Origin of the sequence: Nonomuraea spiralis (assembly GCF_014648435.1) — a bacterium.
Lineage (GTDB): Bacteria > Actinomycetota > Actinomycetes > Streptosporangiales > Streptosporangiaceae > Nonomuraea > Nonomuraea spiralis.
Genome location: NZ_BMRC01000004.1, coordinates 111,748 through 223,765 on the forward strand (window position 1 = coordinate 111,748; position 112,018 = coordinate 223,765).

111 protein-coding genes and 1 tRNA gene (1 of these 112 cut by a window edge) are annotated in these 112,018 nt (G+C 70.4%); 48 read left to right on the plus strand and 64 right to left on the minus strand.

The window, feature by feature from the left end; translation table 11 throughout:
- Positions 1–138: 138 nt before the first annotated feature.
- From IEZ27_RS10705 to IEZ27_RS10740, 9 genes are all read right to left on the minus strand, one after another.
- Positions 139–633 carry an AAA family ATPase gene (locus tag IEZ27_RS10705; RefSeq protein ID WP_189647058.1) on the minus strand — a complete coding sequence of 165 codons (495 nt, stop codon included), beginning with the start codon at positions 631–633 and terminating at the stop codon, positions 139–141.
- Between the two features lie 172 nt (positions 634–805).
- Positions 806–1,177, minus strand: coding sequence for an Rv3654c family TadE-like protein (locus IEZ27_RS10710; protein WP_268246051.1), 372 nt, complete (start codon positions 1,175–1,177; stop codon positions 806–808).
- A 635-nt stretch (positions 1,178–1,812) separates the two neighbouring features.
- Positions 1,813–2,193, minus strand: coding sequence for a TadE family type IV pilus minor pilin (locus IEZ27_RS53765; RefSeq protein WP_268246052.1), 381 nt, complete (start codon positions 2,191–2,193; stop codon positions 1,813–1,815).
- Positions 2,190–2,684 carry a DUF4244 domain-containing protein gene (locus tag IEZ27_RS55270; protein WP_308427268.1) on the minus strand — a complete coding sequence of 165 codons (495 nt, stop codon included), beginning with the start codon at positions 2,682–2,684 and terminating at the stop codon, positions 2,190–2,192. The genes IEZ27_RS53765 and IEZ27_RS55270 overlap by 4 nt, the downstream gene beginning before the upstream one ends.
- Positions 2,685–3,017: 333 nt before the next feature.
- A complete protein-coding gene (locus IEZ27_RS10720) occupies positions 3,018–3,797 on the minus strand; it encodes a type II secretion system F family protein (RefSeq protein ID WP_189647060.1) in 780 nt (259 codons plus the stop codon).
- A gap of 169 nt (positions 3,798–3,966) precedes the next feature.
- Complete coding sequence (locus IEZ27_RS10725; protein WP_189647061.1) at positions 3,967–4,680, minus strand: type II secretion system F family protein; 714 nt, start codon at positions 4,678–4,680, stop codon at positions 3,967–3,969.
- 10 nt (positions 4,681–4,690) lie between these two features.
- Positions 4,691–5,854 carry a TadA family conjugal transfer-associated ATPase gene (locus IEZ27_RS10730; RefSeq protein ID WP_189647062.1) on the minus strand — a complete coding sequence of 388 codons (1,164 nt, stop codon included), beginning with the start codon at positions 5,852–5,854 and terminating at the stop codon, positions 4,691–4,693.
- Positions 5,851–6,891 (minus strand): septum site-determining protein Ssd, encoded by a 1,041-nt coding sequence (gene ssd, locus IEZ27_RS10735; protein WP_189647063.1) that lies wholly within the window; start codon positions 6,889–6,891, stop codon positions 5,851–5,853. The genes IEZ27_RS10730 and ssd overlap by 4 nt, the downstream gene beginning before the upstream one ends.
- Positions 6,892–7,660: 769 nt before the next feature.
- Entirely contained in the window at positions 7,661–8,440 is a 780-nt protein-coding gene (locus IEZ27_RS10740; RefSeq protein WP_189647064.1) for a Fic family protein, read from the minus strand.
- Positions 8,441–8,720: 280 nt separating this feature from the next.
- On the opposite strand from IEZ27_RS10740, the gene acs reads away from it, so the two are divergent.
- From acs to IEZ27_RS10760, 4 genes are all read left to right on the plus strand, one after another.
- On the plus strand, positions 8,721–10,694 hold the full coding sequence (acs, locus tag IEZ27_RS10745; protein WP_189647065.1) for an acetate--CoA ligase: 1,974 nt from the start codon (positions 8,721–8,723) through the stop codon (positions 10,692–10,694).
- Positions 10,695–10,884: 190 nt separating this feature from the next.
- Entirely contained in the window at positions 10,885–11,325 is a 441-nt protein-coding gene (locus tag IEZ27_RS10750; protein ID WP_189647066.1) for a phage holin family protein, read from the plus strand.
- Positions 11,315–12,232 (plus strand): alpha/beta fold hydrolase, encoded by a 918-nt coding sequence (locus IEZ27_RS10755; protein ID WP_189647067.1) that lies wholly within the window; start codon positions 11,315–11,317, stop codon positions 12,230–12,232. Before IEZ27_RS10750 ends, IEZ27_RS10755 begins: the two co-directional genes overlap by 11 nt.
- Positions 12,233–12,248: 16 nt before the next feature.
- On the plus strand, positions 12,249–12,692 hold the full coding sequence (locus IEZ27_RS10760; RefSeq protein WP_125644023.1) for a DUF309 domain-containing protein: 444 nt from the start codon (positions 12,249–12,251) through the stop codon (positions 12,690–12,692).
- On the opposite strand, the gene IEZ27_RS10765 is transcribed toward IEZ27_RS10760, so the two are convergent.
- A complete protein-coding gene (locus IEZ27_RS10765) occupies positions 12,689–13,879 on the minus strand; it encodes a MarP family serine protease (protein ID WP_125644025.1) in 1,191 nt (396 codons plus the stop codon). The two genes, IEZ27_RS10760 and IEZ27_RS10765, sit on opposite strands and share 4 nt — an antisense overlap.
- 103 nt (positions 13,880–13,982) lie before the next feature.
- Here IEZ27_RS10765 and IEZ27_RS10770 point away from each other — a divergent pair, with 103 nt between their 5' ends.
- Entirely contained in the window at positions 13,983–14,474 is a 492-nt protein-coding gene (locus IEZ27_RS10770) for a HEAT repeat domain-containing protein (RefSeq protein ID WP_229823857.1), read from the plus strand.
- On the opposite strand, the gene IEZ27_RS10775 is transcribed toward IEZ27_RS10770, so the two are convergent.
- The gene (locus IEZ27_RS10775) at positions 14,458–15,144 is read right to left on the minus strand and encodes an NUDIX hydrolase (RefSeq protein ID WP_189647069.1); all 687 of its coding nucleotides are present in this window, start codon (positions 15,142–15,144) and stop codon (positions 14,458–14,460) included. The two genes, IEZ27_RS10770 and IEZ27_RS10775, sit on opposite strands and share 17 nt — an antisense overlap.
- Positions 15,145–15,192: 48 nt before the next feature.
- Positions 15,193–15,915: an endonuclease III gene (gene nth / locus IEZ27_RS10780; protein WP_125644029.1), complete on the minus strand. Its 723-nt coding sequence runs from the start codon at positions 15,913–15,915 to the stop codon at positions 15,193–15,195.
- Positions 15,916–15,990: 75 nt separating this feature from the next.
- Here nth and IEZ27_RS10785 point away from each other — a divergent pair, with 75 nt between their 5' ends.
- Both IEZ27_RS10785 and IEZ27_RS10790 read left to right on the plus strand, forming a co-directional pair.
- On the plus strand, positions 15,991–16,419 hold the full coding sequence (locus IEZ27_RS10785) for a hypothetical protein (protein ID WP_125644031.1): 429 nt from the start codon (positions 15,991–15,993) through the stop codon (positions 16,417–16,419).
- Between the two features lie 133 nt (positions 16,420–16,552).
- Positions 16,553–17,233, plus strand: coding sequence for a Crp/Fnr family transcriptional regulator (locus tag IEZ27_RS10790; RefSeq protein WP_125644033.1), 681 nt, complete (start codon positions 16,553–16,555; stop codon positions 17,231–17,233).
- On the opposite strand, the gene IEZ27_RS10795 is transcribed toward IEZ27_RS10790, so the two are convergent.
- From IEZ27_RS10795 to IEZ27_RS10810, 4 genes are read right to left on the minus strand one after another with little or no spacing between them, the layout of a single operon-like run.
- Positions 17,215–18,003: an MBL fold metallo-hydrolase gene (locus IEZ27_RS10795; RefSeq protein ID WP_189647070.1), complete on the minus strand. Its 789-nt coding sequence runs from the start codon at positions 18,001–18,003 to the stop codon at positions 17,215–17,217. The two genes, IEZ27_RS10790 and IEZ27_RS10795, sit on opposite strands and share 19 nt — an antisense overlap.
- Positions 18,000–18,818, minus strand: coding sequence for an NUDIX hydrolase (locus IEZ27_RS10800; protein ID WP_189647071.1), 819 nt, complete (start codon positions 18,816–18,818; stop codon positions 18,000–18,002). Before IEZ27_RS10800 ends, IEZ27_RS10795 begins: the two co-directional genes overlap by 4 nt.
- A gap of 49 nt (positions 18,819–18,867) precedes the next feature.
- Positions 18,868–19,326 (minus strand): RidA family protein, encoded by a 459-nt coding sequence (locus tag IEZ27_RS10805; RefSeq protein ID WP_185845108.1) that lies wholly within the window; start codon positions 19,324–19,326, stop codon positions 18,868–18,870.
- On the minus strand, positions 19,323–19,478 hold the full coding sequence (locus IEZ27_RS10810) for a DUF4177 domain-containing protein (RefSeq protein WP_157549052.1): 156 nt from the start codon (positions 19,476–19,478) through the stop codon (positions 19,323–19,325). Before IEZ27_RS10810 ends, IEZ27_RS10805 begins: the two co-directional genes overlap by 4 nt.
- A gap of 133 nt (positions 19,479–19,611) precedes the next feature.
- Here IEZ27_RS10810 and IEZ27_RS10815 point away from each other — a divergent pair, with 133 nt between their 5' ends.
- Together IEZ27_RS10815 and IEZ27_RS10820 are read left to right on the plus strand one after the other, a co-directional pair.
- Positions 19,612–20,616 (plus strand): ArsA-related P-loop ATPase, encoded by a 1,005-nt coding sequence (locus tag IEZ27_RS10815; protein ID WP_229823858.1) that lies wholly within the window; start codon positions 19,612–19,614, stop codon positions 20,614–20,616.
- Positions 20,613–21,740, plus strand: coding sequence for an ArsA family ATPase (locus IEZ27_RS10820; RefSeq protein WP_189647072.1), 1,128 nt, complete (start codon positions 20,613–20,615; stop codon positions 21,738–21,740). Before IEZ27_RS10815 ends, IEZ27_RS10820 begins: the two co-directional genes overlap by 4 nt.
- Positions 21,741–21,793: 53 nt before the next feature.
- Here the strand turns inward: IEZ27_RS10820 and IEZ27_RS10825 are convergent, their stop codons facing one another.
- A complete protein-coding gene (locus IEZ27_RS10825; protein ID WP_090771382.1) occupies positions 21,794–22,090 on the minus strand; it encodes a WhiB family transcriptional regulator in 297 nt (98 codons plus the stop codon).
- 244 nt (positions 22,091–22,334) lie between these two features.
- Here IEZ27_RS10825 and IEZ27_RS10830 point away from each other — a divergent pair, with 244 nt between their 5' ends.
- Positions 22,335–24,605: a transglycosylase domain-containing protein gene (locus IEZ27_RS10830; protein WP_229823859.1), complete on the plus strand. Its 2,271-nt coding sequence runs from the start codon at positions 22,335–22,337 to the stop codon at positions 24,603–24,605.
- 280 nt (positions 24,606–24,885) lie between these two features.
- On the opposite strand, the gene IEZ27_RS10835 is transcribed toward IEZ27_RS10830, so the two are convergent.
- Positions 24,886–25,341 (minus strand): GatB/YqeY domain-containing protein, encoded by a 456-nt coding sequence (locus IEZ27_RS10835; protein ID WP_189647074.1) that lies wholly within the window; start codon positions 25,339–25,341, stop codon positions 24,886–24,888.
- 89 nt (positions 25,342–25,430) lie between these two features.
- Here IEZ27_RS10835 and IEZ27_RS10840 point away from each other — a divergent pair, with 89 nt between their 5' ends.
- Positions 25,431–26,294 (plus strand): metallophosphoesterase, encoded by an 864-nt coding sequence (locus IEZ27_RS10840; protein WP_189647388.1) that lies wholly within the window; start codon positions 25,431–25,433, stop codon positions 26,292–26,294.
- A 64-nt stretch (positions 26,295–26,358) separates the two neighbouring features.
- Positions 26,359–26,432 (plus strand) — tRNA-Pro (locus IEZ27_RS10845).
- 510 nt (positions 26,433–26,942) lie between these two features.
- On the opposite strand, the gene IEZ27_RS10850 is transcribed toward IEZ27_RS10845, so the two are convergent.
- A complete protein-coding gene (locus IEZ27_RS10850) occupies positions 26,943–27,080 on the minus strand; it encodes a hypothetical protein (RefSeq protein WP_189647075.1) in 138 nt (45 codons plus the stop codon).
- A 39-nt stretch (positions 27,081–27,119) separates the two neighbouring features.
- Here IEZ27_RS10850 and IEZ27_RS10855 point away from each other — a divergent pair, with 39 nt between their 5' ends.
- Positions 27,120–27,782 carry a substrate-binding domain-containing protein gene (locus tag IEZ27_RS10855; RefSeq protein WP_189647076.1) on the plus strand — a complete coding sequence of 221 codons (663 nt, stop codon included), beginning with the start codon at positions 27,120–27,122 and terminating at the stop codon, positions 27,780–27,782.
- Between the two features lie 39 nt (positions 27,783–27,821).
- Here the strand turns inward: IEZ27_RS10855 and IEZ27_RS10860 are convergent, their stop codons facing one another.
- Positions 27,822–28,667 carry an SDR family oxidoreductase gene (locus IEZ27_RS10860; RefSeq protein ID WP_189647077.1) on the minus strand — a complete coding sequence of 282 codons (846 nt, stop codon included), beginning with the start codon at positions 28,665–28,667 and terminating at the stop codon, positions 27,822–27,824.
- Positions 28,668–28,771: 104 nt separating this feature from the next.
- Between IEZ27_RS10860 and IEZ27_RS10865 the strand changes: the two genes are divergently transcribed.
- The gene (locus tag IEZ27_RS10865; protein WP_189647078.1) at positions 28,772–29,779 is read left to right on the plus strand and encodes a helix-turn-helix transcriptional regulator; all 1,008 of its coding nucleotides are present in this window, start codon (positions 28,772–28,774) and stop codon (positions 29,777–29,779) included.
- Positions 29,780–29,817: 38 nt separating this feature from the next.
- Here the strand turns inward: IEZ27_RS10865 and IEZ27_RS10870 are convergent, their stop codons facing one another.
- The 5 genes from IEZ27_RS10870 to IEZ27_RS10890 all read right to left on the minus strand — a co-directional run bounded on the left by IEZ27_RS10870 (position 29,818) and on the right by IEZ27_RS10890 (position 36,181).
- Positions 29,818–32,937, minus strand: a complete 3,120-nt coding sequence (locus IEZ27_RS10870) for a S8 family serine peptidase (RefSeq protein ID WP_189647079.1) — start codon at positions 32,935–32,937, stop codon at positions 29,818–29,820.
- Entirely contained in the window at positions 32,934–33,785 is an 852-nt protein-coding gene (locus IEZ27_RS10875; RefSeq protein ID WP_189647080.1) for a hypothetical protein, read from the minus strand. The genes IEZ27_RS10870 and IEZ27_RS10875 overlap by 4 nt, the downstream gene beginning before the upstream one ends.
- On the minus strand, positions 33,782–34,333 hold the full coding sequence (locus tag IEZ27_RS10880; protein WP_189647081.1) for an RNA polymerase sigma factor: 552 nt from the start codon (positions 34,331–34,333) through the stop codon (positions 33,782–33,784). Before IEZ27_RS10880 ends, IEZ27_RS10875 begins: the two co-directional genes overlap by 4 nt.
- Before the next feature lie 76 nt (positions 34,334–34,409).
- Positions 34,410–35,546, minus strand: a complete 1,137-nt coding sequence (locus IEZ27_RS10885; protein ID WP_229823860.1) for an aromatic ring-hydroxylating oxygenase subunit alpha — start codon at positions 35,544–35,546, stop codon at positions 34,410–34,412.
- A 65-nt stretch (positions 35,547–35,611) separates the two neighbouring features.
- A complete protein-coding gene (locus IEZ27_RS10890; RefSeq protein ID WP_229823861.1) occupies positions 35,612–36,181 on the minus strand; it encodes a hypothetical protein in 570 nt (189 codons plus the stop codon).
- A 48-nt stretch (positions 36,182–36,229) separates the two neighbouring features.
- Here IEZ27_RS10890 and IEZ27_RS10895 point away from each other — a divergent pair, with 48 nt between their 5' ends.
- Positions 36,230–36,712 carry a hypothetical protein gene (locus IEZ27_RS10895; RefSeq protein WP_189647083.1) on the plus strand — a complete coding sequence of 161 codons (483 nt, stop codon included), beginning with the start codon at positions 36,230–36,232 and terminating at the stop codon, positions 36,710–36,712.
- A gap of 77 nt (positions 36,713–36,789) precedes the next feature.
- Complete coding sequence (locus tag IEZ27_RS10900) at positions 36,790–37,671, plus strand: hypothetical protein (RefSeq protein WP_189647084.1); 882 nt, start codon at positions 36,790–36,792, stop codon at positions 37,669–37,671.
- Between the two features lie 22 nt (positions 37,672–37,693).
- Here IEZ27_RS10900 and IEZ27_RS10905 read toward each other — a convergent pair whose 3' ends face one another.
- The 4 genes from IEZ27_RS10905 to IEZ27_RS10920 form a co-directional block, all read right to left on the minus strand.
- Positions 37,694–38,047: a YbaB/EbfC family nucleoid-associated protein gene (locus IEZ27_RS10905; RefSeq protein ID WP_189647085.1), complete on the minus strand. Its 354-nt coding sequence runs from the start codon at positions 38,045–38,047 to the stop codon at positions 37,694–37,696.
- A 17-nt stretch (positions 38,048–38,064) separates the two neighbouring features.
- Positions 38,065–38,448, minus strand: coding sequence for a hypothetical protein (locus IEZ27_RS10910; protein WP_189647086.1), 384 nt, complete (start codon positions 38,446–38,448; stop codon positions 38,065–38,067).
- A 74-nt stretch (positions 38,449–38,522) separates the two neighbouring features.
- Positions 38,523–38,885, minus strand: a complete 363-nt coding sequence (locus tag IEZ27_RS10915) for a nuclear transport factor 2 family protein (RefSeq protein ID WP_189647087.1) — start codon at positions 38,883–38,885, stop codon at positions 38,523–38,525.
- Positions 38,886–38,956: 71 nt separating this feature from the next.
- Positions 38,957–39,226, minus strand: a complete 270-nt coding sequence (locus IEZ27_RS10920; protein WP_189647088.1) for a hypothetical protein — start codon at positions 39,224–39,226, stop codon at positions 38,957–38,959.
- A gap of 201 nt (positions 39,227–39,427) precedes the next feature.
- On the opposite strand from IEZ27_RS10920, the gene IEZ27_RS10925 reads away from it, so the two are divergent.
- Positions 39,428–40,708, plus strand: coding sequence for an esterase-like activity of phytase family protein (locus IEZ27_RS10925; RefSeq protein WP_189647089.1), 1,281 nt, complete (start codon positions 39,428–39,430; stop codon positions 40,706–40,708).
- A gap of 28 nt (positions 40,709–40,736) precedes the next feature.
- On the opposite strand, the gene IEZ27_RS10930 is transcribed toward IEZ27_RS10925, so the two are convergent.
- The 3 genes from IEZ27_RS10930 to xylA are packed head-to-tail and all read right to left on the minus strand — an operon-like array spanning position 40,737 to position 43,728.
- Positions 40,737–41,840 (minus strand): Gfo/Idh/MocA family protein, encoded by a 1,104-nt coding sequence (locus tag IEZ27_RS10930; RefSeq protein ID WP_189647090.1) that lies wholly within the window; start codon positions 41,838–41,840, stop codon positions 40,737–40,739.
- Positions 41,837–42,580, minus strand: a complete 744-nt coding sequence (locus tag IEZ27_RS10935) for a sugar phosphate isomerase/epimerase family protein (protein ID WP_189647091.1) — start codon at positions 42,578–42,580, stop codon at positions 41,837–41,839. Before IEZ27_RS10935 ends, IEZ27_RS10930 begins: the two co-directional genes overlap by 4 nt.
- Positions 42,577–43,728 (minus strand): xylose isomerase, encoded by a 1,152-nt coding sequence (xylA, locus tag IEZ27_RS10940; RefSeq protein WP_189647092.1) that lies wholly within the window; start codon positions 43,726–43,728, stop codon positions 42,577–42,579. Before xylA ends, IEZ27_RS10935 begins: the two co-directional genes overlap by 4 nt.
- An 89-nt stretch (positions 43,729–43,817) precedes the next feature.
- Here xylA and IEZ27_RS10945 point away from each other — a divergent pair, with 89 nt between their 5' ends.
- Positions 43,818–44,930: an ROK family transcriptional regulator gene (locus IEZ27_RS10945; protein WP_229823862.1), complete on the plus strand. Its 1,113-nt coding sequence runs from the start codon at positions 43,818–43,820 to the stop codon at positions 44,928–44,930.
- A 3-nt stretch (positions 44,931–44,933) separates the two neighbouring features.
- On the opposite strand, the gene IEZ27_RS10950 is transcribed toward IEZ27_RS10945, so the two are convergent.
- Positions 44,934–45,449, minus strand: a complete 516-nt coding sequence (locus tag IEZ27_RS10950) for a DinB family protein (protein WP_189647094.1) — start codon at positions 45,447–45,449, stop codon at positions 44,934–44,936.
- A 90-nt stretch (positions 45,450–45,539) separates the two neighbouring features.
- Here IEZ27_RS10950 and lysS point away from each other — a divergent pair, with 90 nt between their 5' ends.
- From lysS to IEZ27_RS10970, 4 genes are read left to right on the plus strand one after another with little or no spacing between them, the layout of a single operon-like run.
- Positions 45,540–47,153 carry a lysine--tRNA ligase gene (gene lysS, locus IEZ27_RS10955; RefSeq protein WP_189647095.1) on the plus strand — a complete coding sequence of 538 codons (1,614 nt, stop codon included), beginning with the start codon at positions 45,540–45,542 and terminating at the stop codon, positions 47,151–47,153.
- A complete protein-coding gene (locus IEZ27_RS10960) occupies positions 47,150–47,689 on the plus strand; it encodes an AAA family ATPase (protein WP_189647096.1) in 540 nt (179 codons plus the stop codon). The genes lysS and IEZ27_RS10960 overlap by 4 nt, the downstream gene beginning before the upstream one ends.
- A 60-nt stretch (positions 47,690–47,749) precedes the next feature.
- Positions 47,750–48,478 carry a glycosyltransferase family 2 protein gene (locus IEZ27_RS10965; protein ID WP_189647097.1) on the plus strand — a complete coding sequence of 243 codons (729 nt, stop codon included), beginning with the start codon at positions 47,750–47,752 and terminating at the stop codon, positions 48,476–48,478.
- Between the two features lie 19 nt (positions 48,479–48,497).
- Entirely contained in the window at positions 48,498–49,469 is a 972-nt protein-coding gene (locus tag IEZ27_RS10970; RefSeq protein ID WP_189647098.1) for a ketopantoate reductase family protein, read from the plus strand.
- Here IEZ27_RS10970 and IEZ27_RS10975 read toward each other — a convergent pair.
- Positions 49,435–49,962 carry a DUF6886 family protein gene (locus IEZ27_RS10975; RefSeq protein ID WP_189647099.1) on the minus strand — a complete coding sequence of 176 codons (528 nt, stop codon included), beginning with the start codon at positions 49,960–49,962 and terminating at the stop codon, positions 49,435–49,437. The genes IEZ27_RS10970 and IEZ27_RS10975 overlap by 35 nt on opposite strands.
- A gap of 74 nt (positions 49,963–50,036) precedes the next feature.
- Here IEZ27_RS10975 and IEZ27_RS10980 point away from each other — a divergent pair, with 74 nt between their 5' ends.
- The gene (locus tag IEZ27_RS10980) at positions 50,037–50,438 is read left to right on the plus strand and encodes a hypothetical protein (protein ID WP_189647100.1); all 402 of its coding nucleotides are present in this window, start codon (positions 50,037–50,039) and stop codon (positions 50,436–50,438) included.
- Between the two features lie 2 nt (positions 50,439–50,440).
- Here the strand turns inward: IEZ27_RS10980 and IEZ27_RS10985 are convergent, their stop codons facing one another.
- Positions 50,441–50,854, minus strand: a complete 414-nt coding sequence (locus tag IEZ27_RS10985) for a hypothetical protein (RefSeq protein ID WP_185845111.1) — start codon at positions 50,852–50,854, stop codon at positions 50,441–50,443.
- A gap of 62 nt (positions 50,855–50,916) precedes the next feature.
- On the opposite strand from IEZ27_RS10985, the gene IEZ27_RS10990 reads away from it, so the two are divergent.
- A complete protein-coding gene (locus IEZ27_RS10990; RefSeq protein ID WP_189647101.1) occupies positions 50,917–52,818 on the plus strand; it encodes a sensor histidine kinase in 1,902 nt (633 codons plus the stop codon).
- On the opposite strand, the gene IEZ27_RS10995 is transcribed toward IEZ27_RS10990, so the two are convergent.
- The 4 genes from IEZ27_RS10995 to IEZ27_RS11010 are packed head-to-tail and all read right to left on the minus strand — an operon-like array spanning position 52,777 to position 55,048.
- Positions 52,777–53,259, minus strand: coding sequence for an NUDIX domain-containing protein (locus tag IEZ27_RS10995; RefSeq protein WP_125644104.1), 483 nt, complete (start codon positions 53,257–53,259; stop codon positions 52,777–52,779). The two genes, IEZ27_RS10990 and IEZ27_RS10995, sit on opposite strands and share 42 nt — an antisense overlap.
- A 10-nt stretch (positions 53,260–53,269) precedes the next feature.
- Positions 53,270–54,133 carry a TolB-like translocation protein gene (locus IEZ27_RS11000; RefSeq protein ID WP_125644106.1) on the minus strand — a complete coding sequence of 288 codons (864 nt, stop codon included), beginning with the start codon at positions 54,131–54,133 and terminating at the stop codon, positions 53,270–53,272.
- A 24-nt stretch (positions 54,134–54,157) separates the two neighbouring features.
- Positions 54,158–54,898, minus strand: coding sequence for an MBL fold metallo-hydrolase (locus tag IEZ27_RS11005; protein ID WP_229823863.1), 741 nt, complete (start codon positions 54,896–54,898; stop codon positions 54,158–54,160).
- Between the two features lie 9 nt (positions 54,899–54,907).
- Positions 54,908–55,048, minus strand: coding sequence for a hypothetical protein (locus IEZ27_RS11010; RefSeq protein ID WP_185845112.1), 141 nt, complete (start codon positions 55,046–55,048; stop codon positions 54,908–54,910).
- Between the two features lie 391 nt (positions 55,049–55,439).
- Here IEZ27_RS11010 and rho point away from each other — a divergent pair, with 391 nt between their 5' ends.
- The 3 genes from rho (at position 55,440) to IEZ27_RS11025 (ending at position 59,504) form a co-directional block, all read left to right on the plus strand.
- A complete protein-coding gene (gene rho, locus IEZ27_RS11015) occupies positions 55,440–56,552 on the plus strand; it encodes a transcription termination factor Rho (protein ID WP_189647102.1) in 1,113 nt (370 codons plus the stop codon).
- 20 nt (positions 56,553–56,572) lie between these two features.
- Entirely contained in the window at positions 56,573–57,592 is a 1,020-nt protein-coding gene (locus IEZ27_RS11020; RefSeq protein ID WP_189647103.1) for a putative RNA methyltransferase, read from the plus strand.
- Between the two features lie 145 nt (positions 57,593–57,737).
- Entirely contained in the window at positions 57,738–59,504 is a 1,767-nt protein-coding gene (locus tag IEZ27_RS11025) for a S9 family peptidase (protein ID WP_189647104.1), read from the plus strand.
- 51 nt (positions 59,505–59,555) lie between these two features.
- Here IEZ27_RS11025 and IEZ27_RS11030 read toward each other — a convergent pair whose 3' ends face one another.
- Positions 59,556–60,836: a PP2C family protein-serine/threonine phosphatase gene (locus IEZ27_RS11030; protein ID WP_229823864.1), complete on the minus strand. Its 1,281-nt coding sequence runs from the start codon at positions 60,834–60,836 to the stop codon at positions 59,556–59,558.
- A 384-nt stretch (positions 60,837–61,220) separates the two neighbouring features.
- Between IEZ27_RS11030 and IEZ27_RS11035 the strand changes: the two genes are divergently transcribed.
- Both IEZ27_RS11035 and IEZ27_RS11040 read left to right on the plus strand, forming a co-directional pair.
- Entirely contained in the window at positions 61,221–65,414 is a 4,194-nt protein-coding gene (locus IEZ27_RS11035) for a HAMP domain-containing protein (RefSeq protein ID WP_189647105.1), read from the plus strand.
- Between the two features lie 3 nt (positions 65,415–65,417).
- A complete protein-coding gene (locus IEZ27_RS11040) occupies positions 65,418–66,047 on the plus strand; it encodes a response regulator (RefSeq protein ID WP_189647106.1) in 630 nt (209 codons plus the stop codon).
- Positions 66,048–66,170: 123 nt separating this feature from the next.
- On the opposite strand, the gene IEZ27_RS11045 is transcribed toward IEZ27_RS11040, so the two are convergent.
- Together IEZ27_RS11045 and IEZ27_RS11050 are read right to left on the minus strand one after the other, a co-directional pair.
- A complete protein-coding gene (locus tag IEZ27_RS11045) occupies positions 66,171–67,418 on the minus strand; it encodes an NYN domain-containing protein (protein WP_189647107.1) in 1,248 nt (415 codons plus the stop codon).
- 186 nt (positions 67,419–67,604) lie between these two features.
- Positions 67,605–69,941 carry a sigma-70 family RNA polymerase sigma factor gene (locus IEZ27_RS11050; protein ID WP_229823865.1) on the minus strand — a complete coding sequence of 779 codons (2,337 nt, stop codon included), beginning with the start codon at positions 69,939–69,941 and terminating at the stop codon, positions 67,605–67,607.
- Positions 69,942–70,133: 192 nt separating this feature from the next.
- Here IEZ27_RS11050 and pyrE point away from each other — a divergent pair, with 192 nt between their 5' ends.
- Positions 70,134–70,667 (plus strand): orotate phosphoribosyltransferase, encoded by a 534-nt coding sequence (pyrE, locus tag IEZ27_RS11055; RefSeq protein ID WP_125644118.1) that lies wholly within the window; start codon positions 70,134–70,136, stop codon positions 70,665–70,667.
- On the opposite strand, the gene IEZ27_RS11060 is transcribed toward pyrE, so the two are convergent.
- Together IEZ27_RS11060 and IEZ27_RS11065 are read right to left on the minus strand one after the other, a co-directional pair.
- Entirely contained in the window at positions 70,642–71,070 is a 429-nt protein-coding gene (locus IEZ27_RS11060; RefSeq protein WP_189647109.1) for a hypothetical protein, read from the minus strand. The genes pyrE and IEZ27_RS11060 overlap by 26 nt on opposite strands.
- 50 nt (positions 71,071–71,120) lie before the next feature.
- Positions 71,121–71,831, minus strand: a complete 711-nt coding sequence (locus IEZ27_RS11065) for a DedA family protein (protein WP_189647110.1) — start codon at positions 71,829–71,831, stop codon at positions 71,121–71,123.
- A 126-nt stretch (positions 71,832–71,957) separates the two neighbouring features.
- Here IEZ27_RS11065 and fbaA point away from each other — a divergent pair, with 126 nt between their 5' ends.
- From fbaA to IEZ27_RS11080, 3 genes are all read left to right on the plus strand, one after another.
- Positions 71,958–72,980: a class II fructose-bisphosphate aldolase gene (fbaA, locus tag IEZ27_RS11070; RefSeq protein WP_125644124.1), complete on the plus strand. Its 1,023-nt coding sequence runs from the start codon at positions 71,958–71,960 to the stop codon at positions 72,978–72,980.
- Positions 72,981–73,014: 34 nt separating this feature from the next.
- Positions 73,015–73,425: a DUF3151 domain-containing protein gene (locus tag IEZ27_RS11075; protein ID WP_229823866.1), complete on the plus strand. Its 411-nt coding sequence runs from the start codon at positions 73,015–73,017 to the stop codon at positions 73,423–73,425.
- Positions 73,426–73,543: 118 nt separating this feature from the next.
- The gene (locus IEZ27_RS11080) at positions 73,544–74,827 is read left to right on the plus strand and encodes an adenylosuccinate synthase (protein ID WP_189647112.1); all 1,284 of its coding nucleotides are present in this window, start codon (positions 73,544–73,546) and stop codon (positions 74,825–74,827) included.
- 81 nt (positions 74,828–74,908) lie between these two features.
- Here IEZ27_RS11080 and IEZ27_RS11085 read toward each other — a convergent pair whose 3' ends face one another.
- Positions 74,909–75,457, minus strand: coding sequence for a GNAT family N-acetyltransferase (locus tag IEZ27_RS11085; RefSeq protein WP_229823867.1), 549 nt, complete (start codon positions 75,455–75,457; stop codon positions 74,909–74,911).
- Between the two features lie 267 nt (positions 75,458–75,724).
- Here IEZ27_RS11085 and IEZ27_RS11090 point away from each other — a divergent pair, with 267 nt between their 5' ends.
- Positions 75,725–76,633, plus strand: a complete 909-nt coding sequence (locus tag IEZ27_RS11090; RefSeq protein WP_125644132.1) for a glycerophosphodiester phosphodiesterase family protein — start codon at positions 75,725–75,727, stop codon at positions 76,631–76,633.
- A gap of 7 nt (positions 76,634–76,640) precedes the next feature.
- Here IEZ27_RS11090 and corA read toward each other — a convergent pair whose 3' ends face one another.
- On the minus strand, positions 76,641–77,657 hold the full coding sequence (gene corA / locus IEZ27_RS11095) for a magnesium/cobalt transporter CorA (RefSeq protein WP_229823868.1): 1,017 nt from the start codon (positions 77,655–77,657) through the stop codon (positions 76,641–76,643).
- A 450-nt stretch (positions 77,658–78,107) separates the two neighbouring features.
- Between corA and purD the strand changes: the two genes are divergently transcribed.
- The 4 genes from purD (at position 78,108) to IEZ27_RS11115 (ending at position 82,992) form a co-directional block, all read left to right on the plus strand.
- Positions 78,108–79,325 (plus strand): phosphoribosylamine--glycine ligase, encoded by a 1,218-nt coding sequence (gene purD / locus IEZ27_RS11100; protein WP_189647115.1) that lies wholly within the window; start codon positions 78,108–78,110, stop codon positions 79,323–79,325.
- Positions 79,322–80,158, plus strand: a complete 837-nt coding sequence (locus tag IEZ27_RS11105) for a phosphoribosylaminoimidazolesuccinocarboxamide synthase (protein ID WP_189647116.1) — start codon at positions 79,322–79,324, stop codon at positions 80,156–80,158. Before purD ends, IEZ27_RS11105 begins: the two co-directional genes overlap by 4 nt.
- Positions 80,159–80,235: 77 nt before the next feature.
- Entirely contained in the window at positions 80,236–81,501 is a 1,266-nt protein-coding gene (gene murA, locus IEZ27_RS11110; RefSeq protein ID WP_189647117.1) for a UDP-N-acetylglucosamine 1-carboxyvinyltransferase, read from the plus strand.
- A gap of 201 nt (positions 81,502–81,702) precedes the next feature.
- Entirely contained in the window at positions 81,703–82,992 is a 1,290-nt protein-coding gene (locus IEZ27_RS11115; RefSeq protein WP_125644142.1) for a GTP cyclohydrolase IIa, read from the plus strand.
- 315 nt (positions 82,993–83,307) lie between these two features.
- On the opposite strand, the gene IEZ27_RS11120 is transcribed toward IEZ27_RS11115, so the two are convergent.
- A complete protein-coding gene (locus tag IEZ27_RS11120) occupies positions 83,308–83,826 on the minus strand; it encodes a rhodanese-like domain-containing protein (protein WP_189647118.1) in 519 nt (172 codons plus the stop codon).
- Positions 83,827–83,984: 158 nt separating this feature from the next.
- Here IEZ27_RS11120 and IEZ27_RS11125 point away from each other — a divergent pair, with 158 nt between their 5' ends.
- On the plus strand, positions 83,985–84,923 hold the full coding sequence (locus tag IEZ27_RS11125; RefSeq protein ID WP_189647119.1) for an EamA family transporter: 939 nt from the start codon (positions 83,985–83,987) through the stop codon (positions 84,921–84,923).
- Here the strand turns inward: IEZ27_RS11125 and hisC are convergent.
- From hisC to IEZ27_RS11160, 7 genes are all read right to left on the minus strand, one after another.
- Positions 84,920–85,978, minus strand: coding sequence for a histidinol-phosphate transaminase (hisC, locus tag IEZ27_RS11130; RefSeq protein ID WP_189647120.1), 1,059 nt, complete (start codon positions 85,976–85,978; stop codon positions 84,920–84,922). The genes IEZ27_RS11125 and hisC overlap by 4 nt on opposite strands.
- Positions 85,979–86,037: 59 nt before the next feature.
- Complete coding sequence (locus IEZ27_RS11135; protein WP_189647121.1) at positions 86,038–86,523, minus strand: GNAT family N-acetyltransferase; 486 nt, start codon at positions 86,521–86,523, stop codon at positions 86,038–86,040.
- A complete protein-coding gene (locus IEZ27_RS11140; RefSeq protein WP_189647122.1) occupies positions 86,520–87,176 on the minus strand; it encodes an NUDIX hydrolase in 657 nt (218 codons plus the stop codon). Before IEZ27_RS11140 ends, IEZ27_RS11135 begins: the two co-directional genes overlap by 4 nt.
- Positions 87,177–87,206: 30 nt before the next feature.
- Complete coding sequence (locus tag IEZ27_RS11145) at positions 87,207–89,003, minus strand: DUF4434 domain-containing protein (RefSeq protein ID WP_189647123.1); 1,797 nt, start codon at positions 89,001–89,003, stop codon at positions 87,207–87,209.
- A gap of 43 nt (positions 89,004–89,046) precedes the next feature.
- Entirely contained in the window at positions 89,047–90,120 is a 1,074-nt protein-coding gene (locus tag IEZ27_RS11150) for a glycosyltransferase (protein ID WP_308427269.1), read from the minus strand.
- A 34-nt stretch (positions 90,121–90,154) separates the two neighbouring features.
- Entirely contained in the window at positions 90,155–91,402 is a 1,248-nt protein-coding gene (locus tag IEZ27_RS11155) for a nucleotide sugar dehydrogenase (protein WP_268246053.1), read from the minus strand.
- Between the two features lie 133 nt (positions 91,403–91,535).
- Complete coding sequence (locus IEZ27_RS11160; RefSeq protein ID WP_229823869.1) at positions 91,536–93,086, minus strand: glycosyltransferase family 4 protein; 1,551 nt, start codon at positions 93,084–93,086, stop codon at positions 91,536–91,538.
- A gap of 176 nt (positions 93,087–93,262) precedes the next feature.
- On the opposite strand from IEZ27_RS11160, the gene wecB reads away from it, so the two are divergent.
- Both wecB and IEZ27_RS11170 read left to right on the plus strand, forming a co-directional pair.
- Positions 93,263–94,393, plus strand: coding sequence for a non-hydrolyzing UDP-N-acetylglucosamine 2-epimerase (gene wecB / locus IEZ27_RS11165; protein ID WP_189647127.1), 1,131 nt, complete (start codon positions 93,263–93,265; stop codon positions 94,391–94,393).
- A gap of 54 nt (positions 94,394–94,447) precedes the next feature.
- Complete coding sequence (locus IEZ27_RS11170; RefSeq protein ID WP_125644159.1) at positions 94,448–96,484, plus strand: glycosyltransferase family protein; 2,037 nt, start codon at positions 94,448–94,450, stop codon at positions 96,482–96,484.
- Positions 96,485–96,502: 18 nt separating this feature from the next.
- Here the strand turns inward: IEZ27_RS11170 and IEZ27_RS11175 are convergent, their stop codons facing one another.
- The 3 genes from IEZ27_RS11175 to IEZ27_RS11185 all read right to left on the minus strand — a co-directional run bounded on the left by IEZ27_RS11175 (position 96,503) and on the right by IEZ27_RS11185 (position 98,962).
- Positions 96,503–97,144, minus strand: coding sequence for a hypothetical protein (locus IEZ27_RS11175; RefSeq protein WP_189647128.1), 642 nt, complete (start codon positions 97,142–97,144; stop codon positions 96,503–96,505).
- Between the two features lie 116 nt (positions 97,145–97,260).
- Positions 97,261–98,727 (minus strand): flotillin family protein, encoded by a 1,467-nt coding sequence (locus IEZ27_RS11180; RefSeq protein ID WP_189647129.1) that lies wholly within the window; start codon positions 98,725–98,727, stop codon positions 97,261–97,263.
- A gap of 10 nt (positions 98,728–98,737) precedes the next feature.
- On the minus strand, positions 98,738–98,962 hold the full coding sequence (locus IEZ27_RS11185) for a hypothetical protein (protein WP_229823870.1): 225 nt from the start codon (positions 98,960–98,962) through the stop codon (positions 98,738–98,740).
- Positions 98,963–99,168: 206 nt separating this feature from the next.
- On the opposite strand from IEZ27_RS11185, the gene IEZ27_RS11190 reads away from it, so the two are divergent.
- The 6 genes from IEZ27_RS11190 (at position 99,169) to IEZ27_RS11215 (ending at position 105,012) form a co-directional block, all read left to right on the plus strand.
- A complete protein-coding gene (locus IEZ27_RS11190; RefSeq protein WP_229823871.1) occupies positions 99,169–100,563 on the plus strand; it encodes a hypothetical protein in 1,395 nt (464 codons plus the stop codon).
- Positions 100,560–101,417, plus strand: a complete 858-nt coding sequence (locus IEZ27_RS11195) for a PrsW family intramembrane metalloprotease (protein WP_189647130.1) — start codon at positions 100,560–100,562, stop codon at positions 101,415–101,417. Before IEZ27_RS11190 ends, IEZ27_RS11195 begins: the two co-directional genes overlap by 4 nt.
- A 224-nt stretch (positions 101,418–101,641) precedes the next feature.
- Positions 101,642–103,696 carry a sensor histidine kinase gene (locus IEZ27_RS11200; RefSeq protein ID WP_189647131.1) on the plus strand — a complete coding sequence of 685 codons (2,055 nt, stop codon included), beginning with the start codon at positions 101,642–101,644 and terminating at the stop codon, positions 103,694–103,696.
- A complete protein-coding gene (locus tag IEZ27_RS11205) occupies positions 103,693–104,100 on the plus strand; it encodes a roadblock/LC7 domain-containing protein (RefSeq protein WP_125644171.1) in 408 nt (135 codons plus the stop codon). Before IEZ27_RS11200 ends, IEZ27_RS11205 begins: the two co-directional genes overlap by 4 nt.
- The gene (locus tag IEZ27_RS11210; RefSeq protein WP_125644173.1) at positions 104,097–104,459 is read left to right on the plus strand and encodes a DUF742 domain-containing protein; all 363 of its coding nucleotides are present in this window, start codon (positions 104,097–104,099) and stop codon (positions 104,457–104,459) included. The genes IEZ27_RS11205 and IEZ27_RS11210 overlap by 4 nt, the downstream gene beginning before the upstream one ends.
- Positions 104,440–105,012, plus strand: coding sequence for a GTP-binding protein (locus IEZ27_RS11215; RefSeq protein ID WP_125644175.1), 573 nt, complete (start codon positions 104,440–104,442; stop codon positions 105,010–105,012). Before IEZ27_RS11210 ends, IEZ27_RS11215 begins: the two co-directional genes overlap by 20 nt.
- On the opposite strand, the gene IEZ27_RS11220 is transcribed toward IEZ27_RS11215, so the two are convergent.
- The 7 genes from IEZ27_RS11220 to IEZ27_RS11250 form a co-directional block, all read right to left on the minus strand.
- Complete coding sequence (locus tag IEZ27_RS11220; protein WP_189647132.1) at positions 105,009–105,383, minus strand: DUF742 domain-containing protein; 375 nt, start codon at positions 105,381–105,383, stop codon at positions 105,009–105,011. The two genes, IEZ27_RS11215 and IEZ27_RS11220, sit on opposite strands and share 4 nt — an antisense overlap.
- Positions 105,380–107,593 (minus strand): sensor histidine kinase, encoded by a 2,214-nt coding sequence (locus IEZ27_RS11225; protein ID WP_189647133.1) that lies wholly within the window; start codon positions 107,591–107,593, stop codon positions 105,380–105,382. Before IEZ27_RS11225 ends, IEZ27_RS11220 begins: the two co-directional genes overlap by 4 nt.
- Before the next feature lie 56 nt (positions 107,594–107,649).
- Positions 107,650–108,402, minus strand: coding sequence for a DUF998 domain-containing protein (locus IEZ27_RS11230; RefSeq protein WP_229823872.1), 753 nt, complete (start codon positions 108,400–108,402; stop codon positions 107,650–107,652).
- A 128-nt stretch (positions 108,403–108,530) separates the two neighbouring features.
- The gene (locus IEZ27_RS11235; protein WP_189647134.1) at positions 108,531–109,358 is read right to left on the minus strand and encodes a hypothetical protein; all 828 of its coding nucleotides are present in this window, start codon (positions 109,356–109,358) and stop codon (positions 108,531–108,533) included.
- A gap of 159 nt (positions 109,359–109,517) precedes the next feature.
- Positions 109,518–110,936: a xylulokinase gene (locus tag IEZ27_RS11240; protein WP_189647135.1), complete on the minus strand. Its 1,419-nt coding sequence runs from the start codon at positions 110,934–110,936 to the stop codon at positions 109,518–109,520.
- An 86-nt stretch (positions 110,937–111,022) separates the two neighbouring features.
- Entirely contained in the window at positions 111,023–111,211 is a 189-nt protein-coding gene (locus tag IEZ27_RS11245; RefSeq protein WP_125644183.1) for a hypothetical protein, read from the minus strand.
- Between the two features lie 60 nt (positions 111,212–111,271).
- A complete protein-coding gene (locus IEZ27_RS11250; protein ID WP_189647136.1) occupies positions 111,272–111,721 on the minus strand; it encodes a MarR family winged helix-turn-helix transcriptional regulator in 450 nt (149 codons plus the stop codon).
- A gap of 63 nt (positions 111,722–111,784) precedes the next feature.
- On the opposite strand from IEZ27_RS11250, the gene IEZ27_RS11255 reads away from it, so the two are divergent.
- Positions 111,785–112,018: the 5' portion of a VOC family protein gene (locus tag IEZ27_RS11255; protein ID WP_125644187.1), read on the plus strand. 276 nt of this gene lie beyond the right edge of the window; only the first 234 of its 510 coding nucleotides appear in the window; the start codon lies at positions 111,785–111,787; its stop codon lies beyond the right edge, outside the window.

Below are 112,018 nucleotides of genomic sequence, written 5' to 3' on the forward strand. Positions count from 1 at the left end.
CGAAGTGCAGCAGACCACCTACTCACAGACCACCTGCTGACTGACCACCTGCTGCCTCTCCGCACTGCGCACATCGTGCTCAGCGAAGGCGTGCATCAAGGTTCGGCCTCCCCGCAACGCCCGCGTTCCGAGGGCCCGTCACCTGCGTCGCCCCGGTGGTGGTGCATCGAAAAGAGCAAGTTCGTCAGCATCGGGGGCCTGAAAGAGCTTCGTGTACTCCTCCAGCAACTCACGACTGATCGAGACCGTTCCTGGTTCTCCCTTCGCGTGACGGGCTTCGAGCCGACGACAGAGCTCGTCGATCGGCGCGGCAAGGTAGTGCAGTTCGACAGGAACGCCGAGTGCGCGCGCTCTGACACGTTTCTCCTCGCGTTCCGACAGCGCCCAGAAGCCGAACTCCAAGATCACGGTCTGTCCCAGCCTCAACAACTCCTGCGCGTGCTTCCAAAAGCGCCTCTCAAGCCGGTCGCGCGTCGGCTCGTCGAACAGGTCGATGCCCAGATCAGCCATCCATTCATCCGGGCACAGCCGTACCGCTGGGATCTCGCGCGCCAGGCGCTTGGCCAGCGTCGTCTTTCCTGCCCCGGGCAGCCCGCACAGCAAGATCAGTCTTGGCTTCACAGTCGAATCCATCAGATGCCTCCACGACACCGCAGCAAAGTCACTCCGGCATGCTCGCCCAGCGCCTACAGCTGATGGAAACGGTTTCTTGCCGCGAGAGAAGACGCGAGCCGGCGACTGCCCTCCGATTGCGGATGTCGCGATGCGCCCCCGCCTTCCAGCTCGCTGTCAGCAGACAGGGCTTCTAGCCGTTCTTGCCGGGTGACAACGTGGCCGGACCCGCACGAGCCCTGCCCGTGAGAGTGTGTGCGCCCGCGATCGGCAAGGTGATCGATAAGGAGGTTCGGACGTCGGCGACCGCCCCCGTGATCTCACATGCGACCAGCCTGACGCCGTTCTTCCCGGCCAGTGTGGACGCTCTGTCGCAGGCGCCCTCGGGATCGAGAATCGCCAGCTTGGCGGCGGCCAGAGCGCTCAGATCGGCCGCGCTGTTGACGCGATGGCGGGCCACACGAACCGCGCCCACAATGGCCAGCCCTGTGGCGATCGCCAGCAGAAGCCCCATGAGGGCCACGCCCCACAAGGACGCCGACCCTCGCTCCTTGCAATTGATCATCGTCGTCCCTGAAGTGAAGAGTGAATGATTGACGAAGTGTCGTAGGAGCCGACGATTCGCCCAATGACACCGAGGGGCACCGGTGCCTCGGATTCTTGGCAAGGGGCAGCCGACTCTGCATGGGCGGCGGCCTCCCAAAGGATCTTCGTCTCGCCGCTCAGGCGCTTGCCTGTTTCCAGGCACTTCAAGCCCGCGCGCACCCTTCGCACCCTTCGCACCCTTCGCACGGCCACATGAGGTTCCTGACCGGCTTGGGCCTCCGTTGCGAAGTGTTCACTGTCCGTAACAGAGAGTTTCGACACGAGGGCAAGAATCTTTCGACTCCTCGTGGCACGCCTTCTCTCAACGCCTTGGCCTTTCCTGCTGCACAAAGTGGTCGATACACCTTGAGGGTTGGACAGTGTTCGTTCTGCTTTGCCTGGCTTCTCGGCCGTACCGCCACATCCTGGTTGGGCGGTCGTGGACGCTTCCCGCCCTCGACTTCTCCACTCTCCGTGCTGGGTTGCGGCGTCGTCGTCTCTTCTTGTGGGTAGGAGTCGGCGTAGGGGTTGGAGATTTCGCCCCCCGGCTGCCAGGAGGACACGAGGGCTCATGTCCTCCTGGCAGATCTCCTCTGCCGCAGGCGTCCGGCGACGTCATGGTTCTGTGGCGGCCGAAGCCGAGGCCGATACGCGGACGGCCGGTAATGAGGAACCCCAAGCTGGTCGTACATCTACTGCGATCTCTACGTTCGTGGTTTCCGCGTCACGGGCGATCTCTACGTGTGCGTCTGGGCGGGTGGCTGAGCGGGCGAGGTCGCGGACCTGGTCCAGCGGCTCACCTCGGGCTGCGGCGCGCGCTGCCGCCCTGGCTGCGTCCACGCATTCCAGTTGGACGTTCACCGCTTGTATGGCCCAGAGCGCGGCTGCCAGGACGATCATCAGCGCCGGCAGCATGGCGGCGGTCTCGGCCGTCACCGAGCCTCGCGATGCCGACCGTCGCCTGACCGTGGCGATCCGCCTCTGGAGAAGGGTCATCCGGTCGTCTTGAGCGCTCGGTCGATGAGGGACTTCAGCATTTCCTGAACTTCTGGGCTGCTGACGACTTTGAAGAGAAGTGCGGCGAAAGCGCAGGCTGCGATGGTTCCTACTGCGTACTCGGCTGTGGACATGCCGCGCTCTCGGTTTGCGACAGCACAGGTGATCCACTTGCTGAGGTGCCATCGGGTGTTGCGTGGGCTCGGCCCGGTCGGGACACCTGGGGCTGGGGCGAGGCTTGTCGTCAGGGGCTGGAACGTTTCGGGGAGTGGGGCTTTGGCGGCAGTCGGGATGAAGGCTCTGGTCGCAGCTCGGTTCAAGGGGGTGGTGGTGGCTGTGTCGGAAGGTGGCGCGAGGACGACTGGTGTCGGCATCGGGATGGCTTGTTCGGCTGAGGTGTTGTTGTAGGTGCTGGGCCGGGGCGAGGTGGCATATGGGGTGGTGTCCGGGGTCGGCCTGATGGTGCCTGGCATGGTGGCGGGACTTTGCATCGTGCCTCCAGGTGCTCGGAGCCGGGTCTTGTCCGGCGGGAGTGCAAGATTCGCCGAGAAGGCGCAGCCACCGTCAGGCCGAACGGCGTTCTGGGGACGTCATCGGAGCCGGCCCTCAGGCTGTGGATAAGTCCCTCGGCTCGTCTCGTCCCTGTGATCGTCTGCTGAGGAGGCGTCGCGCGGGTGTGTCCGCATAAGCCCGCGTTGAGTGCGGAAGGGTCGGATGAGGGCGAAGGCGTGATCTGAAGAGCACATGAGCCGTCGGAGGCCGGAGTCCGGTGAAGTGGCCGTTCGCTTCAGAGCCTCGGGGTGGGGGTCCAGGACGGGCGTGGGTCATGGCAGGACGATGCTGGAGGCGAGGCCGGCGATCACCGGGATGATGCCCAGGAGGACGAACGCCGGGAGGAAGCACAGGCCCAGAGGGGCCACGGCTTTGACCCCCACGGTACGGGCGGCGGCGAGTGAGGCGGCTCTGGCTGTGTCTCTTGCGTCGTCGGCCAGACGGGTCAGGACGTCTGCCAGCGGCGCGCCGCTCTGCGCGGCTCGGCTCATCGCTCTCGACAGTTGGCTCAGGGCGGGGTCTCTGGCCAGGGTTGCCCAGGTGGGCTCCGGATCGGCGCCGAGGCGGAGCTGGCTGCTCACCCATGCCAGACGCTGACCGAGAGGGCCGCCGATCGTGGTCGCGGCCAGGTCTGTGGCGGCGCCCGCCGGTTGTCCGGCGAGGAGGCAGGCGGTCATCAGGTCGGCGGCGAAGGGGAGGTCGGCGGTGATCTGTTCGCGTTCCTGCCGGGACTGAAGAGGTTCCTTTCTGTGCAGGAACAGGCCGACCGCGGGACCCAGCAGGAGGGCCGCCGCGATTCCTGCGGGGCCGCCGATGAGGAGGGCGATGATCAGGCCGGTGGCCGTGGCGGTGGCGACGGTTTTGCGGGTCGGGCGGCGTTGGGGGGTGTCCTTCTTGTTGAGCCAGTCCGGCTGGGTGGGGGCGTCGTTCGAAGGGGTGGACGTGGTGGGGGCCGGGGGGAGGAGGTGGGCCAGGCGGTCTGCGGGGGTGCGTGGGGACGGCCACAGCCAGGTGGCGAGGGCGGCGCAGAGGGCGGAGAGCAGGGGGAGCATCGGGCAGTACCCCATGGGAGTGGGAGTGGGAGTGAGGGCGAGAGTGGGCGGGGGCTGGCCCGATCGGGTGGGGGTGGGATCGGGTGGATGGCAGGTGGCGGGATCGGGTGAGCGGTGGGTGGCGGGATCGGGCGGGACGTGCCAGGTGAGGTGACGGGCAGTGGTGGGGTCAGGATTGGGCTTTGGTGGCCATGCGGTGGGTCCACCACAGGCCGCAGGCGTCCAGGGCTGTGCCGGACAGGAGGCAGAGCAGGCCGGGGAACGTGCCGAACAGGAAGCTCAGCGGGTGCATGTTGAGTGCGCCGGCCATGAGGAGGCCGAGGGCCGGGAGGGCGGCGAGCATTCGGGCTGTGGTGCGGGGGCCGGCCAGCTGGGCGGCGACCTCCTGGCGGTGGACCTGGGCGGCGCGTAAGGTGCCGGCGACTCGTTCGACCAGGGCTGACATGCCTGCGCCTGCGGTGACGCTGACGTCCCAGCAGGCCGCGAGGCGGCGCAGGCCCTCGCCGCCCTGGGCGGGGGCCGCTGCCGTGAGGGCCGCGGAGACGTCGCCGCCGTCTCTTGCCGCGGCCAGGGCGGGACGCAGGGCTTCGGGGTCGGGGAAGTCGACTGCCGTGATGGCCCGGGTCAGGGCTTCGCCGGGGGTGCGGCCTGCGGCGAGTTCGGCCGAGAGCGACTGGCACAGCTCTATGCAGGCGCGTCGCCAGGCGTCGGCGCGGCGGGTGGAACTGGGGCGGGTGAGGGACGTACGGAGGAGGTGGTGCCATGGGAGCCGGCGGTGGGTGGCGGTCAGGAGGGTGTGCAGGCGGATCGCGGGCGTGCTCGGGCCTGTCCACAGCCAGATGGCGCAGGCTGTGGACAGGGCTGCGATGAGTGCGGCGGTCATCGTGGGGCCTTCAGGACGTTCTTCGCAGGAGGGTTTCGTAGCCGGGGCCGGCGTGGGAGGTGCCGTTCGGGGCGAAGGTGAGGGCGGGGACCGATTCGACGAAGCCGCTCGGGGTGCGCGCGAGCAGGCAGATCTCGGCGACCCGCCTTCGGCCGTCGGCACGGGCGCGGGTCAGGTGGACGACCACGTCGAGGGCCGCCGCGAGCTGGCTGTGCACGGCATCCCTGGTCAGGCCCGCCGCGCAGCCCAGGGCCTCCAGCCGGGGCGGTACGTCGGCCGCGGCATTGGCGTGCAAGGTGCCGCAACCGCCTTCGTGGCCGGTGTTCAGGGCGGCGAGCAGGTCGACGACCTCCGCTCCCCTGACCTCGCCCACCACCAGGCGGTCGGGACGCATGCGCAGCGCCTGGCGTACCAGGTCGCGCAGGCCCACTCCGCCCGCGCCCTCCAGGTTGGCCGGTCGGGTCTCCAGACGGACGACGTGTGGATGCAGCGGGCGTAGCTCGGCGGAGTCCTCCACCAGGAGGAGGCGTTCGGCGGGGTCGGCCTGGGACAGGAGCGCCGACAGGAGGGTGGTCTTGCCGGTGCCGGTGCCTCCCGTGACGAGGAAGGCGAGCCTGGCCTCGACCATCGCCGTCAGCACCGTGACGGCCGCCGGGGCGATCGTGCCGGCCGACACCAGGTCGGACAGGGTGAAGGTGCGGCGCGGCGGCAGGCGGAGCGACACGCACGTGCCGCCGGACGCGATCGGCGGCAGTACGGCGTGCAACCGGACGCCTCCGGCCAGCCTCGCGTCGACGTACGGCGAGGCGTCGTCGAGCCGGCGACCGGCGGCGGCCGCGAGGCGTTGGGCCAGTCTGCGGACCGCCCCGTCGTCGGTGAACGTGACGGAGGTACGGCGCAGGCCGCCGCCGTCGTCGATCCACACCTCCCGTGGGCCGTTGACCAGGACGTCGGTGACGTCGGAGCGGGCCAGGAGCGGTTCGAGCGGGCCCGCCCCGATCAGGTCGGCGCACAGGGCGCGGGCCACCGCGAGGATCTCGGCGTCTCCGTAGACCGAACGTTCGGCTCTCAGGGCGACGGCAACCTGGGCCGCCGTCGGTTCCACTCCTGCCCTGGCCAGGCGGACGCGTACGGCCTCCACCAGCTCCGGGGAGACCTCCTCGGCGGCGCTCATGCCGGGAGGAGGTCTTGGAGCAGGGAGACGCACAGGGTGCCGAGAACCGTGCGTGGGCCGAGTTTGGGCAGCTCGCCGCGGTTGAGGGTGGCGGTGAGCCTCGGATGGTCGGGCAGGCGGGCGGCGACGGGGATGCCGAGGGATTGTGCCGCCGTCTCCTCGTCGAGAACTCCGGGACGAAGGATGGCACGCAGGTCAGAGGCGTGTTTGCCGAGCTCGCCCAGGACCTGGACGGTGGACAGGATGCCGCGCAGGTCTGCCGTGGTGACCGTCAGGGTGGTGTTCGCCCTGGTGAGGGCTTCGACGGCGGCCGGGTCGAGGTGGCGCGGGAGGTCGACGACGATCAGGTCGAAGCCGCGTCTGCCCGCTTCCAGGACCGAGCGCATGGCCTGGGGCGGGATCGCCGCCACCTCGCCGCGGTGGAAGGACAGGACCGCGAGGTCGCCGAACGACGGGAGCGCCGCCCGCAGTGCGCTGGAGCTGATCCTTCCCTCCCTCGCCACGAGGTCGCCCCAACGGGCGCCTGCCGCCTCCTCGTGGCCGAGCAGAGCGTCTATGCCGCCGCCGAGGGGGTCGGCGTCGACCAGGAGCGTACGGAGACGGTCGCCCGAGGCGCGTAGGGCCAGGCAGGCGGACACCACACTCGCGCCCGCTCCGCCATGACCGCCGATCACGCAGGTCACCGCGCCGGAGCGGGGCTCGGGTTCCATGGCGTCGGCGAAGCGTTCGACGAGGTGACGTTCGTCACCGGGGAGGCGGACCACGGCTTGGGCTCCCACCGCCACGCATTTGCGCCAGGCGTCGGGGTCGTCGGGGTCGCGGGTCACCAGGAGGACCTGGTCGCGGGTGGGTGGTGAGGTGGCGGAGACGGCGTCGGCCTGGTCGGGGCCGATGGCGACCATGGGGGCGAGGTTCCAGTACGGGCGGGCGTGGGCCGGGGTGTGGGCCACGTCGAGCTGGGCGCCGGCGGCGGCTGCGATGCGGACGAGGTCGTCGAGGAGGTCGTGGTCCTCGGTGATGACCAGGGGGCGGTGCACGGGGTTCTCCTCCTGCGGGGACGTGGGAGGTCAACCCTGCTGAGGAGGAGGCGAGCGGGAGGGGGCGAACGAGATTCTGTGGAGGACGGGCTCGGACCACGGGCCGCCTGTGGACAACCAGCACGCAGACGGGTGGCGGGGGTGCGCGAGGGCGGGGGGTGCGCGGGCGCGAGATGGGGTGGAAAAAGGGCGACCCCCGCCGGGGGGGAGAGCGGGGGTCGCCTGACCGGTCCGGCTCCGGGGGGGTAGAGCCGGTCCCGTTTCAGAAGAAAGCTTTCATCACTTCACCAGAGCAGGCAAGAGACTTGCAAAGCAATCCCTCGCACAGACGCTCCAGTTTCGGGCGATACCTCCGTATGCTGCCCGATCCACTCGAGTTTCGTCGAGCAGTAATCTGCCATTTTCGCCAAGTTTTTTCGCCGTCCCATAACGATCACATAAAGGCCGTCACGTTCCGTAATCATCACAGGTAGGTAACGGGTTGCGGCAGATCGCGACCGCAACGGCACCCTCCCGCCCGTCCCACGCCTCGGCAAAGGTCTTGGTACGAGGGGTTCCCATCAGGACGAATCCGACGTAGAAAGGTGTTACGGACCACTTGTCCGGGTGCATCAGCCGGGCACCCACGCGCGACCAGCCGCGGGAGGCGCGTCGTGGCGGGCTTGACCCGTTCCGACGAAATTGAGGTGCACGCTTGGTAACCCGGTGTGATGCACCGGCGGACGGCGTCTCGACCGAGACGCCGTCAGCTATGTGACCAGCCCGTCCGTCAGCCCCGCTGCATCGCTTCACAGATGGCGGCCGTCTCCCGGCCCCCCAGGCTTACCGCCGAGGCACAGTGTTGTACCCACTGGCCGACCCCCTCCGGGGTCCCGCTCAGGTACGCCCTCAGCGCCTCCGCGTACGGCAGCTCCCGGTGTCCCACCTCGACCGCGACCAGCGACTTCGGGTCCAGCCCGTACTCGACCAGCGTCAGTCGTCCGGCGGAACGGGCCACGACGCCGTCGCACGTACCGAAGGGCCGCAACACCGCCAGCTCGGCGTGGACGACGGCGGCCAGCACGATCGCGGGCGCCTTGCCCGCCCCTTCCAGCAGCCGGAACAGGGCGTCCATGCGCGTCGCGGTCTCCGCGGCGCCCGGCGCCGGACCGAGCCCGAGCGGGTCGGGAGCCGAGTCCTCGGTACGAGGCCGGCCCAAAGCGTCCTCCTCGGCGAGCCCGGCGGCGGCGACGGTGTGCAGGCGGGCGAGCACCTGCCTGGGCGCCTTCCGCCAGGTGGGCCCGAGCCGGCCCATCTCCGCCGACGCCCGCAGCGCCCCCTGGACGAGCGGGTCGTGCACCTCGTCGCGGCGCAGCGCGTCGAGGGACACGTCCGCGCCCTCGATCGCGGCCGAGGCCCGCGCGCCGCGCAGGGACGACTCGGTGGACACCGCCGGGCTCGCCCGCCGCAGGACGCGATGCCGATAGAGCCTGTCGACGGCCTGCCGCGCCTCGTCGACAGCCTCGGACACGCCTGGGAACCGCGCGATGACGGCCAATGGGTCACTCACGAAAACCGACCTTACCGGCGGGTACGCCATGCCCAGCCATGGACCGGACCGCCGCCGTATAAGGCGCTACGGCACCCCCCGCTTTTTCCCGCCACGCCGGGCCGCATATTCTCCTGATTTCAGGATGACAACAGTTCAATTGCGTTTGTCATGCGAGCTGATAATCGAACGGCCACCCACGCGAATCGGTACAGACCTGTCTAGACCTCTTGTGTGGGGAGGCCGTGAGCTGGTGAAGTGGGACACGACCTATCCAACCTGGCCATAGAAGGAGCACGAAGTGGCCCCGGAGACCCCTGGCAACGAGACCCAGGCGCTGTCCAACCTGCTACAGGAGAACCGCCGGTTCGCACCACCGGCTGAGCTGGCGGCGGCCGCGAACGTGACCGCCGCCGCATACGCCGAGGCCGACGCCGACCGTCTCGCCTTCTGGGAGCGCGCGGCCGAGCGGCTGACCTGGGCCAGGCGGTGGGACACGACGCTGGAGTGGAACGCGCCGTTCGCCAAGTGGTTCATCGGCGGCGAGCTCAACGTCGCCTACAACTGCGTCGACCGGCACGTCGAGGAGGGACGCGGCGACAAGATCGCCTACCACTGGGAGGGCGAGCCCGAGGGCGACAGCCGCACGCTGACCTACAACGACCTCAAGACCGAGGTCAGCAAGGCCGCCAACGCCCTCCTGGAGCTCGGCGTGCGCAAGGGCGACCGGGTCGCCATCTACATGCCGATGATCCCCGAGCTGCCGATCGCGATGCTGGCCTGCGCCCGCCTCGGCGCGATCCACTCAGTGGTGTTCGGCGGCTTCTCCTCCGCCGCCCTGAAGAGCCGCATCGACGACGCCGACGCCAAGCTCGTCATCACGGCCGACGGCGGCTACCGGCGCGGCAAGCCGAGCGCCCTCAAGCCGACCGTGGACGAGGCCGTCGCCGAGTGCCCGCAGGTCGAGAACGTCCTCGTCGTACGGCGTACCGGCCAGGACGTCGCGGTGGGCGACAAGGACGTGTGGTGGCACGACCTGGTCGCGCGTCAGAGCGACCAGCACACCCCCGAGGCGCACGACGCCGAGGACCCGCTGTACATCCTGTACACCAGCGGCACCACCGGCAAGCCCAAGGGCATCCTGCACACGACCGGCGGCTACCTCACCCAGACGGCCTGGACGCACCACGCGGTCTTCGACCTCAAGCCCGAGACCGACATCTACTGGTGCACGGCCGACATCGGCTGGGTCACCGGCCACTCCTACATCGTCTACGGCCCCCTCGCCAACGGCGCGACCAGCGTCATCTACGAGGGCACCCCGGACACCCCGCACCGCGGCCGGTTCTGGGAGATCGTGCAGAAGTACAAGGTCACGATCCTCTACACCGCCCCCACCGCGATCCGGACGTTCATGAAGTGGGGTGACGACATCCCCGCCAAGTTCGACATGTCCAGCCTGCGTGTCCTGGGCTCGGTCGGCGAGCCGATCAACCCCGAGGCGTACGTCTGGTACCGCGAGCACATCGGCCACGACCGCTGCCCGGTCGTGGACACCTGGTGGCAGACGGAGACCGGCGCCATCATGATCAGCCCGCTGCCGGGCGTCACCTCGGCCAAGCCGGGCGCGGCGATGCGGCCGTTGCCGGGCATCACCGCCGACGTGGTCGACGACCAGGGCAACAGCGTGCCCGACGGGGGCGGCGGCTTCCTCGTGGTGCGCGACCCGTGGCCGTCGATGCTGCGCACGATCTGGGGCGACGACCAGCGCTACATCGACACGTACTGGTCGCGGTTCGAGGGCATGTACTTCCCCGGCGACGGCGCGAAGAAGGACGAGGACGGCGACCTGTGGCTGCTCGGCCGCGTCGACGACGTCATGCTGGTCTCCGGCCACAACATCTCCACCACCGAGGTGGAGAGCGCGCTGGTCAGCCACCCCAAGGTCGCCGAGGCGGCCGTGGTCGGCGCGACCGACCCGGTGACCGGCCAGGCCATCGTGTCGTTCGTGATCCTGCGCGGCAGCGTCGAGGAGAGCGACGACATCGCCGCCGAGCTGCGTGACCACGTGGCCAAGACGCTCGGCCCGATCGCCAAGCCGCGGCAGATCCTGGTCGTGCCCGAGCTGCCGAAGACGCGCTCCGGCAAGATCATGCGCCGCCTCCTGCGCGACGTGGCCGAGAACCGCAGCGTCGGCGACGTCACCACGCTCGCCGACAGCACGGTGATGAACCTCATCTCCGAGAAGCTGCCTTCGGCCAAGTCCGAGGACTGATCAGGCGTAACACCACATGAGGCGCATGCCCCCCCTTTTGGGGCATGCGCCTCATGTGTCTGCGGTGGACGGCGTTATCGTGGGTGATCGGGTAGTTCTGTGGGTAGCAGCGTCCTCCGCGTGTTCGGTGGCGCCCAGCCGTCAGTACGGGATGTTTGACACGGCCACCAGGCCTCGATAGGAGACGTTCATGCCGCAGACTCCCGAGGAAGAATCCCTGGGCTCGCTGGTCGCCCAGGCCAGCAGCCACATCTCCGACCTCGTCCGCTCGGAGATCGAGCTGGCCAAGGCCGAGTTCAAGTTCGACGCCAAGCGGGTGGGCACCGCCGCCGGCCTGTTCGCCGCCGCCGCGTTCATGGCCCACCTGTGTCTGATCCTCGTCTCGTTCACCATCGCGTACGTGCTGGCCCAGTGGTTGCCCAACTGGGCGGCCTTCCTCATCGTGACCGTCTTCTACCTGGTGGCCGCGGGCCTGCTGGTGCTGGTCGGCGTACGCAGGCTGAAGGGGCTGGCCGGGATGAAGCGTACGGCCAGGTCGATCAAGGGGCTCAAGGAGATCGCCACCCCCGAGGAGCAGACGCTTCCGGTGCCCAGTTCCGACAGCCGGCCGGTGAGCCGTGATGGCACCTGACGAGACGGTCGTCCAGATCGACGGCCCGTGGACACACCGGGCCGTGCACGCCGGCGGCACCCGCTTCCACGTCGTGGAGGCCGGTGAGGGTCCGCTGGTGCTGCTGCTGCACGGGTTCCCGCAGTTCTGGTGGACCTGGCGCAACCAGCTCACCTCGCTCGCCGCGGCCGGCTTCCGCGCGGTGGCCGCCGACCTGCGCGGCTACGGCGGCAGCGACAAGCCGCCCCGCGGCTACGACCTGCCCACCCTCGCCGCCGACGCGACAGGGCTGATCCGCGCGCTCGGCGAGACCGGCGCGGTCGTCGTCGGCCACGACTGGGGCGGCCTGCTGGCCTGGACGATGGCCGTGCTCGACCCCAAGTGCGTACGCCGGCTGGTCGTGGTGTCCGCGCCGCATCCGCTGCGGCTGCGCCACTCGCTGGTGACCGACCTCGGCCAGCTCAGGGCCGCCCGGCGGGGGCTCGGCTACCAGCTCCCCCTGCTGCCCGAACGCCGGCTCACCCGCCACGACGCCGCCCAGGTCGGCAGGCTGCTGGCGGAGTGGTCGGCCCCCGGCTGGCCGGACGCGGAGACCGCACGCACCTACCGGGAGGCGTTCGGCATCCCCGCCGTGGCCCATTCCGCGCTGGAGTACCACCGCTGGTTCGGCCGTTCCCAGCTCCGGCCCGACGGGCGACGTTACGCCAGGGTCATGCGTACCGAGATCGAGGCGCCGACGCTGCACCTGCACGGCGCGCTCGACCCGTGCGTGCTGCCCCGCACCGCCCACGGCTCCAGCCGGTACGTCGCGGCCCCCTACCGCTGGCGGCTGCTCGAAGGCGCGGGCCACTTCCCGCACGAAGAGATCCCCGACGTGTTCGACACCGAGCTGCTCGGCTGGCTGGCCGACCCCGAACCCGACCGATGAGAGAGCCCCTCGAGCGATGAGAGACCGCGACCCCCAGGGCAAGCCGCGCAACGCCAGGCCACGCGACGCGTACGGCAGGCCGCTCCCCTACGGCTCGTCCGGCGTCGACCGGGTCCCCGACGACTACGCCCCCACCGCCGCGCAGGCGCTCGCCGACGCGCGGCGCTTCCTGCGGGAAGGGCTGCCGTTCAACGCCCACGAGGTCTTCGAGGGCCGCTGGAAGTGCGCCCCCGAGGACGAGCGCGAGCTGTGGCAGGGGCTCGCGCAGATCTGCGTCGGGCTGACGCACCTGCAACGCGGCAACGGCCGCGGCGCGGTGACCCTCCTCAGCCGCGGCGCGGCCAGGGCGCAGGCGTACGGCGGCGACTACGACGCCGTCGGCAGGGCGGCCACCGGCCTGACCCAGGACAGCGACCCCGGCGAGGCCGTCGCCCTGATCCTGGGCGAGTTGCCGGACTAGTCGCACTCCTGGGTGCTGGCCGGGGTGGTGTCGTTCCGGCCCTGGCCGGCGTCGGGCGCGACCTCCTCGGCGGTCAGCACGTAACCGGTGTCCTTCTCGCTGACGGCGGCGGCGAAGATCACGCCGTAGACGCGGCCGTCGACGGTGAGCAGCGGGCCGCCGGAGTTGCCCGGCAACACCTTCCCGCGGATCGCGTAGACCTTCCGCCTGACGTTGGGGCCGTGGTAGATGTCGGGGCCCTCGGCGTCGAGGCGGCCGCCGATGCGGGCCGGCTCGGCGGTGAAGCCCTTGCCGCGCGGGAAGCCGGCGATGATGGCGTTGGCGCCGCGCTCGCCGTCGGCCTCGAAGCTGAGCTGCGGCAGGTTGAGGCCGGGCACGTAGAGGACCGCGATGTCGCGCTGGGGGTTGTAGCGCACGACCGTGGCCGCGTGGCGCACGTTGCGGTAGTCGATGACCTCAAGGTCGCGGGTGACGCCCGCGACGACGTGGGCGTTCGTCATGATCCGGTTGCCGGCGTAGACGAAACCGGTGCCCTCGATGTGCTTGTTGCAGCTCTCGGCGTTGCCCTGGACCTTGACGATGGCCCGCTGGGCGCGGCCCAGCTTGGCGCCCTGGAGGATGCTCTGCGCGGGCGGCGGTACGTCGATCAGCGTGTCGGCGCCGATCGCGTCGAAGACGGGCGGGAACTCCGACCTGTCGACGAACTTCTTGAACGGCTGCTGCCAGTTGCGCGCGGCCTGCGGGATCGCGTCGTCGACCGTGGTCAGCAGCGCGGAGTTCTTGACCTGGTCGACCAGCGGCGTGAAGGTCGTCGAGACGATCAGCGACCCGATCAGCCAGGCGATCACCAGCACCGACAGCGCGCTCGCGAACGTGCCGCCCACGGCGTCGGCCATCTTGGCCGGCTCCCACGTCACGTGGCTGCGTACGACCGCGCCGACCGTGGAGGAGGCGAACTGGCCGATCGTCGCGGCCAGGAACACGATCACGATGGCGAGCAGCGCCTGCGGGGTGTCGCCGTCGACGACCGCCTTGGCGATCGGCGGGGCGATGAAGATGCCCAGCACGGCGCCGCCCACGAACCCCACGAAACTCATCGCGCCGATGATGAAGCCCTGCCGGTACCCGGATACGCCGAAGGCGATCACGAGGCCGATCAATATGAGGTCAAGCAGATCACCGCGCACGCTTCAAAGGTAGCCAGCGATACGGTCAAGTGTGCACGTCTTCCGCCAGGACGACGTCACCCGCCTGGCTATCTTGGGCGCTATGCCTCCGGCCGAGGGAACAGTGCGCGATCTCATCCGGGCAGCCCTCAGCGACACCGACCCGGACGGCCCACTGCGCTGGCACGTGATCTGCCTGCTGCGCCAGCGGGCCGACCTTGAGTCGTTCATCGAGGCACGCCGCCTGTGCGCCGCGGACAACGTGGCCGAGCGCCTGCTCGGGGTGGACATCATGGGCATGCTCCGGCCGTTCGTGGACCGTACGCTGCCGGTGCTGCGCTACCTCGCGGCCAGCGAGGACGACGCCATGGTCCTGTACTCGATCCTGATCGCGTTCGGCCATCTGGCCGACCCACGTTCGCTGCCCTCGGTGATCGACCTGGCCTGTCACGACGACGCCAGAGTCAGGTACGGCGCCGCGTACGCGCTGCAGCACGTGCTCGGCGACCCGCCGGATCGGGCGGGCCTGGAGATGTTGCGCACCCTGGCCGCCGACGCCGACGCCGACGTGGCCGACTGGGCCTCGCTCGGCGTCTCGCTCAGGGCCGCGGAGTAACGATTCGAGGCGTCGGGGTGATCCGCTCGCGCAGGCCCATCCTGACGACCTCGGCCGGCAGGTCCTCGATCCGCGCGGGGTCCCACGGGCGTTCGAGGCCGCCCTCGCGCAGCACGGTGTCGAGCACCATCGCGGTGAACCCCCACACCAGCATGCCCCGTACGTGGAAGGCCGGACCGGCGAGCCCGCTGGGGTGCCGCAGCATGACCCGGTTGCCCGGGTCGACCAGCTCCACGATCGGCACCCGTTCGACGGACTCGACCTCGTCGGGCGAGGCGGCGTGCACCGCCGAGGGCGTGTGCCACCAGCCGAACACCGGCGTGACCCGGTTGTCGCTGTGGTCGAGGTAGAGCTCGGGCATGGTGCCGAGAACGCGTACGCCACGGGGGTCGACGCCGGTCTCCTCCTCCGCCTCGCGCAGGGCCGCGCCGACCGGGCCGCCGTCGCCTGGATCGACGCCGCCGCCGGGGAAGGCGGGCTGGCCGGCGTGCCGGCGACCGCGTGAGCTGCGCTGGATCAGCAGCACGTCGGGACCGAACGGCCCCTCGCCGAACAACATCAGCACCGCGGCCAGGCGCCCGCCGTCGGCCGGGGGCCGCAGGTAGCGGGGCACGGTGATCCCGGCGGCCTGCGCCGCCAGCCGTTCGAGCCAGTCGGGCACTTCTGTCACGCCAACCTCCAACACGGTACGGCCCCGTTCACTTCCCGCGCGTGGCGCTCAGGAGAAGGGACCGGGCCTGACCAGCTTCTCCGCCTCCGCCTCGCCCGTGGGCCCGGTGCCGAAGGAGGGGCACAGGCTCGCCAGCGGGCACACGCCGCAGGCCGGACGGCGGGCGTGGCAGATGCGGCGGCCGTGCCAGATCACCCGGTGGGAGAAGATCGTCCACTCGCGTCGGGGCAGCAGCTCGGCCACGACGTGCTCGATCTTGACGGGGTCGGTCTCCTCGGTCCAGCCGAAGCGGCGCACGAGCCTCTGGAAGTGGGTGTCGACGGTCAGCCCAGGCACGCCGAACGCGTTGCCGAGCACCACGTTCGCGGTCTTGCGGCCCACGCCGGGCAGCGTGACCAGGTCCTTGAGCCGGCCGGGCACCTCGCCGCGGTAGCGCTCGCACACGGCCTGGGCCATGCCGATGATGCTGTTGGTCTTGGCGCGGAAGAAGCCGGTCGAGCGGATGATGTCTTCCATCTCGGCCCGGTCGGCGGCGGCGTAGTCCTCGACCGTGGGGTATTTGGCGAACAGGGTGGGAGTCACCATGTTCACCCGCTTGTCGGTGCACTGGGCCGAGAGGATGGTGGCGACCAGGAGCTCCAGCGGGTTGCGGAAGTCGAGCTCACAGTGGGCGTCGGGGTAGGTCTCGGCGAGGATGCGGTTCATCTTGCGCGCCCGCCGTACCAGTGCGAGCTGGGTCTCCGGCTTGCGGCCCGCCGCGTTCGTGGCCATGCCGCAAGACTATGGGAACGGTTGAACCTTCTCCGCCTCGTTCGCGTACAACCTGGCGCGTGGAGGGCGGCGATCATGGGCGATCAGCACAAGGGCGAGACACTGACCGAGTTCGTACGCGCGGGCGGCCCGTTGAGCGGCGCCGCGCTGCACCGGCTGGCGCTGGGCAGCGCCGCGGCCATGGCCAGGATGCACGCCCATGGCGTGACCGGCCTGCGGCTCACCCCGGACAACGTCGCGCTCGGCACGCGCGGCCAGGTGCTGGTGGGCGTTCAGGGCTCGCCCGGCCGCGGTGGCCCGGCGGGTGACGTACGGGACTGGGCCGAGCTGGTGAGGTACGCGAGCGGCCCCGGCACGCTGCCGCATCCGCTGCGCGGAGTGGTCGAGCGCTGCCGCCGTCCCGAGCCGGCCGCCCGCCCTTCGGCGGCCCATGTCGTACGCGTCCTGCTGGACCACACGATGGCGACGGCGGTCGCCTCAGTGGACGACCTCCTGCGGAAGTAAGCAGGTCACCCGATTTGTTCATACACTTCAGTGCGCCACACACCAGGGCATACCCCACCTAATGCGGGCATTCCCATAGCCTGTGTGTGCCGCCCGGAGTGGGGTGAGTCACAATGGCAGCAGAGGAGGCAGAGTGAACACCGAAGATGTGCTGGGCAAGGCCCCCCTGTTCGCCGCGCTCGACCGCGAGAGCGCCGCGGCGCTGCGTACGAGCATCACCGAGGTCCAGCTGTCCAAGGGGCAGACCCTCTTCCACGAGAACGAGACCGGCGACCGGCTCTACGTCGTGCTCGAAGGCAAGATCAAGCTCTCCCGCACCTCGCCCGACGGCCGCGAGAACCTGTTGAGCGTGCTCGGCCCGAGCGAGATGTTCGGCGAGTTGTCCCTGTTCGACCCGCGCCCGCGCACGGCCACCGCGACCGCGCTGACCGACGTGCGCCTGGCCGGGCTGGGCCACGACGACCTGCGCCCGTGGCTGACCGGCCGCCCCGAGGTGGCGCTGCACCTGCTGCGCGCCCTGGCCCAGCGGCTGCGCCGGACCAACGACGTGCTGGCCGACCTGGTCTTCACCGACGTGCCCGGACGGGTCGCCAAGCAGCTCCTCGACCTGGCCGAGCGGTTCGGCACCAAGACCGACGACGGCATGCGCGTGCACCACGACCTCACCCAGGAGGAGCTGGCCCAGCTCGTCGGGGCCTCGCGCGAGACGGTGAACAAGGCCCTGGCCGACTTCGCCCAGCGCGGCTGGCTGCGCATCGAGGCCAAGGCCGTGGTCATCCTCGACATGGACCGGCTCTACAACCGCTCCAGGTAGTCGAGCTGGGCCCGCACGGACACCTCCGCGGCGGGCCAGAGCGACCTGTCGACGCCGGCGTACACGTCCTCGACGATCTCGCGCGGCGTGCGCGCGCCCCGCGCCCGCGCCGCCCTGATCTGGTCGAGGCGCTGCCGCCGGTGGGCGATGTAGGCGTCGAGGACCGCGATCGGGTCGGGCAGCACCGGGCCGTGGCCGGGCAGCAGCGCCCGCGCCCCCAGGCCCTCGGCCGCCGCCCTGAGCCGGTCGAGGCTGCGCAGGTAGTCGCCCAGGCCGCCGTCCTGGGCGATGATCGTGGTGCCCCTGCCCAGGATCGTGTCGCCGGTCAGCATGGCCCGGTCCTGCGGCAGCCAGAAGCAGAGCGAGTCGAACGAGTGGCCGGGCGTGCCGTACACGTGCAGCTCCAGGCCGTCCACGGTGATCACGTCCCCGTCGCCGAGCCCTTCGTCGCCCAGCCGGTGGCGTGGGTCGAGGGCGCGTACGGGGGCGCCGACCAGCTCGGCGAAGCGCTTGGCGCCGCCGCTGTGGTCGTGATGGCCGTGCGTGAGCAGGATCTGGGTGACCCGCCGCCCGCCCAGATGGTCGCGTACGCGGAGCAGATGAGCCTCGTCGTCGGGCCCGGGATCGACGACGACCGCGTCGCGGGTGCCGATGACCCAGGTGTTGGTGCCGTCCAGCGTCATGGCGGACGGGTTGGGCGCGAGCAGGTTCTCGGCGTGTTCGGTACGGGATCCGTCAGGCGTGTCGAGCGGGATGTGCAGGCCGCTCACGGCGTCATCAACCTCATCTCTCCCTCGACCTCCACGGCCTCCGGCAGGATGGCGGTGATGTGCCGCTCCTCGGCCAGCACGGAGGCCACGCTGTCGTGCCCGGCCAGCTCGTCGAGCGTGCGGTAGGTGGGCGGCATCAGGAAGATCTCTCCCCTGCGCGCCAGCTCGACCGCCTCGGCGGGCCGCCGCCACACCACGTGGTCGGCCTCGCCCCCGACGTCGCGCGTACGCTGCCCCTCGGGCAGCACCGCCACGAAGAACCGGGTGTCGAACCTGCGCTGCTCGATCACCGGCGTGATCCAGTGGGCCCACGGCTTGAGCAGGTCGGACCGGAGCACCAGGCCGCGCCCGGCCAGGAAGTCGGCGAAGGCCAGGCTCCGGTCGATCAGCGCCAGCCGGTCGGCCTCCCAGTCGTCGCCCGTCGTGTCCTCGACCACGCTGTCCGGCCCCGGCCCGGCCAGCAGCACCCCGGACTCCTCGAACGTCTCCCGCACGGCCGCGCACACCAGCCCGCGCGCGAGGTTCTCGTCGGCGTGGAAGACCTCGCCCCACTCCTTGGGCGACGGCCCGGCCCAGGCGACCGCCTGGTCGGTGTCACGGGGGTCGACCGAGCCGCCGGGGAAGACGTACGCGCCCGCCGCGAAGGCCATCGTGGACTTGCGCCTGAGCAGGTAGACCTCGGGCCCGCCACGCGGACCCGAGCCGCGCAGGATCACCACCGTGGCGGCGTCACGCGCCGGGACGGGTTCGACCCGCCCGGCGATGATCTCTCTGGCTCGCGCGGCGAGCTCGTCGGGAAGGGGAAGACCGGCCACCTGACCTCCTACTAGAACATCACTCGGTCATGGTGACACATCCCCGCGGTCAGGAGACCTCCGCGATCAGCTCCACTTCCACGGGAGCGTCCAGCGGCAGCGCGGCCACGCCCACGGCGCTGCGGGCGTGCTTGCCGGCGTCGCCGAACACCTCGGCCAGGAAGTCGCTGGCGCCGTTGGCCACCTGGGGCTGCTCGGTGAAGCTCGGCGCGCTGGCCACGAAGACCACGACCTTGACGATCCTGCGCACCCTGGACAGCTCGCCCAGCTCGGCCTTCAGCGCGGCCAGCGCGTTGAGCACGCAGATGCGGGCCTGCGCCTTGCCCTCGTCGACGCCGAGGTCGACGCCGAGCTTGCCGGTCTGGTGCAGCTTGCCCTCCAGCATGGGCACCTGGCCGGAGGTGTAGACGAGATCGCCGGTGCGCGCGGTCGGCACGTACGCGGCCAGCGGCGTCACGGGCTGGGGCAGCTCGAACCCGAGCTCGGCGATGCGTTCCTCGGGGGTCACGGCTTCTCCCGCTTGAAGTAGGCGACGAGCTGCTCGGGCGTGGCGCCCTGGACGATCTGGACCAGCTCCCAGCCGTCGGCCCCGAAGTTGTCGAGGATCATCTTCGTGTTGTGGATCAGCACCGGAGCGGTGAGGTACTCCCATTTCTTCATGGCATGACGATCTCATGGAAACCCGCCCCACGGCCTGTTACCCCACCCATCTGAGCGGCGGTGACCGCAATGTGAGCAATCTCAAACGGTGGCCGTCGGGTTTCGACAAGTAACCGTTCGGTAGCCTCGAAACGTGGACTCTCCGGACACGGAATGGGACGACGTGCGCCTGCACGTCGTCACCGGCAAGGGCGGCACCGGCAAGACGACCGTCGCCGCCGCCCTCGCCCTCGCGCTGGCCGCGGGCGGGCGCAAGGTGCTGCTCGTGGAGGTGGAGGGCAGGCAGGGCATCGCCCAGATCTTCGACCTGCCCCCGCTGCCCTACGAGGAGCGCAAGATCGCCGTGGCGCCCTCCGGCGGCGACGTGTACGCGCTGGCCATCGATCCCGAAGAGGCCATGCTCGAATACATGGAGATGTTCTACGGCATGCGCAGGGCCGGCCGCGCACTGACCAAGATGGGCATCGTCGACTTCGCCACCACCGTGGCCCCCGGCTTCCGCGACGTCCTGGTCACCGGCAAGACGACCGAGGCCGTACGCAGGCGGGGCAGGAACGGCCGCCGCGTCTACGACGCCGTCGTCCTCGACGCGCCGCCCACCGGCCGCATCGCCCGCTTCCTGAACGTCACCCAGGAGGTCGCCGGCCTGGCCAAGGTCGGGCCGATCAAGAACCACTCCGAACTGGTGAACGGCGTCGTGAAATCCAGGGAGACGATGGTCCACTTCGTGACCCTCCTGGAGGAGATGCCGGTGCAGGAGACCCTCGACGGGGTCGCCGAATTGCGTTCTGCCGGGCTCCCCCCAGGTTGCGTTTTCATCAACATGGTGCGTGAATCACTGCTTCCACAGGCCGCTCTTGACATGGCTGTCAAGGGCCGCTTCGACGTGGGCGAGCTCGCGCTCGGGCTCAAGGCCGCCGGGCTCGCCGACACCTCCGACGCCGCCGCCATGGCCGAGGCGCTCGCCGAGGAGGTCGTCGAGCACGCCCGCCGCACCGAGCTGGAGCGCGCCGAACGCGAGTCCCTGGCCGATGCCGGCCTGCCGCGCCTCGAGCTGCCGCTGCTGGCCGACGGCGTCGACCTGGCCGGCCTGTACGAGCTGGCCGACACCATCCGCACCCACCGGGGAGCAGCGTGAAGAAGCACATCCCCCTCGACATCGACGCGATCCTCGACGACAAGGGCACCAGGATCATCGTCTGCTGCGGCTCCGGCGGCGTCGGCAAGACCACGACCGCCGCGGCCCTCGGCCTGCGCGCCGCCGAACGCGGCCGGTGCGCGGTCGTGCTGACCGTCGACCCGGCGCGCCGCCTGGCCCAGTCGATGGGCCTGACCGAGCTGGACAACACGCCGCGCCTGGTCAGCTCGCCCGAGGGCGACGGCCAGCTCTTCGCCATGATGCTCGACATGAAGCGCACGTTCGACGAGATCATCGAGGCGCACGCCGATCCCGAGCGGGCCCGCCAGATCCTGTCGAACCCCTTCTACCAGTCGCTGTCCTCCAGCTTCTCGGGCACGCAGGAGTACATGGCGATGGAGAAGCTCGGCCAGCTCCGCCGCTCCGACGAGTGGGACCTGATCATCGTGGACACGCCGCCCTCGCGGTCGGCGCTGGACTTCCTCGACGCGCCGGAGCGGCTCGGCCGCTTCCTCGACGGACGGTTCATCCGGCTGCTGACCGCACCCGCCAAGGCGGGCGGACGCAGCGCGTTCCGGCTGCTCAACGCCGGTTTCGGGTTGATGGCCGGAGCGATGACCAAGTTGCTCGGCGCACAGGTGATCAAGGACCTGCAGACGTTCGTGTCCGCGCTGGACGCCGTGTTCGGCGGGTTCAGGCAGCGGGCCGAGATGACGTACAAGCTGTTGCAGGCGCCGGGCACGGCCTTCCTCGTCGTGGCCGCGCCGGAGCGCGACGCGATGCGGGAGGCCTCGTACTTCGTCGAACGGCTCGCCGAGGAGCGCATGCCCCTCGCCGGGCTGGTGGTGAACCGGGTGCACGTGTCGCCCGGCTCGGCGCTCTCAGCGGCACGCAGCGCCGCCGCGGCCGAGGACCTGGAGTCCAAGGGCGAACACGAGCTGACGGCCGCTGTGCTGCGGCTGCACACCGGCCGGATGCAGCTCGCCGCCCGCGAGAGCCGCGAGCAGGAGCATTTCGTCTCGGCTCATCCCACGGTGCCCATGGCACAGGTACGTGCGATGTCCGAGGACGTCCACGATCTGGCCGGACTTCGGCAGATCGGGAACTTGTTGGCGAGCGCGTAGAGAGAGCACGGCCGACGGGCGGCGCCGGCCGTGCTCTCCCGCCGCGGGCCAGGTCAGCCCGCGATCAGCTCATTGGTCCGTTCGTACTCTTCCTTCGCGGACTCGAGCAGGTCGCGCCACGAGTCCACGTCGGGCCGGCGCCTGAGCAGCGCACGTCGTTCGCGTTCGGTCATACCGCCCCACACCCCGAACTCGATGCGGTTGTCCAGCGCATCGGCGAGGCATTCGGTACGGACCGGGCACCCTCGACAGATCAACTTTGCCCTGTTCTGTGCGGCGCCCTGGACGAACAGCGCGTCCGGGTCCGCACCCTTACAGGCGGCACGGGAGGTCCAATCCGTGATCCACATTTTTCGACCCCACTCCCCTTAGGTGGTCAGTCGTCATTTGGGGCCGACGGGCGCGGGCGCCGAGCCTCCGTATTCAGTTGCCGCAGAGGAAGAACGTACGCAACTTCACGTTCGGGCCGACAGACCCCAGAGGACCAATTTCTCGCCGGACTGTTGACCGGGAATGACTAGTCACCCCTCCCAGTCAAGGCGAAATGGTGTCGTGTTACCGATAAGGACAGCGTTTCGACGTACCCTTGGGAGCGTGCAAGCGAAGGGCAAAGACCGCTCCCACCCGCTCCTCAGCGTCCTGCGTCTGATCATCGCCGGGACGGCGGCGGGTGTTCTGGCGGCAGCGGTGGCGCTGCCCGCGGTCGGTGGGGCCGGGGTCTCGGCCAAGACCGCCATGGACGGACTCGAACTCAAGCCTAGAGATCTCGACGAGCCTCCGTTGCCCGAACGCACGAAGCTGGTCGACGCCAACGGCAAGCAGATCGCCCAGTTCTACTACGAGAACCGGCAGTCCGTGACCCTCGACAAGGTCGCGCCCATCATGCAGAACGCGCTGATCGCGATCGAGGACTTCCGCTTCTTCGACCACGGCCCGATCGACGTCGAGGGCACCGCCCGCGCCCTGGTGAAGAACTTCACCGGCGGCGGCGTCATGCAGGGCGGCTCCTCGATCACGCAGCAGTACGTCAAGCAGGTGCTGGTCAACAAGGCGGAGACGCCCGAGGAGCAGCAGGCGGCCATCGCCCCGACGCTCTCCCGCAAGCTCCAGGAGCTGCGGTACGCCATGGCGATCGAGCAGAAGTACAGCAAGCAGCAGATCCTGGAGAAGTACCTCAACATCGCCTACTTCGGCGCCGGGGCGCACGGCGTCCAGGCGGCGGCCAGGCGCTTCTTCGACAAGCCCGCCTCCGAGCTCAGCCTCTGGGAGGCCGCCACGCTGGCCGGCGCCGTGCAGAACCCGGCGCGCACCGACCCCAACGTCGGCCCCGAGGCCCGCGAGCGGCTGCTCATGCGCCGCAACACCGTGCTCGACCGGATGGCCGAGATCGGCAAGATCACCTGGCCGCAGGCCACCGAGGCCAAGGCCAAGAAGCTCGGCTACAAGGACGTCAAGTTCCCCGGCGGCTGCGAGGCCAGCAAGGTCCCGTACTTCTGCCTCTACGTCCAGTACGAGATCCTCGGCAACGAGGACTTCGGCAAGAACCAGGACGAGCGCAGGAAGCTGCTCCAGCGCGGCGGCCTGACGATCAAGACCACGCTCGACCCCAAGATGCAGAAGGCCGCCGAGAAGGCCATCAAGAAGTACGTCAGCCCCAAGGACAAGCCGGTGGCCTCGCAGGCCATGGTCGTGCCCGGCACCGGCGAGATCAAGGCGATGGCGGCCTCGCGCAAGTTCGGCGGCAGCAAGAAGAAGAACGAGATGAGCTACAACATCGTCGCCGACGCCGAGCACGGCGGCGGACGCGGGTTGCAGCAGGGTTCGACGGCCAAGGCTTACACGCTGGCCACGGCGCTCGAAGAGGGCCTGAAGTACGAGGACGGCTTCCCGGCCCCGGCCGGGTTCACCGCGAGCGGCTACAACTCGTTCAAGAACTGCAAGGGCGAGAACGTCGGCGACCCGTCGCACACCGCGCACAACTCCAGCGAGGGCGGCGGCGGTTTCAAGACCCTGCAGTCCGGCACGTGGGGCTCGGTGAACACGTTCTTCCTCAAGCTGGAGCAGGACGTCGGGCTCTGCAAGGTCGTCAAGCTGGCCAAGCGCCTCGGCGTCAAGCGGGCCGACGGCGGCAAGCTGCGCGAGGTCGAGACGTTCACACTCGGCGTCAACGAGGTCGACCCGGTGACGATCGCCAACTCCTACGCGGTGTTCGCCTCGCGCGGCCAGTACTGCAAGCCGCTGGCCATCACCGAGATCAAGGACCGCAACGGCAACGCCAAGCAGTACAAGCCGAAGTGCTCGCAGGTCATGGAGGAGGAGGTCGCCGACGCGGTCAGCGGGATCCTCTCGGGCGTGTTCACCAAGGGCACGATGCGCGAGGTGGGCGGCATCGGACGGGACGCCGCGGGCAAGACCGGCACGACCGACGACTACATGTCCGCCTGGTTCGCCGGGTACACCCCGAACCTGGCCTCCGCCGTGAGCCTCGGCGACCCGCGCGGTGCCTCCACCCACAAGCTGATCGGGGTCACGATCGGCGGGAACTACTTCCCGTACGTGTACGGCGCGTCCATCTCCGGGCCCATCTGGAAGCAGGCGATGATGCAGGCGCTCAAGGGGGTGGAGCCGGCGGAGTTCACGCCGGTGGACCACTCGCGGTTCGGCGGCTGCTCCGACAAGTGCGCGCCCAAGCCCAAGAAGAAGAAGCACGACGACGAGCGGCGGGGAGGCGGCGACCCGTTCGAGGACTTCTTCGGCGACAACAACGACCAGGGCGACGGGCCTGGGCCCGACGACTCGCACGGGGACGGCCCCGGCGGCCAGGGCACCACCGGCCTCACCACCCCGGCCACCCGAGCCCGCTGACCCCGGCCTGCTGAGCTTGGCGTACTGACCTTCGGCGTGTCGTCCTTCGGCGTGTCGGCCCTCGCCCCGAGCGGGCGCGGGCCGTGCACGGCGGCCGCCTGGTGGCGCTACGCGGCTTCGGAGGGCCTATGCCCCGATTGCCCGCGTTTCGACGCGCAGGCCCTCCTGCGGCCCTTCCAGGCCCGTACGGCCACCCTCAGGACCGGCCCGCGTCCATGGCCCCGGGTGACCGGGTGTTGTGGCCCAGGGCCACCTGGCCCGCGTTGAGCGGGCGGCGGGCTCAGGCCGTCAGGCGGGCGCGTACGGCGGCGGCGACGCGGCCGCCCTCGGCCTTGCCCGCCACCTTGGGGTTGACCACCTTCATGACCTGCCCCATGGCCTGCGGTCCCGACGCGCCGGTCTCGGCCACGGCCGCGTCGACGATCTGGGCCAGCTCCTCGTCGGAGAGCTGCGCCGGCAGGTACTCCTCCAGCACCGCCTGCTCGTCCAGCTCCGCCTGGGCCTGCTCGGCGCGTCCCGCGTTCTGGAACGCCTCGGCGGCCTCGCGCCGCTTCTTGGCCTCCTTGGTCAGCACCTTGATGACCTCGTCATCGCTGAGCTGCCTGGCCTCCTTGCCCGCGACCTCCTCGACGTTGACGGCCGCCAGAGCCATCCGAATCGTCCGGAGACGGACCTCGTCCCGGCTCTTCATCGAGGCCGTGAGATCGGCCTTCAGCTTGTCCTTCATTGCGCTCATGCGGTCCATCTTGCCGTCTGCCGGGACGCCTCGTGCCCGTTGTCAGGCATCATGAGTACGTGAGGAAAGCCGTCGCAGTGCCCCTGTCCATGATCGGTCTCGGCCTGGCCGGGCTGGGCTACGCCTCCGTCGTGGAGCGCAACTGGTTCCGCCTGCGCCGCTTCGACGTGCCGGTGCTGGAGCGCGGTCAGCGTCCCGTCCGCGTGCTGCACCTGTCCGACCTGCACCTGACCCCCAGGCGCACCATGCTCATCAACTGGGTGCGCTCCCTGGGCGCTCTGGAGCCCGACCTCGTGGTCAACACCGGCGACTCGATCGCCCACCCGGAAGCGGTCCCCGCGCTCCTGCACGCCCTGGAGCCCCTGCTGTCCCGCCCCGGCCTGTTCGTCTACGGCTCCAACGACCTCTACGCCCCCCAGCCCAAGAACCCGGCCCGCTACCTCTGGCGTACGTCCAAGAACGACCGCCGCCAGCACATCCCCAACCTCCCCTGGGAGGAACTGGGCGCCGGCATGGCCGCCGAAGGCTGGCTGGACATGAACAACACCACCGCCCGCGTCAAGATCGGCGACCTCGACGTCGCGGTGGCGGGCATTCACGACTCCCACATCTCCCGCGACCGCTACGACCTGGTCGCCGGCCCGGCCCCCGCCGACGCCGACCTCCGCCTCGGCGTCATGCACTCCCCCGAGCCCCGCAACATGACCCGCTTCGCCGACGACGGCTACCAGCTCCTGCTCGCCGGCCACACCCACGGCGGCCAGCTCTGCATCCCGTTCTACGGCGCCCTGGTCACCAACTGCGGCATCGACCGTGCCCGGGTGAAGGGCCTGAACCGGCACGAGAGCGCCTGGCTGCACGTGTCCGCCGGCCTCGGCACCTCGCCGTACGCACCGGCCCGTTTCGCGTGCTTCCCGGAGGCGTCGTTGCTCACGCTGGTTCCGCGACGCTGAGACTGTCACGAGTACCCGCGAAGTCCGCTAGACTTTCTCAAGCACGCGCAAGACGGGCGTGCACCGGGGTGTAGCGCAGCTTGGCAGCGCGCTTCGTTCGGGACGAAGAGGTCGTGGGTTCAAATCCCGCCACCCCGACAGTATTGCCACAGGTAGAAGGCCGCTTCCGCAGATCGGAAGCGGCCTCTCTTGTTTCTTGAGCGATTGACTGCGTGACTACGCCTTCAGCGTCCTACGGGACCACGCATCGTCGGCAGCGCCCGGTTCACGCCGGGCCGTTGAGAGCATGCCGGGGCCAGGACGATGTGGGAGTCATCAGGGCTTTCGTCGACCGTGCTTGTGCGCGGCGATCGGCGTGGTCCACAAGGGCGAGCGGTGGTGTGGCGCCCTTGGGTGGTTCCTCGTACCCGTGCGCCGGCTTGAAGGGTTTCTGCAGGTCGTGTGGCATGGCCGGTGAGGCCGGGCGGGCGGCCGCGCTTCCGTGGCGGGCGCTTGAGTCGTCTGCCCCGGGTGCCACGGGCATCTACGGCACAACCGTGCTGCGTGTTCCACGCCGACCTGAGCTTGTGGTGGGCGGGCCGGGTGCCGCCCACCACTACGAAGGCCGGCCGGTGAAGAACGCCGGCCGGGCGGTCGTGCGGTTGGGGCTCAGGGGAGGAGTTGGGCGGCCTTGACCTGGTGGAGGTGGATGACCACGTCGAAGGAGCGTCCCAGAGCGGCCTGTACGGCCTGGGAGGGCGACCAGAACCCGCCGCCGATCAGGCGGGTGTTCCGGGCCTGCGACAACCACGCCTCTGGCCCATGTACGGCGGCCTCCAGGAGGGCATGCGACGGGCCAGGCCGGCCGCCGAGGGCATCACCGGCGTGTTGCGAGTGGGCATGATCCCGCACAACTCCCACGACCTGCGGCGCCACTGGGACACCTTCCGCGGCCGACATCCCGAGTGGAAGCTGCAGATCCGGATCTCCCCCTTCGCCGACCCGTTCGCCGGGTTGCGCCGCAGTGACATCGACGTCCTGGTCGCGTGGCTGCCCGTCGAAGAGCTCGACCTGATCACGGGGCCGGTCCTGTTCACGGACCCGCGCCTGCTGGCCGTGGCCACCGATCACGAACTCACCCGGCACACGACCGGCCTGCTGGAGATGCTCGCCGACTTCCCGCACGTGGACGCTCCGTCCAGACCCGGCTACTGGGCGGACGGTTTCCTCCCGTCCCGGACCCCGCGGGCCATCGGATCGAGCGCGGCCCCTCTGGCGCGAAACACCGAGGAGATCCTTTCCCTGGTCACCACCGGGGTGACCGTCAGCCTCGTCGCCCACCACATGCGGCGTTACTACCTCCAGCCCGACATCACCTACCTGCCTCTGCGGGACGACGATCCGCTGAAGTACGCGCTGGTGTGGTCGGCCGGGGCGGAGAACGACATGATCCGCGCCCTCGCGCAGACCGTCCGCGATCTCGGCCCCCTCGACCTGCTCAGTCTCTGAGGGGCCGGCGACTGCCTCTGAGGGACCGGCGACCGCGCGTCAGGCGGCGCCGAAGTCGCAGCGGTGGTCGGCGGCCCACTCCGCCAGGGTGCGGCCCGGCCGCCCGGTCACCGCCGTGACGGGACGCGGGACGTCGGGGACGGTGAGGGTGTCGTGCCAGTAGTCGAGCAACATCCTCATCACGGACTCGGGGATGAACTGCGCGGTCTCGGCGCGGAACTCCTCGGGCGTGATCTCCACCAGCGGGATCTCCCGTCCCAGGGCCTCGCCGATGATCGCCACCTGCTCGGCGCGGGTCAGGGCCTCCGGGCCGGTGAGCGGGATCGCCGTACCCAGGTGCTCGTCGGAGAGGAGGGTCTCGGCGGCGGCCTCGGCGACGTCGTACTCGTGGATGGGGGCCTGGGCCGAGGCCAGGTACGGCGCCCGGATCGGCGCGCCGGAGCGGATCTGCCAGGCCCAGGAGAGCAGGTTGCCGTCGAAGGTGCCGGGCCGCAGGATCGTCCAGGCATCGGTACGGTCCGTCACGGCGGCCTCGACCGCGCTGTGGTGAAGCTGGCTCGCCGAGCCGTGGTCACGCCGGAACTCCTTCGCGGCGGCCAGCGAGGACAACACGGTGAAACGGTGTACGCCGTGCGCGACGGCCGCGGTGACGAACGCCTCGACCCCCTCGGCGGGGAAGACGAAGGCACGATCGACACCGTCGAACACCCGCGACCCGAGCGTGGCGGCGTCGGCCAGGTCACCGGCGACGACCTCGACCCCGGCCGGCAGGCCGGCGTCCTCGGGCTTGCGGGTCAGCGCGCGTACGGTGGCGCCGCGGGCGAGCAGGGTCGTGACAAGGTGACGGCCGACGGCTCCGGTCGCGCCGGTGACAAGAATGATCAAAATACTCACCTCAGGGAATTCGATGCCGGTCTGTCCGGCTCGAACTCCAACCTAGGAGGGGTTTAGGGCAATTACTGTCCCTATTTCTCCTAGACTCAGCGACCATGTCGGAACAGACCACGACCGAGCGGGCGCTGCGCCTGCTGGAGCTGCTTCAGGCCCGCCGGTCCTGGAGCGGCGGCGAGCTCGCCGACCGACTCGGCGTCGACGGCCGCACCTTCCGGCGGGACGTGGAACGGCTGCGCAGCCTCGGCTATCACATCGAGGCACGTCGCGGCCCCGACGGCGGCTACCGGCTGTCCACGGGCAGCGACCTGCCGCCGCTGGTGTTCACCCCGGACGAGGCGCTCGCCGTGGCCGCCGCTCTCGCCTCCTCGGCCGCCAACGGCGCCGCCGGCGGGGGCGAGGTCGCGCTCACCGCCCTGGCCAAGATGGAACAGGTGATGCCCTCGGCGGTACGCCGGCGGGTACGCGCGGTGCGTTCCTCGGTCGCCCTGAGCGACACCCCGAACGCGATGGCCGGGGCGTATCCGACTCCGATGAACGCCGACGTGCTGGCGGTCCTGGCGCTGGCGTGCCGGGACGCGGAACAGGTCCGGCTGCGCGTGATGAACACCGAGGGCACCGACGCCGGACGGGAGTCCGCGCGCCACGTCGAGCCCGCCGCCCTGGTGCCCCGGGAGACCCGGTGGTTCCTCGTGTGCCGCGACCTCGACCATGGCTGGCGAGTGTTGCGCGTCGATCGGATCACGCGGGCGTCGGCGACGGGCGTGCGCTTCGAGCCGCAGGAGGTCCCCGGAGGCGACCCGGTCGCGTTCGTCACCAGCCGGCTCGGCGCTCCGCCCCGCGAACACACGGCGACGATCCTGATCCACGCCCCGATCGAACAGGTACAGGCGTACATGGGTGGGTTCGCCGCGGACTTCGCCCCGACGACCACCGCCACCGGCCAGGCGGCGACACATTGGCGCATCGCCGACGTACGCCTTGAGGTCCTGGCCGGTGGACTGCTCTGGGTGCGATGGCCCTTCGAGGTGGTCGACTCCCCCGAGCTCGCCGCCCTGCTGCGGGACCGGGCCGCGGCTTTCGCCCACGCCGCCGGCCCCCACTGAAGGTCCTGGCAAAGGGGCCGGCCGCCTCGAAGGGCCGGTCAGCTCACCGCGTACGCCCGGATGATCGTCTGCGTGAGGCGGCCGCCGGGGAGTGTCGCGCGCAGGGAGACGAATCCCGGCCCGCGCGGGTTGCGGATCAGGGCGGTCCAGCCCCGTACCGACCGGGTCACCGGGACGGGACGCCAGGTGCGGCCGTCGTCGGCGGACGCCTCCAGGCGCACCGGCGTCGCCGCCCCCGGCGGCGTGCCGGGCGGCCGTTCGACGGCCAGGGTCAGCGGGGTGCCGGAACCGGGGCGGGCGCGGTTGTGGTCGTCCAGGCCGGCTGGGGTGAGGCGGACCGCTGCCGGCGGCAGCGCACGCTCCTCACCGGTCCGCGCCGAACGGAACGTCCAGCGCGCCTCCACGGCGGTCGACAACGCGGAGTGAGGCACCTGGCGGCGTGCCGACACCTTGACCGTGTACGTGGCGGCCTCCGGCGGCACGACGGCTCGCAACACGCAGTCGCCGGGCCGCTCGGTCGCGCACCCCGCGAGATCGGTCTCGGCCAGTGTCCTGCCGCCGGTGGCGAGGGTGGCGGTACCGGTGGCGGCGTCGTCGGCGCCCCTGTGGCCGGCGACGCCGTCGGCGAACAGGTCGCCCACGGGAACGGTCAGTTCGTCGCCCGTACGGCTCGCGGCCGGAGCGGACGGGCCCGTCACGGCGGCGTTCCACACCTCTGTGGTGCTCCCCCGCACCAGCTGCGTGCCGTCGTCGGCCAGCACGGACGTGCCGACCTGGAGCGCGCTGTCCCAGACGAGCCCCGGCGTCCGGTAGTGGACGAGCGTGCCCGGGAGCCGCACGTCCTGGGCCGGGGACTCCATGAACACGGCCTTGTCCTCGGCGAACCTGGCGCCGAAGAACGGTGTGCCCGTCGCCGCCGTGGCCGAGGCCCGGTAGGTCGCCGTCACCTTGGCGAGATCCGCACGCCTGGCGGCGTAGGCGGGATCGTCCGGCAGGCCGTCGGCGTACGTCTTCACCAGGTCGTAGACGTACGGGCTCGGGGTGCGGGTCCGGCTGTCCCACAGGGTCCGCATCATGTAGCGCAGGCCCGGCGCGCGTGCCGGGACGACGAACGTCCCGAGGCCCGGCCGTTGCCACGAGGTGTACCCGTACTGCCAGACGCCGTCGGCGAGCCCGACGTCGACGAAGTCGCGCTGTGTGGCGTCCGGATCGTCCACGCTGAAGGCGGCTCGCCTGCCTTCGCGGGCGTCGATCGTCACCTGCCGGTCCGCGCCGAGGTCCAGCCGGAGGTGGGCCATGGTGGTGCCCGACGTGCCGTCCTCGATCTCGGTGTACAACCTCCATTCGCTCTTCGGCAGCCTGAGCCGGGCCACGCCGTCGGTGAAGCGGACGTCGCGGGTGTCGCCGGTCCGCGGGTCGTACAGCTGGGCGAAGGCGGCTTCGGCGGGTCCGCCGTTCCGGTCCACGGCCCTGATGGTCACGTCGTGGGACTCGGGCTCGACGAACGCGCCGGCGAGCGTACGGATCACCGTCGCGCCCGAGCGGGCGACGATCGTCCCTACGTGTTCGCCCGTCGCCCTGTCCTTGCCGTCGATCGTCACGGTGACCGCCGCCCGGCCCCCGGCGGGCACCCGGAGCTGCTGGGCGGAGAGCCGCAGCACGTCGCCGTCGGCGGTCAGGTCGAGGTCGACGGGCGTGTCACCGGCGTTCTCGTAGGTGACGGTCCCGGTGGTCACCCGCCCGTCCGGGCCGTCCCAGGGGAAGTACGCCCACAGACGATCCGGTACGGCGACGACCTGCTGGGCGAGCGCGCGCACGACGTCCACCCGCCCGGTCCCCTGCCGGTACGGCGTCACACCGGGCGTGGCCGCGGCGGCGCCGGTCAGCGCGGCCTTGAGCCGTTGCCCGGTCCAGTCCGGGTGCAGCTGGGCGAGGATCGCGGCGGCGCCCGCCACGTGCGGCGCCGCCATGGAGGTCCCGGACATCGCCACGTGCACGTCGTCCCCGGTCCCGCCCGCCTTCGCGGCCACGATCCCGACGCCGGGCGCGGTGATGTCCGGCTTGACCGCGTGGTCGCCCGTACGGGGTCCGCTGCCGGAGGAGACGGCGACCCCGTCCTGCCGGTCGACGGAACCGACGGTGAGCGCGGCGTCGGCGCTGCCGGGGCTGAAGACCTCGGTGCCGGCGTTGCCCGCGGCCACGACGAACAGCGTGCCCGTACGTTCCGACAACGTGTTCACCGCCTGCTCGACCGGGTCGAGGTCAAGGGTGTCGGGCGCGCCGAAGCTCAGGTTGACGATCTTGGCCTTGACCTCGGTGGCGGCCCACGTCATTCCGGCGAGGATGGCCGATTCCGTCAGGCCCAGCTCGGTGCCGACCTTGCCGACGGCGAGGCTCGCGCCGGGCGCGATCCCGCGGTAGTTCGCGTCGGCTCCTGCGATGATCGAGGCCACGTGGGTGCCGTGCCCGGTCCGGTCGCGGATGTCGGGGTCGTCGGTGAAGTTCCGTTCCTGGGTCACCACGCCTTTCAGGTCGGGATGGTCAGGGTCGTACCCGCTGTCCAGGACGGCCACCGTGACGCCCTTGCCCGTCATGCCCTGCTTCCACGCCTCGGTGGCGCCGATCTGCCGGGCACTCCGGTCGAGGGTGTACGAACGGCGGCCGTCCAGCCAGAGCTTGGTGGCGCCGGCCTCGATCGTGCGGGCGCCCGTCACCAGGTCCCGCCACGTCCGTACGGCGTCCGCCTTGGGCACGCGCATCGTGCTCATCCCCAGGCCGTCGGACTGCCGGGCCGTCCTCTCCGACGACTGGACGATCAGCGGGATGTCGGCCCGGTCGGCGTCGCCGTACCGCCACGCCAGCAGCTGGGTGACGTCGAACAGCCGCCGGTCCAACGTGTTCGCCGCGACCAGCGGCCGGGCGTCGGACGGGATCACGTACAGGTGCCCGTCCTGGACCTGGCGGGTGAACCCGACCCGCCTGCCCGGCCCCGGCAGCACACGGAATCCGCGGCCCGTGACCACGACCCGGTCACCGGTGATCAACGTGACGCCCGCCGCGTCCGGACCCTGCCCGAGGTCGGCCTGACCGCCCGGTACGGGCACGACGCCGACCGTCGTGGCCACCAGGGCGGCGGCCAGTGCCTTGTTCGCGATCACGGGCAGCCGGCCTTCGTCTTCAGGGTCCGTACCAGGTCGTCGGGCAGGTCCGAGTCGCTGACCTGGAGCGTCGCCTTGCCGGGCATCGTCAGGTAGCCGCCGACGACGTGCGCGGACTCGGGCACCGACGTCTTGGTCTCCGGCGGGGTGTCCTTGCCCTCCTTCGTCCAGAAGGCGGGACCGAGGACGTCGAACGACTGGACGTCCAGGCCGCGTGCCTTCAGCAGGCCGCGCACCTCGCTGACGGGCCTGTTGTGGAACGGCACGCAGTGCATGGGTTCGCCGGGCGAGTCGAAGCCGATGTTGATCTCGTACTCCTCGCCGGGGCGGGCCTGCCGCCCGAGGATGATCTCGGCCGAGCCCACGAAGTCCCGCCGCACCTTCATGCGGATCGGGCAGCCCTCCAGCCGCTCGCATCCGTCCTGTCTGATCACCTCGATCCCGTCCGGCTCGCTCGCGGTCGGGTCGAACGTCCCGACCTGGCTGGGCGGTGCGGGCAACATCCGCAGCGTGATGTCGAGTCCGGCCTCGCGCAACTGCCGCTGGTACGCCTCCGGATCGGCGAACACGTCCTTGACCTCGACGAGGTAGTAGCCGTCCTCGTCCTTGATGTCGAGGGCCGAGGCGGAGGCGGGCGCGAAGGCGAGGAAGGCGGCCAGGGACGCCGCGATGGCGCCCGCGGCGACCGGCAACACGAACAGGCCGCGCCGCCACCTCCCGCGTACGGGCAGGGCCGTAACCTGCTCTTCCTCCATGATCTGGTACATCGTCTCCCGCGCTCCGGCCGTCAGACCGGGCCCGGGCGCCGGTGCGAGACGCCTGACGACGTCGTCGACCTGTCGGTTCATGAGGTCTCCTTGGCGAGGCTGACGGCACGCGAGCCGTACCGGGCGAGGTCGGGGTCGTCGGCGGCGAGTTCGGCGGCCAGGCGCTTGCGGGCGCGGTGCAGCCGCTGACGTACGGCGATGCGCGAGCAGCCCAGCACCTGCGCCAGTTCGGCGTTGCCGAGCCCCTCCCACGCGACCAGCGACAACACCTCCCTGTCGTCGCCGGACAGCCGCATGAAGGCCGCGCGTGCCGTGTCCGGCACGAACTCGGCCGGGCCGTCGGTCCACTCCGCGAGTTCGGCGCGAAGGCGCTCGGTGAGCGCCTCCCTGCGCGACTCGCCGCGGCGGTGGTTGGCCAGGGTGCGCCGCGCCACGCCGTACAGCCAGAGCCGGGCGCGGTCGTCGGCGGGCACGTCGCCGAGCCGCCGCCACGCGGTGGTGAAGGTCTCGGCGATCACGTCCGCGGTGTCGTGGGGGTCGTCGGTACGACGCCGGACATAGCCGAAGACGGCCGCGTAGTGCTCGGTGTAGAGCTCCTCGAAGCGTTGCCTGGGGTTCGGGGGGCCCACGTGGTCGTCCCTTCCGTAGGGGTGTGTCACATCATGGAAGGTGTCCGGACGACTCCGAGCGTGACAGCCCCTCCTGTCACCCCTGGTTCAGGTGCCGGCGGTAGGCGTCCAGGACCAGGCCGTGGAAGTGATGGACGGCGTGCTCCGACAACCCCGAGCCGTCCGGGTCGTAGACGATCTTTCCTTGGCTGAACGCGGGTGTGCGCATACCGCGCTGGACGCTCTCCACCAGGGCGATGTCCTCCACCTGGAGCACCTCGTCGATGTACCGGATGCTGTCCAGCTCGGCCTCGTCGGGCTCGGCGGTCTCCAGGTAGAAGTCCCAGATCTCACGGGTACGCTCCTGGCCGTCCGGGATGATCTGGAGCACCATGAAGTTCCCGCGGCCGGGGTAGCGGAGCAGGCACGTGTTGGGCCACAACCACCAGACCGCGTGCTCGGTGACCGTCGCGCCCGAAACGTCGTACGCGGAGTTCTCCGCCTTCCCCGCCTGGGCCATGTGGCTGGAGTGGATCCCGTACGTGGTGACCTTGTAGGTGCTCATGTCGACCAGGGACACGAAGTCCTTGTGGGCCACGTGACAGTGGTAGCACTCCAGGAAGTTGTCCACGACGTTCTTCCAGTTGGAGGCGATGTCGTAGGTGAGCCGGCGGGCCAGGGTCAGCTCGGCCACGTCCGGCGCCCGCGCCGCGATGTCCGCCTCCAGGTCCCCCGCCTGCTCGGACAGGGGGGCCGCGCCGGGGTCGAGGTTCACGTAGACCATGCCGCCGAACTCGGCGACCTGGACCTGGTCCAGGCACACCGCGGAGGGGTCGAAGCCCGGCATGCCGCCGGTGTTGCGCGCTCGCCTGAGGCGGCCGGTCAGGTCGAAGTTCCAGGCGTGGTACGGGCACACGATGCTGCGCCGGACGCCGGAACCGGACAGCAGTTCGTGCGCCCGGTGCTTGCACACGTTGTAGAACGCACGCAGCGTACCGGCCTCGTCCCGGACGGCGACGACGGGCATGCCGGCTACCGTGCCCGTCACGTACCCGCCCGGCTGCCGCAGCCGCTCCACGTGACACAACCACTGCCACGTACGGGCGAAGACGGCCCGCTGGTCGATGTCGTACCACTTCGGATCGGTGTAGGCGTCGGCGTGCAGGGACATCGACAGGGCGGGATCGGGGTGGTATCCGGCGGAGATGTGATCGAATGCGGGGGTCGAGGTCACCGTACCTCCGATGCAGAGCACAAGCGCGAAAGACCGCGCTACCGGCATCGAGGCTAATGATCCTTTCAACAAGGATTCAAGGGCCCAGAGCCATACCCCTCAGCAGCCGGAGGAAGTGCCTGAATGCAGGCCGGCGAACAGGCGTTGACCAGCAGAGGCAGGACGTCCGTGGCGACCCGCAGGGAGATCCACACCTGCGAGGGACCGGTCTCGCCGATCGGCCGGTCGCAGACGCTGCACGTACGGATGACCGTGGCACCCCAGACCCCGGGATCCGGCTCGCCGGCCGCGTCCGGGCGTGGCCGCAGTTCGGGGAACGGCGGGCGCAGCTTGAAGTTCCCGTAGAGCGAGCGGGTGCTGACCGTACTGCGCCGCAGCCCGCCACACCTGGTCAGCTCGTACGGGAACCAGTGCAGGCGGTGGGAGGTGTACGGGGTGAACTCCTCCAGGCCGGCCATCGCGCCGATCTCCGGCGGGATCCGTACGAGATTGCTCCCGTAGAGCACGAGATGCTTGACCTCGGTCAGCTTGGCGATGGAGGCCGGTAAGGTCACGATCTCCCGCCGCTCGTCCGGGCTCAACTCCACGAGCGGCCGGAACACCTCCCGGCCGTCCGCCGCCGCTTCCTCGATCAAGTCCAGGAGATGCAGCCATCCCGGCGCCGAGGTGTCCTGTCGCTCGGCATGGAATCGCACGTCCTTTGGCTGCCGCTGCCGCCTGTGCTGGTCGAAACAGTCACACCGATCACGGTCGGCCTTTCCGCCGGGCCCGACCGCGTCCTTCCACAGATTCTCGAAAACCCGCTCGTTCTCCGCCATGCTGCCCCAAGATACGGCGGGTGTCGCTACCTCGGGGGGCGTCCGGGGTGGCTTCGGGGAATGATTGCCGTTCGCTCGTGCGCCGGAGGAGGATGGCCACCGGTTCTCGTTCAAGGAACGACCAGCGCATTCTCCATTTCGCTCGCTGATCTCGATGTCCTTCATGGCCATGTCGATGTCGTCGAGCTGCGACACGGCGGTCTGCTCGGCCTTGGTGATTATCGCGCCAGCCGACGCGGTGAATTTCAGCGCGAGCGCGCCGAACTGCGACGGGTGCGCGATGGGCGAAGGGCAGCTCTATCCATGCCGGTATTCGAGGGTGAGCAGAAATCGGGGTGGTGTTTTTGAGGAAATTGGTGGGATGATCGGATAACTGATCACGAGAAAAGAGGTGTCGGGTGAGTCCGTCTTCCAAGGCGCTCCCGATGGCGGGATTCATGTTCTCGGCCGCCGGGGTGGGTGGCGTGGTTCTGCAGATGTTGAGCGTGGCCTATCCCGATGGCGACCCGGCCAAGGCGCGGGCCGCGGCGGAGTTGTTGCGGCAGCTCGCCGGTCGGGTGGACGTGAGCCTGGACGACGTGGAGGAGGTGGCGGCCCGGGTCTGGCGTCCGCCGAGCTCCGGTGTGGGCATCGACGCTTTCAGGACGTACTTCACCAAGGAGGTGGCGCCCTATCCGCCCCGGGTGTCGGCCTACATCCGGGGGCTGGCGGACGCCGTGGACGACTACGCGAACCTGCTGGAGCAGACGCAGCACACGCTGCGGACGATGGCCATGATCCAGTGGCTGGAACTGCTGATGTTCTTCTGCTGGCCGGCGATCGACAAGAAGGTCCAGGTGATGATCAACTGGGCGATCCGCAGGTCGCAGGCACGCCTGCTGCTCAAGATGTTCGAGAACGCGGTGGGGAAGCGGTTCATCTACGCTCTGGGCGGCAGTCTCGCCTACACCGTGCTCGACCAGGCGGTCGTCGACGGGCTCAAACTGGCGAGGGGCGAGGACACCGGTTCCTGGGGGGACCGCGGCGAGTACATGCTGAAGAACTTCGCCGCGGCCATGGTCTTCTACCATGTCGATCCCGCCAACTTCGGCAAGGCCGCGAACGTGTTGCCGAAGAACCCGGCGGCCCGGAACGCGGTCGTGTTCCTGACCGGATCCAGCATCTTCACCACCACCGCGAACGCGCTCAACCGGCCCGGCGACGTGGCGGACGATCCGGTCAGCCTGTTGCCGACCTGGCAGCAGATGCTCGCCAAGCTGGGGGTGGCCGCGGGCCAGGACCAGTTCAGGCGCTGGCGCAGGTACTGAGGAAGGGCGATCACGAAGTCGGTCAGTCCTGGGTGAAACGCCGGACCTCGCCGGCGAAGGGGGCCAGGCCGTTCGTCATCAGGCCGGCCATCTGGGCGGCGAGGTCCTCGGCGGCGGCGCCCGCGGCGGCGAGTACGGCCTCCGCCACGGCGTCGGCGCCGAGCCGCATGGCCCGTGGGTCGATGCGCAGGCCGCCGAGCGCGCCGGTCGGCAACACCTCGGCCCGCACCTGGCCGTCGGCGGCCTCGCCCCGGCCGCGGACGGCGTCCAGGCTCTCCTGCAGCTTTTCCAGCGGGCGCACGTCGGCCTGGAACTGGGCGAGCAGGCCGCGCATCTCCTCGTCGAGGTAGGGGGTGGGGTCTTCCTGGGCGGTCATCGGCTGGCTCCGGGGTGTCAGGTGGGCTTTGCGGTCTGCGGGGCGAGCTTGGGCGGGTCGGACACTTTCGGCAGGGATTCGATGGTTGCCCAGTTCGCGATGTCGAAGCTGGTCTTCATGTCGGCCAGGCGGTCGGCCACCGCGGGATAGACGTCACGCAGGGCGTTGACGTAGGTCTCGGCCTTCTTCAGGGCCGTGGAGTAGTTCTTCCTGAACGTGTTCCCGGTCTCGTCGGTGCCGGCGAAGTCGCCGAGCGCGGCCAGGGCGTCGAGGATCCGGCGGGTGTCCGTGGTCAGTTCGTTGTGTTCCGCGAGAAACGCGCCCGCCGCCTTGGTGAAGGTGCCGCCGCGGACATCGGTGATCGGCAGGCCGGGCGGTGCGGGTGGATCCGGAGTGGGCATGGCTTTCCTCCTGTCGGTACGCCGCCGCCGGAAAGGCGAGTTCCCTACAATACCGACAGGCTTACTGGGTTCGACTATGGGGTGTGGACGGGGGCGAGGTCGGCGAAGATGCGGTAGTCGGAGATCAGGCCGTCGTCACGGGTACGCCAGATCGACACGGCCACGACGGCGGCCTCCTTCCCGTCGAGCCGCTGGTACGTCACCTCGGTCTCGGCGATGGTGTCGCCCTCGACCTGCCAGTCCCTGACGATCCGGTGCCGCAGGCCGCCGATGGTCGAGTAGAACGTCCGCAGCCCGGCGGCCACGGCCTCGCGCCCCACCATGGGCTCGGCGTTGCCGAACACAAAGGTGGCGTCCTCGGCCAGGAGTTGCGCGAACTTGTCGGGGTCGAACGAGTCGACCGTGCGGAAAACGCGTCGTACCACCTCGTGGGACATGTCGATCATTCCTCACGTGTACGGGGTCGCTGCTGGGGACGATACGGGACGACGCGTTCCCTGACGATGGGTCAGCCGGTGGCGGGGTCGGCCGGGGTCTCGTAGGAGATCGCGACGATCGCGCTGATGGCGAGGTTGTGCTCCCGGGCGCCGCCGGTCGCCGGGTCCGAGGACTCGACGGTGACCAGGGAGTCGCCTCTGCGGGTGACGTGGCCGGTGAAGGAGTCGCCGCTCAGCAGGCGTACCGAGATGACCCGGTTCTCGTGGCGGGCGTTGTCGAGAAGGGCGATCCAGGAGGTGGTGAGTCCGGTTCCGGGAGGTTCGAAAGGGTCTTGGGCCATAGTTCTTTCCTGCCCGACAGAAGAAGGAGAGAACGGCCGGATCGGCGACCTCACCAGCAGGCAAGGAGCCACCCACGCGCATCACGACATGTCACCCATCGGCACGAATTTCGTGTGAAGTCATGTGCGCTTCAGCAGCCCGTCATCAAGCGTCGATACCTTTCGACCCCTATCTGGAAGTTTGCTGCCAAGGGAAGCGTCATGTCTCGTTCGTTCATCGCCGTGCTGGCCGTCGGCGCGGCCCTCGCCACCACCGTCGCCGCACCCGCCGACGCCGCCTCGGGGCGTCAGCCGCGCATCCTGTCCGACGTGACGCTGCCCGCCCCCGACCTGGCCGCCTTCGAGCCGGGCGTCGTCAAGGACTCGCGCGGCGTCAAGCTGGGCGGCGTCGGCAGCGGCCTGTTCCCGGCCCGTCGTTCCGGCGAGTACTGGATGGTCACCGACCGCGGCCCGAACGGTGAGCCCAAGGTCAACGGGGAGAAGCGGCGCACGTTCCCGCTGCCCGAGTTCGCGCCCGCGATCGTCCGCGTCGCCGTACGGCACGACACGGCGCGCATCGTGGAGAGCATCCCGCTGAAGACCTCCGACGGCACCCCGATCACCGGCCTGTCCAACCAGCCCGGCCACGACGAGACCCCCTACACCTGGGACGGCCTGACGCAGCTCCCGTACGACCCGAACGGCCTGGACACCGAGGACATCGTCACCGACGGCCGCGGCGGCTTCTGGCTGGTCGAGGAGTACTCCCCGTCGCTGCTCCACGTGGCGGGCGACGGCCGCGTCCTCGCCAGGTACGTCCCCAAGGGCCTGAACCTCACGGGCACCGGCTACCCGGTCCACGAGACGCTGCCCGCGATCTTCGCCACCCGGCAGCAGAACCGCGGCATCGAGGCGCTCGGCGTCTCCCAGTCCGAACGCGCCCTGTACCTGGCCGTGCAGAGCCCGCTCGCCAACCCCGACAAGAAGACCGGCAAGGCCTCGAACACCGCCCGCATCCTGCGCGTGGACCTGCGTACCGGCCGCCCGACCGGCGAGTGGGCCTACACCATGGAGAACGTGGCCACCTTCGACCCGGCGGCCGAGCAGGGCGACATGAAGATCTCCGCCCTGAACGTGCTGAGCCCCGGCCGCCTGCTGCTCCAGGAACGCACCGACGCCGTGGCCCGCCTCTACACCGTCGACCTGCGCAGGGCGACCAACCTGCTCGGCGGCCCGCACGACGACCCGGCCACCACGCCCTCGCTGGAGGCGTCGCTGCCGGCGAACGTCACCGTCGCGCCCAAGGCGCTCGCCGTGGACCTGGCGGCGATCCCCGGCCTGCCCGGCAAGATCGAGGGCGTGGCGCTGCTCGACCCGGTGACGCTCGCCATCGCCAACGACAACGACTTCGGCCTTGGCACCTTCGACGCCGACGGCCGCCTGGTCGACTCCGGCGTGACCAGCCGGATCCTGACGATCCGCCTGGCCAAGCCGCTCTTCTGAACCCTCCTCGACGGGACGGGTCCCGGCGTCAGGACAACGTGCTCGCGTACGGGTCCCAGCCGCCGGGCAGGAGCTCAGGAGCCGTCACGGCCGAGGTGACCGTACGGAACTCGGCGCGTTCGCCCGACTCGGTGATGGCCTCCATGAGCTCCAGCACGTGCAGCGTCAGCTCGCCCGAGGCCCGGTGCGGCGTGCCCGCGCGCAGCGACCGGGCCAGGTCGAGCACGCCGACGCCGCGCCCGGCCGTGCTCTCGGCGACGGGCACCTCCCGCCAGTCGGCGTCGTGCGGGCCGCGGACGAGCAGCGGGCCGCCGAAGGTGTTGGGGTCGGGCAGCAGCAGGGCGCCTTCGGTGCCGATGACCTCGATCAGCTTGCGGCCGACGGGCGAGTCGAAGCTGAAGGTCGCGGTGGCGGTGGCCGTGCCGGGGAAGTCCAGCAGGGCGTTGACGTGGGTGGGGACGTCCACGGGGAACAGCGTGCCGGCCTTGGGCCCCGAGCCGACGACGCGCTCGGCGCGCGCCCTGCGCGTACTGCCCGCGACCCGGGCGACCGGGCCGAGCAGGGAGACGAGCGCGGTCAGGTAGTAGGGGCCCATGTCGAACAGCGGGCCGCCGCCGGGCCGGTAGTAGAACTCGGGATCGGGGTGCCAGGACTCCGGGCCCAGGTTCTGGAACGCGACGGTGACCGCCACCGGCTCACCGATCAGACCGGAGCGCAGGGTGTGCGCGGCCGTCTGGAGGCCGGGGCCGAGGAAGGTGTCGGGGGCGCCGCCGACGCGAAGTCCGCGGTTCGCGGCCTCGGCCATGACCTTGGCCGCTTCGTCCAGGTTCAGGGCGAGCGGCTTCTCGCCGTACACGTGTTTGCCGGCGCGCAGGGACTCCAGCGCGACGGCCGCGTGCGCGGCCGGGACCGTCAGGTTGACCACGATCTCGACCTCGGGCAGGGCGAGGATCTCGGCCAGGCTGCCCGAGGCGGGCACGCCGTGCTCGCGGGCCGCGGCGGCGGCCCGGCCGGCGTCGAGGTCGGCGACGCCGAGCACCCGCACGTCGGGGAAGGCGGTGAGGTTGCGCAGGTACTGGCCGCTGATCACCCCGGCGCCGACGACGGCGACGCCGACGGGTCCGCCGTTCATGAGCCCTCCAGGCGGGTGAGGTGGGCGTGGCTGTCGGCGAGGGCGGTGAACAGGTCGGTCGCGCACGTGTCGAGCTCGACGATGCGCCAGGCGTCCGGCGCGGCGGCCAGGATCTCGGGCACGGGCATCGCCCCCGCCCCGACCGCCGTGTGCGGCTCGCCCTTGACGACCGGCCCGTCCTTGACGTGCAACGCCCGCGTACGACCGGCCAGGCGGCCGAGCAGGGCGGGCACGTCCGCGCCGCCCACGGCCGCCCAGTACGTGTCGATCTCCAGGAACACCTCGGGGGCGAGCAGGTCGGCCAGCACCTCGATGGCGTGGCGGCCGTCGATCCTGGGCTCGATCTCCCACCAGTGGTTGTGGTAGCCGAGGCGCATGCCGTGCCCGGCCGCCTGTTCGGCCAGGCCGTTCAGCAGGTCGGCGGTGCGCGCGAGGCCGTCGCGGGTGGTGAACTCGGCCTCCGGGATGCCACCGGGGATGATCACCAGGTCGGCGCCGACCGTGGCGACGGCGTCGAGGACCTCCGCGGGCTCCCGGTCGAGCAGCGCGTACGCGTGCGTGCTGGACACCGCGAGGCCCAGGTCGTCGATCACCCGGCGGAAACCCTCGGGGTCGGCGGTCGGGTCGAAGGGCTCGACGGCGCCGTAGCCGATGGCGGCGATGCGCTCCAGCGTGCCGTCGCGGTCGGCGGCGAGCTGGTCCCGGACGGTGTAGAGCTGGACGCTGATGGGCCGGGTCATCCACGGACCCCCATGAGGTGCTCCAGCGCGAGCTGGTTGAGCCGGGTGAAGTGGAAGCCGCGCCGGGCCGCCGCCTCGTGGTCGAAGTCGTCGCCCGCCAGGTCCTGCCAGGTCTCGCCCGGGGCGAGCGTGGGTTGTGCCAGCTCGTCCACGCGGGAGGCGCGCAGCGCCTCCTGGACCTCGGGGTCGGCGCGGAAGGCGCGCGACCTGTCCTTCAGGATCAGGTACGTGCGCATGTTCGCGGCGGCCGAGTCCCACACGTCGTCGGGGTCCTCGGTGCGCAGCGGCTTGTAGTCGAAGTGCCGTGGGCCGTCGTAGCCGCCGTTCTCCAGCAGGTCGACCAGGAAGAAGGCGCTCTTGAGGTCGCCGTGGCCGAAGATCAGGTCCTGGTCGTACTTGGGGCCGTGCTGGCCGTTGAGGTCGATGTGGAACAGCTTGCCGTGCCAGAGGGCCTGGGCGATGCCGTGGACGAAGTTCAGCCCGGCCATCTGCTCGTGGCCGACCTCCGGGTTGAGACCCACCATCTCGGGGTGTTCCAGGTCGTTGATGAGCGCCAGGGCGTGGCCGATGGTGGGCAACAGGATGTCGCCGCGCGGCTCGTTGGGCTTGGGCTCCAGGGCGAAGCGCAGGTCGTAGCCGCGGTCGAGGACGTACTGGCAGAGCAGGTCCAGGCCCTCCTTGTAGCGGTCGAGGGCCGCCTTGACGTCCTTCGCGGCGTCGGACTCGGCGCCCTCGCGGCCGCCCCAGCACACGTACGTGGTCGCGCCGAGCGAGGCGGCCAGGTCGATGTTGCGGATGACCTTGCGCAGGGCGTACCGGCGGACGTCGCGGTCGTTGCTGGTGAAGGCGCCGTCCTTGAACACCGGGTGGGTGAACAGGTTCGTGGTGGCCATCGGGACCTTCATCCCGGTCTCGTCCAGCGCCTTGCGGAAGACGGCGATCGCCTTGTCCCGGTCGGGCTCGACGGCCAGCAGGTCGTCGTCGTGGAAGGTGACGCCGTACGCGCCGAGCTCGGCCAGGCGGTGCACGCTCTCGACCGGGTCGAGCGGAGGACGGCTCGCGTCGCCGAACGGGTCGCGGGCCTGCCAGCCCACCGTCCAGAGTCCGAAGGTGAAGCGATCGGCAGGTGTGGGAGTGAAGGATGGCATTGTGGGCGTCCCCTACCTTTAGTCCATAATCTGCACATAATCCTGAGGAGGCACGCATGGCGGCGTCAAGGGGGGTCCGGCATGATTCCATGCGTGCCCGAAATCTGGCCGTGGTACTCCAGGCCGTCCACCGTGACGGGCCGCTCACCAGGGCCGGGCTGGCCGAGCTCACCGGGCTGACCAAGACCACCGTGTCCAGCCTGGTCGGGGCCCTGCTGGAGGCCGGGGCGGTGAGCGAGTCGGGCGCCGTGCGCGACGGCGAGCGCGGGCGGCCCGGGGTCGCCGTGGCGCTGAGCGGGCATCGCGTGGCGGCGCTCGGGCTGGAGGTCAACATCGACTACCTGGCCGCCTGCGTGGTCGACCTCACCCGGTCCGTACGCCTGCGCCGCACCCGCCCGGCCGACAACCGCGGCTCCGACCCGGCAGAAGTGCTCCAAAGGCTGCGCGACCTGGTGAAGGAGGTCACCGCCGAAGCAGAGGGGGCCGGGCTGCGGATCATCGGCGCCGCCCTGGCCGTGCCCGGCACGGTCGAGGGCGACCTGCTGCGCAACGCCCCCCACCTGGGCTGGCGGGACGTACGGGTGGCCGACCTGCTCGACCTGCCGTGCGCGGTCGACAACGAGGCGAACCTGGCGGCGCTCGGCGAACTGTGGTTCGGCTCGGGGGCGGCCGACTTCCTCTACGTCTCCGGCGAGATCGGCGTCGGCGCCGGGCTGGTCGTGGACGGGACGGTGTTCAGGGGCACGTACGGGCTGGCCGGCGAGCTCGGCCACGTCGTCGTGACCCCGGACGGCCCCGCCTGCCGGTGCGGCGGGCGGGGTTGCCTGGAGGTGTACGCGGGCCAGGACGCCCTGCTCGGCGAGCTGGACTCGGTCGCCACCCTGGTGACCGCGCTGGCCGAGGGCGACCGGCGCGCACTGGACGCCTGCGGACGGGCCGGGGACGCGCTGGGGGTGGCGCTCACCTCGGCGGTGCACCTGCTCGACCCCGGCAGGATCGTGCTGGGCGGGATCTTCGCGCCGCTGTTCCCATGGCTGGAGTCATCGGTACGCGGCGCCCTGGCGGCCCGGCTGCGGCAGATGCGCGGCACGCCGCCCGCCCTGGCGGTCTCGGCCAACGGCGCCGACGCGGCCGTGCTCGGGGCCGCCGGTCTGATCATCCAGCGGATCGTCGCCGATCCCGCGGACGTGCTGGGCCTGTGAGGGTCAGTAGTAGCCCTTGTTCCCGTCGACCAGCTCTCTGACGATGTCGAGGTGGCCGGCGTGCCTGGCCGTCTCCTCGACCATGTGGATCAGCACCCAGCGCAGCGAGGACGCCGCCGACCGGAAGTCGGGGTGCTTGCCGACGTCGTCGAGCGAGTGGGCGGCCACGATCTCGTTGGAGCGCTCGCACTGCTTGGCGTAGTCGTCGAGGAGCTGGGCCAGCGTGACGCCCTCGACCAGCATGTCGGCGTCCTCGGGCTCCTCCAGGAACTGCGGGTTGCCCTCTGAGCTGCCGCCCAGGAAGAGCACCTCGAACCAGCAGTGCTCGGTCCAGCGCATGTGGGAGATCAGCCCGGCCATCGTCATCAGCGGCGAGCTGGGCAGGACGACACGGTGGGCGTCCGCCTCGGACAGGCCCTCGCACTTCCAGTGGGCGATCGCGCGCTGCATGTCCAGCCAGCCGACGAGCTGGGTACGTTCGTCGGCCACGAAAGGCGGACGTACACGAGAAGGCGTCATGGGCGCCGAGGCTACTTCAGGCCCGTCCGGCAACGCACCGTATTTTCCGCTGGTTGGCGCAGAAGCCCGGCGAGCCACGACAATGGCGCGATGGCGGAAAGTGCAGAGGCCGACTGGGTCTCCAGGTTCGCGGACGAGGTGATCTCCGAGGCGGAGCGTCGTGCCCCGGGCAAACCGATCGTCTGCGCCTCCGGGCTCAGCCCCTCGGGCCCCATCCACCTCGGCAACCTGCGCGAGATCATGACCCCCCACCTGGTCGCCGACGAGATCAGGCGGCGCGGTCTCGACTGCGTCCATCTGCTGTCCTGGGACGACTACGACCGTTTCCGCAGGGTGCCCGCGGGCGTCGACCCGGCCTGGGCCGAGCACATCGGCAAGCCGCTGACCTCCGTGCCCGCCCCGCCCGGCAGCCCGCACGCCAACTGGGCCGAGCACTTCAAGGCCCCGATGGTCGCCGCCCTGGCCGAGCTGGGGATCGACTACCGGGGCATCAGCCAGACCGAGCAGTACACCTCCGGCGCCTACCGCGAGCAGATCCTGCTGGCCGTGCGCGAGCGGTCCAGGATCGACGCGATCCTCGACCGGTACCGGACCAAGGAGGGCGTGCGGGAGGTGGAGGACTACTTCCCGTACAAGCCGTACTGCGAGTTGTGCGAGCGCGACCTCACGCGGGTCACCGCGTACGACGACGAGACGACCGAGCTGGCCTACACCTGCGAGTGCGGGTTCGGCGAGACCGTGCGCCTGGCCGAGCACGACCGCGGCAAGCTGGTGTGGAAGGTCGACTGGCCGATGCGGTGGGCGTACGAGGGCGTGGTCTTCGAGCCGTCGGGCGTCGACCACCACTCCCCCGGCTCGGCCTGGATCGTCGGCGGCCAGATCGTGGGCGAGGTGTTCGGCGGCGAGCAGCCGATCGGCCCGATGTACGCCTTCGTCGGCATCACCGGCATGGCCAAGATGAGCAGCTCCAAGGGCGACGTGCCGACCCCGGCCGACGCGCTGGAGATCATGGAGGCGCCGGTGCTGCGCTGGCTGTACGCCCGCCGCAAGCCGGCCCAGTCCTTCAAGATCGCCTTCGACCAGGAGATCCAGCGCCTCTACGACGAATGGGACGCCCTGGGCCGCAAGGTCGGCCTCGGCCAGGCGCAGCCCGCCGAGCTGGCCGCCCACAACCGCGCCGTGAGCACCGCCGCCGGGCCGCTGCCGGCCACGCCGCACCCGGTGCCCTACCGGACGCTGGCCTCGATCGTCGACATCACCACCGGCCACGACGAGCAGGCGCTGCGCATCCTGCGCGACCTCGACGCCGTCGAGGACCTGGCGCAGGCCCGCCCCCGGCTCGACCGAGCGCAGCGCTGGGTGGCCGACCACCTGCCCGCCGACCAGCGCACCCACGTACGCGAGACGCCCGACCAGGAGCTGCTCGACTCGCTCGGCCAGACCGAACGGGAGTCGCTGCGGCTGCTGGCCGAGGGCCTCGACGACTGGACGCTCGACGGCCTGACGAGCCTGGTCTACGGCGTGCCGAAGCTCCAGGTCGGCCTGGCCGCCGACGCCAAGCCCACGCCGGAGCTCAAGGCGGCCCAGCGCGCGTTCTTCGTCCTGCTCTACCGGCTGCTGGTGGGCCGCGACACCGGGCCGCGGCTGCCGACGCTGCTCATGGCCGTGGGCGCGGAGAGGGTGCGGAAGCTGGTCGGCGGGTGAAGGGCGTCGTCCTGATCACCGGCATCTCGGCCTCGGGCAAGTCCACGGTCGCCCAGGCCCTGGCCGAACGCCTGCCGCGCTCGGCGCACGTCCGGGGCGACGCCTTCCGCCGGATGGTGGTGGGCGGGCGGGCCGAGATGGCGCCCGGCTCGGAGGAGGAGGCGGTGCGCCAGCTCCACCTCCGCTACCGGCTCGCGGCCCAGACGGCGGACTTGTATTTCGAAGCCGGATTCACGTCTATTGTGCAAGATGTGGTTCTTGGGGCTGACTTGGAGCGGTTCACCAAGTGGGTCCGAAGCCGTCCGCTCCGGGTGGTCGTGCTCGCCCCCGACGCCGCCGCCGTCGAGCGCCGCGAACGCGAACGCGCCAAGACCGGCTACGGCACCTGGACGATCTCCCAGCTCGACGCCGCTCTACGGGCCGAGACGCCGAGGATCGGCCTGTGGCTGGACACCTCCGGACAGACCCCCGGCGAGACCGTCGACGAGATCGTCGCACGCTCGGACGAGGCATTGGTCGGTGGAGATCGCATATAAGTAGGATCACTGCAAGGCAGTGTCAAGTGGGCTGCATGTGTGCAGGTGCACCTTGTAGCCATGAACAAGCAGCCCTTCGCCGCCAGTGTCAGTGTCATCGTCCCCGCGATGAACGAAGCCGAGAACCTTCCCCACGTCTTCGCCACGCTGCCCGCCTGGATCGACGAGGTCATCCTGGTCGACGGCAACTCGACCGACGACACCGTCGCCGTGGCGCGCAGGCTGCGCCCCGACCTGCGGGTCGTCGTGCAGAGCCGGCGCGGCAAGGGCAACGCTCTCATCGAGGGTTTCCAGGCGGCCCGAGGCGACATCATCGTCATGATCGACGCCGACGGCTCCACCGACGGCAAGGAGATCCACTCCTTCGTCGAGACCCTCATTGACGGCGCCGACTTCGCCAAGGGCTCCCGGTACGCCCCCGGCGGCGGCTCCGACGACCTCAGCCCCATCCGCTCGCTCGGCAACAAGGTCCTCACGGGCCTGACCAACCTGCTGTACGGCACCCGCTTCACCGACCTGTGCTACGGCTACAACGCCTTCTGGCGCGACCACCTGGACGCGATGGACCTCGACTGCGACGGCTTCGAGATCGAGACCCTCATGAACGTCCGGGCCGCCCAGGCCGGCCTGGTCATCCACGAGGTGCCCAGCCACGAGCGCTCCAGGATCCACGGCGCGAGCAACCTGCACGCCGTACGCGACGGCTGGCGCGTGCTCAAGACGATCATGCGGGAGCGTACGCGTGGGACCGCCCTGATCCCGCAGACCGAAGTGGCGCTCGCGAAGTAAGAAGTGACATTCTCGGACAATGCGCTACATAGTGATCGGAGCAGGAGCAGTCGGCGGCACCATCGGCGCCCGCCTCCATCAAGGCGGGCACGACGTCGTGCTCGTCGCGAGAGGGGCGCACTACGAGGCGCTCAAACGTGACGGACTCCGCCTGATCACCCCTGAATCCGACGAGACCCTGCACATCCCCACGGCTCCCGGCCCCATCCCCACCCGCGACGACGACGTGCTGATCCTGGCCACCAAGTCGCAGGACACCCTCGCCGCCCTCGCCCCCTGGCCGGTGGACGTCCCGGTCGTGTGCGCCCAGAACGGCGTGGCCAACGAACGTACTGTCCTGCGTAAGTTCGAGCGGGTCTACGGCATGTGCGTGTGGCTGCCCGCCGAGCACCTCGAACCCGGCGTCGTGGTCGCCTACGCCCGCCCGTACTCCGGGTTGCTGCACGTCGGGCGTTATCCCCAGGGTGTGGACGACCTCGCCGGGCAGATCGCCGACGACCTCGGCAAGTACGGCCTGCTCGCCCGCGCCACCCCCGACGTCATGCGCTGGAAGCACGGCAAACTCCTCAACAACCTCGGCAACGCCGTCGAAGCCCTCGCCGGGCACGCCGACGGCATGTACGCGCTCATCGAACGGGCCCGCGCCGAGGCCGTCCGCGTCTTCGACCACGTGGGCATCCCCTACTCCACCGCCGAGGACGAGCAGCGGGTCCGCGGCCACCAGGTGGACGTCGTCCCCGTCGAAGGCGTCGAACGCGGCGGCGGATCGTCGTGGCAGAGCCTGGCCAGAGGCAGCGGCTCGATCGAGGCCGACTACCTCAACGGCGAGATCGTCCTGCTCGGCCGCGAGCACGGCGTGCCGACGCCGGTCAACGAGGTGCTGCGCCGCGAGGCCGACCGGCACGCCCGCGAGAAGCTGCCGCCCGGCTCGATGCCGGTGGAGAAGCTGGCCGCGCTCATCGACGCGCGTTCCGCAGCCGAATCCCGCTGAACTGCATGCTGCTGCCCGTCACCTCGTGCCAGAACGACCACAGGTTGTCCAGCAGGCGTAGCTGAATGCCCGCCTGCTCGTGCAGCTCGAACAGGTCGCCCACCGGTTCGGGCGGGCCGATCGGGACGACCGGGACCTTCGACACCACGGCGTGCGGCGGGTCGCCGATCGGCGCGAACTCGGCCGCGGGCAGGCGGTAGGCGTACAGCCGGACGTCCATGATGGCCCTGAGCCAGCCGTACTCGACGGCGTGGACGCGCTCGCCGCAGCCCGCGCCGGCGATCCGGGCGACGTCCTCGTCCGAGGTGTCCGGCCCCCGCCACGCCATCGCACGGGGGCAGGCGCGCGGGAACCAGTAGTCGGGACAGCGGTCGTGGCCCACGGCCCACACGTACGGCTCCCCCAGCGACGACGTCACCGCGACGTGGGGCACGAACCGCTCGATGGTCGGGTCCTCGGAGAAATGCAGCACCTGGCCAGGATCGGGTCTCATAACCGCCATCATGCGCATACCCCGCCCGCGTCAGGGCAGAAGAAACGCGCTCTGACGACAAGGGGTGAGTTCGGATGGTCTTATTGGGTCTGATCCTGGTCCTGCTCGCCGGCGGCGCCGTCGCCCTGGTGGCGACCGAGGAGACTTCCAGGTACATCCTGTTCGGCAACACGTACCAGCTCGATCATGTGCAGATGTTCCTCGCCGGAGCGGTCACCGCGGCCGCCCTGCTGGCGGGACTCTGGCTGATCGGCTCCGGGTCGCGCAGGACCGCCAGGAAGCGCCGCAGGCTGCGTACCGCACGGGCCGAGGCCGCGGGCCGGGTCTCCCGGCTGGAGGACGAGAAGCGCAACCTGGAACGGCGACTCGAACGCGACCGCGTGACGGGCGACCGGGCCGCGAACGACCGGGCCGCGGGCGAACCGGTCGACGGGGACCGGCTCGTGGCGGGCCGTACCGACGACACCAGACCGTGAGCTCAGGGGCGCGAGGGCAGCAACTTGCCCTCGCGCCAGAGCGCGAACCCGGTGACCAGCGCCCCGACCCCTTCCCAGAGCCCCACGCCGAAGAACTTGCCCGGCGCCGCCCCCGTCAGCACCAGCGTGGTGAACACCGCGAACGTCACGAGCCTGAATGGCACGGTCCATCGAAAGAACGGCGTGTAGTCGGCGGAAGCCGCGAAAACGTAATAGACGCCCATGTTCACCGCTGCCATGGACGAAGCAGCCATGTAGACCAGCGTGTAGTCACCGGACGGGCGTACGTCGAGCACCTCGAAACCCAGCAGGACCAGCAGAGAGTTCGGCGAGAGCAGCCCGAAGAGCCCGAGTACGAAGGCGAGCAGGCCGAAGACGCCGATGGTCCAACCGGCGGAAGAACGCGGAAGACGCACAGAAATCCTTCCAAAGGGGGGTGTAATCTGCGAGGCGCTCTCATCATGCACCCGGAGGTCGCATGCCCCCCACGCGTGGCCGTCCCATTGCTCTGAAGCTCCTCATCCTCCTGCTCGTGCCGCTGCTGTCCCTGGTCGGACTGTGGGCGTTCGCGGCGGGTCTGACCGGCGGCGACGGCCTGCGCCTGCTGGAGATCAACAAGCTGGCCTCGCACCTGGCCACCCCGTCGGAGCGGGTCAACGTCCAGCTTCAGAACGAGCGGCTGGCCTCGGTCGAGTTCCTGGTCACGCGGCGGGGCGGGGACAAGCTGGCCAGGCAGCGCGGGCAGACCGACCGGACCGTGGCGGCCTTCCGCAAGCTGGCCAAGGACCAGCGCGGCATGTCACCCGAGATGAGCTCGCAGCTCGACGCCCTGAACGGCAAGCTCGACCTGCTGGGCGGCATCCGCGCCGAGGTGGACGACCGGACGGTCGCCCCGCTCGCCGTGATCGACGGCTACAGCCAGATCGTGGACGCCTCTTTCCGCATGTACGACGCCATGGTCCTGGTGCCCGACATGTCGCTCTACCGGCAGGCCAGGGCCGTCACCATGCTCGGCGAGGCCAAGGACCTGCTCTCGCGCGAGCGCGCCATGGTCGTCGTGGTGCTGGCCAGAGGGCGGGTGGAGGCCGTCGAGCGCGAGGCGTTCACCGGGATGGTGGCGACCCGGCGGCTGCTGTACGCGCAGGCGCTCTCGCACCTGGACAGCAGCCTGCGCGGCCCGTACGAGGAGCTGGCCGGCTCGCCCGTCTACAAGGAGTTCCTCGACGCCGAGGACGCCATCAGAGGCCAGGCCGCGATGAACGGCCTGCCCGCCACCGCCGCCACCTGGGAGGTGGACGGCCAGAACCTGTGGACCGCGCTCGAACGCAACCAGGCCGGGATCGTCGAGGGCATCGTGGACCGGGTGAACCCGGCGGCCTCGACCATCCTCATCAAGATCGGCGTGGCCGGCGGCGTGGGGCTGCTCGCCGTGCTCGCCTCGATCCTGTTGTCGCTGCGCTTCCGCAAGCGCCTGGTCCGCGAGCTGGCCGGGCTGCGCGACGCGGCCGCCGAACTGGCCGAGGTGCGGCTGTCCGGGCTGGTCGAGCGGCTGCGTACGAACACGCGCCCGCCCACGACCGCCGAGATCGCGCCGCTGGAGGTCAGGACGGAGACCTCCGAGGTCGCCGACATCGTACGGGCCTTCAACCACGTGCAGTCCACGGCCGTCGAGGCCGCCGTCGACCAGGCGAGGCTCCGGCACGGCGTCAGCCAGGTCTTCGTCAACCTGGCCAGGCGCAACCAGTCGCTGCTGCACCGGCAGTTGCTCCAGCTCGACAGCATGGAGCGGGCCACCGAGGAGCCCGAGATCCTGGCCGACCTGTTCAAGCTGGACCACCTGACCACCCGCATGCGCAGGCACGCGGAGAGCCTGATCATCCTGTCCGACCAGGCCCCCGGACGCGGCTGGCGCAACCCGGTGCCGATCCTCGACGTGCTGCGCGCCGCGGTCGCCGAGGTCGAGGAGTACGAGCGCGTCGAGATCCACCAGCCGCCGCAGGCCGCGTTGCTCGGCGCGACGGTCACGGACGTGGCCCACCTGCTGGCCGAGCTGGTCGAGAACGCCACGCTCTTCTCACCCCCGCAGACCAGGGTGGACGTACGCACCGCGGGCACCCCGAACGGCCTGATGATCGAGATCGAGGACCGCGGCCTCGGGCTGCCGCGGATCGAGCTGGACGAGCTCAACGACCGGCTGGCCAAGATGCCGGAGTTCGACCTGGCCCAGAGCGACCGGCTGGGCCTGTTCGTGGTCGGCCGCCTGGCCGCCCGGCACGACATCAAGGTCACCCTGACGGCCTCGCCCTACGGCGGCCTGACGGCGATGGCCTTCCTGCCCTCAGCCCTCCTGGCCGACCAGCCGGTCCTCGCCGGGAGCTAGGTACGCCATCCCACCCGACTCCCGCGCCCGCGCGGCGGCCAGCAGCCGCCTGTGGGCATGGGGCGGCAGCAGGCGGGCGGCCTCCTCGTGGGTGTGGAAGCCGTACTCGTCCAGTTCCTCGGCCTGCAACGTGATCGCCGTGCCCGACGGGATCACGCCGCAGTCGAACATGAAGTTGACCATCGCGTACGGCACGTACGCCAGCCCGTCGACCCAGCTCACGGCGAGCAGTCTGCCGACCTCCAGCACCAGGCCGAGCTCTTCGGCGACCTCCCTGGCACACGCCTGCGCCGGGTGCTCGCCGGCGTCGATGATGCCGCCGGGGAAGGACCAGTGGTCGCGGTAGTTGGGCTTGACGAGCAGCGCCCGGCCCCGCTCGTCCGTGATGTACGCTGCGGCCCCGGTGACGACCCGGTTGACCGTGGACCAGAAATCGTTCACCGGGCCAACGTTACGGCAGCACCTGGAGCAGGGCCTGGGTCCTGGCCTTGGCCGGCTCCTCGACCCGCTGGGCCTCCTTGCCCGCCGCGTCCAGCACGACCAGGGTGTTGTGCGCGCTGCCCGCCACCCGCACGACCAGCCGCCCGTCGGCGAGGTAGAACGCGCCGATCAGCCTGCCCTTGACGGCCGGGGTGAGCTGCTTGCCGGTCACCAGGTCGACGACGGCCGGCTTGAAGGCCGCGGGCCAGCTCCCGTCCCCCAGGGCTTCGGGGTTGGCGGGGAACTCCACGACCGCGTTGCGGCCGTTCGGCGACAGGCTCTGCACGTGGGTGACGAGCTTGACGCCCTTGGCCTTGACGGACTTACCGGTCTTGACGTCGAGCCGGTAGACGGCGTCGGCCTCGCCGGTGTACCCCGCGAGGTAGCGCCCGCCCGCCGCCCAGGCCAGGTGGCACACGCCCTTGGAGGTGCCGAGCCGGCGCGCGCCGGTGCCGTCGGCCCTGACGGCCATGATGGTCTCGCCCTTGGCGTAGGCGATCTGGGTGGAGTCGGGGGACCAGACGGGGGTCAGGCACGGCGTGCCGCCCTGGAGCTTGGTGGCCGCGGTGACGGTCTTGGCGCCGTCCTTGACCTGGAGGTTGCCGCCGTCGGTCACCCAGGCGGCCTTCCTGCCGTCCGGCGAGGCCGCGAACTGCGGCAGCGCGCCGATCTTGGCGAGGGTGCTCCACTCCCCGGCTTCGTAGCGGGTGAGCTGGTGGCCGGCGCTTGCGTAGACGGCGGCGCCCGTGAGCTCGGGCGCGGTGGCCGCCGACGCCACGGCGGGGGCCACCAGTACGGCACCGAGAGCGACACCGGCCACAACACGAATCTTCATGACAGCCTATGGTGCCGTAGCAGATCAAAGACGCATGAACGGCTCGCTGAAATGCGCGGTCGCGATCGTCGCGCGCTCGGCGCGCAGCGCCGCCAGGACGTCGGCGCGGGTGCGCGCGGCGGTCTCCTGGTCGTCGTCGTAGACGTAGTGGACGCCCGGATCGGCCAGTTGCACCGGGTGGAGCACGAGGTCGCCGGTGATCGCGAGGTCGCCGACCCGGGCGATCTGGTGGCCGGGGGTGTGTCCGGGCGTGTGCTGGACGTGGATGCCCGGCGCGACCTCGGCCTGGCCGTCCACGACGTGGAGCAGGCCCTTGATCGGCGTCAGGAGCCGGTCGAGCGCGACGCCGGAGGTGCCGTCGACCTCGGCCCGCTGGAGCACGTGGCGGGCGTTCTCGAACACGGGCCCGCCGTCCGCGACCGCGCCGCTCGCGTGGTCGCTGTGCAGGTGGGTGAGGATGACGGTGTCGATGTCGGCGGGCGCGACGCCCGCCGCCGCCAGCTCACCGATCAGTACGCCGGGAACGGGCGCCCAGCCGGCCGCCGGGGAATCCTCCCCGCCGATGCCGGTGTCGACGAGGGTGAGGCGGCCCGCGCCGTCGCGCAGCAGGTAGCAGTGGAAGTGCAGGACCCACTGATCGTCATCGGGGCTGGAGCCGGGGAACATCTCGGCGAGCGGGAGTCGGATCGCGGGGCCCATCGGGCCCACCGCGTCGCAGAGGGGCGTCACCTCGACGCCCGAAACGGTGATGGGGCTGTGCTTCATCCCGCCAGGCTAGGCGGCCACGGGCTGGCGCGGAACGTACTCGTTCTCGACGTCGGCGGCGAAGACCGCGCGGCGGCAGTGGGCGCAGCGGTACATGATCGGGCCCTCGTCGAGCGTGTGGTGGCACTGCGGGCAGTGGACGGTCTGCATGGTGATCCCCCAAGGAGTTCGGATGTCTCTATGGAACCCCCGTCGAGTTGCAGGGGTCCTGCATGTCACTTGACACGATGCCGCTGCTTTTCTGGGGGTTCTGTGCCTTTCGCTACACCGGTGGCCGGTAGTTTTCCTCACGGCTCGGTGCGATGAAGAACATTGTCACGCGTGCGAGCCGGGACGCGTGGGAGAACACACCAGAACCGTCCGGGAATAGTCCAAGAGGGCTAGGCGTTTGATGGAGCGGAACGTGTGGTATCTTCCCCACAAGCGTTGAGCTTCAGCTCCGCTGGTCTTCCTCATCAAGCCCCGCCCAGGTTCTCCGGGCCCGGCTTCTCATCGAACTCGCCGATCTCTGCTCGGCGTATCTCCCCCAAAGGGGCTCATCATGACTGTTCACACCATTCCGCAACAACGCGCGGAAACGCCCGTACGGCAGGTGAGCGGCCTCCTCGACGTGCACGAGAAGTCCGCCCACATCCGCGCGGAACACCTTCCGGGGCCCGGTGACGTCCGGGTGCCGCCCGAGAAGGTCAAGCAGCTCGGCCTGCGGCGCGGCGACCACGTCGTCGCCTCCGCGGCCGGGGGCAAGCTCGCCGCCGTCGTGTCCGTCAACGGACTGACCGACTGGCGGCACCGGCCGCACTTCGAGGAGCTGACGCCCGTACATCCGGACGAACGGCTCGTCACCGAGACCGAGTCGCTCAGCACCCGGGTCATCGACCTGGTCGCGCCGATCGGCAAGGGACAACGCGGACTCGTCGTGGCGCCGCCCAAGGCCGGCAAGACGATGGTCCTCCAGGCGCTGGCCGCCGGGATCAGCCGCAACCATCCCGAGGTCCACCTCATGGTCGTGCTCGTGGGCGAGCGACCCGAGGAGGTGACCGAGATGCGCGCCTCCATCCAGGGCGAGATCTTCGCCTCCACCTTCGACCACCCCGACCGCGACCACGCCGCCGTCGCCGAACTGGCCGTCGAGCGCGCCAAGCGCCTGGTGGAGACCGGCCGCGACGTCGTGCTGCTGCTCGACTCGCTGACCCGGCTCGGCCGGGCCTACAACAACCTCGCGCCCGGCGGCGGCCGGGTGCTCACCGGCGGCATCGACGCCCGTGCCCTCTACCCGCCCAAGCGTTTCTTCGGCGCCGCGCGCAACGTCGAGGGCGGCGGCTCGCTGACCATCCTCGCCAGTGCCCTCGTCGACACCGGCTCCCGCATGGACAACAGCCTGTACGAGGAGTTCAAGGGCACCGGCAACATGGAACTCCACCTCGCCCGCGACCTGGCCGAGCACCGCCTGTTCCCCGCGGTCGACCTGGAGGCGTCCGGCACCAGGCGCGAGGAGATCCTCCTGCACCCCGAGGAGCGGCAGGTGATCTGGCGGCTGCGCCGCACCCTGGCCGGCCTCGACCGCCGGCAGGCCCTGGAGACGCTCATGGGCAAGCTGCGTACGACGCCGTCCAACGCCGCCTTCCTGCTGGAGGCGCTGCGCGCGGCCGCCTGAGGCCCCTGGAGAATGGGCGCATGCTGGCCGACATCGTCGAACACCTGATCTGCCCCGTCTGCCGTGCGGACGTGGAGCTCGCCGACGGCACCCTGAGGTGCGCGCGCGGGCACTCCTTCGACGTGGCCAAGCAGGGATACGTCAGCCTGCTCACCGGCTCACGACCGCCCGGCACCGCCGACAGCCCCGCGATGGTGGCCGCGCGGGCCGCGTTCCTGGAGGCCGGCCACTACGATCCACTGGCCGCGGCGCTGGCGGAGGCCGTGCGGGCGCGTACGGATGCCGGGAGCGTCCCAGAAAAACGTGAATCTTCTACTGAATCGAATGACGGAACCGGGCCGAGAGCGTACCGTGGGGCGGGTGTGGAGGCCGGTCCAGGAGTTGGACCGGTGATCGTCGAAGGTCGCGGCGCGGCGGGCAGGGTCGCACCAGTGATCGTCGACGCCGGTACGGGCACCGGGCACTACCTGGCGGCCGTGCTGAATGCGGTGAACGGTGGCATCGGGATGGCGTTCGACGTGTCCAAGCACGCCGTACGGCGGGCAGCGCGGGCGCATCCGAGGCTGGGGGCGTTCGTGGCGGACGTGTGGCGGCCGCTCCCGATCCGGCATGGGGTGGCCGATGTGGTGATCGATGTGTTCGCGCCCAGGAACGGGCCCGAGTTCCGCAGGATCCTGCGCCCGGGCGGTGCGGCGATCGTCGCGACCCCGGCCGCGGCTCATCTGAGCCCGCTGGTCGAGGAGCTGGGGCTGCTCTCGGTGGACGAGGAGAAGGATCGCCGCGTGGCCCGCAGCATGGAGGGGTTCGCACAGACCGGGCGGCACACGATCGAGTTCGACATGAGACTCGGACAGGACGAGATGGTCCAGGTCGTGGGAATGGGCCCGAGCGCGTGGCACACTGATCCCGCCGAGCTAGAAGCCCGCATATCCGGATATTTCAGCCGACGTGCCAAGAATGGCCAGAATAAAGTTACGGTCAGAGCCGCGTTTCATCTGTCTATCTTCGAGCCTGAGCCCGAATCAAGACCTGTTCCTTGACGGGCGTCTGCGACTGGTGTTACTGATGGGGCATTTAGTCCGAAATTCCCCCACATTCCCCGGGTATTTCCCCGACTCAGGCGCAATACTGGACGGCATCCCGCACCCAGAGGGCGTGGGCCATCGATGGGAGGGGGCGCGCCGGATGAAAGCGGAGGAACGCTGGCAGGCCAGGTTCCGGGCGTCGCGCATGACGTTGCCGACCTGGGCACGTCAGGCCCCGAACCGCTCCATCTACCGCTCCAACGCCACAGGGACGTGGGAGGTCTACGCCTGGGACCGGGTGACGGGCGCCGTACGCCAGGTCACCGACCGGCCCAAGGGCACCGCGCACGCGGCGATCGACCCGGCGGGACAGTGGATCTACTGGTTCGCCGACACCGACGGCGACGAGTTCGGGAGCTGGTGGCGTCAGCCGTTCACCGGCGGGCCGAGCGAGCCGGCCGCCCCCGGCCTGCCGCCGGGCCAGCCGGGCGGCATCGCGCTGTCGGCGACCGGCGTGGCCGCCATCAGCCTCGCCAGCGAGGGCACGTTCCGGATCCACCTGGTACGCCCGGGAGCACCGGCCAAGCTGCTGTATGAGCACGCCGAGGCCGCCTGGGTGACCGACATGTCCCTCGACGGCTCCCTCATCGCCATCAACCACGGCGAGTACGGCGACTTCCGCCGCCCGGCGCTCCGCGTCGTCGACCAGAACGGCGAGACCGTCGGCGAGCTCTACGACGGCCCCGACAAGGGCGTGCACGGCCTCAGCTTCGCCCCGGTCGTCGGCGACCGCCGCCTGCTGACCCTGCACGAACGCCGCCAGCGCCACGAGCCCCTCGTCTGGGACCCGGTCACCGGCGAGCAGCGCGAGATCTGGCTGAAGGACCCCGGCGACCTGGCGGCCGAATGGTTCGACGACGGCCGCGGCCTGCTCATCGTGCGCGACCACCGCGCCCGCAGCTACCTGCACCGCTACGACCTGGCGGGCGGCGTCCTGACGCTCATCGACACCCCGCACGGCGTGATCGACGAGGCCGCGCCGCGCCCCGGCGGCCACATCGAGTACTCCTGGTCCAGCGGCTCGCGCCCGCCGGTCATCCGGTCGAGCAACGGCCAGGTCGTGCTCAACCCCGGCGGGCCGTCCGCGCCGCCCAGCGTCCCCGTCGAGGACGTCGACGTCGAGGGCCCGGGCGGCCGCATCCACGCCCTGGTGTCCAAGCCCGAGACCGGCGCGGCGCCGTACCCGGCGATCTTCCTCATGCACGGCGGCCCGACCGCCCACGACACCGACTCCTTCTCCCCCGAGGTCGCCGCCTGGGTGGACGCGGGCTTCGCCGTCGTCCGCGTCAACTACCGCGGCTCGACCGGCTACGGCTCGGCCTGGCGGGACGCGCTGCACGGCGACGTGGGGCACATCGAGCTGGCCGACATATCCGCCGTACGCCAGTTGCTGGTGGACCGGGGCACGATCGACCCAGCCCGGCTCGTCCTGGCCGGCACCGCCTGGGGCGGCTACCTCGCGCTGCTCGGCCTCGGCGTCCAGCCCGGCCTGTGGGCCGCGGGCATCGCCGCCGTGCCCATCGCCTGCCACCAGACCTGCTACGAGGACGAGGCCGAGAGCCTGCGCGCCTACCAGCGTGCCCTGCTCGGCGGCTCCCCCGACGAGCAGCCCGAGCGTTACGCCTTCTGCTCGCCGATCACGTACGTGGACCAGATCAAGAGCCCGCTGCTGATCCTCGCCGGCGAGAACGACACCCGCTGCCCGCTGCGCCAGATCGAGAAGTACGTGGCCAAGCTGGCCGAGCACGGACGCGAGCACGAGCTCTACACCTACGGCGCCATCCGCGGCTCGCTCGTGGTCGCCGAACGCATCGCGCAGACGGCCCTGCAACTGGAGTTCGCCCGCAAGCACGTACACATCGGCTGACACCGACTCGCGCACGTTTTGGGAGCGCTCCTGCGGGGCGCTCCCGCGCGGTCAGCGGGCGCGCAGGACCACGATCGCGAGGTCGTCGGCGCTCGGCTCCGAGGCGAACTCCGCCGCGCCCCTGCGGATGCGCTCGGCCACCGCCCTGGCCGACAACCCGGCGCACTCGGCCAGCAGCTTGGCCAGGCCGCCGTCGTCGTCGAGCAGCCGTCCGCCCGAGCGCCGCTCGGTCACGCCGTCGGTCACCGCGAGCAGCACGTCGCCGTGGTCGAGGTGGATGGTGTCGGCCTCGAAGACGACCTCGTGGAAGACGCCGAGCAGCGATTGGGGCGTGGTCACCGCCTCCACCTTGCCGCTCGGTTTGAGCCGCAGGGCCTCGGGATGACCCGCCGACACCAGCCGCACCTCCAGGCCGGACTTCACGGGGGTGATGTCGCCGTGGAGCAGCGTGAGGAACCTGGCCCGCTCCCCCTCCTCCAGGATCGCCTGGTTGAGCCGGCCGAGCACGGCGGCCACGCCGTAGCCCTCGCGGGCCAGCAGGCGCAGCGTGTGGCGGGCCAGGCCGGTCACCGCGGCGGCCTCGGGGCCCGTGCCGCAGACGTCGCCGATCGCGAAGCGCCAGGAGTCGTCGCCCGCCTTGTACAGGTCGTAGAAGTCGCCGCCGACCTCGTTGGCCTCGCCGGCGGGCTCGTAGATGACGCCGTAGTCGAGGCCGGGCACCTCGGGCTCGTTGGGCGGCAGGAGGCTGCGCTGCAACGCCCGGTTGGCCGCGGCCTGCTGGGCGTAGAGCCGGGCGTTGTCCATGGCGAGCGCGGCGCGCCGGCCGATGTCCTCGGCGAACTGGATGACCTCGTCGGGGAACCGGTCGGACCGGCCCAGGCACATCATGCCGAGCCCCCGGCCGCGCGCCGTGAGCGGCACGGCCAGCACCTGGGAGTCGGTCAGGTGGATGGTGGAGGTGACCCTGGTGTCGGCCGCGCCCACGTCCATGCCGGCGAGCTGCTCGCGCAGGCCGTCGATGCGGGCCTCGTCGGCGTGCCACAGGTAGACCAGCCGCAACGGCCCCATCGAGCTGTCGGCGGTGTAGACGGCGCACCAGCTCGACAGGCGGGGCACGACGATCTGCGCGATGATCGCCGGAACCATGTCGGGGTCGAGGGTGCCGGCCAGCAGGTCGCTCGCGTCGGCCAGGAAACCCAGCCAGTGGGGGCCCCTGGCGCTCTCCTCCAGCCATTCGGCGGCCACGCGGTCGGCCGAGCCGGGTAGCGTGAGCCTTGCCCAATGGACACGGGAATCGCCCGCGAAGGTGACTCCCCACTCTTCCACGTTCACGGAGGGAGCTTTTGGATCGCCGTGGGAGTTGATCCGTTGTCGCAGTTCGACCTGGACGGCATCGCCGTAATGCTTCCAAATCACCTCAAACGGCTCGTCAGAGACCTGCTCCGCGAGATCACCGGCCACCTGTTCGGCGGTGTGGAGCACGCCGACGGTGGCCCACGCGGTCATCACCTCACGCGTGAACCTCATCGCAGCCGTCACAGCGGTCTCGCCCGGCGCGAAGGTCGCAGCCAGCACCGCATGGGGAGATGCAGTCATCCCATCGTGCCTACCACACTTCTCGCTGACTTGGGGTAAATCCAAGGGCAGGACTGCGAGCTACTCATCGTGACAGACTTGAATCACTCGCCGGGACCCGCCGCGAGTGAAGGAGGCCACATGACCACGGCCAAGGCCGTAACAAGCCCGGAGGAGAGGACCTATACAGAATCGGATCTCGTTCCCGTCCTGGAGACTCTCTTCTCTTGGCGTGATGGCGATTTCCGGCGTCGGGTCCCGCATGCGCCCCCCGGCATCCTCAGCGAAGTGCGTCTGTTGCTCAACGAAGTGGCCGACCGCCGTGAACACCTCGCGAACGAGCTGGCACGAGTTCGCAAGGAAGTCGTCAAGGAAGGCCGCTTCGGCGAACGGCTGACGCCCGGTCCCGGGGTCGGGGCGTGGTCGGAGAGCGTCGAGTCGGTCAACATGCTGATCGACGCGCTGGTGAGCCCGGTCAGCGGGGCGGCCGACGTGATCGACGCGGTGGCCAAGGGCGACCTGTCGCGGCGCATCGACCTCGACCGCTCGGCCCGCGGCGAGGTACGCCGCCTGGGCAAGGCCATCAACGGCATGGTCGACCAGCTCGCCCTGTTCAACTCCGAGGTCACCCGCGTGGCCCGCGAGGCGGGCACCGAGGGCAGGCTGGGCGGCAGCGCCAACCTGCGCGGCATGTCGGGAAGCTGGCGCGACCTCACCGAGGCCGTCAACACGATGTCCTCGCGCGTGGCCGCGCAGGTCCGCGACATCGCCGTGGTCACCACGGCGGTCGCCAAGGGCGACCTGAGCCGCAAGGTCACGGTCGACGCCGTGGGCGAGATGTTCGAGCTGAAGAACACCGTCAACACGATGGTCGACCAGCTCTCGGGCTTCGCCGAGGAGGTCACCAGGGTCGCCCGCGAGGTCGGCACGGAAGGCCAGCTCGGCGGCCAGGCTCAGGTGACCGGCGTGTCGGGCGTCTGGAAAGACCTCACCGACAACGTCAACTTCATGGCCAACAACCTGACCTCACAGGTGCGTTCGATCGCGACCGTGGCCACGGCGGTCGCCCAGGGCAACCTGTCGAAGAAGATCACGGTCGACGCCGAGGGCGAGATCCTCCAGCTCAAGGACACCCTCAACACCATGGTCGACCAGCTCTCGTCGTTCGCCGACGAGGTGACCCGCGTGGCGCGCGAGGTCGGCACCGAAGGCAAGCTCGGCGGGCGCGCCGAGGTGAAGGGCGTGTCGGGCGTCTGGAAGGACCTCACCGACAACGTCAACTCGATGGCGAACAACCTGACCTATCAGGTGCGCAACATCGCCCAGGTGACCACGGCCGTCGCCAACGGCGACCTCACCCGCAAGATCGACGTCGACGCCCAGGGCGAGATCCTGGAGCTCAAGTCGACCATGAACACGATGGTCGAGCAGCTGTCCTCGTTCGCCTCCGAGGTCACCCGTGTGGCCCGCGAGGTGGGCACCGAGGGCCAGCTCGGCGGCCAGGCACAGGTACGCGGCGTGTCCGGGGTCTGGAAGGACCTCACCGACAACGTCAACTCGATGGCCAACAACCTGACCTCGCAGGTGCGCCAGATCGCGGCCGTCTCGTCCGCGGTGGCGCAGGGCAACCTGTCCAGGAAGATCACCGTCGATGCCCAGGGCGAGATCCTCCAGCTCAAGGACACCCTCAACACGATGGTCGACCAGCTCTCGTCGTTCGCCGACGAGGTGACCCGGGTGGCCCGCGAGGTGGGCACGCAGGGGCAGCTCGGCGGCCAGGCGCGGGTGCAGGGCGTGTCGGGCGTCTGGAAGGACCTCACCGACAACGTCAACTTCATGGCGAACAACCTGACCTATCAGGTGCGCAACATCGCCGAGGTCACCACGGCCGTGGCCAACGGCGACCTGACCCGCAAGATCGACGTCGACGCCCAGGGCGAGATCCTGGCGCTCAAGACCACCATCAACCGGATGGTCGACCAGCTCTCCTCGTTCGCCTCCGAGGTCACCCGGGTGGCCCGCGAGGTGGGCTCGGAGGGCCAGCTCGGCGGCCAGGCCCGGGTCGAGGGCGTCGAGGGCACGTGGAAGCGGCTCACCGAGAGCGTCAACGAGCTGGCCGGCAACCTGACCACGCAGGTGCGCGCCATCGCGACCGTGACCAGCGCCGTGGCCCGGGGCGACCTGACCAGGTCGATCGCCGTCGAGGCGCAGGGTGAGCTGGCGGAGCTGAAGGACAACATCAACTCGATGGTGGCCAACCTCCGCGAGACCACCCAGGCCAACCAGGAACAGGACTGGCTCAAGTCCAACCTGGCCCGCATCTCCCGGCTCATGCAGGGCCACCGCGACCTGTTCGAGGTGGCCAAGCTTACGATGAGCGAGCTGACGCCGCTGGTCTCGGCCCGCTACGGCGCCTTCTACGGCATCGACCCCGAGGGCGACCACGAGCTGACGCTGATCGGCGGCTACGGCGTACGTCCCGACCGGGGGCCGCGCCGGCGCTTCGCGATCGGCGAGGGCATCGTCGGCCAGGCGGCGGCCGAGGGCCGGCACATCATCCTCGACGACGTGCCGCCGCAGTTCATCACCATCGACAGCGGGCTCAGCCAGTCCACGCCCGCGCAGATCGTGGTGCTGCCGATCCTGTTCGAGAACCGCGTGCTCGGCGTACTGGAGCTGGCCTCGTTCACGCCGTTCGGCGAGGTGCACCTCGACTTCCTGACGCAGCTGGTCGAGACCATCGGCGTCACGATGAACACGATCATCGCCAACTCCCGTACCGAAGACCTGCTGACCGAGTCCCAGCGGCTCACCCGCGAGCTGCAGGAGCGCTCCGACGAGCTGCAGCGGCAGCAGGAGGAGCTGCGCAGGTCCAACGCCGAGCTGGAGGACAAGGCGGCGCTGCTGGCCAAGCAGAACCGCGCGATCGAGATCCAGAACTTCCAGATCGAGCAGGCCCGCCGCACCCTGGAGGAGCGCGCCGAGCAGCTCGCGGTCTCCTCGCGGTACAAGTCCGAGTTCCTCGCGAACATGTCCCACGAGCTGCGCACCCCGCTCAACAGCCTGCTGGTGCTGGCCAAGCTGCTGACCGAGAACGCCGAGGGCAACCTGACCTCCCAGCAGGTCGAGTTCGCCCGTACGATCCACAGCGCGGGGTCGGCGCTGCTCCAGCTGATCAACGACATGCTCGACCTGTCGAAGGTCGAGGCGGGCCGGATGGACATCCATCCGATCCAGGTGTCGTTGCCCAAGATGGTCGACCTGCTGGAGGCGGCCTTCGCGCCGCTGGCCCAGGACAAGGGGTTGTCGTTCAGCGTCGAGGTGGCCTCCGACGTGCCGAGCGAGCTGCGGGCCGACGAGCAGCGCCTGCAGCAGGTGTTGCGCAACCTGCTGTCCAACGCGGTGAAGTTCACCCCGAAGGGCGAGGTCAAGCTGCGGGTCGCGGCGGCGCCCCGGGGCGTCGACTTCGACGACGACACTCTGCACGACGCCAACGACCTGCTGGCCTTCCAGGTGATCGACACCGGCATCGGCATCGCGCCCGACAAGCGCGAAGTCATCTTCGAGGCGTTCAGGCAGGCCGACGGCACCACCAGCCGCAAGTACGGCGGCACCGGCCTCGGCCTGGCCATCTGCCGCGACATCGCCCGGCTGCTCGGCGGCGAGATCCACGTCGAGAGCGAGCTGGGCAGGGGCAGCACGTTCACGCTCTACCTGCCCGCCTCCTACACCGGCCCGCTGGCGGCCACCGACGGCAGCACGGCCCCGCGCCGGCAGCTCATGACCTCGCCCGCCGAGGAACAGGCCGCCGCCGCGACCATGCCGGAGCCGCCGATGCCGCTCGACCTGCCGATGCCCGAGCTGGTCGACGCGCCGGTGGAGACGCCCGCCCAGTGGCAGGGCGACGACCCGCTCAACGGCGCCAAGATCCTCATCGTGGACGACGACATCCGCAACGTGTTCGCCCTCACCAGCGTGCTGGAACGACACGGCTCGACGGTCGTCTACGCCGAGAACGGCCGCGAGGGCATCGAGCAGCTCGAACGCAACGAGGACGTCGCGCTCGTGCTGATGGACATCATGATGCCGGAGATGGACGGCTGGGCCACGACCTCGGCCATCCGGCGCATGCCGCAGTTCGCCGACCTGCCGATCATCGCGCTGACCGCTAAGGTCATGCGAGGTGATCGCGAGAAGAGCATCGCCTCGGGCGCGTCCGACTACGTGCCCAAGCCGGTCGACGTCGATCGCCTGCTCGAACGGCTGCGCGGATGGCTCAGCCGTGGGCGAGGGGCCACGACCGACTCGTCGCCCTCATCTGCCGAAGGGTCGTGATCGATGCCGGACCGTGCCAAGATCCTCCTGGTCGACGACCGCGAGGAGAACCTGATCGCCCTGGAGGCGATCCTCAGCTCGCTCGACCTGGTGCCCGTACGCGCCAGGTCGGGTGAGGAGGCGCTCAAGGCGCTGCTCAACACCGAGTTCGCGCTGATTTTGCTCGATGTCCGGATGCCGGGCATGGACGGCTTCGAGACGGCCGCGCACATCAAGCGGCGGGAGCGGACCAGGAACATCCCGATCATCTTCCTGACCGTGGTCGACAGCGCTCCCGACTACGCCTTCCGCGGCTACGCGGCGGGCGCGGTCGACTACCTCACCAAGCCGTTCGACCCGTGGGTGCTGCGTGCGAAGGTGTCGGTGTTCACCGAGCTCTACAACATGAACAAGCGCCTGGCCGAGCAGGCGTCGTTGCTCCGGGAGCGGCTGACCGGCGAGTTGCCGCCCGGAGCCGGGGATCACGCCTCCGTCCTGCCGGAGTTGTCCCGGCGGCTCACGGCTGTGGAGGACGAGCTGGCCCGGGTTCGGGAGCTGGCCCGCAAGTCGCAGGATCCGGCGCTCGCCGTACCGCTGGCCGACCTGAGGGACCGGCTCACCCACCTGCGCGCCGGCTTCGACGCGCTCTCCTGACTTCCCCCCGCACCACCCGACGCCCGGACCGCCCATCGGCGCCCGGGCGTCCCTCTTTTCCCGCAGGCAGCACGAGGGCACGGGGATGGGCCGCGAGAGGCGGCGGAAGACGGCGGGGCGGGGTCAGTGGCGGGCGCGTTCGAGGGCGTCCCAGAAGCCGCGGCGCAGGGCGTGGCGGACCTCGTCGTGCAGGAGGAAGTCGATCGGCAGCGAGGAGCCCTGCAAGAGGCGGGCCTCCAGGTCGGAGGGCATGCGCGGCTTGCGGGCGAGCACCGCCTCCAGCCACAGCGCGGGCGCGTCGCGGGCCACGGACTCCCCGAAGTCGTGCCCCTCGCGGTGGGCGGCCTTCACGGCGTCGGCCAGCGTGGTGGCGCCGGCGGTCGCGGCGGGCGGCGGTGAGACCGGCGCGGGCTGCGGCCCGGTGTACGGCCCGAGCTGCGCCGCCTGGTACGTGCCCCCCGAGGACGGCGTCGCGAACTGACCGGTGCTTGGCGAGGCGGACTGCGGCTGCTGCAGCGGCCCGGTCGCCGGCGCGGCGGACGGCGGCACGGACGGCGGGATGGACGGCGGCTGCTCCTGGTACCCCGAGTACGAGGGCAACACCGGCGGCGAGGACGACTGCCCCCGCGACGACACCGGCCCGTTGGCGGACGGCTGCGCCGAGGCCGCGTGGCTGCCGGAGGAGGACGGGTTGGCCGCGTGGCTGCCCGTGGACTGCGCCGGCGGCAGCGAGGCCGGCGAGGACGGCGGCGCGGACACCGGGGCGGGCGGCAGCGAGTGGGCGGCGTGCCCGTTGCTGAGCGGCTGGTGGTGGCCGTTGGAGGACTCGGTGGCGCCGGACACCATGGTGACGTAGGGCCGCAGGTGGACGCCGCCCAGCTCGACCAGGTCGTCGCACTCCTGCCGCAGCGACCGGGACACGGCCCACCCGCCGTCGGCGGCGATGTGGATGACGGTGACCCTGATGCCGAGGTCCTGCGCGTCGCACACCACCTGGGCGAGGTCCTCGTCGCCGCTGACGACGACGGCGTCGCAGATGGCGGTGTTGCGGGCGAGGGTCATGAGGTCGCGGTGGACCTGGGCGTCGACGCCTTCGCGGCGGCCCGGCCGGATGCGCGAGAGTCTGAGCTTGAGGCCCGGGATGTCGGCCAGTGCGTCGTGCTCCGGGGTGCGGCGGCCCTCGACGGTCGCCTCGTACCAGTAGCACCGCAGCAGCGGCAGGCCCGTGCGCTCGCGCGACAGATTGGTCATCAGCTGGAGCAACCCGGGATAGTCCCAGGCGACGGCTTCTCGATGGCGAGTGCCGTGCACGGCCATCGCTCCGTCTGCCAGCAGATAGCCAGCGTCCACGAACAGCGCACAGCGATCCACTGACACCGCCCCTTTCATGGTGGTCCGACCTTGCTGGCTCTGCACCGTCAGAGACCGGACTCGGCGGCCCTCTCTCAGGGTAATGAAAGCTGGTGATCGTGCGAGGGTTAATCCCGACGATTCGACCGCAGGCCGCCGTCCAGCCGGACCATTCAGCCAGACCGTACCAGTTTGTCCCGTTCGTGGTCACGAGCGCGCCCTGACGCTCAGTGCGGCGACCCCGAACAGTACGACGTCCCTGTCGGCCGCGATCGTCAGCCCCGGATCGCGGCGGCCCAGCTCGGCGGCCACGGTGTCGACGTCCACGCCGAAGGTCATGCCCGCGGCGCCGTTGGCGGAGCCGTCGAAGACGTTGTCGCGGTCGCGGTCGCCGCTCGCGGGCCTGATCGCGCCGGTGCCCAGCGAGACCTTGTCGCCCCCGAGGTCGGCGTCGCCCTCCCAGGTCACCAGCTCGGCCCTGGCGGGCGCGGCGACCGGGCTCAGGCCGCCGAGCGGCAGGTGGATCATCCTGGTCGGCCCACCGACGACGGTGGCCGTGTCGAGCACCACGGCCTGGCTGTACGGCTGCCGCGGCCCGGTCACGATCACCACCAGGCTCCACCCGGCATGGTTGGAGGCCCCCTCGGCCATCGGCGCGTCGGCCGCCCACCAGAAGCCGTTCGGACGTGCCTGCCCGGCCAGCGCGGTGACGTCGGCGAAGGCCTGATAGGCCGGGCCGAGCGGCATGGCGAGGGTCGTGACGTGGTCGGGACGGACCGACACGTACGTGCGGCGGCCCGGCGCCCTGACCTTGATCGGCCCCGCCTCCGTGCCGCTCGCCGACCAGTAGAGGCCGGCCCACACGACCCGGCTGTCCTTGGGCAGGGTGAGCCTGGCCGCGCTGGAGGCGGTGGTGGCCGGGCTGGAGTCCTGGTCGAGCGCGGTCATCGGCCAAAGATCGTTGTCACGCCGGTCGCCCTGGCGGCGCCTGGCCTCCGCGCAGCCGTCGTGCTCCTCGGAACAGCTCAGCAGCGTGTTGCCGACGGCCCGGACGGCCACCCTGCCCTCGGTGGCGAACCTGGCCGACGCCCCCACCGTACGGACCCCCTGCTCGGCCCGGGCCCTGACGCGCGGCCCGCCGCCGTCCACGAGCACGGCGGGACCGGCGCCCTCAGGGGCCTGCTCGGACACCAGCACGCGCAGGAACACCGCCGTGCCCTGCCCGGCCGCCAGCGGCTGCCTGACGCACCGCGCGCCCAGACCGGCCTGGCGGCAGGACCAGCCGTCGACAGTGCCCACGGGAGCGAGCAGCGCGACGCCGTGGCCGCGCCTGGCGGGCGGGAGGAGGGTCACGCCGGGCGGCAGCTCCACGGTCGCGGCCAACTCGCCGCTCGGGCCGTCGCCGTCGTTGCGCAGGCGCAGGCCGACGATGCCGGGCTGGGCGCGTACGAGGGCGCCGAGCGCGTCGATCGTGGCGCGCAGCCGGGGCCTGCCCGGCGGCTCCCTCCTGGGCGGCGGGACCCGCGCCGGCGGCTCGCTCGGCACGGGCATCGGCACCGGCTGCACCGACGCCGACGGCTGGGCCAGGGGCGCGGCGGCGGCGGGCGGCCTGGTCGCCGGCTCCTCTCCCGACACCAGCACGAACGCCGCCACCGCCGCCGACGCGACCGCGACGCCGCCCGCCGTCAAGACCTGCCGCCGGGACGGCGTGCGCCGCAACCGCCCGGACAACCGCGACAACCAGCCCGCGCCGCCGACGGCCGAACCCGCCTTGGCCAGCGCCGCGGCGTAGCCCGCGAAGACCGGACCGGCGACGAGCGGGCCGACGATGACGCGCAGGCCGCGGTTGACGTCGGCCAGTTCGAGCAGCACACCGTGGCACTCCTCGCAGTCGTTGACGTGGTCGTCGACCGTGCGGGAGTCGCGCCTGGCCAGCCCGCCCCTGACGTAGGCGCCCATCTTGCCGATCACCGGACGGCACTCGTGCGCCGGCGCCGCGCGCAGATGCATCTGGAGGTACGCCTGCCGCAGCCCCTCGCGCGCCCGGTAGGCGAGCGCGGCCACGCCGTTGGCCGACAGCCCGAGCAGCGACGCGACCTCGGCCGGCTTGCACTTCTCCACCTCGGTGTGCCAGAGCACCGCCCGCCACCGCTCGGGCAGCGACAGGAACGCCCGGGAGATCATCGACCGCTCCAGGCCGACGAGCGCGGGGTCGACGAAGGGCACGCCCGGGTCGTACTGCTCGATCTCGCCCGTGGTCACCTGGCGGCTCTCGACCCGGTGGCGGTCGTAGACCGTACGGCGCACGACGGTCAGCAGGTAGGTGCGGAAGCCCGACTCCGGCCCGCCGCCCCGGCCCACCAGGTCGAGGATCTTCGTGAACGACTCCGCCACGACGTCCTCGACCTCGGACTCGCCCCTGACCAGCTGCCTGGCCAGGGCACGCGCAGCGGCGACGTGACGCTCGTAGAGCCGTCCGTAGGCGGCCGCGTCTCCCGCCCTGACCTCCTTCAGCAGGTCAGCATCGCTTAGCGGCGATTCCACACTCATTGTGACCTCACGATTACGCCGGGTTGCCCCGCGCAATCATTCCGCATCTACCGTCATGACTAAACCGAAGCTCCGCCTTTACCTCCGGTGACCTACGGGAGACGCATGGACGAGGACGTGCCGGGCGTCCACCGGGACGAGACGCCGCGCCGCTCGTGCCGAGCCCGGGACCCTAAGCTTGGGCGCATGACAGACCGCGACAACCTGCTGGCCGAGATCAAGCGCAAGGCCGTCATCCACGGCAAGGTCACGCTCTCCTCGGGCAAGGAGGCCGACTTCTACCTCGACCTGCGGCGGATCACGCTCGACGGGGTGGCCGCGCCGCTCGTCGGCGGGGTGATGCTCGACCTGACCGACGATCTCGACTTCGACGCCGTGGGCGGCCTCACGATGGGAGCCGACCCGGTGGCCTGCGCGATGCTGCACGCGGCGGCGGCGCGCGGGCGCACGCTCGACGCGTTCGTGGTGCGCAAGACTCAGAAGGCGCACGGGATGCAGCGCAGGATCGAGGGCCCCGAGGTGAAGGGCCGCCGGGTGCTGGTCGTGGAGGACACCTCGACGACCGGCGGCTCGCCGCTGACCGCCGTCGAGGCGCTGCGGGAGGCGGGCGCGGAGGTGGTGGCCGTGGCCACGATCGTCGACCGGGGCGCGGGCGCGCGCATGGCGGAGGAGGGGCTCGACTACCGCACCGCCTTCAGCCTCCAGGACCTCGGACTGTGAAGGACTCCCTCGTGCCCTTCTCCTTCGGGGCGCGGGGGCTGCCGTTCTCGGTGACGCGGACGGTGCCCGCGTCGCCGAGCACGACGTCGAGCTCGGGCTCGAAGTAGCTGACCTCCTCGCCCCCGCTCATCTCCCGATGCTGGAGCACGTCGCCGCCGGGGACGCGTACGGTGACCGTCGGGCAGACGTCGGCCACGCACTCGATGCGTACGGTGGGCACCCGGGCCTCGCTGGGCCGGGCGAGGGCGGTGGCGGTGGACGCGGGCCGCTCCGGTTGCGCGCCGGGCGGGTCGATCAGCGCGCGTACGCCGACGACCAGCAGTGTCGCCACGGCCCCCACCGCCAGGACGATGAGGGCTGACCGGACGATTCTTCCCAGCGGAGCTGACCTGTGGCGTCCCACAGGGGGCACTGTACCCGGCGGTAACCCCGGGCCCGGTCAGCGCCGAGGGGTCAGGGCTGGGGGTCGGTGCCGGAGGGCACGCGGTGGTGCTTGCCGTTGGGCAGGGGCAGCCGCTTGCGCTCGCGGCGCTTCTTGACGAACTCGATGATGATCGGGATCAGCGAGATGAAGACGATGATGAACACGCCCGGCAGGATGTACTTGTCGATCTGCTTGGGATCGACCTTGCTGCCGAGGAAGTAGCCGAGCAGCACCAGGCCCTCGACCCACACCACGCCGCCGATGACGTTCCACAGGAAGAAGCGCCTGGCCGGCATCTCCAGCACGCCGGCCACCGGGTTCATGAACGTGCGGACGATCGGCACGAACCGCGCCAGCACGACCGCCCTGGCCGGCCCGAACTTCTGGAAGAACTCCTCGGCCCGCATCACGTGTTCGCGCTTGAACAGCCGTGAGTCCGGCTTGTCGAACATCCTCCTGCCGAACCTGGCCCCCAGGAAATGGCCGAGCTGGGCGCCCGCGATGGCGCACAGCGGTGTGCCGATGACCAGGACGGGGAAGGAGATCGGCGGCGCCTCGCCCACGACCAGCGACGCGGAACTGAAGATCCCCGCGGCCACCAGCAGCGAGTCGCCCGGCAGGAAGAAACCGAGCAGCAGACCCGTCTCGGCGAAGATGATGGCCAGGACGCCGATCGTGGCGAAGGCGCCGAGGATCGTGAGCCACCACGTCGGGTCGAGGAGATTCCAGAGCCAGTCCACCCCGTGAGCCTACCCGGAGCGGAGCCGATCGGATGTGGCCATCCGGCTGGCGTTGTCACTACCAGTTGCGGTTGCGAGCCGGGATACTGGGCAGGCGCGAAGCCGTACTTCTCAGGGAGATGACTTATGCCCATCGCGACTCCAGAGGTCTACGCCGAGATGCTCGACCGTGCCAAGGCGGGCGGGTTCGCCTATCCGGCGATCAACGTGACCTCGTCCCAGACCTTGAACGCCGCGCTGCGCGGGTTCGCCGAGGCCGAGAGCGACGGCATCGTGCAGGTCTCGACGGGCGGCGCGGAGTTCCTGTCCGGCACCACGGTCAAGGACATGGTGACGGGCGCGACCGCCCTGGCCGAGTACGCCCGCGTGGTGGCCGCCAAATACCCGGTCACGGTGGCGCTGCACACCGACCACTGCCCGAAGGACAAGCTCGACGGCTACATGCGGCCGCTGATCGACATCTCGCTCGAACGGGTGGCGAAGGGCCTCGACCCGCTCTTCCAGTCCCACATGTGGGACGGCTCGGCCGTGCCGCTGGAGGAGAACCTGGAGATCGCCAAGGAGCTCCTGGAGAAGTGCGCCCGCGCCCGGATCATCATGGAGATGGAGATCGGCGTGGTCGGCGGCGAGGAGGACGGCGTCGTCGGCGAGATCAACGAGAAGCTCTACACCACCCCCGAGGACGCGCTGGCCACGGCCGAGGCCGTGGGCGTCGGCGACCAGGGCCGCTACATGCTGGCCGCCACGTTCGGCAACGTGCACGGCGTCTACAAGCCGGGCCACGTGAAGCTGCGCCCGAGCGTGCTGAAGGACATCCAGGAGGCCGTCGGCGCCAAGTACGGCAAGGACAAGCCGTTCGACCTGGTCTTCCACGGCGGCTCCGGCTCGCTGCTGGAGGAGATCCACGAGGCCATCTCCTACGGCGTGATCAAGATGAACGTCGACACCGACACCCAGTACGCCTTCACCAGGCCGATCGCCGACCACATGTTCCGCAACTACGACGGCGTCCTGAAGGTCGACGGCGAGGTCGGCAACAAGAAGGCGTACGACCCGCGCGCCTACGGCAAGAGCGCCGAGACCGGCATGGCGGCCCGCGTGGTCGAGGCCTGCCACAACCTCAAGTCGACTGGGACGAAGATCTCCTAGCCACTTGGGCGGCACGGCGGGTATGACTTGTCCTATGGATAACCTTCTCGCCGGGCCGCCCCCGACTCACCTGCCGGACCTGCCCGAGGCCAGGGAGGCGCTCGAATCAGGAGCCAAGGCCGCCGACGTGGCCGCCCGCTTCCCCGGCTATCCGGGGGCCTGGGCCGCGCTCGCGGAGGAATACTTCGCGCAGGGCCATGCCGTCACCTCCTACGCCTTCGCCCGCACGGGCTACCACCGCGGCCTCGACCAGCTCCGCCGGAGCGGTTGGAAGGGCCACGGCCCGGTCCCGTGGGAGCACGAGCCCAACCGCGGCTTCCTGCGCTGCCTGTACGCCCTGTCCAGGGCGGCGCAGTCCATCGGTGAGAAGGACGAGGCCGAGCGCTGTCTGCAGTTCCTCAAGGACAGCACCGAGGCCGGATACGAGGCGCTGGCCAAGGGTTAGCAGCTCATTCGGGCCACGCGCCTTGGGACGAATGGGCAGACTCGGGTAGTCTCTCTACGCAAGAGCCCCTGTCGCACTTGCGCCAGGGGTTTTCGTTTTGTGCTCGGGAGACTGAACAATGCCGGCTGCCGTTCTCGTTGGGGCCCAGTGGGGCGATGAGGGCAAGGGCAAGGCCACCGACCTGCTCGGTGGCGACGTCGACTACGTCGTCCGTTATCAGGGTGGCAACAACGCGGGACACACCGTCGTCATCGGTGACCAGAAATACGCGCTGCATCTCTTGCCTACGGGGATCCTGTCGCCGGACGTCGTACCGGTGATCGGCAACGGCGTGGTGATCGACCCGGGGGTGCTGCTGAGCGAGATCGACGGGCTGGCCAAGCGGGGGATCTCCGCCGAGCGCCTGCTGATCTCGTCGAACGCGCACCTGATCATGCCTCACCACAAGGCGCTGGACAAGGTCACCGAGCGCTATCTGGGCAAGGCCAAGATCGGCACCACCGGGCGCGGGATCGGCCCGGCGTACGGCGACAAGATCGCCCGAATGGGCGTACGCGTCCAGGACCTGCTCGACCCGGGCATCCTGGCCAAGAAGATCGAGGTCGCCCTGACCGAGAAGAACCAGGTGCTGACCAAGGTCTACAACCGGCGCGGCATCGATCCGGCCGCCGTGCTGGAGGAGTACCTGGCCTACGCCGAGCGGCTCAAGCCGCACATCGCCGACACCTCGCTCGTGTTGTCCAAGGCGCTGGACGAGGGCAAGTTCGTCCTGCTGGAGGGCGGTCAGGGCACGCTGCTGGACATCGACCACGGCACGTACCCGTTCGTCACCTCCTCGTCGCCGACGTCGGGCGGCGCGTGCGCCGGTGCGGGCATCCCGCCGAACCGGCTCACGAAGATCATCGGGATTCTGAAGGCGTACACGACCCGTGTGGGCTCGGGGCCGTTCCCGACGGAGCTGACCGACGAGACGGGCGAGTGGCTGCGCCGGACCGGCGGCGAGTACGGCGTCACCACCGGCCGCGACCGGCGTTGCGGCTGGTTCGACGCGGTGATCGCCCGCTACGCGACCCGGATCAACGGGATCACCGACTACTTCCTCACCAAGCTCGACATCCTGTCGGGGCTGGAGAGCATCCCGGTGTGCGTGGCGTACGAGGTCGACGGGGTGCGGCACGACGAGATCCCGATGACCCAGACCGACTTCCACCACGCGGTCCCGGTCTACGAGGAGCTGCCGGGCTGGAAGGAGGACATCTCCAACGCCAAGTCGTTCGACGACCTGCCGCCCAACGCGCAGTCGTACGTGCGGGCGCTGGAGGAGATGAGCGGGGCGCCCATCTCGGCGATCGGCGTCGGCCCGGGGCGCGACCAGACCGTGGTGGTTCGTTCGCTGGTCTGACCGGCACGTGAAGCGGACGAGGGGCCCGGCGCGACACGCGCCGGGCCCCTCGTCGTGCGACGACGCAGGTCTGGTGGGGCTTCAGTTGTCCGCCGCGGCGAGGACGGCGGCCGTCATCGGGGTGTGCAGGGTCCAGCCGAGGGTTTCGTAAAGGGCCTGGCCTTCGGCGGTGGCGACCAGAACGCCGCTCCGGGCGCCCCGGGAGACGGCGGCGGCGGCGATCGCGGTCATGACGACCGTGCCGAGGCCGCGCCTGCGGTGCCCGGCGGCCGTCTCCACCTGGTCGACCACGGCGGCGGCGCCCGCGAGGGCGAACTGGCCGCGGGCGGCCACCTCGCCCGCGTCCGTGAGCAGCCGGGCCACGGTGACGCCGGCCCTGGTGGTGATCGCCAGGGTGTAGCCGGAAGGGGCCTTCGGCGTGATGCGGGGCAGGGTGGCGGTGGTCATCATGAACTCCTGCTCCTGCACGGTCCAGCTCGGGGACAGTACGGGTGCGACCTCCTCGGCGGCGGCGCAGAGCTTGAGCCAGGTGCCGGGGGCGGTGAGGGCGCCGGTCAGACCGGCCACGAGCTCCGGGGTGGGGGCGGGGACGATGTGCCGCGTCACATGGCCGGGGAGGCCGACGTCCACTCTGAGGCCCCACGGTTCGGGTACGGGCCGAGGGGCGTTGCGGGAGATCGCCCAGCCGTCCACCCATGCCCGGACTGTTGCCGTATGGGCTAGTTTGCGAACCTCCGTCATGAGTTCCAGCTTATTGCAAGGTAGTTGCATTTATCATCAATAAAGCGGTCGGAGAGCCCCCTGGCGACCATCGACCTTCGACCAGGGCGTAGCAGGATAAAAAGGACACGGCGTGGCACTGCCTCAGCGGGCCTTCCGCCAGGTAGTGTCCCCCGTGTGCGCGTTGAGATTCATGGTCACCGGGGAGCGCGGGGCCTGTGGCCGGAGAACACCCTGCCAGGGCTGAGCCGCACGATGGAGCTCGGCGTCCACGCGCTCGAGTTCGACGTCGCCCTCACCGCCGATCGCCGCCTCGTGCTCACGCACGACCTCACGGTCTCGGCCGTCACCAGTGCCGACCGCCGGCCGCTGCGCCAGGGCGATCCGCTCTTCCCGTACGTCGGCAAGCCGATCAACGTGCTCAGCCTCGCCCAGCTGCGCACCCTCGACGTGGGCGTGCGCCTGCCGCGTCACCTCGACGACCCGTTCGCGCTCACCCAGGTCGCCATGCCGGAGACCCGGATGCCGACGCTCGGCGCGGTGCTCGGGCTGGTCAACGCCTACGAGGCCGAGAACGTAAGGCTGCACGTCGAGCTGAAGTCCGACCCGACCAGGCCGGAGCTGACGGCCGACCCCGAGATGTTCACCGAGCTGGTCGTCGAGGAGCTCGACCGCCACGGCAGGCTCACCAACGCCGCCGTGCTCAGCTTCGACTGGCGCGTCATCACGCACGCGGCCCGGCTCGCGCCCGCGGCCCGGCGGTTCGCGCTGATCGAGCTCGACACCCTCCACTGGCACGAGGGCGGGCTGGGCGACGACATCCCCGCCGCGGCCCGCGAGGCCGGAGCCACCACGCTCTCGCCCGAGCACGTGATGGTCGACGAGAAGCTGATGTCCCAGGCCGCCGCGGCGGATCTCGACGTGGCGGTGTGGACGGTCAACGACCAGGCCCTGGCCGGGCGGATGCTCGACCTCGGCGTGGCCGGGATCGTGACCGACTACCCCGACCGCATGCGGGAGTTGTGGCGCGAACGCGGCCACGAGCTGCCGGAGGGCGTCCGGCCGCTGAGGCCCGTGAGCGTCTGAGCGCGGTTCAGAGCCAGCCGTTACGGCGGAAGCCGCGGTGCAGCAGCACACAGGCCGTGATCATGACGGCCAGCACCGCGGGGTAACCCCAGACCTGCTTGGTCTCGGGCATGAAGTCGAAGTTCATGCCGTAGATTCCGGCGATCATCGTCGGCACGGCCAGGATGGCCACCCACGAGGAGATCTTGCGCATGTCCTCGTTGGCCAGCGCGTTCGAGCGGGCCAGCGCGGCCTGCAAGATCGAGCTGCACAGTTCGTTGGAGGCCTCGACCTGCTCGCAGACGCGGGACAGGTGGTCACCGACGTCGCGGAAGTACTCGCGCATCTCCGAGGGGATGACGCGGCGCTGCGGCAGCGCCGACAGCGGTGACTGCAGCGGCGTGACCGCCCGCTTCATCTCCAGCATCTCCCGCTTGAGCTGGTAGATCCGGTTGATGTCGCGGGAGCTGACGTCGGCGAAGACGGTCGCCTCGACCTCTTCGAGTTCGAGCTGCATCAGGTCGGCCACCTGGAGGTACTGGTCGACGACGTGGTCGGCGATGGCGTGCAGCACGCCGGCCGGGCCGCGGTTCATCAGCTTGGGCTTGTCCTCAAGGCGCTCGCGGACCAGGGTGAGCGGGCAGTGCTCGCCGTGGCGCACGGTCACCACGAAGTCGACGCCGAGGAACACCATGATCTCGCCGGTCGCGATGATCTCGCTGTTGGCGGTCAGCTCGTCGTGGTCGAGGTAGGCCACCGTCTTCAGCACCATGAACAGGGACTCGCCGTAGCGCTCCACCTTGGGACGCTGGTGGGCCTTGACCGCGTCCTCGACGGCCAGCGGGTGCAGGCCGAAGACCTCGGACAGCCACTCCACCTCGGGCGCCTCGGGCTCGTGCAGCCCGACCCAGACGAACGCGTTCGCGCCGTCGGAGTTCTTGTTGTGCTCGCGTACGAGTTCGAGGGACTCGACGATGCCCGGGGCGCAGACCTTCTTGCCCTGGATGTAGGCGCCGTACTCGACGATGGAGTCGACAGGGGGCACGCAGACCTCACGCACCGACTTGGTGAGCGAGTGCGCGGCGCGCGGCTGAACAGGGTGACGGTTGATACGACGGAAAAGCGTGGACGAGCGCATGGCAGTCCCTTTCCGCCCGACCTGGCACGCTCCACGCGCGATGAAAAGTCACCTCAATCGACACAAATGCGTGGAGGCACGATCAGGCTGCCGGATTGGAGTGGTCGGGGGTAACTGGGGCGTACGTGGGAGAGCACGTACTGCTGGGATCACCAGGATTCATCCCGGACCACCTCCAATCACAAGAGACGCCGCAAAGCCGCCTTAACCTACCACAGGCGGGTGAACCCAAACGACGATACCCGCCGGAGGGCCCTCGGATCAGGGAGAACCACACAAAGATGCGGGCCCGTTCCGGCATGGATGTGCCGGAGACCCGCGCCGGGCCAGGGCAGGGGGCCTGCGACAATGGGGCACGTGCGCGTTCTAGTCATCGGTTCCGGCGGGCGTGAACACGCCCTGTGCCGTTCGCTCAAACTCGATCCCCAGGTCAGCGAGCTCCACTGTGCCCCCGGCAATGCGGGCATCGAGGACGTCGCGACCGTCCATCCCGTCGATCCCGTCGATCCCGCCCAAGTGGCTGAGCTGGCCGGGCGGCTGGGGGCCGACCTCGTCGTGGTCGGGCCGGAGGCGCCGCTCGTCGCGGGCGTGGCCGACGCCGTACGCGAGGCCGGCATCGCCTGCTTCGGGCCGACCCGCGAGGCGGCCATGCTCGAAGGCTCCAAGGCGTTCGCCAAGGAGATCATGAAGGCCGCCGACGTACCCACCGCCCGGGCCCATACGTGCGAGACCGAGGCGGAGGCCGCGGCGGCGCTCGACGAGTTCGGCGCCCCCTACGTCGTCAAGGACGACGGGCTGGCGGCGGGCAAGGGCGTGGTCGTCACCCGCGACCGCGACCAGGCGCTGGAGCACGCGCGGGCCTGCGAGCGGGTGGTGATCGAGGAGTACCTCGACGGGCCCGAGGTGTCGCTGTTCGCGCTCTGCGACGGCAGCACGGCGGTCCCGTTGCAGCTCGCCCAGGACTTCAAGCGGGCCTACGACGGCGACGAGGGGCCCAACACCGGCGGCATGGGGGCGTACACGCCGCTCCCCTGGGCTCCCGAGGGGCTCACCGAGCAGGTCATGCGCGAGGTCGTGCACCCGACGATCGGGGAGCTGGCCCGGCGCGGGCTGCCGTACCAGGGGGTGCTCTACGTGGGGCTGGCCCTGACACAGAAGGGGCCGAAGGTGGTCGAGTTCAACGCGCGCTTCGGCGACCCCGAGACGCAGGTGCTGCTCGACCGGCTGGAGACGCCGCTCGGCGGGCTGCTGATGGCGTGCGCGACCGGTGAGCTCGGCCTCGACCCGGTGTTCAAGGACGGCTCGGCGGTGACCGTGGTGATCGCCGCGGAGAACTACCCCGACGCGCCGGTGAAGGGCGACGTGATCACGGGCCTGGCCGAGACCGAGCACGCGTACGTGATCCACGCCGGCACCCGGCGCGGCCCCGGCGGCGAGGTCCTCTCCAACGGCGGCCGCGTGCTGACCGTCGTCGGCAACGGCCCCGACCAGGACAGCGCCCGCCGCAACGCCTACGACCTCGTCGGCCGCGTCGAGCTGCGCGGCTCGCACCACAGGACGGACATCGCCCGATGAGACACCTGCACTCCGGCAAGGTCCGCGACCTCTACGAGACCGGCGACGGCCGGCTGCTGATGGTCGCCTCCGACCGGCTCTCCGCCTTCGACTACGTGCTGGAGCCCGACATCCCCGACAAGGGGGCCATCCTCACGCAGATGTCCCTGTGGTGGTTCGACCAGCTCAAGGACGTCGTGCCCAACCACATCCTGGCCAGGGGCGACGACGCGCGCAGCGTGTTGTGCAAGCCGCTGCGCATGGTCCAGGTGGAGTGCGTGGCCCGGGGCTACCTCGCGGGCGGCGGCCTGTCGGAGTACCGCGCGACCGGCGCGGTCTCCGGGGTGCCGCTGCCCGAAGGGCTGGAGGACGGCTCGCGGTTGCCGGAGCCGATCTTCACCCCCTCCACGAAGGCCCCCATGGGCGAGCACGACGAGCCGATCCCCTACGAGCGGGTGGTCGCGGAGGTCGGCGCGGAGACGGCCGAGGAGCTGCGGCGCATCACGCTGGAGGTCTACACGCGCGGCTCGGAGATCGCCCGCGAGCGCGGCATCATCCTGGCCGACACCAAGATCGAGCTGGGCTGGGACTCCGAGGGTGTCCTGACGCTGGGCGACGAGGTGCTGACGCCGGACTCGTCCAGATTCTGGCCGGCCGATGAGTGGAAACCGGGCCGGGCACAACCCTCTTTTGACAAGCAATATGTACGTGATTGGCTACTCTCGCCCGAATCTGGATGGGACAAATCCTCCGGAAACCCCCCACCTCGACTTCCCGAGCACGTGGTCGAGCGCACCAGACAGCGATACCTAGAAGCGTATGAGCGCGTCACAGGGGCTTCCTTTAGCGGATGATTCGGCTGGGCCATGTGGTGTTAGCGACTACTGTTGGCCCGATCGAGCCTCACCGTTGATTCAAGGAGCCGCACGAAATGGTCCGTTACCGCGTGCGCGGTGGCAACGCACTGCGTGGAACCGCGTTCATCCAGGGCGCGAAGAACGCCGTGCTTCCCATGATCGGCGCGGCTCTGCTGGCCGCCAGGGGTCGTACGGTCCTGCGGAACGTACCGATCATCGAGGACGTCCGGCGCGCGGTCGAACTGGCCGAGACCATCGGCGCGTACGTGGAGCTGCACGAGTCCGAGCGCACGCTGGTCATCGACGCCTCCCGGCTGAGCAGCCCCGTGCTGCCCGCCGAGATCGCACGCCGGTTCCGCGGCTCGGTGTTGTTCACCCCGGCGCTGCTCCACCGGCTGGGCGAGGCGATCGTGGAGGGCGTCGGCGGCTGCAACCTCGGCAGCCGCAACCTCGACTTCCATTACCTGGGCTACAAGCGGCTCGGCGCGGTGGTCGACGAGGGTGAGACCGTCATCCACGTCAAGGCCAGCGGCCTGACCGGCGCCACGCTCTACCTCGACACGCCCTCCCACACCGGCACCGAGAACCTGATCATGGCCGCCGCCCTGGCCAAGGGCACCACGGTGATCGAGAACGCCGCCCTTGAGCCCGAGGTGCTCGACGTCATCGACATGCTCACCAAGATGGGCGCGCGCATCAGCGGCGGCGGCACCGGGTTCATCACCGTCGAGGGCGTGGACGAGCTGCACGCCGTCGAGCACACCGTGATGCCCGACCGGCTCGACGCGGGCGTGTTCGCGATGGCCGCGGCGATCACCGGGGGCGAGCTGAGCCTCGTGGGCACCGGCCTCGACCTGGGCGTCGTCCGTTACAAGCTGGAGCAGATGGGCGTCGACTTCGCCCGGCAGGGCGCGGTGCTGCACGTACGCTGCGACCGCCCGCTGCGGCCCATCAACATCATCACCGACACCTATCCCGGGTTCGCGACCGACCTGCAGTCGCCGATGATGACCGTGGCCGCCCTGGCCGACGGCACCAGCTACATCCACGAGCGCATCTTCGACGGCCGTTTCGCCCTGGCCGGCGAGCTCAACAAGATGGGCGCCAACGTCGAGGTCGACGGCAATCGGGCCGTCGTACACGGCCGCACGCCGCTGACGGGCGCCCGGGTGACGGCCCACGATCTGCGCTCCGGTATCGCACTCGTACTCGCCGGTCTGGCCGCCGAAGGAGAGACCGTGATCGAGTCGGGATACCTCATCGATCGCGGCCACGCACATCTCGCGGCACGAATGCGCGCGCTCGGCGCGGACATTACACGAGAGATTTCCGAGCACTAAAAAACGCGAGAAAAACCTCGTTGAGCTGCTGAGACATCTTGTCGGGCGGTCAACCAGAACGACTTTCCGGAAAAGTCGGGCGTGACATTACGGCCCCCGCGAGCGATCGTTCCAAAAGAGAGCACTGCAACGGACGGCAGGATGGGACGAACATTGGTCGAGAGGGCCGAAGAAACTCCCCGAGTGTCACGCCCGGGCGCTATGACACCGGACCTCACCATCGGCGTGGTCGGACCACACGACTTGGTCGAGCGAGTCATGCTGATGGGTCACGCCGCGGCTCCGCTGCCGTGTCGCCTGGTCGCGGCCGCTTACCGCGATGAGCAGGAGGCGCCCGACAAGGTGACGCGGCTCGGTCCCGGGGTCGACGCATGCCTGTTCGCCAGCCCGGTCCCTTATGACCTGGCCAGGCGATCCGGTGTGCTGACGATGCCCGCGACCTACGTGCAACTCGGTGGAGCTGCATTGGTGGCGGCGTTGGCAAAGGCCGCACTGGACACTCGGATGGACCCGCAACGGGTCAGCGTGGACGTGGTCAGCAGGGCGGATGTCGAGGAGGCGTACACAGACCTCGGCATCCCGGCCACGGACGTGCACAGTCGCGACGAGCCCGGAGCCACGGGCACGATCGCGGCCTACCACGAACGGCTGGCCCGACAGGGCGCCACCTCGGGAGCACTGACGTGCCTGCCCGCGGTGGCCGAACGCCTGCATGCCGCGGGCGTTCCGGTCATCAGGATCAGGCCGACCTCCGCGGCGGTCCGGACGGCGCTGCACACCGCGGCGCTGCTCGGGGCGCATCACCGGCTGGAGGAGTCGCAGCTCACTGTTGTGCTGGTGGAGGTGCCGACGCTGCGCGAGCCCGTGCGGCGCGCGGCGCCTCGCTACTGGCGCGACGAGTTGCGGCTGTCGCTGCACCGGCTGCTGGTCCAGGAGGCGAACCGGATCAACGCGACCGTCTGGCCGATCGACGATCACAGCTACCTGGTCACCGCGACCAGGGGCTCGATCGCCGCGGCCACCGACGGGTTCAGGGTGTTGCCCTTCGCGGCGAGGATCCGGGACGAGCTGGGGCTGGCGGTCGAGGTGGGCGTCGGGATGGGGCGTACGACGCACGACGCGGAGTCGCATGCGCGGGCCGCGTTGGCCCGTACGCAGGCGGGCAAACAGGCACAAGGGTTCGCGGTGGACCGCGAGGGCCGGGCCCTCATCCCGGCCCCCCGGATGCCACCTACCGGGTCGACCGCGCTCAAACCCAAGGGCGTGGAGGTACTGGCCAGGCTGGCGGCCAAGCTCGAAGGCGGCGACACGGTGGTCGACGCCGAGGGCGCGGGCAAGATGCTCGGGGTGACGCCACGCACGGCTCGGCGGTTGCTGCGCACGTTGGTTGACGAGGGACTCGCGTGGCCGCTCCCGCCGAACCGCACCCCGCAGCCGGGGCGCCCGCGTCAGCTCTACCGGCTCATCGTGGAGAAGCTCGGGCCACGATGACCGTACGGGGCCCGTCGTCCCATCCCAGGGGCGACGGGTGCCCGATTCTTGACCTGGGAAGTCAAAGGTTACGGACAATCCCCTTGACTCTTGGGAACTTATTGGTTGACCCGAGTAGATACGGGTATGTTCACCCACGCCCCCGATCGACGGGATTCGGACGGGGGCGCCAAACTTTCCGCCCTTTCCGACTTCTCAGCCGGGCCACGCGTACGAGAAGGGCTCTGCGAGGGGCTGTGGGCCACGTGGCGGCACCAATGGGACAGTGGACATGTCCTGATATAGCCGGTCACTTAGCTCGATCTGGGGACGCTCTCAGCACGCGCATGCGATTCCGGACACCGGAGCGGTCAGCGCGTCGACCGGGTGGCGGGTGACGCCGGAGGCGGTCTCGACCGGGAAACCCTCCCTGGCCCAATATTCGAAGCCGCCGAGCATCTCCTTGACCGGGTACCCGAGCTTGGCGAACTCCAGGGCGGCGCGCGTGGCGCCGTTGCAGCCGGGGCCCCAGCAGTAGGTGACGACGGTGACGCCCTCCGGGACGAGCGCGGTCGCCCGCGCGGCGATCTCGGCGGTGGGCAGGTGGACGGCGCCCTGGATGTGACCCTGGTCCCAGCTCTCCCGGCTGCGGGAGTCGACGACCACGACGCCCGGCGAGCCGGCGGCCAGGTCGGCGGCCACGTCGGAGACGTCGGTCTCGAACGCGAGCCGCCCGGCGAAGTGCGCGACCGCGACGGCACTCGCCGCCGCGGGCACAGTGGTGACAGCAGCGAGGGCGGAGGTGACGGCAGAGCTGGCGACGGGGCTGGCGACGAGGCTAGCGCTAGTGGACATTTGCGGCTTTTCCCTTCTTTTCCGGACAGCCACGATCGTCCCAGCGGCCCGGCTGCCACGACAGTGGCGCAAAAGCCGCTGACCGCTAATATCCCGCCAAGTCCGGAGTCCGATACCTGCAGGCGTTATGTCGGACTCCCCCGGTAGGGTCATGACCCATGAGTGCAAACACCACTGACAGCCGCGCTCCCGTGCTGGTCTGGAGCGCCCTGGCGATCGTGTACGTGGTGTGGGGCTCGACCTACCTCGGCATCAGGATCGCCATCGAGACCATGCCCCCGATGCTCAGCGGCGCGCTGCGGTTCGTGACCGCCGCGCTGCTCCTCGGCGGGTTCCTGGTGATCAGGAAGGGCCTGGAGCCGTTCCGGGTGTCGTGGCGGCAGTTCGGCGGCGCGGCGCTCGTCGGCCTGCTGCTGCTGACCAGCGGAAACGGCCTGGTCGCCGTCGCCGAGCAGCACATCTCCAGCGGCCTGGCCGCGCTGCTCGTGGCCTCGGTGCCGCTCTGGCTGGTCGTGTTCAGGCTCGTGGTCAGGGACCGGCCGGCCGTGCTGACGACGGCGGGCGTGCTCGTCGGGTTCGCCGGGGTGGCGGCGCTGTCGCTGACCGGCGGCCAGTCGGTCGACACCACCGGGATCGTGGTGATCCTGGTGGCCTCGTTCTCGTGGTCGGTCGGCTCGTTCCTGTCGGCGCGCATCGCGATGCCCGCCAACCCGTTCGCGGCCAGCACGATCGAGATGCTGGTCGGCGGCGCGGGCCTGGCCGTGACCGGCATGTCCCTCGGCGAACGGCTCGACCTGACGGCGATCTCCGGACGTTCCTGGGCGGCGCTGGCCTATCTGGTGCTGATCGGCTCGCTGGTGGGCTTCACCGCCTACACCTGGCTGCTCGGGAACGCGCCGATCTCGCTGGTCTCCACGTACGCCTACGTCAACCCGGTCGTCGCCGTGCTCCTCGGCGTGCTGGTCGTGAACGAGCACGTGACCCCGCAGATCATCGCCGGCGGCGCGGTGATCCTGGTGGGCGTCGCCCTGGTGGTCTCCACCGAGCGACGCGCCAGGACCAGACCGGCCGCCCTGGGCGAAGAGGTCACCGCCTAGCCGCGGAACTCCTTGGCCGCGGCGAGGAAGGCGTCGTTGGCCTCGGGGTCGCCGATGGAGACCCGGGCCCCCTCACCCGCGAACGGCCGTACGGCCACGCCCTCCACGGCGCAGGCGGCGGCGAAGTCGAGGGTGCGCTCGCCGAGCCGCAGCCAGACGAAGTTCGCCTCGGTCGGCGGGACCGTCCAGCCCTGCTCGATCAGCGCCTCGCGCACCCGGCTGCGCTCCTTGACCACCCGCTCGACCCGCTCCAGCAGCTCGTCCTCGGCCTTGAGGGAGGCGACGGCGGCGATCTGCGCGAGGTGGTTGACGGCGAACGGGATGATCGTCTTGCGGATGGCCGCCGCCACCGGCTCCTGGCCGATCAGGTAGCCGACCCGCAGGCCCGCCAGCCCGTACGCCTTGGAGAACGTGCGCAGGACGCAGACGTTCGGCCGGTCGCGGTAGAGCGTCAGGCCGTCGGGGACGTCCTCGTCGCGGACGTACTCGCGGTAGGCCTCGTCCAGCACCACCAGCACGTTCTCCGGCACCCGGTCGAGGAAGGGCACGAGCGCGTCGCGGCGGATCGAGGTGCCGGTGGGGTTGTTGGGGTTGCAGACGAAGACCATGCGGGTCCGGTCGTTGATCGCCTCCGCCATGGCGTCCAGGTCGTGATCCTCGCCCGCGAGCGGCACCCGTACCGAGGTGACCCCGGCCAGGTCGGCGAGCAGCGGGTACGCCTCGAACGACCGCCACGCGTAGACCACCTCGACGCCGGGCTCACCGACCGACTCGAAGAGCTGCTGGGCGACCGTGACCGAGCCCGCGCCGAGTGCGATGTGCTCGAACGGCACGTCGTACCGCTCGGCGATGGCCTCGGTCAGCTTGACCGCGCCCGGGTCGGGATAGCGGTTGATCTGCCGGGCGCCTTCGGCGACGGCCTCGACCACGGAGGGCAGCGGGTCATAGGGGGATTCGTTCGAGGAGAGCTTGTACGACCGGCCGTCGGCGGAGACCACTGCCTTGCCCGGCTTGTAGGGGGGCATGGTGTCCAGGATGTGGCGGAAACGAGGCATGAGACCACCTTAAGAGGCCGGACCTCGTGAAGCATCACGCAGGTGGCCTGTCCGCCGCCCTATGGGCGGGTTCGTTCCCAGCGGAGCTCGCCGTCGTGGACGTGCGTGGTGGGACGCAGGCCGGCGTGGGCGGCCACCGCTCCGGAGGCGGCGTGGTCCGGGTGAACGTGGGCGACGACCGTGCGGATGCCCCGGTCGTCACACCAGCCGACCAGGGCGCGGGCGGCCTCGGCGGCCAGGCCGCGCCCCTGCCAGGGAACGCCGACCACCCAGGCGATCTCGGCGGTGTCCTCCTCGACGGTCGCCTGCACGTAGCCGGTCAGGCACCCGTCCGCACGCAGCCTGAGCACCCAGTTGTGCCAGCTCGGCGGGCCCGCGACCAGGCGTTCGTAGCGGGCCCGCAGCTCGGGGACGGTGAGGGGGACACCCCCGGTGAACGTGTGCAGGCGCGGGTCGCCCAGAACGGCGGCCATCTCCTCGGCGTGCTCGACCCGCAGGGGAAGCAGGCTCAGGCGAGGGGTCTCGACGACGTCCATGGGGCTCATTCCTGGAGCATGGGCGGGTGGAGCAGCTCGGCCGGGCCCCGGCGGTAGAGCTTGGCGGGACGGCCGCCGTCCCGGGTGGTCGTGGCGCCCGTCTCCACCAGGAAACCCTCGGCCTTGGTGACCTTCCGGTGGAAGTTGCGCGGGTCGAGGACGCGGCCCCAGACGATCTCGTACACCCGGCGCAGGTCCGCCACCGTGAACTCCGGTGGGCAGAAGGCCGCGCCCAGCGAGGTGTACTCCAGCTTGGCCCGCGCGCGTTCGACGCCGTCGAGCATGATGCGGCGGTGGTCGAAGGCCATCACGGCCAGCGCCTCGACCGGCTGCCAGCTCATGTGGGCCTTCTCCGAGGCCGGCAGGTCGGGGGCCAGGCCCAGGTAGGCGACGCTCAGCACCCGCTGACGCGGGTCGCGGTCGGGGTAGCCGTACGTCTGGAGCTGCTCCAGGTGCACGGGGGCGCCCGGCAGGCCGGCCCGTTCGGCCAGGACGCGGTGGGCGGCGGCCGGCAGGTCCTCGTCGAGCTGGATGAAGCCGCCGGGCAGCGACCAGCGCCGCAGGAACGGCGGGTTGTCGCGGCGCCACACCAGGGCGCTGAGCGCGTGGTTGCGTACGGTGAGCACGACCAGGTCGACGCTGACCGGGATGCTCGGGACCATGGACGGCACGTTACACGGAGTCCCGTCTGCCTAGGCGGACACGCGTACGTGGAGCGGCGTCGTCGTCTGTTTGCCCGACTCGCCCTTGACCCGGATCCTGACCCACTCCCCTGGCGGCACCTGGTTCCAGTCGAACGGCACCCAGGCCGTCGACATCCGGGCCGGGTGCTCGTCCAGCGGGTCCTTGTCCAGCCAGCCGACGGCCGCGACCACCAGCTCCTTCGTCCCGCCGGACCATTCGACGAGGACGGTGCTGCCGTCCAGGTTGTAGCCGCGCACCTCGACGCCGTCCTGGGGGTCGCGGGCCCGCCTGATGGCGTCCACGGCGATCGGGCGCTGCCAGTCGGAGGCGATCTCGTCCTGGAGCGAGGGGTCGCCGCAGGTCATGAAGTCGCTCCACATGTAGGAGACGATCTTCTGGACGTACCGGCCGGCCATCGTCACGGCCTGGTCCAGGCGCTTCTTGTCCGTCTGGCCCCGGGTGCCCTGCGGCGCGCACGGCTCCTTGCCGGACGGCTCGAACGCCTCCACGTTCGCCCACAACTCCACCTGGTGGCCGGCCTGGATCATCTCCTCGCGGGCCTTGGCCATCTCCCGGTAGTAGTCGCGGGTCGAGCCGTGGTAGGCCGTGCCGTACGCGGCCTCGCCCACGACCGAGCGCAGCCGCTCGTCCACCTCGGTCTCGCGTTCGTCCGGCCAGAACAGGCCGACCTTGCCGGTGCCCCGGCTGTCCTGGGGGGCGATGATGCCGACGCCGGTACGGGCCAGCGCCTTGAACGCCTCGGCGACCTGCGCCGGCGTCTGGCCGAAGCCGACCCGCTTGCGCGCGTCCAGGTACGGGCTGATCAGGATCGGTTTGCTCAGCTCCTGCTCCACGATCCGGTGCTGGTCGGCGTAGACCTCAAGGGTGGGGTTGGTGGCCAGCGTCGAGCCCATCTGGACCTCGAACGGCTGGTAGACGCCGCCCAGCGCCCTCCTGTCGGCGAAGCGCACGCCGTAGTCCTGGAGGATGCGGCGGGTCAGGGTGGTGAGGGTGCCGATGTGCTTCCTGTTCGCCCTGGTCGGTGTCTCGGGGTCGCGCGGGGCCAGCGGCAGCGCGGGGAACACCTGCATGCTGAACTGGTCGGCCAGGTCGAGCAGTTCCTTCAGGCTGTCCTTGGCCGAGCCGGCCACCAGGATCATGTCGTACGACGTGGCCTTCTTCGTGAAGTCGCAGGTGGCGTCGTCGGAGCCGTCGGGAGGGGCGACCATCCGGTAGTAGATCCGGTCGCCGACCTTCACGCGGTGTTCCATGCCGGGGCAGCGGAACAGGTCGTCGCCGAACGCCTCGTCGGTCCTGTAGACGTACGTGCGGCCGATCCGGTTGCCGGGGTTGGCCTTCCTCAGGTCCCGCTCGGCGGCGTCGTGGCAGCTCAGGCCGTCCTCTTCGCACGCCTTGTAGAGCGGGTCGAGCGTCCCGTCCTTCGACAGCACCTCGCCCGAGTCGGACACGCCGCGGAACTGCAGGCCGTACCCGATCCTGATGATCGTGTCGCCGCCCGCGCGGTGGATCTCCTGGAGCTGGTGGCGCCAGGTGCAGGGGTTCGACTTGGGCGTGATCCAGTAGCCGGTGACGGCGTAGAAGTTCTTGGTGGTGGTGTCGAACGTTCCACAGGGGTCGGTGAACTCTTTGACCTTCGGCGGCGCCGGCGAGGTGGCGGTCCTGGACGGCTTGGGCGTGCTCGACGGGGACGCGACGGGTCGCTCGGACGACGACGGGAAAAGGATGATCGCGACCGCGACCATGGCCAGGACGGCTGCGCCCACGAGCAGGAAGAGCCATCGCACGTTCAGGAACCTACCGCTCTCGTGATCTGCCGGAGATAAACCGCTATCGCGTGATCCCGGCCCATGCCTCAAGCTGGGTCACGAACCGCTTGGCCGAGTTCGGCCAGTGATGGTTCGCACGGGCCGACGCGTAACCGCGCGCGCCCTGCGCCCGCCGCTCGCGTACGTCGTCCCGCAGCGTCAGCACCGCCTGCGCGACGGCCTTGGGGTCCTCCCAGGGCACCACGATCCCGCTGTCGTACCGCTCCACCAGCTCGACCGCGCGCGGCGACGGCGTCGTGATGACGGGGATGCCGTGCGCCATGTACTCCACGATCTTGGTGGGCATCGAGTGCCGGTAGTTGGGCTCGTCGTGCAGCAGCGACAACCCGGCCAGCGCCCCGTCGAGCCGCTTGAGCGCCTCGTCGTTGGGCATGAAGTCGCGCCACTCCAGCAGGCCGTCGGTGACGGCCTGGTTGAGGATGGGACGGCTCTGCGGGTCGGCGTACCCGATCAGCTCCACCGCCACCCGGTACGGCTGCAGCAGCTTGGCCACCTCGACGGCCTCGAACACCCCGCGCGCCCGCGACAACCACCCGAGGTAGACCACCCGGTCGTCGCCCGGCGGCGTCACCGAGTCCGGCACCCAGGTCTCGTTCGGCACGATCAGGTGGGCGTGCTTGAACCGGCCCGCGTAGGCGGTCTCGGCCAGCAGCAGGTGCATGTGCCGTTCGGCGGTGCCCTCCAGCATGCGGGCGAAGAAGCGTACCGGCGGGCGCAGGAACGAGGGCAGCCACGGCTTGAGCGAGAGCGTCGCCGGGGTGTCCTCGTGCACGTCCCAGACCACCGGCGGCCGGTTGCGCACGCCCCAGACCGCGAACAGCAGCTCCGGGTCGTGGATCAGGACCAGGTCGACCTTGTTCCGCATACGTTTGAACAGCCGCCGGGCAGCCCAAACGGCCGCCATGCGTTTCCGCTGGGCGGCCCTGGGCAGATCGACGCCGGTGACCCATGGACGCGGTACGACCCCGTGAGCCGTGAAAGAGGCGGCATACGTGACCTCATGACCGGCATCCACGAGGGCACGGATCTGCCTATGCAGAATTCTCGCGTCCTCGGGGTTATGCACCACCGTCATGACGAGCACGTGCACTGCGCGCAGCCCTCCGTCGCTACAGCCGCTCGACGCGTTCACCCTCGGTGAGCACACCGCGGGTGTCCAGCACGAGCCTGGCCTTAGCCTCGACCATGGCCAAGTCGAACGCGGCGTGCTGCTGCAGCAGCAGCGTGACGTCCGCGTTGACCACGGCCGTGGCCAGATCCTCTTCGCGCGGCACCGGAGTGCCGTCGACCGACCATTCCTTGACGTACGGATCGGCGAACGAGAGTTCGGCCCCCAGCTCCAGCAGCGCACGCGCCACAGGTAGAGCCGGAGTCTCCCGCTCGTCAGCGATATCCGGTTTGTACGTGACGCCGAGCATAACCACTCTTGCGCCGTTTACGGCCTTCTTATGTCTGTTCAGCAGTCGCTGGACGCGGGCCACCACGTAGGACGGCATGCGTTCGTTGATCTCCTGGGCCAGCTCCACGAACCTGAACGGGTACCCGAGCTTGCGCACGGTGTACGACAGGTACGAGGGGTCCACGGGGATGCAGTGACCACCGACGCCCGGCCCCGGCAGGAACTTCTGGAAGCCGAACGGCTTGGTGGCCGCGGCCTCGATCGACTCCCACAGGTTGATGCCGAGCTCGTCGCAGAAGATCGCCATCTCGTTGACGAGGGCGATGTTGACGTGCCGGTAGGTGTTCTCCAGCAGCTTGGCCATCTCGGCCTCGCGGGTGCCGCTGACCGGCACCACCTGCTCGATGAACTGCTTGTAGAACACCGTCGCCCGGTCGCGGCAGACCGGCGTGTAGCCGCCCACGACCTTGGGGGTGTTCTTGAGCCCGAACTTCGGGTTGCCCGGGTCGATGCGCTCGGGCGAGAAGGCCAGGTGGAAGTCCACCCCGGCGGTCAGGCCCGACTGCTCCAGCAGCGGGCGGGCCACCTCGTCGGTGGTGCCGGGCCAGGTGGTCGACTCAAGGACGACGAGCGTGCCCTTGCCGAGGTTGCGGGCGACGGTCTGGGTCGCGCCCTCGACCGCGGACAGGTCGGGACGGTGGTCCTCGTCCAGCGGGGTGGGAACGCAGATGACGATCGTGTTGCTTCTGGCCAGCACGGACTCGTCCAGCGTCGCGCTGAATCCGTTCGCCAGCATGTGATCGAGGTCAGCGTCGGTCAGGTCATCGATGTAGGACTGCCCGGCGTTGAGCGCGTCGACCTTCCGGGGGTCGACGTCCACGCCGACGACCCGCAGCCCGGCGGCCACCGCTTCCTTCGCGAGCGGCATGCCGACGTAGCCCAGACCGATGACAGCCAAGTCGATTTCTGTCACAGCAGTGCCTTCGAGAGCCGGAAACAACACTTCATGGTCGCAAAGGCTATCTCAAGTCCACCTAGCTCACGCCTAATGCGACCGAACCGGTCGCAACAGACAGCCAATCCGGAGGTCATCATTCGGCAAGCGATCGGTATAGAGCTTGATAAGTCTCGGCAACGCGGCTCCAGGTCCGCTTCGCCGCCACTTCCGCACGTCCGGCCTCGCCCATCTCCGCCCTCCTGGCCGGGTCCTCGCGCAGCCCGGCGATCGCCTTGGCCAGCTCGGCCGGGTCGCCGGGCGGCACCAGCAGACCGGCCCCGTCGGAGCCGACGAGTTCGGACAGCGCGGGCAGGTCGCTGAGCACGACCGGCTTGCCGAGCGCCATCGCCTCGACGGGCTTCAACGGCGTGACGAGCCGGCAGACCCGGAGGTCCTCGCGCGGGCAGGCGAAGATGTCGATCGCGTCCTGGGCCTGGAGCGCCTCGTCGGGGCCGACCCGTCCGGGCAGCACGGCGTCGCGCAGGCCCAGCTCCTCGACCAGCGCGAGCAGGTTCTCCCGCTCGGCGCCGTCGCCCACGATGAGCACCCGGACCGGCGTGCCGTCGTCGCGCAGCAGCGCCGCCGCGCGCAGCAGGGTCGCGAAACCCTCGTACGCCACGATGCTGGACACGGATCCGACCACGATCTCGCCGGGGGCGATGTCGTACGCGCCACGGAACGAGGCGCCGTCGTATTGGGCCGACAGCAGGGTGTCGTCCACGGCGTTGGGGGCCAGGTGGATGCGTTCCCTGGGCACGCCCCGCTCGACGATCTCCGTGGCCATCGTCTCGGCCAGCGTGACCACGGCGTCGGCCTCGCGCATGAGGAACGCCTCGCGCTCACGCTGGAGCACGTGCCGCTGGCTGCCGACCCGGATCGGGTCGCGGGAGGCCCACGTCTCCTCCAGGAAGCCGCGTACCTCGTAGACGAAGGGGGTGCCCGTCCTGTCGCGGACGGCGTGGGCGACCGAGCCGTTGCGGTGGTCGGTGGCGGCGTGCAGGACCTGCGGCCGCAGCTTCTCGACCAGCCTGGTGACGCCCTCGGCGCCCTTGACCATGCGGCCGCGCATCTCGAACGGCACCTCGCCGTGCCCGTCGGGCAGCAGGCGGTAGTACGGGATGCCGTCGATCTCCTCGTGCGGAGGCGCGTCGGCGTGGCCCTGGAGCATCGGCCAGCCCCAGCTCGTCACCACGTGCGGGTCGAGCCCGGCCGCCTTCTGGGAGGAGACGATCCGATGCGTGCGCACGGTGTAACCGGCCTGCGTGTACGGCAGCGCGTTGGTGACCAGGTGCAGCACGCGGCCCGCGACGCGCTCGCCGATGGCGATCTTCGGCGCGGGCGGGATCGGGTCGGGGCTGATGGCGGCCAGCTCACCGCGGTAGTAGGCGGCCCTGCGCTTGACGAAGGGGTACTTCGTGTGGGCTTCGAGCACGTCGGCGGCCTGCGAGACCCGGCCGGCGTCCCAGTGTTCCTTCGCCTCGTTCCACGGCGCCTTGATCATGCGCATGCCGAGCTTGCGGACCATGCGCCGGGCGCCACGGGCGGCGGGCCAGGCCACGCTGCCGACGAACGGGCGGAGCTTGGGCGGGAGCGCGTCGGCGGCTGCCTGCGCCACGCGGACGGGGTCGGACTTGACCTTCGTCACGACGACGCGGGAAACGATGACGGGGTGCTGGACGAAGCCTTTGAGAAGTCCCCCCACGCCGGCCCGGGCGGACTTCGCGGAAACCTTGGAGGAGTCTTGACGACTGGCGTCGGATGCCACGCTGGGACCGTACCATAGGCAGCGTTTTTTCCCTTCCGCTCTGAAAGGCGAGGTCAATGAGGGAGAACCCCCTGGTCCTGCACGTTTTGGGTGCTCGTCCCAATTTCGTGAAAGCGGCTCCGGTGGTGCGTGCACTCGGTGAACTCGGCGTGCGGCAGGGCATCATCCACACCGGTCAGCACTACGACGCGCTGATGTCGGACGTCTTCTTCGCCGACCTCGGGCTGCCCGAGCCGGTGGCCAACCTGGCGGTGGGCTCCGGCACGCACGCCAGGCAGACCGCGGCCCTGCTCGTGGGCCTGGAGGACGTCTTCCTCGCCCAGGAGCCCGACCTGGTCGTGGTCTACGGCGACGTGAACTCGACGCTGGCCGCGATCCTGGTCGCCGCCAAGCTCGGCATCCGTACGGCGCACGTCGAGGCCGGACTGCGCTCGTTCGACCGCGGGATGCCCGAGGAGGTCAACCGGGTCGTCACCGACGCGCTGGCCGACCTGCTGTTCGTCACCTCGCCCGAGGCCCTGGCATACCTGGCGTCGGAGGGCGTGCCGCCGGCGAAGGTGCACCTGGTGGGCAACCCGATGATCGACAGCCTGTTCGCCGCGCTCCCGGCGCTGGACCCGGCGCCGGTGGTGGCGCGGCTGGGCCTGCCCTCCCGGTACGCCGTGGCGACCCTGCACCGCCCGGCCAACGTGGACACCGCCGAGGCCGCGAGGGAACTGGTCGAGGCCGTGCTGGAGGTGTCGCGGCGCACCCCGGTCGTGGTGCCGGTGCATCCGCGCGGCAAGGCGCGGCTGGCCGAGGCGGGCCTGGTCGACGGCGAGACGATCAAGGTGATCGAGCCGCTGGGCTATGTGGACTTCCTCTCACTCGTCCGGGGCGCGGCCCTGGTCGTCACCGACTCGGGCGGTGTGCAGGAGGAGACGACGATGCTGGGCGTCCCCTGCCTGACGCTGCGGCCCAACACCGAGCGGCCGATCACGATCACGCACGGCACGAACCGCCTGGTCACGCCCGCGCTGCTGCCCGCCGCCGCGGAGAAGGCCCTCGCCGACGGCGCCGCGACGCCGGCCGGCGAGCTGCCGGTGATGTGGGACGGCAAGGCCGGGCCGCGCATCGCGACGGTGATCGCGGCGTGGCTGAAGGGCGACAACCTGGCGCCTGCTTCCCAGGCCAAACGCCCCGAATAGCGGCTGAATCCGCCGTACTATGACATACCTCCGCTGAGCGATAGGCGTATCACCATGGCCGAAAATCCCGAGCCCCCCGCATTCCAGCGACTGGGTCCCGTCAACTGGCTGCCCGAGGAGCGCAAGCTCGTCGAGCGGTACGAGGCCGAGGTCAAGGAACTGCGGCGGCGGCTGGAGATCGCCGAGGCGAAGGCCGCGTACGCGGGCTGGAAGCTGGAGGCGACGCAGGCCAAGCGTACGTTCAAGCTCGGCGAGGCCCTGGGCTCGAAGAGCCCGGGGAAGATCGTCGAGGCGGTCAGGTCGAAGGACAAGGCGCCCAAGCCGCCCATGCCGGTCGCCGAGGCCGCCGAGGTCGCCAACCACCGGCCTCCGCTGGTCGAGGTGCCCACGGCGAAGTGGCCGCTCGGCCCGGTCAACCGCCCCGACCTCAAGGTCGCGGTGATCCTGGACGACTTCTCCAGGATGGCCTTCAGGTACGAGTGGGACCAGATCGAGTTCGGCCTCAAGGACTGGCCGGAGATCTTCGCCGAGAAGCGCCCCGACCTGCTGTTCTGCGAGTCGGCCTGGCACGGCAACCAGGGCCGCTGGCGCTACCAGATGACCGGCACGAACGCCCCCAAGGACCCCCTGCGCGACCTGGTCGCCTGGTGCCGCGCGGAGGGCATCCCGACGGTCTTCTGGAACAAGGAGGACCCGCCGAACTTCGACTTCTTCATCGACACGGCCAAGCTGTTCGACTACGTATTCACCTGCGACGGCGACATGGTGCCGAAATATCGCGAAGTATTGGGACACGACCGGGTCGATGTGCTGCAGTTCGCCGCCCAGCCGCGTGTGCACAACCCGATCCAGCAGAAGCAGGGCCGCCTGCACGACGTCGTGTTCGCCGGCATGTACTTCCGCGACAAGCACCCCGAGCGCCGCGAGCAGATGGAGACCGTGCTCGACCCGGTACGCGAGCTGGGCCTGCACATCTTCGCCCGCAACGGCGAGGTGGACGAGAAGTACGCCTGGCCGGAGAAGTACCGGCCGCACATCGTGGGCGAGCTGCCCTACGACCAGATGCTGGCCGCGTACCGGATGTACAAGGTCTTCCTCAACGTCAACTCGGTGCTCGACTCGCCGACCATGTGCGCCCGCCGCGTCTTCGAGTTGTCGGCGTGCGCGACCCCGGTGGTGACGGGGTGGTCGCGGGCGATCGAGGAGACGTTCGGCGAGCTGATCCCGATCGCGCGGGAGCCGATCGAGTCGTACAACCAGGTGCTGCACCTGATCAACAGCCCCGAGCTGCGGGCCAGGATGGGACACCTGGCCATGCGCGAGGTCTTCGACAAACACCTGTTCTCGCACCGGGTGGACCAGATCCTGCAGAACCTCGGCCAGGCCACCCAGCCCCGGTCACGGTCGATCTCGGTCGTGCTGCCGACCAACCGCGCCTCGCAGATCGAGCACGCGATCTCGTCGGTGGCCCGGCAGCTTCACCGGCCGCTCCAGCTGATCATGGTCCTGCACGGGCTGGACATCGACCCGGTGGTCGTCGCCGACAAGGCCCGCATGGCCGGCATCACGGACGTCGTCGTCCTGCCCGCCGCCCCGGAGCTCTCGCTCGGCGCCTGCATGAACCTGGGCATCGCGGCCGCCGAGGGCGACCTGATCGCCAAGATGGACGACGACAACCTCTACGGCGAGCACTATCTGTCGGACCTGGTGCGCGCGTTCGACTACTCCGACGCCGAACTGGTCGGCAAGGGGGCGCACTACGCGTACTTCGAGGGGAGCAACACCACCATGCTCCGCCTGCCCGGCCTGGAGCACCGGTACTCCTTCCTCGTCCAGGGCGGCACGTTCCTCGGCAAGGCGGACATGTTCCGCTCGTACGGCTTCGCCGACATCACGCGGGGAGAGGACACGCACCTCGTACGCCGGCTGAAGGAGGATTCCGTCAAGATCTACTCGGCGGACCGCTTCAACTTCGTCTACTGGCGCAGCGCCGACGCCTCCATGCACACCTGGCAGGCCGACCACATCAAGCTGACCCGCAACGCCCAGTTCTCCTTCGTCGGCCGCCCGGACGCGCACGTCCTCATCTGAGAAGACCCCGGGCCCGCCTCAGCGGGTGACCCTGGCCAGGTTCTGGTCGGCGAGGCGGGCGAGCTCGAACATGCCGGCCGGCTTCACCTTCTCGCCGACCACGAGCATGCTCATGATCAGGTGTTCGCGCCGCATGATCACCGTGCCGATCTGCGCGTGCTTGTCGCCGCCGGAGGCCGTCGTCAGGTACGCCCGCGACTCCTGCCCCTTGGTCGGCATGGTCAGCGTCTGGGTGCGGTAGGTCACCTCGGAGCCGCCGACGGTCGCCTTGTACAGGGAGCACTGCGGCGGCAGCGGCGCGGGCAGGGACGCCGACGGCATCGACATGACGGCCTGCGTGATCGAACCGCGGGCGGCCGAGAAGGCGATCACGGCGGCGGGCGCCCGGGCGACCTCCGGCTCGGTGGCGTCGAGCTGGGCGGCCCCGGCGCACTCCGGACGTTCCAGCTTGGCCTGGTGCATGGCCTCCAGCCCTTGCTGGGTGGACTTGAGCGAGCCGTACGCCCCCAGCTCCGGCCCGTACGCGATGCGCATGCCCTTGGGCACGGGCAGCAGGGCGGCACGCAACCTGGCCGACTCCGCGGACGAGGCGGACGCGGCGGGCTGCGTGGCCGATCCGGCGGCCTGGTCCGCGGACTCGCCGGAGGAACATCCGGCCAAGACCATCATGCTCAGACATGCCCCCGAAATTGCCTTAAGCACGAATTCTCCCCTTGTTCTAGCGGCATTTTTGAAAACGCTAGAGGACGCGGGAAGTAAGGAGCCGAGTAACGTCGCTATTCGCGGGATTGAGCTGATTCGCGGATAATTTCGGGTTCGGCGCCGTTCGGAGATCCGCCGTTCGGAGATCCGCCGTTGAGCAGCGCCCTGGCCAGGCCGAGTCCGGTGCCGCCGAGCGTGAGCGCCTTGGCCAGCAACTCCTCCACGCCCTGGGCGCCGTTCAGCACGACCATGTGGTCCACGTTCCCGAACGCCTTCGCGCCCGCCTCGACGACCTCCGGCCAGCGTTCGGCGAGCTGCTGGGCGATGACCGCCTCCTGGTTCTCCTTCAGCGCCTCGGCCCGCGCCCTGATCGCGTCGGCCTCGGCCAGGCCGAGTGCCCTGGCCGCGTGCGCCTGGGCCAGGCCGCGTGCCTCGGCGGCCTGGGCCTCCGCCTCACCGGTGATCTTGGTGGCCGCGCCGGCCGCCTCGCCGCGCAACCGTACGGCCTCGGCCTCGGCGGCGGCGGCCAGCTTGACCTGGCCGGCCTGCGCCCCCGCGCGCAGCTCGGTCTCCTGGGCCTCGGCCTGCGCCTGGGCGATGCGCGCGTCCCGGTCGGCCTGCGCGAGCGTGACCGTCTCGTACGCCCTGGCGTCGGCGGGCTTGCGCACCTGCGACTGGAGCCGCTGCTCGGCGAGCTGGGCCTCCAGCTCGGCGGCCCTGGTCTCCTGGACGACGACCTCCTGCCGGGCGCTCGCCTCCGACAGCGGCCCCGCCTGGCGGGCCGTGGCCTGCGCCTGGTCGATCTCGGCCTGGTAGGCGGCCTGCTTGATGCGCGCGTCGCGCTCGGCGGCGGCCTTGTTGGCGAAGGCGATCTGCTCGGCCTCGGTGGCCTCCTGGTCACGCTGGGCCTGGGCGATGCGGGCGGTGGCCGCGACCCGGGCGGCGTGCGGCTTGCCGAGGTTGGCGATGTAGCCGGTCTCGTCGTCGATCTCCTGGATCTGCAGCGAGTCGACGATCAGCCCGAGCTTGCTCATCTCGTCGGCGGCCGAGGCCCTGGTCTCGCTGGTCAGGCGCTCGCGGTTGAGTATGAGGTCCTCGATGGTGAGGTTGCCGATGATCGAGCGCAGGTGCCCGGTGAACAGCTCGTGGATCGCGCTGGTCATGAAGTCCTGCTGGTCGAGGAAGCGGCGGGCGGCGTTGGCGATCGAGGACAGGTCGTCGCCGACCTTGTAGATGACGACGCCGCGGATGTGGACGGGGATGCCCTGCTGGGTGACGCAGGAGACCTGGAGGTTGGCGGCCCTGGTGTCCAGGCGCAGCCGTCTGGCGGCCTGGAAGCCGGGCAGCACCGCCGTGCCCTTCCCTGTGATGATCTTGAAGCCGAGGCTGTCGACGCCCTCGCCGCGCCGGCGCGCCCCGAGGCCGGAGATGATCAGCGCCTCGTTGGGCTCGGCGACCCGCCAGACGGCTTTGAACAGCAGGATCACGGCTATGACCGCGATGATCGCGGCTCCGGCGACGATGTAGACCTCGGGGGACATCCGGCCCTCCCTAGATGAGTGCTCTGGCCACGTAGACCGTGCGCGGGGGGAAGTACTCCACCACGACGACGATGGTTCCGAGGCCGAACTCCTCGTCGGGCACGCTGGGGTGGGCGTAGAACGCCTCCACCCCGCCCCTGACCGGGACCATGACCTCGCCGACGAGCCCAGGGCCGATCTTTCCCGTGACCCTGCCCTGCTTGCCGACCACCGCGCTCCCCCCGCTCGCTTCCATTCCGGACGCTACTCCAAACGGGCATTCGCGGTAATAGGCCACGCAAAATGTTTCTCGAACCGCTGCGCGCCCCTGTGGGGCTTTTGGCCGATGTGCCGATGATCGCCCTCATGAGCAGGAATCCACGCGACCTCGGGTTGGATGTGCCCATTTCCCGCCGTGACTTGTTCGACGGGATTGCGGTGAGTGCTCTGGGCTGCTCGGCGGTGAAAGCCGTTGTCAACCCGGCGGAACCGGCCGGAGGGCTGCGCGGGGACACCCCTCAGGCCGTCGCCGTGCCGCACGCGCTGCGCGACGGCCGTTTCTGGCGGCACGCGGGCCGCCCCGAGCCCACCGGCGAGACGTACGACCTCGTGGTGGTCGGCGGCGGGCGCAGCGGGCTCAGCGCGGCGGAGGAGTGGCTGCTCGTGGACCCGGGGGCGCGGGTGCTCGTCCTGGACAACCACGACCCCGGCGACCACGGCGGGCCGGCCGGGTTCGGCACGGGCCCGCCCGTACGCGTGATGTGCGACAAGGAGAGCTTCGGCGCCGACACCCTGCTCCCGGTCGGCCGGTGGGACGACCTGCCGCTCGCCGCGCGGGCCGTCGGCGACCTGCGCAGGCTGCGCGACGACCCGCCCGACTGGTTCCCCGGGTTGTCGCAGGAGGACAAGCAGGAACGCCTGGCCGAGCTGACCTACTCCGGGTTCCTGCTGGAGGTCTGCGGCGTGCACCCCGACGCGGAACGTTTCTGCCGGACCCTGCCGTGCGCCGAACGCGCCTACGACGGCCGGGCGCTCGGCGCGGTCGACGCCTGGGCCGCCGGCTACCCGGGCTTCGGCGGTCTGGGGCTCGACGGCCGGGGTGTCGGCGGCCTGGGTGTCGGCAGGCTGTCGCGGTACGCCTCGCCCGCCGGGCCGCGGGCCGGGAGCCGCCGGGCCGCCGGACGTGCGCTGCTGCGGCCGTCCAGCCCGGTGGTGTCGGTACGGCACGCGGACACGTCCGTGGTGGTCGCCTACTTCGACGGGCATCTGGTCAGGACCGTCGCCGCCGAGTCGGTGATCATGGCGTGCTGGAGCTCGGTCGTCCCCCACCTGGTGCCCGATCTGCCCGAGCCGCAACGGCGGGCGTTGCGGCAGGCGGTCCGGCTGCCGGTGCTGGAGGCGAGCGTACGGCTGCGCGGCGGCCGGGCGCGCACCGGGCGCACCCGGTGGACGGGCGCCTTCTGGTGCCTGACCGAGCCCGCGCCCGAGGGGCTGCGCCTGCTGGCCACGCCGTGCCGGTCGGAGCTCGGGCCCGTGGCGGGCGCGGCGGCGGGCCGGGACGAGCTGATGGCGACGCCGTACGACCGGCTGGAGGACGGCGTACGCGACCAGGTGACCCGGCTGCTGGGCCCGCGTACGGGGATCGAGTCGATCACCGTCCACCGGTGGGGGCACGGGCGGCCGATGGCGTATTGCAGGCCCTGGCACCCCTTCTATCCCGACGGCCCCTTCCCCGCCGAGGTCGCGCGCAGGCGGTTCGGCCGGATCGCCATCGCCGGTTCGGACACCGAGCCGGCGGCCGGCGGCGAGGCGGCGGTGGTGGCCGCGCGCAGGGCGGTGCGGGAGCTGACCGCATGAGGCTCTGGCTGCGGGTCCTCCTCGGCGGGCTGGCCCTGTGGGTGGCCACGGTCGCCGTCACGGCCTGGACGGCCAACTCCAACCTCGTGCCGACCGTCGTGCTGTTCGGCAGCTTCCTGATCCCGGTGACGTTCGTGGTGTGGGCGTACGGGCGCGACCGCTCGCCGGTTGTCACGGTCGAGCTGCTGTTCAGGGCGTTCGTGGTCGGCGGGGTGCTGGGGGTGCTCGGCGCCTCTCTGCTGGAGAGCTGGCTGATCCGGCCCTCGCTCCTCATGTACGCGCTGGTCGGCCTCATCGAGGAGGGCGTGAAGCTGGCCGCCCTCATGTACGTCACGCGGCACGCGGCCAGGCGCTCCCCCCGGGACGGCGTCGTGCTCGGCGCGACCGTCGGCTTCGGCTTCGCCGCCTTCGAGAGCTCCGGGTACGCCTTCAACTCCCTGTTCACCGCCGAGGGCCTGTCGTTGTCGCAGCTCGTCGAGACCGAGATCCTGAGGGGCATCCTGGCACCCGTGGGCCACGGCCTGTGGACCGCGATACTCGGCGGCGTGCTGTTCGCCGCCGGCGGCCGCCTGAGCGGGCGCGTCGTGCTGAGCTACCTCGGTGTCTCGCTGCTGCACGCGCTCTGGGACTCGATGACCGCCATCGCCATCGCGGTCACCCTGGTGCTGACCGGGCGGCCGTGGCAGTTCGAGCTGCTGCGGATCGGCCGGGTGCCGCACGTGACCGAGTGGCAGGTGCACGTGTACACGCTGGTGAACTGGGGTGGACTCATCGTGATCTCGCTGGTCGCGCTGGTCTGGCTCTGGAGGGTGCTGCGCGCCGCCCGCCGGGAGACCGAGATCATGCCCCAATAATCACGGTAATCATCCTGTTCCTCCCACTGCGCCGGAACCATAAACGATGCTAGTCTCCTGTGCGATCTTCCGGAGGTGTATTTACACAAGGTGTGGAAATGCCCCCGACTCGAGGTTGGGACATGGGCTCGCGAAACCGGTCAATTCGGTTCAAGATCTTTTTATTACTGCTGCTACCCCTCCTGTCTCTCAGCGCGCTGTGGGGTTTCGTCCTCAACCTGACCATGGGCGACGCACAGTCACTCCTCCGGGCTGACACGCTCTACGAGACGCTCGGCGTCACCTCCACCGACCTGGGCGTACAGCTTCAGGCCGAACGGGTGCGCTCGGCCGAGGCGCTCACTACCCGTGAACTCACCGAAGATCTCGGGGCCCAGCGGGCCCGTACGGACCGGTCCGCGGCCGACTTCGAGCAGGCCGTCACCGAGGCGGGCGACGCGATCGGCGACGACCTGCGGGTGCCGCTCGACGACCTGACCGCCCGGCTCGACCGCCTCGGCGCCGTGCGGGCCGACATCGACGGCGGCATCAGCTCCCGCCTGATGGGCCTGGAAGCCTACAACCACGTGCTCGACGCCGTCTTCACGCTCTACGACCACCTGGTCTCCGTCTCCGACCTGACCATCTTCCAGCAGGCCAGCTCGTTGCAGGCCATGGGCAGCGCCAGGGAGTACATCGCCAGGGAGCACGCCCTCGTCGTCGGCGCCCTGGTGGACAAGCGGCTGACCGAGCCCGAGCGGGTGGCCTTCACCGAGTACGCCGCCTCCAGGAAGTTCCTGCACGCCCGCGGCCTGGCCGGGCTCGACGTGCCGCTGCGCAGGCCGTACGAGCAGGTGTTCGCGTCCCAGCCGTTCCTGACGTTCTCCTCGCTGGAGGCCAGGATCGTCAAGACCGGGGAGCCGCCCGCCGAGGCCGAGGTGTGGAAGGGCGCGATAGACCGGCTCACCGCCGAGTTGGACCGCGACAGTGCGGCCGCCGCCAAGGTCCTGGCCGCCCGGACCTCGGACGCCGCCAGTGGGACCGTCGTCAAGATAGCCGTCGCGGGCGGCCTCGGGTTGATAGCCGTGCTCGCGTCGATCATCATCTCTGTACGCTTCGGTCGCCGCCTGGCGGGCGAGCTGTACGGGCTGCGCACCGCCGCGATCGAGCTGTCGGAGGTACGCCTGCCCGATGTCGTGGACAGGCTGCGCAAGGGCGAGGACGTTGACGTGCGGAAGGAGGCCGGGACCATCAGGGTGAGCGGATCAGCGGAGATCACCGACGTGGGCAGGGCCTTCGCCTCCGTGCAGCGCACGGCCGTCACGGCCGCCGTCGGGCAGGCCGCGCTGCGCCGCGGGGTCGGTCAGGTGTTCCTCAACCTCGCCAGGCGCAAGCAGGGCCTGCTGCACCGGCAGCTCGGGCTGCTCGACGGCATGCAGCGCCGTACGCACGACCCCGACCGGCTGGAGGAGCTCTTCCGCCTCGACCACCTGACCACCCGCATGCGGCGGCACGCCGAGAGCCTGATGATCCTCTCGGGCTCGGCCCCCGCACGGGCGTGGCGCAGGCCGGTGCCCGTCCTGGACATCGTCCGGGCCGCGGTCGCCGAGGTCGAGGACTACACGAGGGTCAACGTCGAGGCCATGCCGGTCAGCGCGTTCGACGGCGGGGCCGCGGCCGACCTCACGCACCTCGTGGCCGAGCTGGTCGAGAACGCCACCATCTACTCACCGCCGGACACCGTGGTCCAGGTCCGCGGCGACCAGGTCAGCAACGGCTACGCCATCGAGATCGAGGACAAAGGGCTCGGGCTGTCGCCCGTCGAGTACGCCGCGATCAACAAGCTGCTGTCCGAGCCGCCCGAGTTCGACCTGGCCGACAGCGACCGGCTCGGCCTGTTCGTGGTGGCCAGGCTGGCCGAACGCCACGGGATCAAGGTCCAGCTCCGCCGCTCGCCCTACGGCGGCACCGCGGCCATCGTGCTCGTGCCGCGCTCGCTGGTGACCGAGCAGCCCGCCCTGACCGCCGGCGACGAGGACGGCCGGACGCCGGAGCTGCCGAGCCGTACGAAGAAGGCGCTCGCGGTGGTCACCTCGGGCAGCCACGCCGGACTGCCCAGGCGCGTGCGCCAGGCGAACCTGGCGCCGCAGCTCAAGGACGACGGACCGCCGGAGCCGGAGCCGCCGGCCGAACGCTCTCCCGACGAGGTACGCGATTTGTTCTCCGCGTTCCAGCAGGGAACCCAACGCGCCCGAGAAGAAGCCTCCGAGGAGGAGCCCATGAGCAAGGGGGACGCATGACTGCGCAAACCACCAACACCGGTGAGCTGAACTGGCTGCTCGACGACCTGGCAGGCAGGGTCGCCGCCGTCCGCCAGGCGGTCATCCTTTCTACCGACGGCCTGGCCGTCGGTTACTCCAAGGGATTGACCCGCGAGGACGCCGAGCACCTGTCGGCCGTCGCGGCGGGCTTCCAGAGCCTGGCCCGCGGCACCGGACGCCATTTCGGCGGTGGCGACGTGCGCCAGACCATCGTGGAGATGGAGAGCGCGTTCCTGTTCGTCACCGCGGCCGGACAGGGCACCTGCCTGGCCGTGATCGCGGACGCGAACGTCGACGTCGGGCACATCGCGTACGAGATGGCGATGCTGGTCAAGCGGGTGGGCCAGCACATCACCACGAACCCGCGCTCGGGAACACCATGACCGACGCCCCCCGCTGGTACGACGAGGAGGCCGGGCCCGTCGTCCGGCCCTTTGCCCTCATCAGGGGCCGGACGCGCTCGTCGGGCGACGCCTTCGACCTCGTCGCGTCCGTGCGTGCGCTCGCCGAGCGGGCGGACGACCTCGGCCCCGAACAACAACTCATCCTGCGGGCGGCGCGGAGCCCGATCTCGGTGGCCGACCTGGCCGTCGAGCTCGACCTGCCCGTCGGAGTCGTCCGAGTGCTGCTCGGCGACATGCGTGACCACGGCCTCATCTCGGTGACGTCGCCCTCGGCTACGGGGTCGCGTTCCAATGAGCGCATTCTCAAGGAAGTGATCAATGGACTCCGTGCTCTCTGAGGACCCCGTCGCGCTGAAGATCCTCATCGCGGGTGGGTTCGGTGTCGGCAAGACCACCCTGGTCGGGTCGATCAGCGAGATCAAGCCGCTGCGCACGGAAGAGGTGCTCTCCGACCGCGGGATCGGGGTCGACGACCTCGACGGCGTGGAGGCCAAGACCACCACCACCGTGGCGATGGACTTCGGCCGCATCACGATCCGCGACGGGCTGGTCGTGTACCTGTTCGGCACCCCCGGTCAGGAACGGTTCTGGTTCATGTGGGACGAGCTGTCCTACGGCGCGCTGGGCGCGGTCGTGATCGCCGACACCCGGCGGCTGACCGACTGCTTCCCGTCGGTGGACTACTTCGAGCAGCGCGGCACACCGTTCGTGGTGGCCGTCAACTGCTTCGAGGGCGCGTCCCAGCACAGCGTGGAGGACGTGCGCATCGCGCTCGACCTGGACGACGACGTCCCCGTGATGCTGTGCGACGTGCGGCGCAGGGCCTCGGCCAAGGAAGTGATGATCACCCTGGTCGAGCACTCCCTGCGGACGCTCACCACCGCGAACTAGAGCGCGCGCAGCCCGTTGATCACCTCGCGGAGCAGGCTCTCCGTGGGGCTCGCGGTTCTGTCGCGCGGCGGGCGCACGTCGATCAGGTCGTACTCCAGCAGGTCGCCGAGCAGCACCCGGATCACGCCCACGGGCAACCCCAGCTCCGAGGCGACCTCGGCGACGGGCCTGGAGTGGCCGGCCAGGCAGCTCATCAGCCGCCGGTGCTGAGCACTCAGCTCGGCCTTGGCCGGCGCGGGCCGTCCCGTCGATGCGACGGTCGCCAGCAGATCGAGAGCCGGGGACGAGGGCCTGGTGCGCCCCCGCGCCACGGCGTACGGCCGGACGACGGGCCCGGCCTCCTCGTCCACCCACTCGTGCTCGCGGCTCACGGTCGGGAACCCCCATCCTGGTCGCTGTCCTGCCGCCCCCGCTGCCATCCGGACTGGAGTGAGGAGAGCAGCGCCCTGGTCTCCTCGGGCGAACGCTCCTCGGCCTCCGCGGACGCCGCCACAGGAGAGGGCGCCTGCCTGAGCCGCGGGGGCAGGTTCGCCTGCCGTTCGCGGCGGGGCAGCTCCGGCTCCTCGCCCGCGACCGGTCCCGCGCGCTTGCTCGTACGGACCCGGCGCGGCAGCTCGCCCGGCCCGGTCGCCTCCCCCGCGTCGATCGCCCGGTCCGTACGGATGACCGACACGGACACGGACTCGAACTCCATCGGCCGCACCGGCGTCGCCATCGGCTCGACCAGCGATCCCGGCACGAGCACGATGGCGGTCGTGCCGCCGTACGGGGAGAGCTTCAGGGTGACCTTGATGCCGTGCCTGGCGGCCAGGATGCCGACCACCGCGAACCCCAGCCGCTCGGTCTGCGCGGGGTCGAACTCCGGCGGGCTGGCCAGGCGGTCGTTGATGGCCCTGCGGGTCTCCTCGTCCATGCCGAGGCCGCGGTCCTCGATCTCGACCGCGAAGCCCCTGCCGACCATCTCGCCGCGTACCGAGACCTCGTTGGCGGGCGCGGAGAACGACGTCGCGTTCTCGATCAGCTCGGCGAACAGGTGCATGAGGTCGGCCACGGCCGAGCCGGAGACGCCGCACTCGGGCATCGGGTAGACCCGGACCCGGGTGTACTCCTCGACCTGGGCGGCGGCGCCGCTCAGCACGTCCTCGACCGGGATGACGCCGCGCCACCTGCGGCCGGCCGCACCGCCCGAGAGCAGCACCAGGCCCTCGGCGTGGCGGCGCATGCGGGTGGTCAGGTGGTCGAGCCTGAACAGGCGCTCCAGAGCCTCGGGCTCCTCGGTCTGGCGCTGCATCTCGTCCAGCATCCTGAGCTGGCGCTGGAGCAGCGACTGGCTGCGCCTGGCCAGGTTGCGCAGCGCCTCGGCCACGCCCTCGCGCAGCCTGGCCTGCTCGACGGCGGCGTCCACGGCGGTGCTCTGCACGCTGTCGAAGGCCGCGGCGAGGTCGACGACCTCGCTGGTCGCGTTGTCGCCGACCCTGATGGGCGGCGCCTCGGCCTCGATGTCCACCCGTTCGCCGGTACGCAGCTTCGTCACCACGTCGGGCAGCCTGACCTCGGCCAGGTCGAGCGCCGTACGGCGGAGGGTGGCCAGCTCCCTGGTGATCCTGCGGCCCACCCGGACGGAGATGAAGATCGAGAACGCGACCGCGATGAGCCCCAGCGCGCCCGCGACGGCGGCCCTGACGACGATCACCACGCCGGCCGGCTGCATCCGGCTCAGCAGCTTGTCGCCGGTGCTCCAGACGGCCTGGCTGTAGTCCTTGAGCACCTGGTCGGCGATGCCGCGCCAGAGGTCCATGTCGGCCGGCTGGCCGGACACGTACGTCTCCAGCAGGTTCTCCATGGTGATGTACCTGGAGGAGTAGAACAGCTTCTCGAACGGCGTACGCAGCTCGGTGTCGAGGTTGGCCAGCGCCTTGGGGAACAGGAACGTACGGGTGCCGTCGATGCCGGCCAGCAGGTGCACGTCGCGCATCGAGGGGCGGCCGTTGGAGGCGACGAGCAGGGCGTTCTCGCGGCTGAGCAGCTCGCGCACCTCGTCGGCCGCGATCAGGCCGTGGGCCTGGAGTGACAGTTCGAGGTCGGTGCTGACGGTCAGCCGGGAGTACAGCAGGTGGACCTCGTCGGAGACCTTGGCGTACTCGGTGACCAGGGCGCCGGGGGTGAGCTTGCGCTCGTCGACCTTGCGCCTGACCTCCGGGAGCCGGTCCACGGTCTCCAGCACGACCTGGAGCTGCTTCTTCATGTCGTCGGTCATGGCCGACTGGGCGTCCTCGGTCAGGGCCCGTTCGCGCAGGGTCTTCCTACTGGCGTCCACCTCGGCGCGGGCCTTGGACAGGGGCGCCTGCTCGGTCTGCGTGCCGGCGAGCCGTTCGGCGGAGGCCAGGCGTTCGATCTGGAGGTTGGAGACCAGGCCGTCGGCGTTGTTGATGACGTCCGACCAGATGGCGTCGATCTTGAAGAGGTTCAGCGCCTCGCCCGTCGTCGTGCTCGCGGCGAAGCCCCAGAGCGCGATCAGCGAGATCAAGGGGATGACGAGCAGCGTCGAGATCTTGAATCGGATGGATCTGCCCGATGCCATGACACCTGCTCCCGCATAGAAGATCGCGGGAGAGAATAGCACCGAAACGGGCGGGATTAAGATCGACTAGCGATAAATCTGTGATATGTCGTGAAATCTGCGTCTGCTGGGTGGTTCCGGGACCGGCCCGGAGCCCAGGTCAGCCACAACGCCCAGGCCGCCAGCAGGCCCAGCAACGACACCTCCGCGCCCAGCAGCAGCCGTTCGACCAGCCCGATCATGACCCGCTCCCCCGGCAGGGCCACGTACGTGATCGCCAGCACCCCGAACCCGCCCGCCAGCGCCACCCACTCCACGGCCCGCGCCACGGGCTTCCAGAGGGCGTCCGCGGTCAGCCTGGGCACCAGCAGGGCCCCGGCGGCCGGGAGGCTCACGAACGCGGCGATCGACACGTACCGGTGAATCTGGGCCGCGAGGTCGAGATCGAGGCCGAGGGGAACGGTCGGGATGACCGCCACCACGACCAGCGCCGCCGACCACACCATGAGCAGCTTCTCCGGCAGCCCCCGGATCGGCGCCCGCATCTTTCTCAGCGCGGCCAGCAGCGCGAGCGACCCGATCCCGAGCACCGCCATCGCGACCTCCGTGACGCCCCCGCGGTCGGTCACGGCGTACTCGCTGATGGTCACGTTCATGGGGTCGAGGTAGGGGTCGGGACCGAAGTGACCGACCAGGATGGCGACCACCGAGAACACGATGGACGCGCACGCGACGAGGGGGTAGAGCCTCGCCGTCGTCATGAGGGCCCGGGGGCCCGCGATCCTGGGCGCCCTCGCGGCTCTCACTCTGCTGTTCGGCACTGCGGTCATGTGCCCTACTCTCGCCCGCCCAGGCGTGCCGCCACATCCGGCGGCACCCCCGAGCCGTCCCTGACTCCGACCCTGAGTCCCCCTCGGCGTCACCCCGGGTTGGACGGTGCCGCTCAGACGGTTGCCGCTCAGTCGGAGGCGACGAAGAGGGAGAACACCCGGTCGGGGCGGCCGATGGGCGTCCAGGACGTCCCGGACCCGTCGTACTGGAATACGCTCATGTCCCGGTCCACCCGATAAACCGTGTCGTCCGTGACCGCACAGGACGCACTGTGATCCCCGATACGCTGCCAATTTCCGGTGTCCTGAAATCGGTAGACACCGCTGAAGTCGGCGGCGGTGGCGACCAGCCCGAAACCTCCCGCGAATATGCTGATCACACCGCGGGGAGGGGCGCCGAGGTCGTCCCAAGCGGTTCCGGCTCCGGTGTACCTGAACACCGTGTTGCCGAGAGGGTGCGTCCGATAGACCGTATCCGCTATCGCGTATCCGCCGCCTTTCGGGCCGATGCGTTCCCATTCGTTCGGAGTGCCGCTGTAGAGGAACGTGTCGCCCTGGAAATCCGGCATCTGAGCCACGACGCTGAAACCCGCCACCGCCAGGAATCCGGAGTCGCCGACCTTGCTCCAGATCGGCGTGTCACCGTCGAAGCCGTCGAACTGGAGAATCCGGCTGCCGTCCTGAGGCGTCTTGTAGACGGTGTCGTCGGCGACGGCGTAGGTCCCACCGGTCTCGCCGATGGAGAACCAGTCGAATGGGGTGCCGCTGTAGCCGAATACGGTGCCCGTCTCGTCGCCGGTGCCCTCGACGAGGGTTCCCCATCCGCCGCCGAAAGGCCCGTGGACGGTGACCGGTCCCCTGATCTGCGTCCAGGAAGTGCCGAAGCCGTCGTACCGGAACACGCCGTTGACATTGTCATCCGCGTCAATGGTCACCGCGTTGAGAGTGAGGGCCACGGAGCTCTCCGTTCTCATGGAAAAGGACACCCGTGGACTCAGGCATCACGCTGATCGCAGCATCGCTTCGCACGGCCGCGATCAGCAACTCCGACACGCATCGGACTTTCTAAGGACTTGTCCACCGCAAGGCTTTTTTCACCCCATTACAGAGGCCCCTTAGTCGAGCACGTGTGCCGTGGCCCTGGCGTAGCGGGTGCGGATCTCGGGGGCGGCCGGGGCGTCGTAGGTCGCGGTGTCCTCGATCCGCCAGTCGGGGGTGGTCAGCAGGGCGGCGGCCTGGCGGGCGGCGCCGTCGGCGACGTACTCGCCGGGCGGCGGCACCGCGATCGGCACGCCGAAGACGGTCGGCGCGATGCGGCGTACGGCCTCCGAACGTGCCGCGCCGCCGATCAGCAGCACCCGCTCCGGCCGCGTGCCCAGCGCGTCGAGGGCGCCGGCGAGGCCGCACAACATGCCCTCAACGGCCGCGCGGGCCAGGTGGGCCGGGGTCGCGGTGGCCAGGGTGAGCCCGAGGACCGAGCCCGTCGCGGTGGGCCGGTTGGGGGTGCGCTCCCCCTCCAGGTACGGCACCAGCGTCAACCCGCCGGACCCCGCAGGCGCCCGCAGCGCGAGCTCGCTCAGCTCGTCAAGGCCGACCCCGGCCAGACCGGCGGCGGCGTCGAGGACCCTGGCGGCGTTGAGCGTGCACACCAGCGGCAGGAAACGCCCGGTGGCGTCGGCGAACCCGGCGACCGCGCCGGTGGCGTCGGCGCTCGGCGTCTCCGCGACCCCGAATACCGTGCCGGACGTGCCAAGCGAGACCACCACGTCACCCGGCCCGGCCCCGACGCCGAGCGCGGCGGCCATGTTGTCGCCGGTGCCCGGTGCGAGCAGCGGACCGGCCGCGGCCGGGTCACCCGCGCGGCCGGCGGGCCCCAGCACGCGCGGCAGCAGCGGGACCGCCCCGAACGCGGCCTTGAGCAGATCGGTACGGTACGCGCCGGTCGCCGGGGACCAGTAGCCGGTGCCCGAGGCGTCACCCCGGTCGGTGGCGAGCAGGTCGAGCGCCGGCGGCGGCGCGTCGTGCCAGGCCGCGACGTCGGTGCCCAGGGCAAGCGCGCCGGCCAGCCGCCAGGTCAGCCAGTCGTGCGGCAGGCAGACCGCCGCGGTACGGCGGGCGTTGGCGGGCTCGTGCTCGGCCAGCCAGCGCAGCTTGGTCACCGTGAACGCGGCGACCGGCACCGAGCCGACCGCCTCGGCCCAGGCCCCCGGCCCGCCCAGCTCCGCCACCAGGTCGGCGGCGGCGCGGGCGGAGCGGGTGTCGTTCCAGAGCAGGGCGTCGCGGACGACCTCGCCCGCCTCGTCGAGGCAGACCATGCCGTGCTGCTGCCCGGCGACGCTGACCGCCGCCACGTCGGCGAGGCCGCCGGCCTCCTCGACGGCCCGAAGCAGCGCCGTCCACCAGTGGGAGGGGTGGATCTCGGTGCCGGCCGGGTGGGCGGAGCGGCCCTGCCTGACCAGCGCGCCCGTCTCGGCGTCGCGAATGACGACCTTGCAGCTCTGCGTGGAGGAATCAATCCCAGCGACCAGCGTCACCCGAACTCCTTCTGCGTGCTCCAGGGCGAGATGGTTGTGATGCTATCCGCGTTCCGGAGCGACGTTCAGGGGTGATTCGGGGGGTTTTACAGCCCGGATGGGTCCCGGCCGACGCTGATCTCCTCGGCGATCTTGCGGATCTCCGTCACCTGGAGACCTGGGGCCTTGGGCAGGTGGCGCAGCAGCGCCTCCATGACGACGGGCACGGGCTGGCCCGCCATCCGGCCCGCGATGCCGTGAACCGCCCGGAACAGCGCCTCTTCGGTGTCGTACATCGGCAATCCCCTCGTTCGGCTACCGGGAGAGGCTACGGCCTGGCCGCGACAGTTCGCTCGCTACCGCTCCAGCGTGTTCCGGACGGCCGAGCAGATCGCGCCGAGTTCGCGTACCTGGTCGGGGGTGAGCACGTCGAACAGGCTCCGGCGGACCTCCTCGACGTGGCCGGGGGCGGCGGCGGCCAGCGCGGCGAAGCCCGCGTCCGTCAGCACGGCGAGGTTGCCCCTGCCGTCGGCGGGGCAGCGCTCGCGGCGCACCCAGCCGCGCTCCTCCAGGCGGGCGGCGGCGTGCGAGAGGCGGCTCTGGGAGCTCTGGGCCCGGGCGGCCAGCTCGCTCATGCGCATCGTCCGCTCAGGGGCCTCCGACAGCGCCACCAGGATCATGTAGTACGTGTGCGGCATGCCCGCCTCGCGCTGGAGCTGCCGGTCCAGCGCCTCGTTGATGAGCTGGCTCGTGGCCAGGAAGTCGCGCCAGGTCTGCTGCTCGTCCGGATCCAGCCATCGGGTCACCGTCTCATTTTAGTTGAACTCTCATATACTCGACCCGGAACAATCAGGTGAAAGGGGACGACCATGCCGGTCCACAGGCTCAACCACGCGGTCCTCTACGTCCGTGACGTGGAGCGCAGCGTGGCCTTCTACCGGGAGGCGCTCGGTTTCGAGGTGGTCATGGGCATGCGCGGCGCCGCGTTCCTCCAGGCCCCGGGCTCCAGCAACGACCACGACCTCGGGCTGTTCGAGATCGGCGAGAACGCGGGCCCCTCGACCGCCGGGCGCACCGCCGTCGGGCTCTACCACCTGGCGTGG

Excerpts from the sequence above, each read along its gene's own strand:
- IEZ27_RS10720 (WP_189647060.1), bottom strand. The coding sequence starts at position 3,797 with ATGCTCCCCCTGCTCTCCGCCCTCTGCGCCGCCCTCGCCACCTGGCTG.
- IEZ27_RS11180 (WP_189647129.1), bottom strand. The coding sequence starts at position 98,727 with ATGTCCCCCGAGGTCTACATCGTCGCCGGAGCCGCGATCATCGCGGTC.
- IEZ27_RS10825 (WP_090771382.1), bottom strand. The coding sequence starts at position 22,090 with ATGTGGATCACGGATTGGACCTCCCGTGCCGCCTGTAAGGGTGCGGAC.
- IEZ27_RS10900 (WP_189647084.1), top strand. The coding sequence starts at position 36,790 with ATGGCGGGATTCATGTTCTCGGCCGCCGGGGTGGGTGGCGTGGTTCTG.
- IEZ27_RS11080 (WP_189647112.1), top strand. The coding sequence starts at position 73,544 with ATGCCGGCTGCCGTTCTCGTTGGGGCCCAGTGGGGCGATGAGGGCAAG.
- xylA (WP_189647092.1), bottom strand. The coding sequence starts at position 43,728 with ATGCCATCCTTCACTCCCACACCTGCCGATCGCTTCACCTTCGGACTC.
- IEZ27_RS10760 (WP_125644023.1), top strand. The coding sequence starts at position 12,249 with ATGAGAGACCGCGACCCCCAGGGCAAGCCGCGCAACGCCAGGCCACGC.
- IEZ27_RS11040 (WP_189647106.1), top strand. The coding sequence starts at position 65,418 with ATGCCGGACCGTGCCAAGATCCTCCTGGTCGACGACCGCGAGGAGAAC.
- IEZ27_RS11245 (WP_125644183.1), bottom strand. The coding sequence starts at position 111,211 with ATGTACGACACCGAAGAGGCGCTGTTCCGGGCGGTTCACGGCATCGCG.
- IEZ27_RS11225 (WP_189647133.1), bottom strand. The coding sequence starts at position 107,593 with ATGGCATCGGGCAGATCCATCCGATTCAAGATCTCGACGCTGCTCGTC.
- IEZ27_RS11125 (WP_189647119.1), top strand. The coding sequence starts at position 83,985 with ATGAGTGCAAACACCACTGACAGCCGCGCTCCCGTGCTGGTCTGGAGC.
- IEZ27_RS10990 (WP_189647101.1), top strand. The coding sequence starts at position 50,917 with ATGCCCCCCACGCGTGGCCGTCCCATTGCTCTGAAGCTCCTCATCCTC.
- fbaA (WP_125644124.1), top strand. The coding sequence starts at position 71,958 with ATGCCCATCGCGACTCCAGAGGTCTACGCCGAGATGCTCGACCGTGCC.
- IEZ27_RS11200 (WP_189647131.1), top strand. The coding sequence starts at position 101,642 with ATGGGCGACGCACAGTCACTCCTCCGGGCTGACACGCTCTACGAGACG.
- IEZ27_RS11005 (WP_229823863.1), bottom strand. The coding sequence starts at position 54,898 with ATGAAGCACAGCCCCATCACCGTTTCGGGCGTCGAGGTGACGCCCCTC.
- IEZ27_RS10975 (WP_189647099.1), bottom strand. The coding sequence starts at position 49,962 with ATGAGACCCGATCCTGGCCAGGTGCTGCATTTCTCCGAGGACCCGACC.
- IEZ27_RS10750 (WP_189647066.1), top strand. The coding sequence starts at position 10,885 with ATGCCGCAGACTCCCGAGGAAGAATCCCTGGGCTCGCTGGTCGCCCAG.
- pyrE (WP_125644118.1), top strand. The coding sequence starts at position 70,134 with ATGACAGACCGCGACAACCTGCTGGCCGAGATCAAGCGCAAGGCCGTC.
- IEZ27_RS11185 (WP_229823870.1), bottom strand. The coding sequence starts at position 98,962 with ATGGAAGCGAGCGGGGGGAGCGCGGTGGTCGGCAAGCAGGGCAGGGTC.
- IEZ27_RS53765 (WP_268246052.1), bottom strand. The coding sequence starts at position 2,193 with ATGACCCTTCTCCAGAGGCGGATCGCCACGGTCAGGCGACGGTCGGCA.
- IEZ27_RS10950 (WP_189647094.1), bottom strand. The coding sequence starts at position 45,449 with ATGACGCCTTCTCGTGTACGTCCGCCTTTCGTGGCCGACGAACGTACC.
- IEZ27_RS10725 (WP_189647061.1), bottom strand. The coding sequence starts at position 4,680 with ATGACCGCCGCACTCATCGCAGCCCTGTCCACAGCCTGCGCCATCTGG.
- IEZ27_RS10905 (WP_189647085.1), bottom strand. The coding sequence starts at position 38,047 with ATGACCGCCCAGGAAGACCCCACCCCCTACCTCGACGAGGAGATGCGC.
- IEZ27_RS11140 (WP_189647122.1), bottom strand. The coding sequence starts at position 87,176 with ATGGTCCCGAGCATCCCGGTCAGCGTCGACCTGGTCGTGCTCACCGTA.
- IEZ27_RS10925 (WP_189647089.1), top strand. The coding sequence starts at position 39,428 with ATGTCTCGTTCGTTCATCGCCGTGCTGGCCGTCGGCGCGGCCCTCGCC.
- IEZ27_RS10930 (WP_189647090.1), bottom strand. The coding sequence starts at position 41,840 with ATGAACGGCGGACCCGTCGGCGTCGCCGTCGTCGGCGCCGGGGTGATC.
- IEZ27_RS11105 (WP_189647116.1), top strand. The coding sequence starts at position 79,322 with ATGAGACACCTGCACTCCGGCAAGGTCCGCGACCTCTACGAGACCGGC.
- IEZ27_RS10840 (WP_189647388.1), top strand. The coding sequence starts at position 25,431 with ATGATCGGTCTCGGCCTGGCCGGGCTGGGCTACGCCTCCGTCGTGGAG.
- IEZ27_RS10730 (WP_189647062.1), bottom strand. The coding sequence starts at position 5,854 with ATGAGCGCCGCCGAGGAGGTCTCCCCGGAGCTGGTGGAGGCCGTACGC.
- IEZ27_RS10875 (WP_189647080.1), bottom strand. The coding sequence starts at position 33,785 with ATGAACCGACAGGTCGACGACGTCGTCAGGCGTCTCGCACCGGCGCCC.
- IEZ27_RS55270 (WP_308427268.1), bottom strand. The coding sequence starts at position 2,684 with ATGCAAAGTCCCGCCACCATGCCAGGCACCATCAGGCCGACCCCGGAC.
- IEZ27_RS11115 (WP_125644142.1), top strand. The coding sequence starts at position 81,703 with ATGACACCGGACCTCACCATCGGCGTGGTCGGACCACACGACTTGGTC.
- IEZ27_RS10865 (WP_189647078.1), top strand. The coding sequence starts at position 28,772 with ATGTCGGAACAGACCACGACCGAGCGGGCGCTGCGCCTGCTGGAGCTG.
- IEZ27_RS10970 (WP_189647098.1), top strand. The coding sequence starts at position 48,498 with ATGCGCTACATAGTGATCGGAGCAGGAGCAGTCGGCGGCACCATCGGC.
- IEZ27_RS11000 (WP_125644106.1), bottom strand. The coding sequence starts at position 54,133 with ATGAAGATTCGTGTTGTGGCCGGTGTCGCTCTCGGTGCCGTACTGGTG.
- wecB (WP_189647127.1), top strand. The coding sequence starts at position 93,263 with ATGAGGGAGAACCCCCTGGTCCTGCACGTTTTGGGTGCTCGTCCCAAT.
- IEZ27_RS10785 (WP_125644031.1), top strand. The coding sequence starts at position 15,991 with ATGGGCGATCAGCACAAGGGCGAGACACTGACCGAGTTCGTACGCGCG.
- IEZ27_RS10855 (WP_189647076.1), top strand. The coding sequence starts at position 27,120 with ATGCGACGGGCCAGGCCGGCCGCCGAGGGCATCACCGGCGTGTTGCGA.
- IEZ27_RS11025 (WP_189647104.1), top strand. The coding sequence starts at position 57,738 with ATGAAAGCGGAGGAACGCTGGCAGGCCAGGTTCCGGGCGTCGCGCATG.
- nth (WP_125644029.1), bottom strand. The coding sequence starts at position 15,915 with ATGGCCACGAACGCGGCGGGCCGCAAGCCGGAGACCCAGCTCGCACTG.
- IEZ27_RS10755 (WP_189647067.1), top strand. The coding sequence starts at position 11,315 with ATGGCACCTGACGAGACGGTCGTCCAGATCGACGGCCCGTGGACACAC.
- IEZ27_RS11010 (WP_185845112.1), bottom strand. The coding sequence starts at position 55,048 with ATGCAGACCGTCCACTGCCCGCAGTGCCACCACACGCTCGACGAGGGC.
- IEZ27_RS10945 (WP_229823862.1), top strand. The coding sequence starts at position 43,818 with ATGCGTGCCCGAAATCTGGCCGTGGTACTCCAGGCCGTCCACCGTGAC.
- IEZ27_RS11195 (WP_189647130.1), top strand. The coding sequence starts at position 100,560 with ATGAGGCTCTGGCTGCGGGTCCTCCTCGGCGGGCTGGCCCTGTGGGTG.
- lysS (WP_189647095.1), top strand. The coding sequence starts at position 45,540 with ATGGCGGAAAGTGCAGAGGCCGACTGGGTCTCCAGGTTCGCGGACGAG.
- IEZ27_RS10705 (WP_189647058.1), bottom strand. The coding sequence starts at position 633 with ATGGATTCGACTGTGAAGCCAAGACTGATCTTGCTGTGCGGGCTGCCC.
- IEZ27_RS10895 (WP_189647083.1), top strand. The coding sequence starts at position 36,230 with ATGGAATCGCACGTCCTTTGGCTGCCGCTGCCGCCTGTGCTGGTCGAA.
- IEZ27_RS11035 (WP_189647105.1), top strand. The coding sequence starts at position 61,221 with ATGACCACGGCCAAGGCCGTAACAAGCCCGGAGGAGAGGACCTATACA.
- hisC (WP_189647120.1), bottom strand. The coding sequence starts at position 85,978 with ATGCCTCGTTTCCGCCACATCCTGGACACCATGCCCCCCTACAAGCCG.
- IEZ27_RS10965 (WP_189647097.1), top strand. The coding sequence starts at position 47,750 with ATGAACAAGCAGCCCTTCGCCGCCAGTGTCAGTGTCATCGTCCCCGCG.
- IEZ27_RS11170 (WP_125644159.1), top strand. The coding sequence starts at position 94,448 with ATGGCCGAAAATCCCGAGCCCCCCGCATTCCAGCGACTGGGTCCCGTC.
- IEZ27_RS10835 (WP_189647074.1), bottom strand. The coding sequence starts at position 25,341 with ATGAGCGCAATGAAGGACAAGCTGAAGGCCGATCTCACGGCCTCGATG.
- rho (WP_189647102.1), top strand. The coding sequence starts at position 55,440 with ATGACTGTTCACACCATTCCGCAACAACGCGCGGAAACGCCCGTACGG.
- IEZ27_RS10910 (WP_189647086.1), bottom strand. The coding sequence starts at position 38,448 with ATGCCCACTCCGGATCCACCCGCACCGCCCGGCCTGCCGATCACCGAT.
- IEZ27_RS11150 (WP_308427269.1), bottom strand. The coding sequence starts at position 90,120 with ATGACGGTGGTGCATAACCCCGAGGACGCGAGAATTCTGCATAGGCAG.
- IEZ27_RS11135 (WP_189647121.1), bottom strand. The coding sequence starts at position 86,523 with ATGAGCCCCATGGACGTCGTCGAGACCCCTCGCCTGAGCCTGCTTCCC.
- IEZ27_RS11120 (WP_189647118.1), bottom strand. The coding sequence starts at position 83,826 with ATGTCCACTAGCGCTAGCCTCGTCGCCAGCCCCGTCGCCAGCTCTGCC.
- IEZ27_RS11075 (WP_229823866.1), top strand. The coding sequence starts at position 73,015 with ATGGATAACCTTCTCGCCGGGCCGCCCCCGACTCACCTGCCGGACCTG.
- IEZ27_RS10980 (WP_189647100.1), top strand. The coding sequence starts at position 50,037 with ATGGTCTTATTGGGTCTGATCCTGGTCCTGCTCGCCGGCGGCGCCGTC.
- IEZ27_RS10810 (WP_157549052.1), bottom strand. The coding sequence starts at position 19,478 with ATGAAGAAATGGGAGTACCTCACCGCTCCGGTGCTGATCCACAACACG.
- IEZ27_RS11215 (WP_125644175.1), top strand. The coding sequence starts at position 104,440 with ATGGACTCCGTGCTCTCTGAGGACCCCGTCGCGCTGAAGATCCTCATC.
- IEZ27_RS11230 (WP_229823872.1), bottom strand. The coding sequence starts at position 108,402 with ATGACCGCAGTGCCGAACAGCAGAGTGAGAGCCGCGAGGGCGCCCAGG.
- IEZ27_RS10935 (WP_189647091.1), bottom strand. The coding sequence starts at position 42,580 with ATGACCCGGCCCATCAGCGTCCAGCTCTACACCGTCCGGGACCAGCTC.
- IEZ27_RS10920 (WP_189647088.1), bottom strand. The coding sequence starts at position 39,226 with ATGGCCCAAGACCCTTTCGAACCTCCCGGAACCGGACTCACCACCTCC.
- IEZ27_RS11205 (WP_125644171.1), top strand. The coding sequence starts at position 103,693 with ATGACTGCGCAAACCACCAACACCGGTGAGCTGAACTGGCTGCTCGAC.
- IEZ27_RS11210 (WP_125644173.1), top strand. The coding sequence starts at position 104,097 with ATGACCGACGCCCCCCGCTGGTACGACGAGGAGGCCGGGCCCGTCGTC.
- IEZ27_RS10710 (WP_268246051.1), bottom strand. The coding sequence starts at position 1,177 with ATGATCAATTGCAAGGAGCGAGGGTCGGCGTCCTTGTGGGGCGTGGCC.
- murA (WP_189647117.1), top strand. The coding sequence starts at position 80,236 with ATGGTCCGTTACCGCGTGCGCGGTGGCAACGCACTGCGTGGAACCGCG.
- IEZ27_RS11020 (WP_189647103.1), top strand. The coding sequence starts at position 56,573 with ATGCTGGCCGACATCGTCGAACACCTGATCTGCCCCGTCTGCCGTGCG.
- IEZ27_RS10915 (WP_189647087.1), bottom strand. The coding sequence starts at position 38,885 with ATGTCCCACGAGGTGGTACGACGCGTTTTCCGCACGGTCGACTCGTTC.